The following is a 114,241-nucleotide window of genomic DNA, read 5'->3' as shown; positions in this document are numbered from 1 at the left end:
GGCAAAAAGCGATCGACGTGCTGGCGTTCCTGGAACTCACCCACGTGATGAACGAACGCGCAGGCAACCTCTCCGGTGGGCAGAAGAAATTGCTGGAGCTGGGGCGGACGATGATGACCAACGCCAAGCTCGTGCTCCTCGACGAACCCGCGGCCGGAGTGAACCGCACGCTCCTGCGTAAGCTGGAAGAGAAGATCCAGATCCTCAACCGCGAATGGAACTACACCTTCATCCTGATCGAACACGACATGGAGATGATCGAAAAACTGTGCGATCCGGTCATCTGTATGGCCGAAGGCAAGGTGTTGATCGAAGGGGATTTCGCAACAGTGCGCAACGACCCGCGGGTGCTCGAAGCCTATCTGGGTGAAACCGTTCATCCCGAAGTCGAAGCGGCGATCGCCGAGATTGAAGAACTCGAGATCGAGGAGGGGAACGCATGAACCCGGTCCTCGTGATGCATCAGGTGCGTGGTGGCTATGGTGACGCCGACATTCTCCACGGCGTCTCTCTTACCGTAAACCCGAAAGAGATCGTGGTGATCGTCGGGCCGAACGGCGCCGGGAAATCCACCGCTATGAAAGCGGTTTTCGGTCTGGTGAAGATCCGCGACGGCGCGATCCTCTTCGAAGGGGAAGAGATCACCGGTTGGAAACCGGACGCGATCGTGCGCCGCGGTATCTCCTACGTTCCGCAGGTCAAGAACGTCTTTGCCGAAATGACCGTACACGAAAACCTGGAGATGGGGGCGTTCCTCGCGAAATCGGTCAAAGCGGAAGCGTTCGAGCGCATCTATACGCTCTTCCCCGACCTCAAAGCGAAACGCAACGCGCTCGCTGGAAGCCTCTCTGGCGGGCAGCGCCAGATGGTGGCGATGGGGCGCGCGTTGATGCTCAACCCGCGGCTGCTGCTGCTTGACGAACCCACCGCGGGGCTTTCGCCGAAATACATGGAACAGATCTTTCGGATCTGCCGCGACGTGCGCGACACCGGCGTGGCGATCCTACTGGTCGAACAGCACGCGAAACAAGCGTTGGCGTTTTGCGATCGCGGCTACGTGCTCGCCACTGGGAGCAACCGCCACGAAGGGACCGGTCAAGAACTCCTCAACGACCCGGAGATCGCCCAGATGTTCTTGGGCGGATAAAACAAAGGGATTACGCGCATGAGTGGATTGGAACTGATCAATTTCTACGTGATCCCCGGGTTGATCTCGGGGAGCATCTACGCGTTGGGTGCGATCGGGATCACCCTGATCTTCGGTATCTTGCGCTACGCCCACTTCGCCCACGGCGACATGGCCACGTTGGGCGCTTACGTCGCGTTGGGGCTGGTGGGGTCGCTCGCGCTCTCGCCGTGGGTGGCGTTGCCGATCGCGATGGCGATCACCGCGCTCGTCGCGGTGGTACTCGACCGCGTTTTCTATCGTCACCTCGAAACCCGGCCCAAGATCCTCACGGTGATGGCCTCGCTGGGGGTCGCGCTGATGCTGCGCTCCGTCGTCCAAGTGGTCTGGGGCGTCGATCCACAGGTCTATTCGACGGGAATCGTGCGCGCCGAATCGTACGGCGGATTGATGCTACGCTCCCGCGAACTGATCACCTTTGCCACCGCGACCGGGCTCGTGCTCTTCCTGATGGCGTTCCTGCGTTATACCCGTTGGGGGAAAGCGATGCGCGCGATGTCGGACAACCCGGAACTGGCGCGCCTCTGTGGCGTGAACAACGAAGCGGTGACCCGCCTCACCTGGGTGATCGCAGGCGCGCTTGCCGCCGCAGCCGGGTTTTTCCTGGGCATCAACACCGAACTCAACACGATGATGGGTTGGTCGGCACTTTTGGCGATGTTCGCCGCCGCGATCCTGGGGGGCGTCGGGCGCGTCGAAGGTGCCGTGGTAGGTGGTCTCGTGATCGGGTTGGTCGAAGAACTTTCGGTACTGGTGCTCCCCAGCCAATACAAAATGGCCACCGCGTTCGTGATCCTCATCCTGATCCTCTTGGTTCGTCCGCAAGGGATCTTCAAAGGGAAGGTGCTCTGAGATGGATACACTGGGACTGCTCAATTACGCGATCTTCATGGGGGTGCTGATCGGCATCTACGCGCTCCTCTCCCTCGGCCTCAACGTCCAGTGGGGGTACGCCGGGCTCTTCAACGCCGGGGTGGCGGGCTTTTTCGCGGTCGGCGCGTACCTGTCGGCACTCTTTACCGCCCCGCCGGTTCCCGACCGCATCATGGGCTGGGAACTGCCCACGGTCGTCGGCTGGATCGCTGCGATGGTCGCCGCTGCGCTCATCGCGTGGCCCATCGGCAAGGTGACCCTGCGGTTCCGTTCGGACTACTTGGCAATCGCCACCATCGGGGTTGCAGAGATCATCCGCCTGGTGCTGCGCACCGAAGATCTGCTTTCTGGCGGCGTGCGCGGCATCACCGGCATTCCCCGCCCCTTCGGCGACCTGCCCTACGAATGGTCGCAACTCGCTTATCTGGCGCTCACCTGGGCGATGGTGGTGATGATCTACTGGGCGTTGGAACGGCAACTCGCCGCGCCGTGGGGCCGGATGATGCGCGCGATCCGCGAAAACGAACACGCAGCCGCTGCGATGGGGAAAAACGTCGAGGCGCGGCGGCTCGAAGCCTTCATCCTGGGCGCCGCGATCATGGGGCTCGCAGGTGCCGTCTATGTCCACTTCATGCGCGCGATCACGCCCGAGGCGATCGACCCGATGATGGTGACCTTTCTGGTCTGGATCATGCTGATCCTGGGCGGGTCGGGCAACAACCGTGGCGCGATCCTGGGCGCGGTGATCATCTGGGTGATCTGGTCGAGCTCCGAACTCCTCACCGACCGCCTGCCTGCGGAGATCGCTACCCAGGCGAAATATATCCGTGTCTTCGTGATCGGCTTGATGCTGCAACTGGTGTTGCGCTGGCGCCCCGAAGGGCTCTTGCCGGAGGGCACCCACGTGCGGCGTTCGAGTTGAGAGCGACGCGTAGGGAGCGCCTGCGAACGGCGATGGCGCGTTGGGGGCGACCACGCCAAGGCAGCGAAGATGCAGCACCCGCGATCGCTGTTACAATCATACGGCTGTTTGCGTTTTTCCACGTCACAAGGAGGACCACACCATGACCTACCGTTCCCAACTCGTTGCTTCACTCGCTGCCGCGGGGCTCATCGCAACTTCGAGCGCCGCGTTTGCCGAAGCCAAGGTCGCGCTCATGGGCGGGATCACCGGCCCGATCGCCGGGATGGCGCCGGCGATGATCGCGTCGATGAAATTGGCCCTCGATCAGGCCAACGCCGCGGGGCTTGCGATCGGCAAGATCACCTACCAGGAGTTCGACAGCGGTTGCAACCCGCAAGTGGCCACCGACGCCGCGACCAAAGCGGTGAACGTCTTCGGCGCCGACGCCGCAGTTGGCCCCGCCTGCTCCGGCGAGCTCCTTGCCGCGGTGAACTCGGTCACCATCCCCGCGGGCGTACTGGTCGTTTCGTCCTCTGCCACCTCGCCCAAGATCACCGACCTCGACGACAAAGACCTGGTCTTCCGCACGGTGCCATCGGACGACTTCCAAGGGCGGGCGCTTGCGCGTACGCTCCTCGAGCGCGGGGTGAAGAAGGTAGCGGTCGCCTACATCAACAACGACTACGGCAAGGGTCTGGCCGAAGCGTTCAAAGCCGAATTCGAAGCAAAAGGCGGCACCATCACTCAATTCCGCGGCCACGAAGACAAGAAAGCGTCGTACCGTTCCGACCTCGCCGAACTCGCCAAAGGGGGCGCCGATACCTTGGTGCTCTTCGACTATGGCAACGCGTCGGGGATGACGATCCTGCGGCAAGCGATCGAAAACGGCTTCTTCAAGCAGTTCGTCGGTGCCGACGGGATGCGCGACGAAAACCTCATCAAGACGCTCGGCGAAGCCAACCTGAAGCACTTCTTCGTCTCCGCACCGGTGGGCGAAGCGAGCGCGGCGTTCGAAAAATTCGCCGAAGCGGCGCGCAAAGCGGGTCTCGATCCGAACGCCACCTTTGCCGCCACGAGCTACGACGCCGCGGCGCTCGTTGCGCTGGCGCTCGAAGCGGCAAAAGGGGACAAAGCGAAACTGCCGCAAGCGCTGCGTGCGGTCGCCACCGCTCCGGGTGAGCGAATCTATCCGGGCGAATGGGAAAAAGCGAAGAAGCTCCTTGCCGAAGGCAAAGAGATCGACTACAAAGGGGCTTCGGGCGACCACGAATTCGACGCCAAAGGGGATGTTCCGGGCAGCTACGCCTTCTTCAAGGTCGAAGGAGGCACGTACAAAGAGGTGCAGAAGATGAAATAAGCCGGTATTGGGTGTCGCGCACGGCAACCCGTGCCGTGTGCGGCTATCCTACCCGTGCTGCACAACCGCCCCTCGGGGCGGTTTTTTGCGGCGATTTTTAACGGCCGCTTTGGTGGCCGATTTGCTGCAGCGTTACGCGAACACCTGCCGATGCTCGCGCGTCGCGCGGAATTCCACCTCAGGATATTTTTCCTGAGTCAGCTCCAGGTTGTAGCGACTCGGCGCCAGATAGACCAGGTTGCCATCGACGTCGCGCCCCAAGCGCAGCGCCTGTTCGCGCACGAACCGGTTTTTCGTTGCGTCGTCGGGAAAAAGGAGCCAACGGACGGTGTAAATCTCCACCGGCTCGAAGAGCGCTTCCACCTGATATTCGGTCTTGAGCCGCTCGGCAACGATCTCGAACTGCAACGCACCCACCGCGCCCAGGATCAACTGCCCCCCTTCGCGTTCGAAGACTTGGATCGCCCCCTCTTCGCCCAACTCTTTGAGCCCTTTGTGGAGCTGCTTCGCGCGCAGCGGGTCTTTGAGCCGCGCGGCGCGGAAGAGCTCCGGCGCAAAGTAGGGGATCCCGGTAAATTGCAGCAGCTCTCCTTCGGTGAGCGTGTCGCCGATCTGCAACTGCCCATGGTTGAGAATACCGATGATGTCCCCCGGATAGGCCTCCTCTTCTACGTTGCGGCGATTCGCCAGGAACGTCACCGCGTTCGCCAGCCGCATCTCCCGTCCCAACCGAGTATGGAACGCCTTCATGCCGTTGGTGTAGCGCCCCGAACAGACACGCAAGAACGCCATGCGGTCGCGGTGTTTCGGGTCGAGGTTCGCTTGGATCTTGAAGACGAAACCGGTGAATTTGGGCTCGTTCGGGTGAACGGTGCGCGCACCGGCGTCGCGCGGCTGCGGCGGTGGTGCCCACGCCGCCAACGCGTCGAGCACGTCCTGCACGCCGAAATTATTGACCGCGGAGCCGAAAAAGACTGGGGTTTGACGCCCCGTGAGGAACTCCCCGAGCGCAAACGGCGGCAACGCCTCGCGCGCCAACGCCACGTCTTCGCGCAATTTCGTCACTTCGTCCGGGAAACGTTCATCCAGGAGCGGATTGTGTAAGCCAACGATCGTCTCCAATTCGACCCGCCGTTCCGTTCCCGGCGCAAAACAGAACATACGGTCTTCCAAAAGATGAAAGACACCGCGGAAATGCTTGCCCATCCCCATCGGCCAGGTGACCGGCGCACAGGAGATCTGCAAAATGTCTTCGATTTCAGCGATCAAATCGAAGCCGTCGCGCACCTCGCGGTCGAGCTTGTTGATGAAGGTGATGATCGGGGTATTGCGCAACCGGCACACTTCAAGCAGTTTGATCGTCTGCGCCTCGACCCCCTTGGCGGCGTCGATCACCATCACCGCAGCATCCACCGCGGTGAGCACACGGTAGGTATCTTCGGAAAAGTCCTGGTGCCCCGGGGTGTCCAACAGGTTGAAGACGCAGTCTTCGTATTCGAACTGCATTACCGACGTGGTCACCGAAATCCCGCGCTGCTGCTCGACCGCCATCCAGTCCGACGTCGCGTGCCGGGCTGCTTTTCGCGCCTTGATCGCACCGGCGATCTGGATCGCACCCCCAAAGAGCAGCAGCTTTTCGGTGAGCGTCGTCTTCCCGGCGTCCGGGTGGGCGATGATCGCAAAGGTACGACGGCGGGCAATTTCGCGCGCAAACGGTTCCATCGTGCGTTCCCACGGTAAAAGCGCGATTCTACCTGCTTGCCCCGGCGCGCGTTGCCAAAGCATGGGCGATTTGCTACGATGCAGCGCCACACCCGTTGGTAACAGATTCTCGCTGGAACCCCTATGTTCTTTGCCGCCGAAAACCGCCTTAACCCCACCACACGCAGCATCACGCAGCGCTCTGAAGCGCACGGTGCATTGGCGCTCTGGCTGGTGCGTTGACCCGATGGTGCGCACCGGCCTCGACCGTCTCGTCACCGAACCCGAATGGGCGCAGCGCCTTTCGGGGCGGCGGGTGATGCTGCTGACCCACCCCGCCGCGGTGACGGGACCGGCTGCACCGTTTCCGCCGCTCACCCATGCCGCGACCGCGCTCGCCCAATGGCTCCCCACGGTCGGGGCGCGCCTGACTGCCCTCTTCGGCCCGCAGCACGGGGTGCGCGGCGACAAGCAAGACAACATGGTCTTCTCCGCCGACGAAATCGACCCGCACCTGGGCATCCCCGCGTTCAGCCTCTACGGCGAACGGCTCAAACCCACCCCGGAGCAGCTCGCGCACGGCGACCTCTTGCTCGTCGACCTGCAAGACGTCGGCTGTCGCGTCTATACCTACCTCACTACGCTACGCTACGTGCTCGAAGCCGCCGCGGCGGTTGGGCTGGAAGTGTGGGTGCTCGACCGCCCCAACCCCATCGGCCGCTGGGTCGAAGGCTTCTGCACCGAACCGGGGTGGGAGAGCCTCGTCGCAGCAGGCAGTTGCCCGATGCGCCACGGCCTCACGTTGGGCGAAGCGGCGCATTGGTTCGTCGCCACCCGGGCGCTCGACCTGCCACTCACGGTCGTCGCGCTGGCGGGGTGGGACCCGGACGCCGCGCCCGGCTACGGCTGGCCGCTTGTGACCCACGTCTGGATCCCACCCAGCCCCAACGCCCCCACGCCGTGGATGGCGCGCTGCTACCCGGGCACGGTGATGGTCGAAGGCACCACCCTCTCGGAAGGACGGGGCACGACGCGACCGCTCGAATGTTTTGGCGCGCCGTGGCTCGATCCGGAGCGGCTGCTTGCCGAAATGGCGCGGCTCGCGCCCGAATGGCTCGCTGGCTGCGTCCTGCGCCCGATCTGGTTCGAGCCCACCTTTCACAAACACGCTGGCGAGCGATGCGGCGGCGTGATGATCCACACCGAACCGCCCGTTTTCGACCCAGCGCGCTTCCGTCCGTGGCGGCTCGTTGCGCTCGCGTTCAAAGCAATCCACCACCTCTGGCCCGACGCGCCGCTATGGCGTGCCTTTGCGTACGAATTCGAAACCGAACGGTTGGCGATCGACCTCATCAACGGCGGACCGCGGCTGCGCGAATGGGTCGAGGACCCAAGCGCCACCCCTGCCGATCTCGACGCGCTTGCCTCTGCCGACGAAGCCCGGTGGAATACCGCAAGGAGCGCATGGCAGCATCGCAGCGGTTGAGCCACTCGGTGGTGACCGCGCAGCTGCAGCAATTGACACAGCGTGTGTCGGGAATAGAATTATGGATAGAGTTGTGCGGAGCACTTCGTTGTTCAGAGTTTCACGCCGTGCGTTCCTACGTCACAGCGCCGCCCTGGCGCTCGTGCCGCTCATTACCAGTTGCGCGCCCACGCCACCGTTGAAAGTGGCAACATGGTCTTTTCCTGCTTACGACCTGTTGCGCTGGCGCGTCGCAGACAATGCTGCGATCCGCTGGATCCCGACCGCAGGCGACGCGGAAACCACGTTCCTCCTCCGCTTTCACCGCGCTGATGTGGCGCTGCTTACGCTCGACCTGGCGCTGCGCGAAGCGGCACTCGGCACCCCGCTCACGGTGATCGGGTTGCTCGACGTCTCCCACGGCGCCGACATGGTGCTCGTCCGGGAAGGATTCACCACGCCGGAGCGCTTCGCCTCGGCACGCATTGCGGTGGCGCACACCGGTCTCGGCGCCGTCACCTACGCGTTGGCGCGCCAGGCGCTGGGCCTACCGCTCTCCTGGGAAAACACAGTCGCGATTCCGGTTGCCGAGCAAATTGCCGCGTGGCAAGCAGGGCAGATCGACGCCGCGGTCACCTTCGAACCGTTCGCCAACCGACTCCGCGCGTTGGGCGCTGTCCCACTCATCGATTCGAGCCAATTGCCGCCGCTGATTCTCGACGTGATCGTGGCGCGCAGTGACGTGCTCGATGCCTTGGCATCGTCACTCAGCGCATTGACCCGTGCGTGGTTTTCGGCGCTGGATGCCTGGCGCCGCAATCCAGACGGAACCGCACAGGCGCTCGCCCCCTACCTTGGCGTTGAACCCGGTGCCGTTCCCGCTCTCTTTTCCGGGGTGCACCTGCTCGATTGCGCCGCGAACCAAGAAAAGCTCCGCACCGGATTACACGCCGAGCAAACTGCGATATGGTCGATCTTGACCGCGGCCGGGTTCCCACTCCCGCCGGAACAACCACCACTGCCCACCTCTGTTGCGGTGCTTCCCCCGTGTTCCGAAAGTCCCAGATGATGCTTGAGCAACCCCCTACTTCCACCGCGGTACCGCGGCAACGCTTGAGCGCCCATTTGGAAGCAGCGCTCGTGCAGTTCGTGGTGTGGGTAGTCAGCGTCGCCCTCTGGGTGGGCTGGGTATTCTGGTTTGCTGCTGCAAAGGCTCGAGAAGAAGGCGAAGCGTACCTGCTCGACGAGTTGGCACAAATCGTTCGTTTGGCGGAAACCCTCTGGCCCGCACGACGCGATCTGCTCCGCCAGGAGCTGCATCGGCACTTGGCGCACGACGGTGACCGAGCGGCGGCGATTCTCGATGGCGCAGGAACGATTCTCGTTGCCCATGATCCCCGCTGGGCGGGCCACCCCCTCACCCAAGCGCACCCCCCGCTCGCTCCGCTCTGGGAACGGTTTCGTACGCAAAGATCGCCCTATTGGATCACCCGCTTTGGCGCGGACAACTTGATTGCGTTCGCCCGTTGGGCGCAACCGCCTACTACCGAGCAAGCAGCGGGAGAGGGTACGGTCGTGCTCATCTACGACCTCACGCCCCGCATGGTTGCCGCGCGCAACACCGCCCTAGCGGAAGGGATGCCGCTCCTGTTCGCGTTCTTACTCCTTTTCGCCGCCACCGGCGTTTGGGCGCAGCGCCGCATTCTCCACCCACTCAAGCAGCTCACGCACGCGCTTGCCGAAACCGACCCTTCAGCGCCCCAAGCGCACGAACGGTTCGCTCAGATCGCCGCGCTACCCCAACCCCGCGAATATAGCGAACTGGCAGTGCATATCGCGCGTGCCTATGCCCAAATTGCCGCACAGCACAGCGAGCTTCGCTTGCTTGCCCGTGCCCTCGAAACCAGCCCAGCCGCGATTGTCATTACGGACGCCCAAGCAAATCTGCTGTGGTGTAACCCGGCGTTCACCCATACCACCGGATATTCCCTCGACGAGGTCCGCGGGAAGAACGTGCGTTTCCTCAAGTCGGGGCGAACCGCCGATGGGGTCTTCCGCTCGCTATGGGAAACGCTCGCGCGTGGCGAAACCTGGCAAGGTGAATTGATCAACCGCCGCAAGAACGGCGAAACCTACATCGCAGCGGCGGTGATCACACCGGTGCGCGACGACACCGGCACAACCACCCACTATATCGCGATCGAATTCGATGCCACGCGCGAAAAGGCCCTGGCCGAACGGATCGCTTTCGCCGAATCGCACGATCTGCTGACCGAACTGCTGAACCGCAGCGCGTTTACCGAATCGGTCGCGCACCAACTCAAACGGTGCCACCAATCGCCCGAAAGGGAGGCGGGTTTGTTGGTCGCGATCGACCTCAAAGGGTTTCGCCGCTTCAACGACCGCTACGGCAGCGCGGCGGGCGATGCGCTGCTCAAAGCGGCGGCGCGCGCCCTCACTCGATGCACCCACCAACTTTTCGACCAGGAATCTGTGGTCGCGCGGTTGGGCGCAGACGAGTTCGCACTCCTCGTTCCGCTCATGCGACCGCGTGCGACCGCGCCCACCTCCGATTGGGCCGAAACCGCCGCGACCGCACGGTTGGCGCAACTGCGGGCGTGCCTTCCCAACGAACTGGTGCTGCCCGAGCCGCGCGCGCCCAACTGGCCCAACCAAACCCCGGTGGTGTGGCGTTTAGGTGCCGTGTGTCTCACTGCAGCATTCACCAGCGCGAGCGACGCGATCGCCGCGGCGTCGTTGGCGCTCGCGCGCGCAAAGCGCGACGATCTGCCCTTTGCCTGGTACGACGCCCAAGACGCGCAACAGTTCATGCGCCAGATGGCGATTTTGGAGGCGCTGCAACGTGCGCTCACCACCCCCGACGCGCCCGGTCTCGCGCTGGTCTGGCAACCGCAACTCAAAAACGGCGTCACGCTGGCAGGGGCAGAAGCGCTCGTCCGTTTCCACCACCCCGAACTGGGGCCGATTTCGCCCGCCGAGTTCATTCCGCTGGCGGAGCAGAGCGACCTCATCGTCACCTTGGGCAACTGGGTATTGCGGGAAGCCACGCGGCAAGCCGCAGCGTGGCAGCGCGAGCGCGGTTTTACCGGAACGATCTCGGTCAATCTCTCGCCACGTCAGCTCGTCTCAGGCGATTTCCCGCCGCAGTTGGCTGCGGCGCTTGCCGAAAGCGGATGGCCGGGCAGCCGCTTGACGCTCGAAATCACCGAAAACATCTTGATCAGCGCGCCGGAACAGGCCATCGCGCAGATGCGCACCCTCACCCGCGAATACGCGGTGCAATGGGCGATCGACGACTTCGGTACCGGCTATTCGTCGCTTGCCTACCTCAACGATCTCCCGGTGCATGAACTCAAGATCGACCAGCGCTTCATCCGCCGCTTGGGCGAACACCCCGAAGGACTCCGGCTCGTGCGCGCGATCGTCTCGATTGCCGAAACCTTTGAGCTGCGCGTCGTCGCCGAAGGGGTCGAGGACGACGCCTGTGCCGCGGCGCTCGCCCCGTTCCCCTCGCTTCTGCATCAAGGGTGGCGTTACTGCCGCCCTGCTCCGGCTGCCGAATTCGCCACAACCTGGCTTGCCGGGCGCGACGCGACCAAGCGGTAAAAGAGCGGCGCCCAGAAGATCGCCAAAAAGGTTGCGGCAACCATCCCCCCAACTACACCGGTGCCGACCGCGTGGCGGCTCGCAGCCCCCGCACCGCTGGAGAGCGCAAGTGGCACCGCCGCAAGGATGAAGGTAAGCGACGTCATCAGAATCGGCCGCAGCCGCAACCGCGCCGCCTCGACCACCGCAGCAAGCCGCGACTGCCCTTGCGCTTCGCGCTGGCGCGCGAATTCGGCGATCAGGATCGCGTTCTTCGCCGATAGACCGATCATCACGATCAAGCCCACCTTGAAAAAGACGTCGTTAGGAAGCCCCCGCCACAACGCCGCGCTGGCGGCGCCCAACACGCCAAACGGCACCACGAGAAGGATCGCCGCAGGCGTGCGCCAACTCTCATAAAGCGCCGCAAGCGCCAGATAGACCACCACCACCGCGACGACGAAAAGGAGCGGCGCTTGCGCACCGGCCAACTGCTCTTCGTATGAGGTGGTCGCCCAGGCAAAGTCGTAGCCAGCGGGCAACACCGCGCGCGCCAATGCAGCGATCGCCGCCATCGCCTCGCCCGAAGAGACGCCGGGGGCTGCCTGCCCGCCGATCTTCACCGACGGCACTCCGTTGAACCGATCGAGCCGCGGCGGAGCGGTTTCCCACTGCGCCGAGGCGATCGCCGCCAGCGTCGTCACCTGCCCTTGCCGCCCCATGATCGGGAGCTGCAACACCGTTTCGGGCGCTGCGCGCCACGATGGCGCGGCGCTCATCTGCACCCGCCGCACACGCCCGTCCATGAGAAAGTCCCCCAGGTACGCGGTGCCGAGCGTCATCGCTAACGTCTCGTTGAGCGTCTGTTGGTCGATCCCGTAGACCGCCGCCCGCTCGCGATCGATCGCCAAACGCACCGCAGGCGCCGGTTCCTGCCCTTCCGGGCGCACGCCGAAGAGCCGCGGGTCTTGCGCTGCCGCGGCAAGCAGCCGGTTGCGCGCGTCCAACAGACCGGCGCGCTCCGTGCCGGTGCGGTCCAACAACCGGAAATCGAAACCGCCCACCGCACCGAGTTCGGGAATGGGTGGCGGGTTGACGGCAACAATGAGCGCGTCGGGTAGCCGCGGCGCCAGTTCGCGGTAGGTACGGGCAACGAGCGCCTGCGCGCTCTGGCTCGCCTCGGGCCGTTCGTCCCAATGTTTGAGCGGCACGAACGCAATCGCGGTATTTTGCCCGCGCCCGAAGAAAGAGAAGCCGAGCACCCCGACCACCCGCGCCACCTCGGGCTGCGCCAGGTAAAAGCGTTCGACTTCGCTCAACACCGCTTCGGTGCGTTCGCGCGTGGCGCCAGCGGGCAATTGGACCACCGCGATGATATACCCTTGGTCTTCGTCGGGCAGAAACGCTGTCGGCAACTTCACGAAGAGCCACCCCGCCGCAGCGACGATCGCGCCATAAAGAAGGAGCCAGCGCACAGGCCGCACCACGATCGCCGCGGTGGCAACGCCAAAGCGGTCGCGCAACCAGAAGAAGAAGCGGTCGAAGGCGCGCGGCTGGTGGCGCTTCGGCGCGCGCAGGAACGTTGCGGCAAGCGCCGGGGCGAGCGACAACGCCAGAAACGCCGAAAAGACCATCGTCGCGATCAGAGTGACCGCGAACTGGCGGTAGATCACCCCCACCGACCCCCCGAAAAAGAGGAGCGGCGCGAACACCGCAACGAGCGCTGCGGAAACGCCGATCACCGCGCCGGAGATCTCACGCATCGCCACCACCGTCGCTTCGCGCGGCGACAACCCCTCTTCGACCAGATGGCGTTCGACGTTTTCCACCACGATGATCGCATCGTCGACCAAGATCCCGATCGCGAGCACCATCGCAAAGAGCGTGAGCACGTTGATCGAATAGCCAAGCAGCCACAGCACCGCCGCGGCGCCGGCAAGCGCCACCGGCACCGTCACCATCGGGATCAACGTCGCCCGCAGGTTGCCCAAAAAGAGCCACATCACCAGGAACACCAGCACCACCGCCTCGACGAGCGTCTTCACCACCTCACGGATCGAGATCTCGACGAAGCGGCTGGTGTCGTACGGCACCTCCCACTGGACGCCCGGCGGCAGGAAGGGCTCGAGTTCGCGCATCCGCGCTTTCACCGCGTTCGCCACCTCCAGCGCATTGGCACCCGGCGCGGTGCGGATCCCGATCGCGGCGTTCGGCGCCTGATTGAGCCGCGCCACCACGTCGTACCTGTCGGCGCCGAGCTCGACCTGTGCGACATCACCCAACCGCACCTGCGCGCCGTTCGGTTCGGCGCGGACGATGATCTGGCGAAACGCCTCCGGCGTGGTCAGTTTCCCCTGTGCGGTGAGGATCGCGTTGATCTGCTGCCCCGGCACCGCAGGCAGTTGGCCGATTTCGCCCAACGCCAGATCGACGTTCTGCGCGCGGATCGCGTTCGCCACCGCTGAGGGCGTCAACCCGAACGAACGGAGCCGGTCAGGGTCGAGCCAGATCCGCATCGCGTATTCGGTCCCGAAGAGCACCGCTTCTCCAACGCCTGGGACACGCCGGATCGGATCGAGGATCTGCGCCGCGACAATCGAACCGAGGTCGACGGCCGAATAGCCGCCTTGCGGCGCATTCACCGCGACGATCATCAACCAGTTGCGCTGCGGTTTGGTCACGGTCACCCCCCGCGCCTTCACCTCGTCGGGCAAGCGCGCTTCGACCCGACGGTAGCGGTTCTGCGCTTCGACACTCGCCAATTCCGGATCGGTGCCGGTTTCGAAGGTGAGGGTGAGCGTCCCCTGCCCCAGTTCGGCGCTCGACTCCATGTAAAGGAGCCCTTCGATCCCGTTCATCTCCTGTTCGAGCACCTTGAGGACGTTGTCTTCCACGGTCTTGGCGGACGCCCCCGGGTAGGTCACGGTAAACGCCACCTGCGGCGGCGCCACCGCCGGGTATTGCGCCACCGGCAAATTGACGAGCGCCAACGCCCCGGCAAGCGTGATCAAGAGCGCGATAACCGCGGCGAAGACGGGACGGTCGACGAAAAAGCGCGCCATCGTTTCACTCCTGCACCGTCACCGGCCCACCCGGCGGCTGCAGCCGCGCCTGGCCGGAAACCACCACCGCTTCGCCCCCGTTCAGGCCCGAAGCAACGACGACGTTCTCCCCCGAAAATCCACCCAGCGTTACCGGTTGCAGCCGCGCTTGCCCGTCGGCAACTACCCAGACGAAGAGCCCGGCGCTATTGGAAACCAGCGCGCGTTGCGGTACCACCACCGCTTCGCGCTCCGCGACCGGCACCCGGACCTTCACGAACATCCCAGGCAACCACCGTCGATCGGGATTGGGAAACGCCACTTTCGACGTCACCGTCCCGGTTGCCGGGTCGACCGCAGCATCCGAAACGATCCATTCGCCCATCGCGACCACCGCATCGTCGATCACCAAGCGGGGGGGCGGCAGATGCGCGAGCGTGCGCCGCGCCAACCACTGCGCCTGCGGTTCGGTAATCAACGCATGGATCGGGTCGAGCACCTCGATCGTCGTGAGCAGCGTCGCCTCCCCGTGGCCGACGAGCGCCCCCTCGGTCACCAGTGCGCGTCCCGCCCGTCCGGCGATCGGCGCGGGCACTTTGGCGTATTCGAGATTGAGCGCCGCTTGGGTCTTTTGCGCCTCGGCGGCCGCCAGATTGGCGCGCGCCACGTCGCGCGTCTGGGGCGAAGCGAACCCTTGGCGCACCAGCGCCTCTTGCCGCTTCAGCTCGGCCCGCCGCTGCGCAACGAGCGCTTCGGCCGCCTGAAGCGCGGCACGGTAGGGGCGGTCGTCGAGCGCAAAGAGGGTCTGCCCCGCCTGCACTTCGCTCCCTTCGCGGTAGCGTTGCGCTTCGACGATCCCTTCCACCCGCGCGCGCACCTCGGCTTTGCGGCTTGCGGCAAGCCGCCCCGGGACGTCGGTTTCGACCACGACGGTTTCGCGAACCGCGCGCACCACGACCACCGTCGGCAACGGTTGCGACGCCTTGCCCGCCGCTGCCGTCGGCTTCGACGCCTCTTGCGCGGCCTGCGCCGCGTTCCCGAGCGGCCCCCATACCGACGCTGCGGCAAACACCCACACGACACACCGCAGTAAGGACGACATCGGTCGCGACGATGCCCGCAGCGCATCGGGTACCCCTTCGCCCTGCGCCGCGCCGCGCTTCTTCCCTATGCTCATTCGCTGCAAACTCCCTTGTTGGCTTGATCACCAGTATCTGAAAAAATGACCATAGAGTCAATAGCTGGGTGCTTGCACGCACCCGCCCCACGCGCTACCATTGCTGCGATACCAAAATTGCGACAGGAACCCGTGATGAACGAAGAAAAACGCAAAGCGCTACAGGCGGCGCTCGCTCAGATCGAACGGCAGTACGGCAAAGGGGCGGTGATGAGCCTGGGGCAAGACCGCGTCGAACGCAACATCGAAGCGATCTCCACCGGCTCGTTGGGGCTCGACATCGCGCTCGGTATCGGCGGTTTGCCGCGCGGCCGCGTGATCGAAATCTACGGCCCCGAATCTTCGGGCAAGACCACCTTGACGTTGCACGTGATCGCCGAAGCGCAAAAACTGGGCGGCGTAGCGGCGTTCATCGACGCCGAACACGCGCTTGACGTGCAGTATGCGAAAAAACTGGGCGTTCAAATCGACGAACTGTTGGTTTCGCAGCCCGACACGGGTGAGCAAGCGCTCGAGATCGCCGATATGCTGGTCCGCTCCGGCGGCGTCGATGTAATCGTGATCGACTCGGTCGCAGCGCTCACCCCGAAAGCAGAGATCGAAGGTGACATGGGCGACGCCCTACCCGGGTTGCAGGCGCGCCTCATGAGCCAGGCGCTGCGCAAACTCACCGCAAGCATCGCCCGCACCAATACGATGGTGATCTTCATCAACCAGATCCGGATGAAGATCGGCGTGATGTTCGGCAACCCCGAAACCACCACCGGTGGCAACGCGCTCAAATTCTACGCGAGCGTGCGCCTGGACATCCGCAAAACCGGCACGATCAAAAAGGGCGACGAAGCGCTGGGGTCGGAGACCCGCGTCAAAGTGGTGAAGAACAAAGTGGCTCCGCCCTTCAAAGAGGCGAGTTTCGACATCCTCTATGGCGAAGGGATTTCGCGCGAAGGGGAGATCATCGACCTCGGCGTGCAATACAAAATCGTCGACAAAACCGGCGCGTGGTATGCATACGAAGGACAGCGGCTAGGGCAAGGCAAAGACAACGTCCGCGAATTCCTGAAACAAAACCCGGCGCTGGCGCGGGAGATCGAAAACCGCATCCGCGCCGCGGTCGGGCTGCCCCCGTTGCCTGCGCCAGACGCTCTGCCACAAGGGAGCACGGCTCCCCAGGATGGTGCAGCAGCCGAACCCAGTGATGCGACGGCGACCTGAACGGATGCCGCCCGCTTTCGCCACTCGTGACCCAGCGGCATGAGCCCCGTTCGTTCCGCCTCCGCACACACGAGCGCGTCACCGTGGTCGATCGCGCTGCGCCTCTTGGCCCGCCGCGAATACACGCGTGCCGAACTCGCCGCGGCGCTCGCGCGGCGCGGGATAGCGGAGAAGACCGTAGCGGAACTGCTGGAACGCGCCGAACGGCACGGTTTTTTGAGCGACCGGCGCGCTGCGTCGCTCCATGCCCGACGGCTCGCCGAACGACAAGGCAACCGCGCGATTGCCTACCGGCTCCACGCCCGTGGGGTGAGCGACGCGGACGTCGCGCAGGCGCTCGCTGAAACCGAAGCCGAACTGGGTGACGAGCGCGAACGCGCCGCTGCGGTCTGGCGTAAGAAATTCGGATCCCCGCCCACGACCCCGCAGGCGTGGCAGAAGCAAGCCCGCTTTCTGGCAGCGCGCGGCTTTTCGTGGGAGACGATCCGCGCGCTCCTCTCCGACCCGCCCGAAGACGTGGCGCTGCCACCGGATGTCTAAAACCATGTCGCTCTTGATCGTCGAAAACCTGCGCAAGCGTTTCGGCGCACGCGCCGTCGTCGATGGGGTCTCTTTGACCGTCGCGCCCGGCGAGATCGTCGGCTTGCTGGGACCGAACGGCGCGGGCAAAACCACCTGCTTCTACCTCATCGTCGGGCTCATTCGCGCCGACGAAGGGCGCATCCAGCTCTCGGAGCACGACATCACCCACCTGCCCATCCACCGCCGCGCCCGCTACGGGCTCGCTTACCTACCACAAGAGGCGAGCATCTTCCGTCAACTCTCCGTTCGGGAGAACATCCGTGCGGTACTGGAATTGCACGGCGTTCCCGCGCCGCAGCGCGCCCAGCGGGAAATGGCGCTCCTCGAAGAGCTGGGGATCGCCCACCTGGCCGATCAACCCAGTGTGGCCCTCTCCGGTGGCGAACGGCGACGGCTCGAAATCGCGCGCGCGCTCGCGACCGACCCGCGGCTCATCCTCCTCGACGAACCTTTCGCCGGAGTCGACCCGATCGCGGTCCTCGAAATCCAACGGATCATCCGCTTCCTGCAAAGCCGAGGTGTGGCGGTGCTCATCACCGACCACAACGTGCGCGAAACGCTCGGGATCTGTGACCGCGCGTCGATCCTCGCCGACGGCCAAGTGATCGCCTCCGGAACCCCGCACGAGATCGTTGCCCACAGCGAAGTCCGCCGCGTCTATCTCGGCGAACAGTTCCGCCTATGAAAACGCTAGGCACGGGGCTTGCCCTCAAACCACAAACGTCGCTCACCCTCTCGCCGCAACTGCAGCAGTCGCTGCACCTCCTCACCCTACCTGCTGCGGAACTCCGCCAGGCGATCGAAGAAGCGCTCGAACAAAATCCGTTCCTGATCCGCGCCGACGAATGGGAAGAAACCGCGACAACCGGCGCCGAAGTGACCCACGCAGGAGCCACCCCAGCGGCGCCGAACGACACCGAACGCGTCGAAGCAACCGTCCCGCCCGCCGAAGCGAGCGAATCCGTACCCGATGACACCCCATACGACGCCTACTGGGAAGGGGTCACCCCGGGAATCGCCCCGGAAGACGAGCCGTTCGACCCTTACCGAACCGCCGTCGCGCCCGAGGGGCTCACCGAACACCTCACCGCCCAAGCCGAACTCACGCTTCTTCCCGAAACGGTACGGCAACACGTCCTGCTGTTGATCGAGGCGCTCGACGACAACGGCTACCTCTGCGCGCCGCTGGCGGAAATCGCCCAATGGGTCGATCCCCCCGCCGATACCGAAACCCTGGAAGTCGCGCTCAAAGTATTGCAGCGCTTCGACCCCACAGGGGTCGGTGCGCGCTCGCTCAGCGAATGTCTCTTACTGCAACTGGCAGAACGCCCGGCGTCACCCGAACGCACCCTCGCCGAGCGCCTCGTGCGCGACGCACTTGAACTCTTGGCCAAACGCGACTACGCCGGGTTACGCAAAACCCTGGGCTGCAGCGAAGCGGAACTCAAAGCGGCGATCGCGCTCGTCGAATCGCTCGACCCCAAACCGGGGCGCCGATTCAGCACCGAAACGGCGCCAACCGTCATACCCGACCTGATCGTCACCCCAGAGGGAGATCGTTTTCGCGTCGACCTCAACCCGGCGGCGTACCCGCGCGTGGTCGTCTCGCCGCTCTATCAAGCGTCGATCGGGCGCAAGAGCCCGGAAGCGTGGCGAACTCGGCTTGCCGAAGCGAAGCAGTTCGTCAAACAGCTCCACCAGCGCGCTTTCACTTTGCTGCGCGTCGGGCAGACGATCGTCGACCACCAGGCCGATTTCTTCCGCTACGGCGAACGCGCCTTGCAGCCGCTCACCCTCAAAACCGTGGCTGAGGCGCTCACGCTGCACGAATCGACCATTTCCCGCGTCGTCGCCGGCAAATACCTGCTCGCTCCGAACGGCCTCTTCGAACTCAAAACCTTTTTCAGCGCAGCGCTCGCCACCGACGACGGCGACGCCACCTCGGGCGCCGCGATCAAAAGCCGGATTCGCGCACTGATTGCCGCCGAAGACCCCCATCGCCCCCTTTCCGATACCGCGATCGCCGATCGACTCGCTGCCGAAGGCATTGTGATTGCCCGCCGAACCGTGGCAAAATACCGCGATTCACTTTCGATTCCGCCAGCGAAATTGCGAAAAAGGCTCTAATACCACTTCAGGAGAACCGTTCCATGAACCTCAACATCACGGGTCGTCACGTCGAAGTCACCGAAGCGCTCGAACAATACGCCCGCGAAAAGCTCGAGCATGTCATCCGCCACTTCGACCACGTCACCAGCTGCCATGTCATCCTGTCGGTTGAAAAGAACGAACAAAAAGCGGAGTGCACGCTACACGTCAAAGGCAAGGACATCCACGCGCACGCGGTCGGCGCCGACCTCTACGCCGCGATCGATGCGATGATCGACAAACTCGACCGGCAAGTACGCAAGCACAAAGAGATCGTTACCAACCACCACAACGGCCCGGCGGCGCCTGATGCCGAATGACGACGACAATGGATCTGCTTGCATCGCTCATCGCTACCGCACAGGTACGGCTCGATGTCGACGCATCGAGCAAAAAGCGGGTGTTGGAAAAGGTTGCCGAAGCGTTAGCGGAACAAGGGTGTGACGCAGGTAAGCTCTTTTCCGCGCTGATCGAACGCGAACGGCTCGGCTCGACGGGGCTCGGAGAAGGCATCGCGATCCCTCATGCCCGGGTTCCGGGGCTAACCGAACCGCGCATCGCGATCCTGCGTTTGGCGCAACCGGTAGACTTCGACGCCGTCGACAACCAGCCGGTCACGATCGTCGTCGCGCTCCTCGTGCCGGAACAAGCCACCGAAACGCACCTGGAAATCCTCTCGGAGCTCGCCGAGCGGCTCAGTCGTCCAGAGGTGCGCGAAGCGATCCTTTCGGCCGAAACCCCAGAAGCGTTGCGCGCCGCGTTACGCGCGTAAGGAGCGCCGCGATGGCCGTGCGCGAAACCACCGTCGCGGCGCTCGTTGCGGCGTTAGCAGAGCCGCTCGCGCTCGTGCACCGCTGTGGGGACCTCACGCGCACGGTGCGTGTCACCGACACCCACATCTGGCCGGCCGACCTCGTCGGCCACCTGAACCTGATCCACCCCGAACGCCTGCAAGTGGTCGGCTCGGCCGAACTCGCGTGGTCCGCGAAGCAACCCAACGAAAAGATCCGCTACGTCCTCTCCGAAATCACCGCGGCGCGCCCGCCCGCGATCATCGTCGCCGACGGCTGCACCGCCCCCGGCGTACTCGAAGAGCTGTGCCGCCGGTACGCGATCGCGCTGCTCACCTCGCCACGCCCTGCCGCCGAAGTGATCGACCGCTTCCGCTTGAAGATCGCGCGCATGCTCGCCGAACGGACGATTCTGCACGGCGTGCTGATGGACGTGCTGGGCGTTGGGGTACTGATCACCGGTGAAGCGGGCACGGGCAAATCGGAACTGGCACTGGAACTGGTCACGCGCGGCCACGGGCTGGTTGCCGACGACGCGGTGGAAGTGGCCCGCATCTCCCCCTACGAACTCGAAGGGCGCTGCCCGGAACTGCTGCAAAACTACCTCGAAGTCCGGGGACTGGGACTCCTCGACATCCGCACCATCTTCGGCGAAACCGCGGTACGGCGCAAGATGCGCCTGCGCCTTATCACCCACCTCAAGCGCCTCAGCCCGGAAACCACCCCGTTGCCGCGGCTGCAAATGGAAGAAGAGCGCCAAGAGATCCTTGGCGTTGCGATCCCCCGCGTCACCCTGCCCGTTGCGCCGGGACGCAACATGGCTGTGCTCCTGGAAGCTGCAGTACGCAATTTCGTCCTCAAACTGCGCGGAATCGATTCCACCCAAGAATTCCTCGACCGTCACGAAAAACTGCTCGAACAAGAGGCACAACGATGTCTGACGCCACCCACTACCTGAAACGGATCCTCACCGCGCGTGTCTACGAAGTCGCCCGCGAAACCCCGCTGCAGTTCGCACCGACCTTGAGCCGCCGCACCGGCAATCAGGTGTGGATCAAACGCGAAGACCTGCAACCGGTCTTCAGCTTCAAACTGCGCGGTGCCTACAACAAGATCGTCCATCTCTCCGAAGAACAACTCGACCGTGGCGTGATCTGCGCCAGCGCCGGCAACCATGCGCAAGGCGTGGCATTGTCGGCCAAAACCATCGGTGAGCGGCGCGGCAAACCGGTGCGCGCGGTGATCGTAATGCCCACCACCACCCCGCTCATCAAAGTCGAAGCGGTCCGCGCCCGGGGTGGAGAAGCGGTGCTCGCAGGCGAATCGTACTCCGACGCCTACGCCTACGCGCTGCGGCTTGCCGAAGAAGAACAACTCACGTTCGTGCATCCGTTCGACGACCCTGACGTCATCGCTGGCCAAGGGACCATCGGCATGGAGCTCTTGCGGCAGCACCCGGAGCCGTTACACGCCGTCTTCTGTGGCGTGGGCGGCGGCGGCCTGATCGCTGGCGTTGCCGCCTACCTCAAAGCGCTGCGCCCCGACATTCGCGTGATCGGCGTCGAAGCGGAAGACGCCGACGCGATGACCCGCTCCCTTGCCGCGGGCGAACGGATCGCGATGGAGCAGGTCGGCCTCTTCGCTGACGGCGCTGCGGTCAAGCAGGTGGGTGAAGAGACCTTCCGCCTCTGCCGCCAATATGTCGATGAGATGGTGGTCGTCTCCAACGACGAAATCTGCGCCGCGATCAAAGACGTATTCGAAGAGACGCGCGCGATCCTCGAACCGGCTGGCGCACTCGCGGTAGCGGGGCTCAAAGCGTGGGCACGCACCCACCAGGTCACCGGCCAAACCCTGGTTGCGGTCGCTTCGGGCGCGAACATGAACTTCGACCGCCTGCGCTTCGTCGCCGAACGGGCCGAACTGGGTGAACAGCGCGAAGCGGTGTTGGCGGTGACCATTCCGGAGCGGCCGGGCTCGTTCAAAGCTTTCATCCAGCTCCTTGGGCACCGCAACATCACCGAATTCAACTACCGCTTCGCCGACCCGAACGAAGCGCACATCTTCGTCGGCGTCACCATCCACAACCGCGACGAAGTGGCAACCCTGATCCAACAACTCGAAGCCGCAGGGCTACGCGCGCTCGACCTCACCGACAACGAACTGGCGAAGACCCACGTCCGCTATATGGTGGGTGGCCGCGCCCCCCACATCCGCAACGAGCGCCTCTATCGTTTCGTCTTCCCCGAGCGCCCCGGCGCGCTGATGAAATTCCTCTCCGAATTGCGCGCCGAATGGAACATCAGCCTGTTCCACTACCGCAACCACGGCTCCGATTACGGCCGGGTGCTGGCGGGAATGCAGGTCCCACCTGCAGAAGAGGCCGAATTCCGTGCGTTCCTCGACCGCCTAGGCTACGAATGGGAAGAAGAGACCCACAACCCGGCGTACGCGCTCTTTTTGGCAGCAGGCTAGCGTGACACACGGAGCCACCCGCGCACTAAAGGGTAGGCCGCTAGCGTCGAACCCCTTCGCTGCGGTCCAACACCACTCCGGCGTCACTCACCACCACATCCATCGCCACGTCGTGCGCCTCGGGGCGCAGGTCGGGCAGTTCCGCGAACGCAAACCCCACCCCCACCACCACGCACTGCCACCCCTCGGCACGCCACGCCGCCAACGTCCGATCGTAAAACCCGCCACCATAACCCAACCGGTAACCTCGACGATCGAACGCAACGAGTGGCACGATCAGAACCTCAGGGCGAACCGTCTCGGCACACTCCGGTGTCGGAATCCCGTAGCAATCGTCGATCATCGGCGCCCCCTCGCGCCACGGCCGAAAAACGAGCGGCACATGGGGCGCAACCGCCGCGGGGAGCGCCCGCCACTGCCACGCGGCGAAAACCGACCGCACGTCGGGCTCCCCCTTCATCGGCCAGTAGAGCCCGACCCAACGCGGCGCGCGCCGCGCGCGCCACTGCGTCCACCACTGCGCCAAATGGCCACACAGCGCCGCATTCCGCGCCTGCCAGTTTTCAGGAGACAATGCACGCCGTAGCCGCAGGAAATGGCGGCGAATCGTCGCGCGATCCGCGCCATCGGGTACAATCGTTCGTGTTTCGTCGTTCACGGTCCCTGCACCTCGTTGCCCTAATGAGTGCCACACGCCACGCGTTCCGCTCCGTCGCTTCGTTTGCTCTGGTCGTGCTGATCGTTTGGCTGATCGGCACCCCCACGATGCTTGCTGCGGCTGCGCGTCCTCATGACCGGCCCACCCCACCCACCGACGCAGTGGCACAAGCCCGCGCCGCGTTCGCCCGAGGCGACCTCGCCACCCTGTTGGCACTCGAACCCAAAACCCGCACAAGCCCCCTTGCCGCGACGGTCACCAGCTGGCGTCTGACACTGCAGATTCTACGCGACGACGCAACGCTCGACCCCCAAACCGTCACGCGCTTCCTGACCGATCACGCCGGCACCGACGCAGCGGTGCGTGTCCGGCGGGCGCTCGCGCAAAACGCCATCGCGCAGGAAGCCTGGACCGAAGCCCGCCGCCATCTCGAAGCGCTGGAACGGCACGACCCCACCACCCACTGCTGGCTTCTTCAAGCACGGCTACACACCGAACCCACCGCAACCGCCACGCTGCGCGAAGCGGTGCTTACTCGCCTTGCCGAAACGGTATCACCCGACGACGAGTGCCGCGCTGCGTTTCGCGACGCCGTGGCCAACGGTCTCGTCAACGACGCCACGCTGATCGAACGTTACCTCGTCACCCTTTTCCTGAAAGGCGAAAACGCTGCCGCGCCGTGGCGCGCACTCTTTCCTCCGGCTGCGGACACGCCTGCGGTGCGCGCAGCCGCGCGTCTGATCGCGCAAACGCGCGACGACCCGATCACCGTGTGGCAGCAAGCAGCCCAACTGCCACCACCCCTTGCGGCAACCGTTCGCCGCGCTGCGTTCGTCGTCGCGGCGCGCCAAGGCAACCCCGAAGCCCAGAGCTGGCTCGCGCACCTCAAACCCAGCCCCGTCTGGACGGAACCGCTCGAATGGCAGATTCGCGTTGCGCTGCAAACGGAAGATTGGCTCACCACCTGGCACCTGCTCGAGCAGCTCCCGTCCAGCGAACGGAATGCGCGGCAGTGGCGCTTCTGGCGCGCCTGGGCGCTCAAAGCGCTGGGTAAAAAAGACGAAGCCAGAACCCTGTTTCGGGAGTTGGCGCAAGACGACGATTTTTGGGGATTGCTCGCTGGCGAACTGATCGGGCAACCGCTTGCGATCACCGACGGCCCACCCATTTCTGCTCAGCAACGTGCGCAGATTGCGCGCGACCCCCACCTTGCCGCGATTCGCGCGCTTGCGGCCCGTAGCTGGGAGGTCGAAGCGCAGCGAGAAGTCGACCTGCTCGCGCAACGCTGGCTGTCCGCAAGTGCCGCGTGGAAACGGCGCGCTGCCGCATCGCTCCTTGCGGAAGACGGTCGTTTCGATTTGGCGATCCGGCTGCTTGAACGCAGTCAGGAGCGCAACGCCTGGGCGCTGCGCTACCCCACCCCGTGGCGCACCCAAGTGCTCGCCACCGCCCACCAGGAAAGGGTGGACCCGGCGTGGGTGTACGGCGTGATGCGGCAAGAGAGCCGTTTCCGCGCCGACGCTCGTTCGACGAGCGGCGCGCTGGGGCTGATGCAGGTGATGCCCAGTACCGGACGCTGGGTCGCACAACAACGCAACGAACGCCGTTTTCACGCCCAGCAACTTCTGGAACCGGAAACCAACCTCCGCTTCGGGATCACTTACCTACGCATCATGACCGAACAACTCGACGGCCACCCCGTGCTCGCCACCGGCGCCTACAACGCGGGGCCAGGCCGGATCGGCCGCTTGCGGCAGCGCCTCGATTTGACCTCGGACGCCGCGCTCTTGGACGCGCTGCGCTACATCGAACTCTTGCCTTTGGCGGAAACGCGCGACTACATTCGCAAAGTGCTTGCCAATACCGTCGTCTACAGCCACCGCTTGGGCAACCCCAAAACCCTGAGCGAGCTGCTCGTACCTTACGGCGACGCGCAACGGCAGCTCGCCGCGCTCAGCGAACGGCTACAGTAAGGGTAAGAAACGACACATCTTGGGAGAAGACAATGAACCACAAACCCACTGCAGTCCTCTTTGGCGGCACCGGTTTCATCGGCCGCCATCTGGCAAACCGTCTCACCGCCCGTGGCTGGCGGCTCATCATTCCCACCCGGCGCTGGCAAAACGCCCGCGAACTCCTTCTACTGCCCACCGCCGAAGTGGTCGAACTCAAAGACCGCACCGTGCCGGCACTCACTGCGTTGGTGCGTGGTGCGGATCTCGTTGTCAACCTCGTCGGCATCCTCCATTCCCGCCCTGGCGCCCCGTTTGGCCCCGATTTTGCGCAGGCACACGTCGAATGGCCCAAACGGCTCGCCACCGTGTGCCGTGACGCCGGCGTTTCCCGCTTCATCCACATCAGCGCCAATGGTGCGTCGCCCACTGCGCCATCCGAATATCTGCGCAGCAAAGCCGCAGGCGAAGCTGCGATCCGCACCGTGCTCGACGCCGCAGGATGCGAAAACCCCACCCAATGGACGATCCTGCGCCCGAGCGTCGTCTTCGGCCCCGGCGACTCCTTTCTCAACCTCTTTGCCCGTCTGGCTCGCTGGGCACCGGTACTCCCCATCGGCAAAGCCGACGCGAAACTGCAACCCGTCTATGTCGGCGACGTCGCCTCGGTAATCTTGACCGCGCTGGAAACGCCGGAAAGCATCGGACAGAGCTACCCGTTGGGTGGCCCGCGCGTCTATACCCTCAAAGCGCTCGTCGACTATGCCGCGCGCCTCTCCGGCCATCCGCGTCCCGTGATCGCGTTGCCGGATCGCCTCGCCTTCCTGCAAGCGCGCCTCATGGCCCTTCTTCCCAATCCACCGCTCACCCCGGACAACCTGCGGTCGCTCGAAGTGCCCAACGTCGACGACGGCTCGCCGCTTCCCTTTGGGCTCACCCCGACGGCACTCGAAGCCATTGCGCCCGAATACCTCGCGCACGACACCTATCGCGCGCATTACGCCGAGTGGCGGCGTCGCCATACAGGCTAAATGGTGCCACCGCTTCCCGAACCGTCCGGCAGCGTGCGCAACGACGCGGAAGCAAATGCTGCTCCGGCCGCGCTACCGCCCCCTTCCCCTTCGCGTGAAACGCTGCGCGCCCGCTTGCAGCTCGCACCCCCCGACCCCTTGGTCGCGGGGCTCGATGTCTATCTCGTCGGTGGCGCGGTGCGCGACGCGCTCCTCGGGCTGCCTGTCCATGACCGCGACTGGGTGGTGGTCGGCGCCACCCCGGAAGCCCTCGCTGCCCGCGGTTTCCGACCGGTGGGCAAAGACTTTCCCGTCTTTCTTCACCCGAAAACGGGCGAAGAGTATGCTCTGGCGCGCACCGAGCGCAAAAGTGGCCGTGGCTACAAAGGGTTTACCTGCCACGCCGCGCCCGACGTCACGCTCGAAGCCGACCTGGCACGCCGCGACCTCACGATCAACGCGATCGCGGTAGCGCCCGATGGCACGCTCATCGACCCCTACGGGGGTGCAGCGGACCTGGAACACCAGATCCTGCGTCACGTGAGCCCCGCGTTCGTCGAAGACCCGCTACGGGTGCTGCGCGTCGCCCGGTTCGCGGCCCGCTTCACCGCGTTCACCGTCGCGCCGGAGACCCGGGAACTGATCGCCGCGATCGCCCAAAGCGGCGAGCTTGCCGCGCTCACCCCCGAACGGGTCTGGCAGGAGTTCGCGCGTGGCCTCATGGAAGCGGCGCCGCAACGCATGATCGCACTCTTGCAAGAGACCGGCGCCCTTAAGGCGCTCATCCCCGAACTCGCCGCGCTTTTCGGTGTGCCGCAGCCCGAACGCTACCACCCGGAAGGGGATGTCGGCACCCACACGCTGCTCGCGCTTGGCAACAGCGCCCGCCAAGGTTTGCCTCTTGCGGTGCGTTGGGCGGTGCTGCTGCACGATCTGGGCAAAGGCGCAACACCCGCCGAAATCCTACCCCACCACTACGGACACGAAGCCCGCGGTGCCTGTTTGGCCGAAACGGTGAGCCGACGCCTGAAAACCCCCAACGACTGTCGCGCGCTCGCGGTGCTGGTAGCGCGCGAACACGGTCTCATCCACCAAGGAAGGCGTCTGCGGGCGGCAACGCGCCTCAAAGTTTTGGAACGGTGCGACGCATTGCGCCGCCCGGCGCGGTTTGCGCAGCTCCTTGCCGCGTGCGAATGCGACGCCACAGCGCGCCCCCCCTTGGTCGTCGATTACGCGCCCGTTCGCACCCTTTGGGAACAGGCGCTTACTGCGGCGCGCGCCATTCCCACCGCGAAGATCGCCCAAAGCGCGGCCGGTGACCCCCGCCGCATTGCGGAGCGCATTCGTGCCGCACGGATCGCAGCAATCGCCGCGAGCGCCAAAACCCTTTTGCCCCCAGACGACGCCCCGAACGCAAACCGCCCGCCCGTCCCCCAGTCCCACCCCCAATAAATACGAGTCTGCCGATGTCACGAACTCTGGAACTACGCCACGAACCCCCACACGGCCGTCCCCGGAGCCACCCGCCCCTGCTTTTCGTCCATGGCGCCTATGCGGGCGCGTGGTGTTGGGAACATTTCCTGCCCTGGTTCGCCGCGAAAGGGTTCGACGCTTGGGCGCTCTCCCTCTCAGGCCACGGGAAATCGGGCAGCGACAAACCCTTCGACCTCCTGAGCATCCGCGACTATGTCCATGATCTTCTGGAAGCCGCGGAACGGCTCCCCGCGCCACCGGTCGTGCTCGGCCACTCGATGGGCGGGTTCGTCGCGCAAAAAGCGTTGGAAAAGCGCGCATTCCCAGCGGTCGTACTCCTGGCGAGCGTCCCCCCCTCTGGCCTTGCTGCGTCGTTCTGGCATCTGCTCACCCATACCCCGCAAACGCTCATGGAGATGAACCGCTTTCTCGCCCAAAAGCAGGACCACTACCGGGCGCTTGCGCAAGCGCTCTTTCACCACCTGCCGGAAGAGCAGGCGCTACGCCGCTATCTCGCGCTGTCACAACCCGAATCGCTGCGCGCGCTCTGGGACATGACCGCGTTCGCGCTCCCCCGCCACCACCGTCAGCATCCGACCACCTGGGCTGTGTTCGGCGCCGAGCACGACCAGATCATCCCGCTGCCGCTTGTCGAAGCCACGGCGCGCCACTACCGCGTACCACTTCATACGCTCCCCGACGCCGGGCATGCATTCATGCTCGAACCCCACTGGGAGGAAGCGGCAGAGCAAATCGCGCATGCGCTGGCGGCGCTCACCTGAATAGAAAAATCGGAAACGCGAACGCTACGCCTCGTCGTCTGCTGCGGTTTCGACCACCCGCAGCCACACCAGCACCAACCCATAGTCCCCGAACCGGTCTTGCAGATACCCCACCCACACCTGACGCCCCGGGTCGGTCAATTCTTCGGACCGGTAGCGAATCGTCGTCGTGTTGAACTGATTGGCCCGGTTCGTAAGCTCATGAACGCGCACCAGCTCCTTCTCCTGCATACGATGCACCTGCATCACCAATTGTAACGCTGCCAACACGGCCGTGTCGCTCCCCTGGTCACCGTAGGCGCGCACCGCCTGTTGCCGCAGCGCCTGCACCCGATACATCGCGGTGCGCTGCCGCGCCTCTTCCGTTAACGAATACCACGGCAACGCAGGAAGGATAGCTAACGTGCGCCACGGCTCCGGGTCGCACGCGTCCCAGACCCGAACCTGGGGAAGGTGGCTGGCGACCAACCCCCGTTCGGTCGGATTGTCGTCGAGGAAAACGAATGCATCGAGGCCAAGGTTGAGCTGCGCCGCGATCTCAGCCAGTGTGGTGGGTTTCAGTTCCCAACCAATCGCCAACACGGCGAAATCCTCCGGCTGCAACACCATCTCGTTCCACCGGATCGCCTGAGGATCGTTCTTGCTCACCGCAACGAGCAGAATCCCCCCTTCCTGTAACCGTTTGAGCAGCGCTTGCCGGTCGCGGTAGTGGCGCACCGGCCCTTCGGCCATCACCCCGTCCCACAAGGTGTTGTCGAAGTCGACCGCGATCACCTTCACCCCCCGCAACCGATCATAAGCACGGACCACCTCCAGGTATGTTTCCGCCAGACCGAAACCGAAGCGACGGCGATGAAAAAGGGCCTCGACAAAGGGCCGCCCCGTCACGATCGGGCGGTTCGCCACGCGATAACCCAACCGCTGGGCCACCACGATCTCGTCGACGAACCAGACGTGGGGCAACTGCGCGGCGATCTCGCGCAACCCTTCGCTCAGCGCCGCAGCCAGATCCCGAAACCGTTTCGGCATCGCCCACCGCTCCACAGGTAACCACGCCAGTCGGCGCGACAACGGCAGCCCGCTCACTCCGTGCAACAATAGTGTCCGGTCGTCGCGTTCGCGCAACTGCAGCAGGAATCGGCGTGCCTGATCGAGCGCTTGGGGAAGCAGCGCCCGCTCCCCTGCACGCAACAGGCGGTAGATCGGCAACCCATCATAGGTGAAGAGGCTCACCGCCAGCAGATCGGCGGCTTGCGTCTGGGCGAAGCGAATGAACTCGTCGGGCAGAAACGAACCATCACCTGCGGCGCTCAAATAGAGGCACCCCATCTCGACGGCAACGCCACTTTTTGCCGCGATCGGCCGCAAAAACGCACGCACGTCGGTCAGGAGACAATCTCCCGCCGCGGCGATCCGAATCGTCGCACCCTCGACGTCCAACCACGGCAACACCCGTGCAATGCCCGCAGCGGCAGACGATCCCAGCGTTTTCGCTGCTGCGTGCTACTCGGTCAGAAGCGTGTGCGCTCGTTCTTGGCGCTCCTCCGGCGGCAGAAAACGATCGATGAACCGATACGCCTCTTCCAGAAAGAGCGCCGCTTCGCCCTCGACTTGCGGAGCAGCCGCCCGTTGTGCCAGTGCGATCAGCGGTCGATAGTACTGCCAGTCGAGCGCCTCGGAAGGAAACGATCGCCATTCGTCGGTTACCGCAACACGTGCTTGCGCGGTGCGCCATGCTGCGGCCAATGCGTCATTCATTCCGCCCCTCCCCAGCACCATTTGGTTACCGTTCGCCCAGTTGGCGAACGACCCGAGCCGGATTCCCGGCGACCAACGTGCACGGGGGCACGTCGCGGGTCACCACGCTGCCCGCGCCAACCACCGCGCCGTCGCCGATCGTCACCCCTTTGAGGATGATTGCGCGACAGCCGATCCAGACATCCTTGCCGATCACCACCGGCGCGGTCCGCTCCGCGCCCCCGTCGGGATTGTGGTAGTCGCGATCCATGATCACGCAATCCCAACTGATCAGCGTACCCGCACCGATCGTCACCCGTTCGCCACAATGGATCTGCGTCCGGTCACCAATCGACACCCGATCACCGATCACCAACGCCGCTTCACCCGTTCGCGCCACCGCGCTCGCGTCGAGCTTCACCTCGGGCCAGAGCCAGACACGCTCGCCCACCGTGATCGTGCCGCGATCGCGTACCACCGTGACCCGCCCCACCTGACAGACCCACGCCGGGCGGGAAAAGTGGCGCAAACTCGTGAGCCAGCCGCGCAGATAGGCAAGCGCCTTGCGCCACCGCGGCATTACTCGACGCCTCCGCGCAACCGTCCGCGACCCGCGTCACGCACCGGCTGCGTACCTACCCCATCCGCCGCATCGAGCCACTGCCACGACCGGACGTAGTCGATCGTCATCGCGCACGGCAACTCCTGCGTTGTCGGTACCCCGAACCAGCGCGGATGGATCTCGCCGGTAAACGTGAGCGCCATCGGCCAGTGGAAATGGACGTTCGGTTCGCGCCGGATCTCACGACCATTCACCCACCAGACGAGCTCGGTGGGCGACCACAAAAACCCATAGCGATTGTCCTGTGTCGGGTCGAAGTCGGGTGCCGACCAGACTTGCGGATAGGAGCGTCGGTTGCCATCGTTCTCGAGTGCTGGGTCACCGTCATAGACGTGCAGGTTACTGTGCACGCGGTGTGCTTCGCCCGGCGTGCCCGGCGCCATCTCGAAGACGTCGATCTCACGCGTCCCATCAGGCTGCCAGGCGTAGAACCAAAACGCTTGATTGACGCGGCACGGGGCAAGCCGCGCAACCACTTCGAAATAGCCGTAGCGCACCTCCTGGCGTGCCCGTAAGAGCGGTGTCGCGAACCGCCCCTTGTCCCGAGCCGTCGTCTCCAGCCGCACCATGCCGTTAGCCACCGTAACCCGCGCCGGATCGATCACTCCAGGCGGCCGTCCCGCGTAATGGGGCAGAAACGTCAGCCAGAGGGCCGTGTCGACCGTGGCGCCTGAAAACTCGTCCGACAGTTCCGGCAGAAAGCGCCAATTGCCCGGCGGCTGCGCCAGGGCTATCGCCCCCCTCCAAACGAGCGCACCAATGGCTATCCCGTGCGCCACCGCACGCAAGAACAGCCGAACCTTCCGCTTCCCACTCACCGCGACCACTCCTGATAAAGCCACCACGCCAACCGCCGCTCGACCGACCCGATCGTAGCCACGGCAGGAAACGGGATCGTCGGGAAAACCCGCTGCGCCAACCAACCCGCCACCGGCGTGGCAAATCCCGCCTTTGGCCGCGCCACCACCTCGGGGGGAAGCGGCGGTTGCGGTGCTTGCGCGAGCAGCGTTTTTCCCCGCCGCCCGCGAAACGCGCAGACCCACGGCGCAACCGTGGTGAGCAGCGACACCGACGCCAACGGATGCCGGAACTGCACCCCATGCGCCGCACCGATCCAATGGGCATCGCTCATATAGCGGTTCGGCATCGAATGAAACGTGTCGCGCATTTGCATCGCGCGCTCAACGCAATCCGCGTCGGGAAAGTCGAGTGCGGTCAAGAGCGCGCGCACCTGCGCTACCGAGACCGCATTCCCCAAAAGCTCCGGCAGCTCTTCCGGGAAGAAAACGGCGTAAGGAACGAAATAAAGATGGTCGCGCGTCGCGAAATAGTTCCCTGCCCACCGCCATTTCGGTCGTCGCCGCAGCGTGCCATACCCCTGCATCAGCGCAACGAGCACCCGTTCGCCAGCAGGTAAACGGCGCACCCACCGCAGCACCCGTTCGGCGCGTCGCCAAAGCACCAGTTTGGTAAAACCCCCGAACAGTTCGTCGCCGCCATCGCCAGTACAGACCACCCGCTCGCCAGCTTGCCCCGCTTTCTGGCACGAAAGCCAAAAATTGATCCCGTCAAGCGTCGGCTGATCCATCGCGTCGAGAAACTCGGGTAACGTTGCCCAAAAGTCGGGTTCCGCGACCTGATCGACCCGATGTGTCAGCCCGTAATGGCGCGCGATCCGCTCCGCCCAAGGGCGCTCATCGTTCCCCTGCCCCGCCATTTCGGCAAACGCCAGAGTATAGGCCGTCCCCGCGCGTCCCAACTGCGCGAGCACCCCTGCAACCGCCCCCGAATCGATCCCGCCGGAGAGAAAGAGCGCGGTACGCTGCCGGTCGGCCGTCGCAACGGCTACTGCGTCGCGCACTGCGCGGCTAATCGCCACTTGCGCGGCCGCTTCGTCGTACTCGGGCGCAGAGGGTACTGCCCAGAGCGTGCGCAAGTCGCAATACCACTGCCACTGTGGGGCACTCGCCCACGGTGGCGCCACGACCCCCACGCTCCCCTGAGGCGCTACCTCGACCCCGGAAAAGACGGTCCGCCGCCCATCGACATTCCCCCAGAGGAAGAACGACGCCCACCCCAAAGCGTCTGGCCCATCCGCTACCCCCATCGCAACCAGCGTCTTCGCCAGATTGGCTACCGCAAACCCGCCCCCGGGCAATCGCCCCCAATAGAGCGGTTCGATCCCGAACGGGTCGCGCACCAGAAAAAGGCGCTGTGTCGCCTCATGCCAGGCAACGAACGCAAACTGCCCATGCCAAGCGCGCGGACGGGTCATCGGGTCCGAAACGAAATCGGCAAGCAGCCTCGCCGCCAACCCCATCGCCGCCCCGCCGCGTTCCGCGACCGATGTGCCATCCGGTGCGCCCGCCACACTGCCAGCGGCGGCCGCATCTTGCGCGACTACCGCATGACCGCTCACCACCGCTACCCAACCGTCGCGCTCCGCCACGTCCCAATCGCCGTCAGGCGGCGCGCTTTCTCCGAACCAGCGCTGCCACACCCCCAACGCAAAACCGGGTCGCGCCACCGCACGCCAGCGATCACCGGGGAACCGCGTCATGCGGCGGCGCGCTGCTGCGACCGCTTCGGAGATCTTTTCGTTTTCGCCCAATACCGCCGCAAAAAGCGTCACGCTTCCCCCGCATTTCGTTGTCTTTGGACAAGAGGGGGCTACCGCCCCGCCACCACTACTTGAAAGAGCTCACCCATCTCGTGCGGCATGATGAGCCGCTGCACCGCGCGCGCCGCTTGCACGTACGCCGCCGAACCGGGTTCTGCCCGTTCCGTGAGCCGCTCCAGGATTCCGTGGCGCAATAAAAAATCCCCCTGCCGCCGCCACTCGTGCACCGTGAGGCCGCTCGCTTCCAATGCCGTGACCACCGCAGTGAAATCGACGAACGCCGTGATGTCGATCGCGCCTGGCCACGCCAACACATCCTCCACCACCCGGTGCCGATAATACCCCTGCAGCGTCCCTCGGGAACGAAACGGCGCGTAGAGGATGTCGCGCTCGTACCCATAATCGATCAGCACCCACAGCGAACCCGGCGCCAAGCGCTCGGCGACGGTGCGCACCCATACTGGGACCGCAGGCGCCACCTCAGAAAGATATTCGCCGTCGGCACTTCGCGGCAATTCGATTCCGGCAAGTGCCGATGCCGCCGCAGGCGTGAGCGGCCGGTCGGCCCACGCAAAGCGCGGTGCGGCCGATGCCGCCGCTTCCGTTCCTGCTTCGGCGACCACCACGCCACGTTCGAAGGTCTCCGCGCCGCGTGTGCCCACCACATGCACCGGCAAGACGTCGAGCACCTCGTTCGCGACCACCGCCGCCGCGAACCGCTCCGGCAACCGCTGCCACCAAACCAGCTCGACCCCAAGGCGCTGCGCCAATGGCAGCAACCGCTCCGCCTGCCGCGCCGCCAACCCCGCGGAGACCTCGACGATCGCGTAGCGCTGCGGCACCACCCCCAATGCGTGCCACCGGGTGAGCAGGTCTTCTGCCAACGCCCCACTGCCAGCGCCGAATTCCACCGCCAAGCCCGTTTCTGCCACCGCGGGCGCCAGCACGTCCGCGAGCACCGCGCCAAAGAGCGGCGAAATCTCCGGCGCGGTGAGAAAGTCCCCGTGCGGTCCGAACGCTTGGTCGTGGCGCGCGTAATAGCCCAGCTCCGGCTCGTAGAGCGCCCACTGCATGAAATCCGCAAATGGCACCCAGCCGCCCGCTGCCGCAATCCGCGCTGCGATCCGCTGCGCCAATGCGGCACTGCGCGCCGCGGTCTCGACAGGCAGCTGCCCCGCCCACTGCCCCATCGCGTCACCTCTTAGCATCATGCGCCGAATCTTAGCGGAATCGCGCGCGATTTGCTATGATGAAACCAGACTTCGGGAAAATGCCCCCATGAAACGTTCTCTGCCTGCCCTGCCCCAATCTCGCCCGCGGGTCACGCAACTCGAGGTCACGCAACTCGTCGTGATCGGCGCTTCAGCCGGCGCGGTCGAGCCCCTGCGTACGCTGGTTGCCGGGTTTCGGCCAGACGGCAAAACCGCTTACGGTATCGCGCAGCACGTCTCGCCGGAGCACGAAACGCTGCTCCCCCAGCTGCTGCAACCGCGCGCCGCGATCGCGGTGCAACTGGCCTCCCCCCAATCCCCACCGTTGCGTCTGGCGCCCGACCACGTTTACGTGATACCCGCCACCCACGACGCCGAAATCCTCGGTAACGGACGGCTGCGCCTCACCCCCAGTTACCCGCGCCCCGGGCCACACCCGTCGATTGACCGTCTCCTCTTGAGCGCTGCCCACCACTTCGGCGCGAAAACGCTCGCGATCTTGCTCTCGGGAACGGGCAACGACGGCGTTGCCGGTGCGATCGCAGTGCATCGCGCCGGCGGCATCGTTTGGGTACAAACCCCGGAAAGCGCGCAGTTCGGCGAATTGCCGCGTGCAGTGATCGCAACCAGCGCGTACTCCGCCGCCCACACCCCGGAAGCGATGGCTGCGCTCCTCCCCAAAACGCTCACCCATCTTGCGGCAGCCCAGGGCAACGGCGCAACACCCCCCGCCGCGGCGCAGCAACCAAACGCCCCCGCCCCACCGAACCCCGTCCAAAAGAACGAAGCACCCAACGCCAGCGCCACCCCGCAACCCGAACCCCCGCTCACCCCCGAAGACCAAGCGGCGTTCGACCGCATCCTCGAACGCGTGGCGCCGCTGCTGCGCGTCGACCTCACCGCTTACCTGCCCGAAACCCTGCTGCGCCAAACCCTGCGCGCGATGCAACGCTCGGGCTACCCCGACCTCGCCACCTTCGCCGACGCGCTCGAACACCAAGAAACGGCCGCAGAGGCGCTCGCCCGCACCCTTTTGATCGGCGTCACCGCGTTTTGGCGCGACCCCGCGGCGTTTGCCGCGCTGCGCATCCCACTCAAAGCCTTACTGGAGACGCTACCCGTCACCACCCCGTTTCGCGTCTGGGTCTGCGGCTGCGCCACGGGCGAAGAGGCCTATTCCCTCGCGTTCCTCATCACCGATTGCCTGACCGAACTGGGGCAACAGCGCCATTTCGTGATTCTGGGCACCGACGTCAGCGAAGGGGCGCTGCAACATGCCCGCGCCGCGCGCTACCCCGAAGAGGCGCTCGCCCATTTGCCATCCGGCTGGCGCGAACGCTTCTTCGTCCGGGAAGGGGCACTGTGGCGCGTCCACCAAGGGATTCGCTCCCAATGCGTCTTCTCCCGCCACGACGCGTTGCGAGAACTGCCGTTTTTGCACATTCACCTCATCAGTTGCCGCAACCTGCTGATCTACCTCAAACCCGAAGCCCGCGAGCGGCTCCTGAAAGCGTTTCACTACGCGCTCGTTCCCGGCGGCCTGCTCTTCCTTGGCCGCTCGGAAGCCCTGCCGCCCGAGGTCGGCGAACACTTCGAAGCGGTGAGCGGCCCGCAACGGATCTTTCGCCGCGATGAAATCCCGACGCCCAAAACCTGGTTGAGTGCCACGCTGCCCGCGCGGCTCTTCCTGCCGCAACCCGCCAAAGCGCTGCGCCCCAAACTGCGCCCAGAAGAGCAGCTCGAAGCGGCAATCCAGCACCGTCTCCACGAAACCCTCTTGACCCGCTACGCCCCCCCTGCGATCCTCACCGACGCACAGGGACGCCCGTTGCACATCCTGGGGGACTGCAGCGCGTTTCTTCACTGGCCGCAGGGCAAAAGCGATTTCACGCTGCCTGCGCTGATCCCAAACGGTTGGCGCACGCCGTTGCGGCTGGTGATGCGCCAACTGCTGCTCCCTACCGACAACGCGCCCCAAACCCTTCCGCTCCTCGATGCCGACGGCGCCCCCGCGGTGCAACTCTACGCCACGCGCCTCGACGTAGCAGAAACCCCTTTCCTGCTCTTCGTCTTCGAACCGCTCCAAACCGAAGCGTCCGTCGCACCAGCACACGCACCAGCTGCCGAAGCGGCTACCGACGCACCAGCCACGCGCCGGGAAACGGTGTTGCAACGCACCGTCGACCGTCTGACCCTGGAACAGGAACAGCGCGAAACGCTCATCGACGCGCTCGAACGGGCGCAAGCCGAACTGCAAGCCCTCTACGAAGAGCTGCAGACCACCACCGAAGAGCTGCAGTCGGCGAACGAAGAGCTCAAAGCGGGCAACGAAGAGCTGCACGCGAGCAACGAAGAGCTCCGCTCGCTCAACGAAGGGCTCGACCGCAGTCTTGCCGAACAGGCCGCGCTCAACGAACTCTTGGAAGCGATCCTCAACGCGCTCACCGGGCCGCTTCTCGTCCTCGACGAATCGGAACGGCTCATCCGCTACAACCGCGCCGCGGAGACGCACTTTGCGCTCACCGAACGCCACATCGGACAACCGTTCCCCTTCGATCGTAACCGCATCCCCTGGCCGGAGAGCGAAACCCGCACCGCGCTCTTTGCCGCGGCGCGCGAAACACCCCAATCGGTCGAACTGAACGACGGCACCCGCTACTGGTTGCTGACCATAACCCATTGGACCACCGATACCGATCGCGCTGGCTTTGTCCTCAAACTGCTTGAGACCACCGCGTTCAAGCAAGCGGAAATCGCCCGATTGCAGCTTGAAGAACGACTCATCACCATCGCCGCGGCACTTCAAGAAGCGCTCTTCATGGCCCCGGCAACGCTCGACGCCTTCACCTACGCGTCGCCACGGCTTGCCGAATGGCTCGGCGTCGCCCCGGAAGCGCTCACCTGGTCGCACTTCCTCGCTGCGATCGACCCCAACGCCCGCCCCACCGTCGACGCCCAATGGCGACGTAACAGCGCCACGTGGCAGCAGCGCTACCGCTTGCGCACTCCCAAAGGCGGTTGGCGCATCGTCGAAGAGCGTGGCGTGCGCATCGCCGCGCGCGCCCACCAGCCCGAACAGATCGCCGCAACGCTCCTCGACGTCACCGAAGCGCAGCGGGTCGCCGAACAGGCGGCGATCGGCCAAGCGCGCCTTGCGGCAGTCTGGGAAAATCCCACCGTCGGCATCGCGCTGCTCGACGCGAACGGCACGATTCTCAGCGCGAACGACCCCTTTGCCGCATGGCTCGGGCAAACCGCCGAAACGCTCGTCGGACGCTCGTTTGCCGCATTCACCCACCCGGAATCGGCGCTCACCGACGCGCAGCAGTGGGCGGCCCTCACCCAAGGGCGCGCCGCGCCGTGCGAAAAACGGATCGTCGCCGCCGATGGCTCCACCCACTGGGTGATGCAGCACCTCAACCGCGAAAACTACCCACCCCCCGTGGGCACGTTCCACGTCGTCATCTGGCAAAACATCGACACCGTCAAAGCGAACGAAAAGCTCATTTACCGCCAAGCCCACTTCGACGCCCTGACGGGCCTTCCCAACCGCGCACTCGCCCGGGACCGCATCGACCGGGCGCTCGCCCGCGCCCGCCGCGAAGGCGAAACGGTCTATCTCCTCTTTCTCGACCTCGACGGCTTCAAAGAAGTGAACGACCTCTACGGCCACGACGCCGGCGACGCCCTCTTGGTGGAGACGGCCGCGCGCCTCAAAACGTGCGTCCGGGAAAGCGACACCGTCGCACGGCTGGGCGGGGACGAATTCCTCATCCTCGTCGAAGGCAGCGCCACCGCATCGACCGCACAGCGCATCGCCGAAAGCGCCCGCGACGTGCTGCGCCAACCTTTCGTGGTCCAGGACCACCGTGCCCAAGTCACCGTGAGCATCGGCGTCGCCGCGTTTCCCAACGACGCCGAAGACGCCGAAACCCTGATGCGGCTTGCGGACGCAGCGATGTACGCGGCAAAAGAGAGCGGCAAGAACCGGGTACGCTTCTACTCGGAGCGGATCGAATCCAAAATCCGCTTCGAGGCCGAACAGCGCCGCGCGCTCGAACACGCGCTTGCCAACGGCGAATTCGAACTCTTCCTCCAGCCCGTCGTGCAGCTTCCCGAGCGCACCGTCACCACTGCCGAAGCGCTGCTGCGCTGGCGCCATCCGCACCAAGGTTTGCGCAGCGCGGCGGAATTCATCCCCCTTGCCGAAGCAAGTGGCCTGATCCGACCGATCGGACTCTGGGTGCTCCAAGAAGCCGCGCGCCTCGCGCTGCAACTCGCAGCGCAGCGACCCGGTTTTCGCGTCGCGGTCAACCTCTCCCCTGCCCAATTCGGCGACCCGGCGCTCGCCCGATGGGCGCACGAGGTCGAAGCGGCGCTTCCCCACCTCACCCTCGAAGTCACCGAATCGCTCGCGATGGACGCGGAGGGCACCGCCGCGGCGTTCCTTGCGCAGCTTCGTGAAAAAGGGGCGCGGCTTGCGATCGACGACTTCGGCACCGGCTACGCCAACCTGAGCCGACTCGAAGCGCTACGCCCCGACGTGATCAAAATCGACAAATGCTTCACCGACCGCATCGGGCAACAGGGTACCGGCGAACAGATCATGCGCGCGATCCTCGAACTCACCCGTGCGGTGGGAGCGCTTGCGGTGGTCGAAGGGCTGGAATCGCACGCGCAACTTGTCTGGTTCGAACCCTTTGCGCCGATCGCGATCCAAGGGTACCATTTCGCCAAACCGATGCCGTGGAACGAATTCCAAACCTTTCTGGAAAAACGGGAGAACTGCTGATGCGCATCCTGCACACCATGATCCGCGTGGGCGACCTCGAACGCGCGATCGCGTTCTACACGCAGGCGCTGGGGATGAAACTGTTGCGGCAAAACGACTACCCCGAAGGGAAATTCACCCTGGCGTTCGTCGGCTACGGGCCGGAATCGGAACAGGCAGTGATCGAACTCACCTACAACTACGGGGTCGACCACTACGATCTGGGTACCGGCTTTGGCCACATCGCGATCGCAGTCGACGACATCCACGCCGCGTGTGACCGCGTCCGCGCCTTCGGCGGCAAAGTCACCCGCGAACCCGGCCCGATGAAACACGGCACCACGGTGATCGCGTTCGTCGAAGACCCGGACGGTTACAAGATCGAATTCATCGAAAAAAAGAATCGATAACCCCGTTGAATGGGTGACCACTCCGGAAGCCACCAGACACCACTTGCGAGCGACATGAAGGAGAGCCGATGCCATACTTCCGCCACCACCTTTTTTTCTGCTGCAACCAACGCGACCCTGGTGACACCTGCTGCGCGAACCACGACGCCGAAGGGATGATGCGCTACGCGCGCGACCGCGCCAAAGCGCTTGGGCTCGCGCTCAACGCCACCGGTGGCGTCCGGATCAACAAAGCCGGGTGCCTGGGGCGGTGCGACCTCGGCCCGGTGCTCGTCGTCTACCCCGACGGCGTCTGGTACACCTACCTGGACGAAAGCGACATCGACGAAATCCTCAGCGAACACATCGCGAACGGCCGCCCCGTTGCCCGTCTGATGCTTCCCCAAACCTGATCGCACGATGGCACACCCCAAAACCGAAAAAACCACCGCCCCCGGCCCAGCGGGCGCGATCGAACTCCTGGTCGATACCCCCGCAACACCCCCGCAGGGGCTGGCGCTCGTCGCCCACCCCCACCCCCTCTTCGGCGGTGCGAACACCAACAAGGTGACCCACACGGTCGCGCGCGCGCATGCCGAAGCGGGGCTCGTGACGCTGCGCCCCAACTTTCGCGGCGTTGGCGGCTCCGCCGGCCAACACGACCATGGAGTTGGCGAGACCGAAGACCTGCTCACGCTCCTTGCCTGGGCGTTTCGCACCTGGAACCTTGCCCCCGTGCTCTACCTGGGCGGCTTCTCGTTCGGCGCGTACGTCACCACCCGCGTCGCGCGCATCCTCCTGGGTGAAACCGCGAGCGCGGTCGAAGCCCACCCGAATCTCGACCCAGAGAAATGGCGCGCGGCGCTGCCGCCGCTGACGCTGCGGCACGTCACGCTGGTCGGGCTTCCCCACGGCTTGGCGCTCGGCTCCGGCACCGTCTACACCACGCCGGAACTCCCCACCACGCTCCCCGTCCTGATGATCCACGGCGAAGAGGATACCGTCGCGCCGCTTTCCCGCGCGCTCTACTGGGCGCGTCCTGCCGCGCGCCCCATCGCGGTCGTCCCCGGCGCCGACCACTTCTTCCACGGTAAACTCCACGTGGTGAAGACGCTGGTGAAAAACGCCCTCGCGGTCTATCCCCCTTCCTAGATTTCCGTCCCGCGCCGCATGACCGCCCGCTCGCCGCTCCCCCCAAACCGTTCGCCCCAACACCCGCTCAGCGCACGCGATGCGCCGTCGCCCCACCCTACTGCTGCGCCAACCTCCGACGCAGACCCGCCCCTTGCGGCATTGACTGCCGTCGTCAAACATTACGGCACCACCCGCGTGCTTGACGCCCTCACCTTCGCCGTCTACCCCGGCGAATGCGTCGCGGTGCTCGGTCCCAACGGCGCGGGCAAAACCACGGCGCTGCGCGTCTTGCTCGGCCTCTCCCCGTATGAAGCGGGGCACGTGACCCTCCTGGGGCACCCCATTCCCGCAGACGCGGTCGCCGCCCGGCAACGGGTGGGCGTCGTACCGCAATTCGACAACCTCGACCCTGATTTTACCGCCGAAGAAAACCTGATCGTCTTCGCCCGCTACTTCGGCATCCCGGAGGCAACCGCTCGCGCCCGTGTCCCCGAGCTCCTTGCGTTCGTCGGCTTGGCCGGGAAAGAAGCGGCCCCGGTCGCGACGCTTTCGGGGGGCATGCGGCGGCGGCTTTCGCTTGCGCGGGCACTCGTCGCGAACCCCGAACTCCTCATCCTGGACGAACCCACCACCGGCCTCGACCCGCAAGCGCGCCACCTCATCTGGCAACGGCTGCGCGAACTGCGGCAACAGGGCGTTGCGATGCTGCTCACCACCCACTACCTGGAAGAGGCGGAACGGCTTGCCGACCGCGTCGTGATCGTCGATGCCGGTCGCGTCGTCGCCGAAGGTGCACCGCACGCGCTCGTTGCCGCCGCAATCGAACCCTTCGTGCTCGAAATCCACGGCGATTGGTCTTCCGTGGGTGGCATCGACGCCTTCGAACGGCGCCTGGCCGAATCCCTCACCCCCCTTGCAGCGAACGGCGCCACAGCACCGCGCTTCGAGCGCGCAGGCGAAACCCTCTTTTGCTACACCACACGCGACCCCGCAGCGGCGCTTGCGCTCCTCGAACCCCACCCCACGCTCACCGCAGTGATCCGCCGCGGCCACCTCGAAGACCTCTTCCTCAAACTCACTGGACGGGAACTGCGCGATGACTGACCCCACCGTCCCCGCTCGCTTCGCCCCCCGCCGCGCGCTTGCCTACTGGCGGCGCAACGCGCTGGTCTGGCGCAAGCTCATGGTGCCGTCGCTCTTGGGTAACTTCATCGACCCCACGCTCTACCTCTTCGGCCTGGGGCTTGGGCTGGGCGCGCTCATCGCCGAAGTCGACGGCCAACCGTACCTGAACTTCCTCGCCCCGGGGATCATCGCGTACGCGACGATGAACGCCGCGAGCTTCGAAGCGCTCTATTCCGCGTTTTCGCGCATGCACGTGCAGAAAACGTGGGAAGCGGTACTCACCACCCCGCTCACCCTCACCGACGTCGTGCTCGGCGAACTTCTCTGGGCCGCGACCAAAGCGACGCTCGCGGGCAGTGCGGTCACCCTCGTTGCCGCTGCCGCCGGGCTCGTCGCGTTCACCGCGATCCCCTTCATCCTCCCGGTGATCGCGCTCACCGGCCTCACCTTTGCGGCACTTGCGTTGCCGATGGTTGCGCTCGCCAAAAGTTACGACTTCTTCCTCTACTACTTCACCCTCTTCATCACCCCGATGTCTTTCCTCTCCGGCGCCTTTTTTCCCCTCACGCAGTTGCCTGCGCCGCTTGTGGCGTTCGCGCAGGCGCTGCCGCTCACCCACGCGGTCGCGCTCCTGCGCCCGTTGGCCGCAGGGAGCTCCCCCGCCTTCACCACACTGGCAGTGGCAGTCGTGCTCATGGGGCTTCTGACCGTTCTCCCCACGCGCTGGGCATTGCGCCGACTGACGCGCCGCCTCCTGCCCTGAGGATCCCTACTCCGCCCCCCCTCGCGCGGGTTTTCCTCGGCAAGCCGATTCCCAACCCCAAAACGCAGGTAGAATGGGCATCGTCACGTGCTTTTTTGGATTCATGCTGCGAAACCCGCGCGTTGCCCTGTGGTCGCTCCTTGTTGCTGCGTTCGCCCTGCTTGCCGTCGCCGAATGGGCGTGGTGGCAAAACGCGCGGGCGCGCAGCGCGCAAATCTTGGCCGTTGCCGCAGCGACGCAGAGCGCAGCGATCGACGAGCGCGTACGCGAACAGTTCGAAAACCTCACCCTCATCGGCAAGGAGCTCCTTGCCCCCTACCTCGATGGCACCGCCCCTGCGCGGATCCCCACCCCGATCGCGCAGGCGCTCGACCGCGTGCTCGCCGAACATCCCGAATTGCGCGCGATCAACGTGCAAACGCCCGATGGCAAAGAGATTCTTTGGAGCACCTTTGCCCAGCCCCATAAAGCCATCTTCGCGCCCGACGACTTTCGGCCCTATGCGCCAGCGGCGACGCCGGGGGAGACCGCGCCGCTTGCCCACGAAGGGCTGCTGACACTTCCCCGTTTCGCCCCACGCTTCAACGAGGCGGTGGTCGGGATGCGCCTCCCGATCCGCGCGGCGGACGGATCACTCGTCGCGTACGTCGGCAGTCCCTACCGCGCCGCGCAGCTTTTTGCGCGGGCGCCCACGCTCGTCGAGAACGCCGCGCTTTTATACACCACCACCATTTTCGACCGCCGCTTCCAGCGCGTCGTCGCAACGCTCGACGAAAAGGGTCGTGTCACGCCGATTCCCTCCGCTTCGTCAACCGCTCCGCCTTCTTCTCAATCTGCACCCTCTGCCCCCCCCGAAGGAACGACGACGGAATCGACGCTTTCCGCGCGCCACTGCCGCGGTGCCTACTGCGTCACCACCGCCATCGCCGAACCCCTTTGGCTCGACCACACCCTGCAGGAGGCGAGACCGCGCTGGACGGTCGAAGGGGTGCTCCTTGCCCTCTTCATTTTCGCGCTCACCCGGCTGCAGGTAGTCCACGGAAAACTCAAGCGTGCGCTCGTCACGCAACAGCGCCTCGCACGCACCGACCCGCTGACGCACTGCCCCAACCGCTACGCGCTCGAAACGATCGCCCCCAATCTCCTGGCGCAAGCAGGACGCCGAAACGAATGGGTTGCGGTGGGGCTCTTCGACCTCAACGATTTCAAACCGGTGAACGACCGTTTCGGCCACGACGTCGGCGACGCGCTGCTCGTCACCGTCGCCGAACGCCTCAAAGCCGCGACGCGCACAAGCGACTTCGTCGCCCGGCTGGGCGGCGACGAGTTCGTGATCCTCCTCACCGGCCTCACCGCGCAAGGAGCGTATGCGGAGCTCACCGCGTTCGGCGAACGCCTCTTGCGCCATTTCGCAGAACCCTTCACAGTCGGCGGCACCACCCTCCCCATCAGCTACGGGATCGGTTGGGCACTCTTCCCCCAGCACGGTGAAGAGCTCGACACCCTGCTGCGCCGCGCCGACGAAGCGCTCCTTGCGCTCAAAGCGCAAAAAGGTCAGACCTCAGAGACGATGCGCATCGCGGGCGAAGCCAACGCGTCGTTCACCGAAACCGCCCCGACGATCGATGACCCCTTCGGTCCCGCCGCGCGCCAGCTGCTTGCCGCATATACCGCACTGCTTCAGGACGCGGCGGAACGGCTCACAGAAACGCTCCTCTCTGAAATCACGGAACACCCCGCGATCGGCAAACGGCTGGCTGCCCAACTCCCGGATGCGTTCGCACACTACCGTGCGCTTGTGGCACGCCATTTCGTCACGCTGCTTGCCGCTGAAGCCTCGGATTCGGCGATCGCTGAACAAGCAGCGCTGTTGGGAACGATCCACGCGCTCGAAGGTTTGAGTCTCGCCGAGGCGCTCGTCGGGTACTCGGAAAGTGAACGCTTCTTGCAGCGTTTTCTCCAACGCCAGGGGTTACGCAGCAGCGAGATCTTTCGCCTCCTGCACATCGCGCTTCTGCGCATTGCGTTAGCGGAACGCACCTTCCTCGACGCGATGGAAAAAACGAGCGCAACCTACCTCACACTGGTGCTGCGTGATATCCCGGAACCCGGCAATTCTTTGAGCAGTTGGCAAGAGGCGCTCTGCGATGCGATCGCAAAATTACCGGGCATCCGCTTCGCGGCGATCGCGCAACCGGACAGCGACGGACGTTTCCAACTCGTCGCGGTTTCTGGCAAAATGAACCTCGCGCCGCTCTTTGCCGTCTTCGACCCTGTCCGCGTTCCCCGCCTCGACAGCCGTCGCGCCGAAGGGCAAGGGCTTGTCGCCACCGCGTGGTTTCGCAATACCATTTCGGTGAGCGACGACTACTGCCACGACCCGCGCACCACGCCGTGGCACGCGCTCGCAATCGAAGCCAAGATGGCGAGTTTCGCCGCGGTCCCGTTCGTCGACCGCCGCGGAACACCCAAAACGCTCCTGTTGATCGGCGGACGCCACCCCTAACAGTTCAGCAGCCTCTGGGCCCAACAGTGGCTCCACGCACTCAAACGGGCGGGCGACGACGCGCTTGCCAGCTTCGACACCGCAACGATGAACCCGATCGAGACCGCGCCGATCAGCGTCGACCGCGCTGCGGCGATTCGCGCTGCGGTGACGAGCGGCGGCGTGCAGATCGCCGTGCAGCCGATCGTCGACCTCGCCTCCGGCAGGCTCGTCAAAGTGGAAGCGCTCGCCCGCTTGCAATTGGGGACGGAAACGCTTACCCCCGCACAGTTCCTTCCCGTTCTGCACGACGACCTCTACCCCCACCTCTTTCTCGCCGTACTCACCGCAGGGCTCGCGTGGCTCAGGCGTTGGGATCAGGTTGGTGTGTCGCCCGGCCTGAGCGTCAATCTTGACTTTGCATCACTCCACCACCCCGAATGCAGCCACTGGGTTCAAGCCGCGCTCACCGCACACGCCATCCCGCCGCAACGCCTCACGCTGGAGCTCCTCGAAAATCAACCGCTTGCTGGTAACCACACGATCGAAGCGCTCGCGGCGCTACGGCAACTCGGTGTACAGCTGGCGATCGACGACATCGGTTCCGGCTACAGCGGCCTGGTGCGGCTTGCGCAACTGTCGTTCGACGTGATCAAAATCGACCAGATCCTGGTTCGCCCGATGGCCCATGACCCCATCCCCAACCTCACCGTGATCCGGGCGTTGGCACGGCTCGGCGAAGGGCTCGAACGGCAGGTAATTGCCGAAGGGGTGGAAAGCCCAGCCCTTGCCGAAACGTTGCGCGCAGTCGGTGTGCACGTGGCGCAAGGGTACGGCATCGCACGCCCCATGCCACCGGAACAGCTCGTCGGCTGGCACGACGAATGGCGCCGCGCCCCGTTGCGCGTCTACCCCGATGCGCCGCTCACGACCCCGCTCGGGGCACTGGCGTACCAATGGCAAGTCAACCACGAACGCGGCGCATTCGGCCTCGAACCGCTTGCCGAATGCCCAATCACCGCCTACTTGAACACCTACTACCCCGACGCGCACGAAATCCATGCGGTACACGCGGCGCTTCACGAAGCTGCCGAGCGCAACGACCAAAACGCATGGCGCGCCGCCAGCCAGGAACTGCTCGCGTGGCTGCTCCGGGAGGCGCTGGTGCGCTAACCGGCTTGAAAGAGTTCATCCTTTTCCCCGCTGGCCGTCCATGCGGCCCCCTGCTCCGTCGAAGTGCCCTTATTGGGTCACCGCGTCGACCGCAACGACGTTACGCTGGCGTTTGCTGAATTCGATCCCCACAAGATGCACCGGTACCCCCTGGCCGCGGTACTTTTCGGCGTACCCTTTGGCGCGAAGTTGCGCAAGCGCCGCTCCTTCGGGCTCGTCTGCGACCACTTTGAATTCGAAGAGGTAAATGCGCTCCGGAAGCTTCACGGTAAGGTCGATGCAGCCGTGGTGGGTGACGTCCTCGGCGATGAGTTCGAGTCCCAACGCCGCAAGGTGGCTATAGAAGACGCTGGCCCAGTACCCTTCGTAGTGGGCGATGGGGTTTTTGCGGTACCAGTCGTGCGGGATGCTGGCGTAGAGGCGTTCGAGGTGTTGGCGCAGTCCGTCAATCTCGCCACGCACCAGCGCTTCATAGGCGCTCAGGGTTGCCCGTTCAGCGAGCGAAGGGTCGCCCATCAGCCCTTTGAGCAGCGCATCGTTGAGGCTATAGGCGACTTCCAGGTTGGGGTAGCCCAGTTCGTATTCGATGCGTGCGCCGATACGCCGCTGTCCGTGAAAGGTCAGGTACCCGGTCTGCCACAGGAGCGCCTCTGGCGCCATCGTGTCGACGTCAAACGCCGAAAGGAGCGCTTCCGAGGCGAGCGTGCGCGCAAGCTGCGGGGTAAAGAAGCGCCGCTGCATGAGGACATCGACCAAAAAGGTGGGCGTGCCCGTTTCGAACCAGTAAGGGCGAAATTCGCGTTTTTGAAAAAGAAGCAGCAGGTCGAAGGGGTTATAAACCGCTTCTCCCAGCCAGTTGTAGCCGTTGTACCAGTGGAGGATCCGTTCGCGATCGAGCCCTTCAAGCTCCGGGGCAAAGACCGCGTCGAGGTCTTCCTCGGTGTAGCCGCAGATCGCGGAGTACTGGGCGTCGACGGTGATGTCGTTGAGGTTGTTGAGGCCGGAGAAGATTGAGACTTTGCTGAATTTGGAGACGCCCGTGAGGAACGCAAAGCGGATGTGAGCATCTTGCCCTTTGATCACCGAGTAGAGGTTGCGTAGCCCTTCGCGCATCGCGCGCGCAACCTCTGGCGTGGTGAGGTTGTCCAGGATCGGTTTGTCGTATTCGTCGACCAGCACCACGACGCGCTGCCCCGCTTTTTCTGCGGCGCGTTCGATGAGCCGCTTGAAGCGCAGGTGGGTGTCCATCGGGGGCGGTTCGATGGTTATGCCCAGCCGTTCGGCGTTGTCGCTCAAAAGCACGTGGATGTGTTCGTCGAGCGCGGCGGCCGTTTGCAGCCGCCCTTCGGCAAAGCTGAGCCGCACTACCGGGTAGCGCACATTCCAGTCCCAGCGGTCATGAATGTAAAGCCCGCGAAAAAGCGGTTCGTTCCCGGCGAAAAGTTCCGCAAGCGTGTCGAGAAAGAGGCTTTTGCCGAAGCGCCGCGGGCGGGAGAGGAAGTAATGCGTACCGCTTTCGATGAGACGAAGTGCGTACGGGGTCTTGTCCACGTAGTAGTAGGCGTCGTGTTCGCGGATTTTCGCGAAGGTTTGAATCCCGATCGGGAGTTTTTTCCGGTTCATCACGCGGCCTTTCTCCCCGCAACGCGCTTCCGGCAATTGTACGGCAACGGCAAGCGAAAACACCCTGCGTCAAAAGATGGCAGCTTGCAGGCTAGACCGCTCACCTTGTCTCATGTGCGCTCCTTGCCGTAGAATCGGGCGGGTTGACCGTTGCAGAAAGCGGTGCAAACACGCCAGAGCACCGTAAGCCGGGAATAGGACGAACCATGACCGACACCCCTGCCACCCTCACGCTTCGCCTCAACGGCACGCTCCAGCACGTCCCAGCGGGCACAACCGTTTCGGCCCTCCTTGCCCGCCACGGCTGGCTGGGCAAACGCGTCGCGGTGGAGCGCAACGGCGAGATCGTCCCGAAGAGCGCCTATGAGACCACCGTACTGCGCGACGGTGACGTTTTGGAAATCGTCGTCGCCGTGGGTGGCGGTTGACCTCATCGAATGTCAAGGAGTCCCGATGCAAACCCAATCCCCTGAAGCCGAGCTTCCATTCGTAGACCAACCCCTCGTTTTGGGGCAACGCCAATTCCGCTCGCGCCTCATCGTCGGTACCGGCAAATACCGCGATTTCGCGGAGACGCGTGCCGCGGTCGAAGCCTCGGGCGCAGAGATCGTCACCGTCGCGATCCGCCGCACCAACCTGGGGCAAAACCCGGACGAACCGAACCTGCTCGACTTTCTGCCGCCCGAACGGTTCACGATCCTGCCCAACACCGCGGGGTGCTACACCGCGGAAGAAGCAGTGCGCACGCTCCGCTTGGCGCGTGAGCTCTTGGACGGGCACAACCTGGTCAAACTCGAAGTGCTCGGCGACCCCAACACCCTCTTCCCCAACATGGTCGAAACCCTCAAGGCGGCGGAACAATTGGTTGCCGAAGGGTTCGAAGTGATGGCCTACTGCTCCGACGACCCCATCCTCGCGAAACGCCTCGAGGCGATCGGCTGTGTCGCGGTAATGCCGCTTGCGTCGCTCATCGGCTCTGGCATGGGAATTTTGAACCCGTGGAACCTACGGCTCATCATCGAGCAGGCCACCGTGCCGGTGATCGTCGACGCGGGCGTCGGCACTGCGTCCGACGCAGCGATCGCGATGGAGCTCGGCTGCGACGCGGTGCTGATGAACACCGCGATCGCACACGCGAAGCAGCCCGTGCTCATGGCGCACGCGATGCGTCGTGCGGTGGAAGCAGGCCGTGCCGCGTACTTGGCAGGTCGTATGCCCCGCAAAGCCTACAGCGCCGACCCCAGCTCCCCGATAAGTGGCCTCATCGGGCGCTGACCGCAGGTAGAATGCACCCTGATCCCCTGACCGCAGTCTTTCCTTTACCGCAGATGACGAAACGATGACCAAAACCCCGGAACGCCTGACGCAACGCTCGATCCGCACTTTCGTTTTGCGCCAAGGGCGCATGACCCCCAGCCAAAAAGAGGCGCTCGCCACCCTCTACCCCAAATGGGGCATTGCATGGGATCCCGACGCGCCGCTCGACTTCGCTGCGATCTTTGGCCGAACCGCCCCGGTCGTTCTCGAAATCGGCTCCGGGATGGGGGATGCTACCGCTGCGATCGCCGAAGCCAACCCCGACATCGACTTCCTCGCGGTCGAAGTGCACGGGCCAGGGGTCGGTAACCTCCTCAAACTGATCGAGGCGCGCGGACTCACCAACTTGCGGGTGCTGCGCCACGACGCGATCGAAGTCCTCGAACGCGTCATCCCCGAATCGTCGCTCTCGGCGATCCACCTCTTCTTCCCCGATCCGTGGCCGAAGAAACAGCACCATAAGCGCCGCATCGTGCAACCCGTGCTTGTCGCGCTGATGGTTTCGCGTCTCAAGCCCGGTGGCTATCTCCACTGCGCCACCGATTGGGAAGAGTACGCCCACTGGATGCGCGAAGTGCTCGACGCGGAGCCCCTGCTGACGAACGACTATCCCGCAAGCGCTTTTGCGCAGCCGCGACCCGCATGGCGGCCGCGCACCAAATTCGAACAGCGCGGGCAAAACCTCGGCCACCCCGTTTGGGACCTGGTCTATCGACGGCGCGCCGCGCCAGTCGATTCCTTACCCTCTGAGTAGTGACCGCAGCGGGGTTTCCGCAATGACCCAAGAGCACGACACCGGGGCGTAAAATGGAGAAAGGCACGGTCGAGGTACCTGACGTCTCGGACTTACTGGAGGTCGATACGATGTTGGCCGAACGCATCAGCAGTGCAGGTGCGCCTGAGCACCGCGGCCCGGGAAGAGATCGAGCGCTGGCTCGACCGGGTGCTCGACGCGCAAACGTTGGCAGAGCTGCTCGATGAGGAATAGCGCACACAAATTCTCCACCGCTGCGTTGAACCTCGAACACGACAACGGCGGCAACCACCTTTCTCTACCCACATAATGCCATTTGCCCCATGAAACCACTCATCTTGCTCTTCAAGGCGCTCCTGCTTTGGCCTATTCGCCTCATCGCGCGCCTTCTCGCGGTGCTCGAATGGATCGGGCGTGCGGTCCTGGGCGCGGTCGCGCTCGGCGTCGGCGTCGCGGTGGTGGTTGCGCTCCTCTTCGCGTGGCACGCCGCGCCACCTGCCGCGCCGGTGCTGCCCAGCCGTTTCGTGCTCGCGCTCACGCTCGACGCACCGCTCACCGAAACCCCGTCGCTCGAAACACCGTTGCCGCTTTGGGACGATCCGCAGCCGATCCATCTCGGCACCCTGCTGACCACGCTCGACAACGCCGCTGAAGACCCGCGCGTCGCGGCGGTCGCGCTCGACCTCAGCCGCTTTCCGGGCGCAAGCTACGCCCAACTCTCGGAACTGCGCGATGCGCTTGGGCGCCTGCGCCAAGCGGGCAAACCGGTCTTCGCCTTTGCCGACCGCTACGATCAGAAAAGCTATTTCCTCGCATCGGTGGCCGACACCGTGACGCTCGACCCCGAAGGATTCGTGCTCTTACCAGGATTGGCGCTGGAACCCACCTATTTCAAAGCAGCGCTCGACCGCGTCGGGATCACCGTCTATGCCTTCCGGGCGGGCCGGTACAAGTCGTTCGTTGAACCCTTCACCCGCACCTCGATGTCGGAAAGCGAAAAAAGCGCGGCAACCGACCTCATGCTCGGCCTGTGGGGCCAGATTCGCGACGCGATCGCTGCGGCACGCAAACGCCCAGCAACGGCAATCGAGCGCTACCACACTGCGTTCGACGAAATCCTGGCCGCGCACGATGGCGACGGCGCCGCAGCCGCGAAAGCGCAAGGGCTCGTCGATACCCTTGCTCCATTCACCGACTGGCAGACGCAGGTATTGACCGCAGCCCAGCTCGCCGATCGCGACCACGACTTCATCTCCTGGCAGCGCTACCACGCCGCGCACGAAGCGAAGCGCCTTTTGGCGAACGGCAATGGCGAAATTCGGGTGATCACGCTCGAAGGGACGATCACCGAAACGGACGACGGAAACGACGCGACCGCAAGCAGCGACCGGCTGGTGGCCGAACTCGAAGCGGCCCGTGACGACGACACGGTGCGCGCCGTGGTGCTGCGCATCGACTCGCCCGGGGGGAGCGCGTTTGCCGCCGAGCAGATCCGCCGCGCAGTGCGCGCGGTACGCGACGCCGGCAAGCCGGTGATCGCCAGTTTTGCGGGCGTTGCCGCATCGGGGGGTTACTGGGTTGCGAGCGCCGCCGACGCGATCGTCGCCCGCCCCGAGACGCTCACCGGGTCGATCGGCGTCTTCGCGCTCATTCCCAACGCCGCGCCCCTCATGGAAAAGCTCGACCTCACCACCGATGGCGTCCGTACGGGCCCCTTCGCCGCGCCGCTCGACCCGCGCCGGCCGCTCCCCGATGCGGTGCGCCGCGCACTCGACGCGTCGGTCGGCCACACCTACCGCCGTTTCCTTGCCGTGGTGAGCGAAGGGCGGGGGATCCCGCAAGCGGAGCTCGAGCCGGTCGCGGAAGGGCGGGTCTGGTTGGGCACCACTGCGGCAAAGCTTGGGCTGGTCGACCGCCTGGGCGGGTTGGAGACGGCGATCGCGCTCGCGCGCGAACGCGCCAACGCCCCAGACGCAGAAGTGCACTGGCCAACGTCGTCACTTGCGCCGCGCGAAGTGGTCCGTCGCCTTATTTTCGGCAGTGAAACGTCCGCTTTGGCACCACCGCTTGCCTGGCTCACTGCCCCCTTGCGGCCGCTTGCGCCGCTGTTGCGCTCGCTCACCGAACCTACTACGGCGCTGCCCCCGGTCTGGGCCCACTGCCTGTGTGTCGCGCCCTGATCGCCATCCATCGGAGCCGCTCAGATGATCGAAGAGACCCTCAAGAAAACCGTGATCGCGATCGTCGGCCTCCTGTTGCTCATGGGGGCGCTCGGCTGGGCCTTTCAAAAAGAGCTCGTCGCCGCGGCGGAATGGGTCGCGAACCATCTGGGTTTCCCTGGGATCGCGCTCGTGATCCTGATCGGCGATTCGTTCGTCCTGCCCTTTCCGCCCGATTCGATGCTGGTCGTCGTCAGCCGCAGCCATATGGCAGCCAACTGGTGGCTCTACGTTTTCGGCATCGGAGCGGTTTCGGCCTGGGCGGGTATCCAAGGTTATTTCATCGGCCGCTGGCTCGAACACTTTCCGACGCTCCACCGCGTCTTCGGCCGTTTTCGTGACGAGCACGGGCCGCAGCTGCGCAAATATGGCTTCTGGTGGGTCGTGCTCGGCGCCACCACGCCACTTCCCTTTTCGGTCACCACCTGGACCGCCGGGATGCTGCAACTGCCTTTGCTGCACGTGGCTGCCGCGTGTCTCTTTCGCATTCCGCGCTTCTTCGTCTATTACGGCGTAATCCATGCCGGACTTGGCCTCTTTTCCTGAACCGCTCGCGCCGTTCGTGGCGCGTCTGGAGGCCCTTACCGAGGCCCTCACTCTTCCGGAAGCAGCACGCGAAGCGTGGTGGGCGAGCTTTTGGGAACCGCAACCGCTTGCCGGACGAATCAACCCGTTACGCACCGCGCAAGGGGAACCGGAGCCAGACGGCGAAGCGGTGACCCGCGCCGCCGCAACCTTCGCGCTGCCGATTCGCCCCGCTTTTGCCGCAGGCGCCCCGCTGCCCCATCCGCTGGCCGCGTGGAGTTTCGTTGCCGAACCCGACGCCCGCGCCACGCTCACCCACAGCGCCCCGTTTCAGGACGGCACGATCACGCTGCAAAGCCTCTCCAGTCAATGGGCCGTCTGGTTGCTCGATCCGCAGCCGGGAGAAGAAGTGCTCGACCTCGCCGCGGCACCTGGCGGCAAAACCGCGCTGATTGCCGCGGCGATCGCCAACCGCGGACGCATCGCAGCGGTAGAAGCGGTGAAACCGCGCTACTTCAAACTCCGCGCGGAACTGGCGCGGCTGGGGGTCACCTGTGCGCAGACCTACCTCGCGGACGGGCGCACCATCGGGCACAAAACGCCGCAGCGCTTCGCGCGCGTCCTTTTGGACGCCCCGTGTTCGTCGGAAGCGCGCATCCGTTTTGCGGCCCCCGACACCTGGCAGCACTGGAAACCGCGCAAGGTGCGCGAAGCCGCGCGCAAGCAGCTCGCGCTCCTACGCGCCGCGTGGCAGGCACTCGCCCCGGGCGGCACGCTCGTCTACAGCACCTGCAGCTACGCGCCAGAAGAGAACGAATGGGTGGTCGCACAGCTCCTTGCCGAAGCCCCAGAGGCCGAAGTCGTACCCCCCCGCTGGTCGCCCCCGTGCGCGATACCGGGACTTGCGTCGGACGCGATTCCCGCGACCTGCTCGCCACGCCGTCTCCCAGATCTCACTCCTGCGCATGCGGCGCAGCTCGGCCATACCCGCCGCGTGTTGCCCGCGCAAGGCTTCACTGGGTTCTTTGCCGCGGTGCTCTTCAAACACCACCAAACCCTTGCCGATGACGCCCACGCGTAAGCAAATGGAACCACCCAGTTGGTGCTAGAATCGCACCGTCGATGCTCCGCACGAAAGGGGCTACCCATGGCCACTGTTCGCGAACCGACGACTGCATCCACTCCCCTCCGGCCCCGCCGCAACCTCCTGCGCGCGCTGGGTGCACTGTTCGTGACCACGGCCACGGCACCCTTTCCGGTGCGTTCGCGCTCGTCCGACCCACCCCTGGTTTTTGGTGTCGTACCCTACCTTTCCGCGCGCAAACTCGCCCAACTCTACGAACCGATCCGCGCCTGGTTCGCCGCGACCTTGGCGCAACCCGTGACGCTCGAATCGGCGCCCGACTATCGGGCGCACTTCGCCCGCACCGCGGGCGGTGAGTACGACTTCATCGCCACCAGCCCCTACTTCGGTCGCATCGCGCAGCAACGCCACGGCATGGTGGGACTGGCTCGCCCCTCGACCCCGTTGGAGCCGCTTCTCATCGTGTTGCCGCAAAGCCCGATTCGCACCCTCTCCGACCTCAAGGGACGGAAAATCGCGACCAGTGACCCGTGGGCCAACCTCACGTTGGCGGCACGTCGCCTCTTTCGCGAGCAAGGATGGGTAATCGGGCGGGATCTCTATCTCGAACCCACGGGCAGCCATGCGAACTCGTTCGCCCATCTCCAACAAGGTCTTGCCGACGCTGCCGTCGTTTCGGTCACCGCGATCACGCAGCTCAACTTGGCGGCAGACCGTTACCGCATCCTGTATCGCTTTCCGCCATCGCCACCGCTCCTCTATCTCGCCCACCGCCGTTTGGGCGAATCCCGCCTCGCGCAGTTGCGCCGTGCGCTCCTTGCCTGGAGCGCACAGGAAGGGCAAGCAGTCTTCGCGCGGCTGGGGCACGGCACCTTGCAACCCATCACCGACGCGGACTGGGACGCGCTCGACCCGTTCGTCGCCGATTTCGATCAACTCGTCGCTGGCGGGCACGCATGAACCTACCGATCTTTCGTCGTTCGCTCTTCAGCCGCTGGGTTCCGTGGCTCCTCCTCGTGCAGCTGCTGCTCTTTGCCGCATTCGGCGCTTTTTTTTGGCGTGAAGCGCAAAGCGCCGCGAACACGTTGGCGTTGCAACGGCTGCACACCCTCCAACTCGAACTGGCCGCGGCACTCCAAGGTCCGCTCCTGGAGCACGACATCCCCACGCTGCGTGAGATTGCCGAAGCATTGGTTCAAAACGGCGAAATCGCCTATTTGGCGATCTTCGACGGCGCGGACGAACGCTTGGTGCTCGTGGGCGCATCTGCCGAAACGTCGCTTCCTGACGGGAAAACCCTAGCAGCACTCTCTGCGGCCGAAACGAGGTTGCCGAACCGTTTCGACGTCCGCCTGCCGCTCATCAGTGGTGCCGTGCAGGTAGGGTACTCGCCCCAACCCCTCATCGGTCTGATCGATCGCCTCGCCGAAACGGGAATCCTCGTGATCGGGGGTACGACGCTACTTACGTTCGCGCTCTATCTCGGCTTTTTCTTTCGCGTCGCGAAACGCTTGGGCGCAATCGAGCGTACTGCGGAACAGATTGCCGCAGGGAACCTCTGTATCCGAGCCCCCGAAGGCACGCACGACGAAATCGCGCGCCTGGGCAACGCGTTCAACCGCATGGCCGACGAACTGGCCGAACGCCTGACGGCATTGACCATTGCCGAGCGCGAAACCGAAGCGACGCTCGACACCCTCGAAGCCGAGCATGCGCAACTCACGGCACTACTCGAAGCGATGCGTCTCGGTGTTTTGCTGGTCGATACCTCCGACCGCGTGGTCTTCGCCAACAGCGCGCTGCGGCGTCTCTGGCACATCCCTGCCGAAGCATCGCTCGTGGGACAGAACGCGCGGGACGTAATGCGGCTCAGCGACACCCTCTGCGCCGAACCGGACCACTTCTCCCAATTGCTCCTCACGGTACCCGGTACGCAAGAGATCTCCGACAGCACCGAGATCCACCTCATCGACGGACGCATCCTGCTGCAACTCTGTTTCCCGGTGCGCGACAGCCACCAACGGTTGATCGGTCGCCTCTGGCTCTATGAGGACATCACCCGCGAACGCCGCTCTGCCGAACAGCTCATCTATCTGGCCGAACGGGATGGACTCACCGGACTTTACAACCGGCGACGGTTTGCCGAACTGCTGGAAGAGAAACTCAACGAAGCGCTCCGCCAACGTCGTACAGCCGCGCTCCTGCTCTTTGACATCGACGAATTCAAACAGCTCAACGACACCTTCGGACATCGCGCCGGCGACGCGCTCCTGGCGCGCATCGCCAGCGAACTCACCGCGATCACCCGCAGCAACGAGATCGTCGGGCGGCTGGGTGGCGACGAATTCGCGATCTTGTTGCCCGCCTACCAAAACCGCAGCGAACCTCAGCAGCTTGCGGAGCGGATCATCCGCGCCCTGGCGCGCATTCCGTTCGACTTCGACGGGCAGCGGATCGGGATCACGGTGAGCCTTGGCGTTGCCCTTTTCCCAGAACATGGGAGCAACCCAGACGAGCTCGTCGTCGCGGCCGACATCGCGATGTATCAGGCGAAAAACGCGGGACGCAACACCTGGCGGTGCTACAGCACCGACGCCTTCGCAGCAGGAAGCCCCACCCAACTCAACTGGAACCAGCGGATCGAACAGGCACTTGCCGAAGGGTTGTTCGAGCTCCATTATCAGGGGGTGTTTCGTCTGGACGGAACGCTGACCCACGTCGAAGCACTCATTCGCATGCGCGACCCCGAAGACCCCACGCGTCTGGTTTCCCCGACCCATTTCATCCCCGCTGCCGAAAAGAGTGGGAAGATTCGCGAGATCGATCGCTGGGTGATCGAACACGCATTACAGACACTCAGCGAGTACCGCGACGCGCCACGCATCGCAGTGAACCTTTCGGGCCGCACGCTCTCCGACCCTGGGTTTGCGATGTGGCTGGAAAACCGATGGCACCAAGCCCCGCCGCACGCCCGGCGACTGCTCTTCGAGATCACCGAAACCGCAGCGATCGGCGACCTCCAAGAGGCGATCCGCTTTGCCCATCTGGTGCATAAACTCGGTGCGGCGCTCTGCCTCGACGATTTCGGTACCGGTTTCAGCTCCTTCAGCTATCTCAAATACATCCCGGCCGATGTCGTCAAAATCGACGGGCAATTCATTCGTGACCTCACTCAGGACGAAAGCAACCGCCTGATCGTGCGTGCGATTGCCGAAGTGGCACGTGGGCTGGGCAAAACCACGGTCGCGGAATTCGTCGAAGATCAAGAGACGCTCGATCTGCTCAAGCGGCTGGGAATCGATGCGGCGCAAGGGTACCATCTGGGCAAACCGACCCCGACACCGCCGCAGTGCCGCGACAGCGCCGGGACAGCGCTGTCACACCCCTAGCTCGTCCCCCCCGACCACCGCACTGCATTCGGATGGGACCACCCCAGAAGGTCGAGCACCCGGCACGCGAATTGATCGGCTGCGGCTTCGATCGTCGTCACCCCCGCGTAAAAGGCCGGCACCGGGGGCATCACCACTGCGCCCGCTTCGGTGGCAAGCATCATGTTGCGCAGATGCACGAGCGAAAGCGGCGTTTCGCGCACCGCGAGCACCAGACGCCGCCGCTCTTTGAGCGTTACTTCGGCGGCGCGCGTAATGAGGTTGTCGGAAAAACCGTGCGCCACCGCGGCAAGCGTCTTCATGCTGCAGGGGATGATTACCATGCCCGCTGTGGGAAAAGAGCCGCTCGCAAGCGGTGCGGCGAGATCGTCGTGGCGATAGATGGTGTCGGCAAGCGTGGTCCAGTCGCGGCGCTTTTTGCCCAGTTCCAGTTGTGCCGTGAGGAGCGCTGCGGGCGACAGGATCAGGTGCAGTTCGATTTCGGCCACTTCCCGCGCGCGCAGCAGGAACCGCTCCGCGAGGATCGCACCGGAAGCGCCAGTCACGGCAACAATCAAACGATGGCGCGCCCGGCAGGAATCGAACCTGCGACCTTTGGCTTCGGAGGCCAACGCTCTATCCACTGAGCTACGGGCGCCTGTACTGCGTGAAGCGCGCATGATAGCACAGATTCGGCAAGACGCATCAGCCCTGCGTTATAATCGATGCATCCAATTGTCATTTCCCGTATCAAGGACGATACCATGCATCGCATCGCACGCCTTTTCCTGGCAGTTGGCGCAACCACGCTGGCGGTTGCCTGTTCCCAGGAACAGAAACCCGACGAAAACGCCACGCTCGCGGCGATCTTGCCGGTTGCGCAGGTCAACCTCAAGTTCCAAACGGTCGAACCCGGCAAGCGCACCGGCGAGCAGATCTACCAGGCGGTCTGTAAGAGCTGCCACGAATCGGGTGCGCTCGGCAGCCCCAAAACGGGCGATACCGCAGCGTGGGCACCGCGCATCGCCAAAGGGTTCGACGCACTCATCCACAGCGCGACGAACGGGATTGGGCAGATGCCGCCCAAAGGGGGCGCCGCGGACCTCACCGACGCCGAGATCGCGCGTGCAGTGGCCTATCTGGCCAACCAGGCCGGCGCGAACTTCACGCCGCCGCCTGTGGAGTGACGGCACGCGGCGCAAACGGCGCGCGTCTGGTAGTACCCATACTGCACGTGACCTCATGAAGCCGCTCGCGGGCTAGCGGCTGAGCACTGCGCCTGCCCGTTCCCAATCGCTACTCGTCGGCAACTGCGGGCGCCCGTTCCAACAGCGCCCGCAATTGCGCAAGCCGCGCTTTCGCCTCTTCTTTCGGTACGGGGTGATCGCGACCTTTCACGGTCACGCCGTCGCTCCCCATCTCGGCGATGAAGCGTGAGGACTCGACGCTGCGCCACTCTTTACCGTCGCGTCGTTTTTCGCAGTAGGTGATCGTGAGCGTGCGCTGCGCGCGCGTGATCCCGACGTACATCAGGCGCCGCTCCTCTTCGATGTCTCCGGCGTCGATGCTCGACTGGTGCGGCAACAGCCCTTCTTCCACCCCCACCAGAAAGACGTGGGGGAACTCCAACCCCTTTGCGGCGTGCAGCGTCGCCAGTTGCACCGCGTCGGGCGTTTCGTCGTCGCGCTCGAGCCGCGCAATCAGCGTGATCGTCTGCACGATGTTCAAAAGATCGGCGCCGTCCGCTTCGCCGCGCCGCTCGATCCAGCCCAGAAACTCGCCGAGCGAACGGGTGCGCTGTTCCGCTTCGCGGGGTTCCATCGTGGTCAAGTAGTGGTCGTCGAGACCGACCGCAGCAAAGAGCTCCCGCACCACCCGACCCGCAGGTTCGCGTTCGGCCCGGTAGCGAAAACGGTTGAGGAACGCCGCGAATTCGCGCATCGCCGCCAGCGGCGCTGCAGGCACATGCGCCTCGGCACCGGTCTCAAAGAGCGCGGCAAAGAGGCTCGAATGGCGCGCGCCCGCATAACGGGAAAGCGCTTCCAAGCTCGTTGCCCCGACGCCACGGCGCGGCGTGGTGATCGCCCGCACGAACGCCGGATCGTCGTCCTCGTTCACCAGCAGCCGCAAATAGGCCATCGCGTCGCGGATTTCGGTACGGTCGAAAAATGATCCCCCGCCCGAAATCACATAGGGAATCCGGTGGGCCCGGAGCGCCTGTTCGAAGAGGCGCGCCTGGTGGTTGCCCCGGTAGAGGATCGCGAAGTCGGACCATTTCGCACCCAGCTCGAAACGCTTCGCGTCGAGCGTTGCCACCACCCACTCTGCTTCGGCTTCGGGGTCGCGACACGGGCGGACCACGATCGGACTGCCCACCCCGTGCAACGACCAGAGCCGTTTCACGAAGAGTTTGTCGTTGCTCGCGATCAGCGTGTTCGCGGCGTTGAGGATCGTGCGGGTGCTGCGGTAGTTCTGCTCCAGCTTGATCACCTTGAGCTGCGGGTAGTCGGTTTGCAACAGGCGCAGGTTCTCGACGTCGGCGCCACGCCACGCGTAGATCGCCTGGTCGTCGTCGCCCACCGCGGTGAAGGCGCCACGCACGCCAGCGAGCGCGCGCAACAACCGATACTGGGTGCGGTTGGTATCCTGGTACTCGTCGACCAGCAGATAGCGCAGCCGCCGTTGCCACGCTTCGCGCGCCTCTGGGTCGCGTTCGAAGAGCAATAGTGGCTTCAAGATGAGATCGTCGAAATCGACCGCATGATACGCCGCCAGTGCCCGTTCGTAGTCGCGATAGACGCGCGCCGCCTGAGTGGTGCGCTCGTCGTTGGCCAGCGCTTCCGCGGCATCGGGCAAAACCCCTTGGTTCTTCCACTGCGAGATTTGCCCCTGCAGCGCTTGGAGCCACCCGCGGTCCGCCTCCTGCACCAATTCGGACAAAAGCGTACGCACGTCCGTGGGATCGAGGATCGAAAAGCGCGGTTTCAACGCAAGCCGCGCGCTTTCCGCACGCAGGATTTGCACCCCGAGCGCGTGAAAGGTGCAGACGGTCAGTCCCGAAGGCGCCCGCCCGCCCAGAAGGCTGGCCACACGCTCCTGCATCTCGCGCGCCGCTTTGTTGGTGAAGGTAATCGCAGCGATGTGGCGCGGCGCGAACCCAGCCGTCTCGATCAAATAGGCAATCTTGTGGGTGATCACCCGCGTCTTGCCGCTACCTGCGCCCGCAAGCACCAGACACGGCCCGTCGAGATACCGGACGGCCTCCTGCTGGGCGGGGTTGAGTCCGTCAAGCCGCACCGCGCGTCACCCCGCGTGGGAAGGGGGCGACTCGGCTACGCGCGCCTGCGCAGGGAGGGACGCCCCATCCCGGGTCACCACTCCGGCCGCTTCCGCTTGCCGGTCCGCCCAATAGGAGGAGCGCACCATCGGACCGCACGCGGCGTGCATGAAACCCATCGCGAGCGCCTCGCGTTCGAACGCGGCAAAGGTCTCAGGCGCGACGAAACGCTCGACGGGCAGATGGGCCGCAGAGGGCTGCAGGTATTGACCGATCGTGAGCATCTCACAGTCGTGCGCGCGCAGGTCCCGCATCACCGCTAGGATCTCTTCGTCGGTTTCCCCCAACCCCACCATCAACCCGGACTTGGTGACCACGTTCGGATAGCGGGCCTTGAATTCGGCCAGAAGGCGCATGGAATGGGCGTAATCGGCCCCGGGCCGCGCAGCGCGATAGAGACGGGGAACGGTTTCCAGATTGTGGTTCATCACGTCGGGAAGCGCCGCGGCAAATGCGGTGAGTGCCCGATCCATCCGACCGCGGAAATCGGGAACCAGCACTTCGATCCGCGTGGCCGGGCTCGCTTCCCGAATCGCCGCGATGCAGCGCACGAACTGTTCCGCACCGCCATCGGGCAGGTCGTCCCGGTCGACGCTCGTGATCACCACATAGCGCAGCCCCAACGCCGCGACCGTGCGGGCCAGCCGTTCCGGCTCTTGCGGGTCGGGTGGCAGCGGTCGCCCGTGCGCGACGTCACAGAAGGGGCAGCGACGGGTACAGATATCGCCAAGAATCATGAAGGTGGCGGTTCCCTTGCCGAAACATTCGTGGATGTTCGGGCAAGTGGCCTCTTCGCACACCGTGTGCAGCCCCTGCGCGCGCAAAATCTCCTTCACTCGGTGGAACCGTTCGAGTGACGTCCCCGCCGGTAAGCGCGTTCGGATCCACTCCGGTTTCGCCAGTTTCGGTTTGGGCACGATCTTCACAGGAATGCGCGCCGTCTTTTCGGCGCTGCGCAATTTCACCCCGGGTTGCAAAGCCATCGTCTCTTCCTTTTTTCTGAGTCAAGCCGCGCTGCGGTCATCAGATCGCTGGCGGCGCACACCACGTCCAATTCCCCGACGGAAGATAATCGGCAAGCGCCTCTGCCGCGGCAGTGAGCGGCGGGTTCCACCCCCAATCGGCGGTGCGCGTCACCGCCAACCCGGGGTAACCACACGGATCGATGCGGGCAAACGGTTCCAGATCGTTCGCAACGTTGAGGCTCAAGCCGTGGTAACACCGCCCGTGACGCACTTTGAGTCCCAACGCCGCAATCTTCGCCCCGTCGACATAGACGCCCGGCGCACCCGGTTTGCGTTCGCCGCGAATCCCGTGATCCGCAAGCAAGCGAATCACCGCTTCCTCAAGGAGCGCCACCAACGCCCGAACGGTGAGGCCACGGCGGCGCAGATCCCAGAGGGTGTAGACCACGAGCTGTCCCGGACCGTGCCAGGTCACCTGTCCTCCGCGATCGCAACGCACCACTGGGGTGCCACTTGCGCGCGCCGCGGGGGTGAGGTGGGTTTCGCGGCCCGCAAGCCCTAGGGTATAGACGGGATCGTGTTCGACGCACCACAGCCAATCGGGGCTCGCGTCGTCACACGCTGCGGTATAGGCCTGCATCCGCCGCCACATCGCTTCGTACGGCACTCTGCCCCACCACGCCGCGTAGTGGGTTTCGTCGCGTAGGGTCACCGCTGCCAAAGGCTCTGCCACCACAAGGTGAGGGCATCGACGGTACGCCCCCACCAGCCAGCTTGGGGAACGCCCTCGAGCGCCACCACAGGAACCGAACGCCGTACCTCGCCATCGACGACGATATCGATTCGCCCCACCTGCTGCCCCGCTTCGACGGGGGCGATCAGCGGTTGCTGCCCGACGAAATGGGCCGTGGCTTTCGTGACTGCGTCACGGGGCAGCGTCACGACGACGTCATCCGGCGACCCCACCGCCACTTCGGGTTGCACCCCTTGCCAGACGCGAAGCTTCGCGACGGGCTCCTGTCCTTTCGCGACACGGAAATGGGCAAAGTTCTGGAAGCCGTAATTGAGCAGTTTCAGCGACGCCTCGACCCGCTGCGCGTCCGAGTCGCTGCCCAGCGTCACTGCGATCAATCGCCGGCCGTCCCGCTCCGCGGAGGAAAGCAGACAATAACCCGCGCTTTCGGTATGCCCCGTCTTGATCCCATCGACGGTGGGTTCGAGCCACAACAAGCGATTGCGGTTGGGTTGACGAATACCGTTGTAGGTAAATTCTTTCTCTTTGAAGAGCGCGTATTCCTTCGGAAAATCGCGAATCAGCGCGCGCGCCAGAAGCGCGAGATCGCGCGCCGTGGTCTTGTGTTCGGGGTCGGGCCAGCCCGATGCGTCGACGAAATGGGTATTCGTCATCCCCAACCGTTTCGCGGTTTGGTTCATCATCGCCACGAACGCCTCCTCTGTGCCCGCAACCGCTTCGGCAAGCGCCACGGCGGCGTCGTTTCCCGATGCGACGATCAAGCCGCGCAGCAACTCCTCGACGGTTGGCTGGTGCCGCGGTTCGATGAACATCCGCGACCCCCCCATCTTCCACGCTTTTTCCGAAACAGGGACCCGCTGATCCCACTTGAGACGTCCATCGCGCAACGCTTCGAAGACGAGATACGCGGTCATCACTTTGGTGATCGACGCTGGCTCTGCGGCTTCGTCAGCGCCCTGCTCCGCCAACACTTCACCGGTGGTGAAATCGAGCAAGAACCACCGTTTCGCTGGCAGCTGGATCGACACCGCGTGCGCCGCCGTCGCTACCAACAACAGAAACCCCATCATCCCTTTGACAACCGCTGATCGCACCGCTCTTTTCTCCTTGTGATGAAGCCGTTGGACACCAAAGCCGAAGTGTACCGCTTTTTGCCCGCCGGGTCAGGGGTGCGCCCCAAGCGCACGCGCCGAAACGACGAGCGGCGTCCCACCCAGAAAGGCGACGACCTGATCGGCCGCGAGCTGCGCCAGGGTCGCGTCGCGAAACGGGCCTGCCACCACCCGTACGAGTGCGCCCGCGCTGAGCAAACGGACCGGCAAATTCGGTAATTGCACGCGCAAATGGGACGCGAAATTTTCGGCATTTTCCGTTTGCGCAAACGCACCCAATTGCAGGTAGAAAAGCGCGTCGGTGGCGCCCGTTTCCGCTGTCGTTGCTGCGTCAACCGCTACAGCCCCTTCGGCTACCGGGCCTGGTGCCGCAGCGCCCGCTGCGTCGCGCGCCTGCGGACGCGCCACTACCCGCAGCGGTGTGGCTGTCGAAGCCATTTCTGCGGTCGGCGCGGTTTCCGCTGCCGCCTTCGGACGTCCCGCCCCTTTTTGCATCGCGGCGATCTCGTCCGGCAACAGCAACTCGACGCGCACCCGCGCCGTTCCCTGGTTCGCAAACCCCAACGCCTCGGCTGCGGCGTAAGAAAGGTCGATCACCCGGCCTTCGACGAATGGGCCGCGATCATTGACGCGCACGACGACCTGTCGCCCATTCGCCAGGTTCGTCACCCGCGCATAGCTCGGTATCGGTAAGATCTTATGCGCCGCGGTCAGAGTAAACATGTCATATGGCTCGCCGCTTGCGGTCGGTCTGCCGTGGAATTCGCGCCCATACCACGACGCGATCCCCTCCTCCCAATAGGGTTCGAAGTCGGTCATCGGGTAATAGGTACGCCCAAGCACCGTGTAGGGCCGTGCGTTCGCAGGCCGCAACGGTTCGACACGAGGTTCGACGGCAGGGGCATTCACTGCGCCGCGGCGCACGTCGATTTTCACCCGAGGCGAACCGCACGCAGCCAACACCATCGCAGCCGTCACCATCCCAACCAGTCGCACGACATTCATCGTCGTCCTCCGCCACGTAACGGTTCCGCCGCGGCGCTCGCGGTCACCCCCAACATGAGACAGAGACTGACGAGCGCCGTTCCCCCGTAGCTCACGAACGGCAACGGCACCCCGACCACGGGCGCAAGTCCCATCACCATCGCCGCATTGACCCAAGTATAGAGAAAAATCCCTGTGACCGCCGCGCAACCGAAGAGCTGCCCGGACCACAACCCCGAGGAAAGCGCAAGCGAAAACCCTCGAAACAGCAAAATCAAATAACCTGCAAAGAGTCCCGCGACCCCAACGAAGCCCAACTCTTCCGCGATCACCGCGAGGATGAAGTCGGTATGCCGCTCCGGGATGAACGCCAACTGTGACTGCGTCCCATTCCCCAACCCTTTCCCCCATACGCCGCCCGAACCGATCGCGATCGCGGCTTGGATCGTGTGAAACCCTTTACCCAGCGGGTCGCGTTCGGGATCGAGCAACGTGCAGATCCGCCCTTTCTGGTAGTCGTGCAACCCAGGCCACTCGACCTCTGGCGCGCACCAGCGATCGCCGTAATGGAGCAACGCGGCGATCGCGACACTCACCGCGACGACGACCGGCAGAATCAGACGCCAGCTCAACCCGGCGAAAAAGAGCACGCATCCGCCGATCACTCCCACCATGATCGCGGTCCCCAAATCGGGCTGTTTCAAGATGAGCGCGGTGGGCGCCAACACCCAAACGAACGCGACCAGATGGTCCCACCAGCGCAGCATCCCTTGCCGCCAATGGAAATACGCGGCACACAAAAGCGGCACCGCAAGTTTCATCAGTTCCGAAGGTTGGACACGGACAACGCCCAGATCGAGCCACCGCGTCGCCCCTTTCGCGGTCACCCCAACGACCAGCACCAAAACGAGCGCGATCACTCCGCCCAGAAAGAGCAGCGGAGAGACCGCCAACCACCAGCGAAACGGCACCAACGCCGCAACCAAAAAGGCAGTCAACGCCAGCCCCTGATGCAGCCACTGTTCGTCGAGCCGCTCAGGCGAAGCGCTGGTCATCACCCAGTGGGAAAAAGTGAAGAACCCTGCCAGGAAGAGCAGCAAAAAGGGATCCCACCGTCGCAGGAGCGATTGCCACCACGCAGGCCTCATCGTGCGGACTCCCATTCCGGCTTCGGTTCGACGCCGAAGAAGCGGTCGAAGATGATGCGCATCAACGGCGCCGCGACCGCTCCACCATAGCCACCGTGCTCGACGATCAGTGCGGCGACGATTCGCGGTTCTTCTGCTGGCGCAAAGGCGATGAACCACGCATGGTCCTGTTCGTCAGCGTCATCGGGATCGCGTTGCGTCGAAACCACTTGCGCGGTGCCGGTCTTGCCGCCTGCGCGATACGGCGCACCGGCAAATGCCCGCGCCGCGGTTCCTACCCGAACCGCTTCCCGCATCCCCGTAAGCACCGCCTCGACGTTCACCGGATCGAGCGGCACGAAACGCGCGGGCGGCCGAGGTACGGGAATGATGGCACCGGAGCGGCGATCGCGGAAATGGTCGACGACGTGGGGAATCGGTCCCAACCCACCATTGACGAGGATCATCAACGCGTTGGCCATCTGCAGCGGCGTATAGCTGCTGTACCCCTGACCGATCGCCACCGAAACCGTCTCGCCGGTAAACCACTGCTGGTCGCGACGGCGCTTGAAATGGCTGCGCTTCCATTCGCGCGACGGCAACACCCCCGCCGCTTCGTTCGGCAGATCGATCCCGGTCGGGGATCCGAAACCCAAACGGGTCATGAAGGCTGCGATCGCGTCGATTCCCAGATCGACCCCCAACTGGTAGAAATAGACGTTGCACGAATAGGTGAGCGCACGAATGAGGTCGACGCCGCTTTGGCACGCTGATTTGCGGTCGTGCAAGACCTGCTGGCCAATCTGGAACGACCCTTGGTGGTTGAAGCGTTGCCTAACCTGACGCGCCTTCGTTTCCAATCCAAGCAGCGCTAGGAACGGTTTGAAGGTCGACCCGGGCGGATAGGTTCCCCGCAACGCGCGATGGAGCAACGGACGGGCTGGGTCCTCGAGCAGGCGCGTCCACACCTCGTTCGACAATCCGGTCACGAACGCATTGGGGTCGTACGCAGGGGTACTTACCATCGCCAAAACAGCGCCGTCGCGCGGATCGAGCGCGACGAACGCCGCCTGCTTGTCGCGAAGCAACTCATGGACGAACGCCTGGAAATCGACGTCGATCGTCAAGATCGCATCGCGTCCCGGTTGCGCCGGCACCGAAGTGAGCCGCCGCACCGCGCGCCCAGCGGCGTTCACTTCGAGCTGCTCCCACCCCGGCCAACCCACCAGTTCGGATTCGTGGCTCGCCTCGACCCCCTCTTTGCCGATCACCTCCAACCCCCGGTAGCGTCCCAGCGCGTCTTGCGCTTCGATACGCTGCAGGTCGCGTTCGCTGATCCGCCCCAAATAGCCGACGATGTGCGCCATCACCTCGCCGTAGGGATAGTGGCGCATCGAACGGACCGCAACCTGGACACCGGGCAAGCGAAACCCGTTCGCCGCGATTCGGGCGGCTTCGGCGTCGGTGAGACGCCACTTGAGTGGCACGCTTCCCAAGCCGCGCTGTTCGCGCACTTTGCGACGAAACGACCGAATATCGTCGGCATCGATCGCCACAAGCTCAGCGAGCGAATTCAAGGTTGCGTCGAGATCTGGCGTGAGCGCCGGCGTCACTTCCAGCACATAAACCCCTTCGTTACGCGCAAGCGGCTTGCCGTTCCGATCGAAGATTTCGCCGCGCTGCGGCGGGATGGGCACCAAGGCCAGACGGTTGGCCTCAGCAAGCGCCGCGAACCGTTCGTGCTGCGCCACTTGCAGATGGTGCAATCGCCACAATAGGAGCGCAAACCCAGCGAGCATAACCAACGCGGCGACTGCCGCACGCCAGCGGGTTCGGCGCTGAAGTTGATCGAGGGAAGGCGTTTCCAGCGTCATACCCGATGCTTGGGCAACTCCGCACGCCACCGTTGCGGCCACAGCAACAACGCGTACCAGATGGGCCACACGAGTGCCATCCACAGCGGCGACAAGAGATACCCATAAGCAAAAATCCCGTCACCGACCACGAGCCAACGCACCGCCACCTGCACCGCGAGCGCCCCAGCCCACAACCAGACCAAGTGCACCGCTTGGCCAAAGGGGCCGAACCAGAGCACACGACTGCGCCACTTCTGCGCGCCCCACACCACCCAGATCGCGGCGAGCGCCGTCTGTCCCAACACGGCGCCGCGGCCCACGTCGAGCGCGATGCTCACGAGCAGGGTCAAACCGAAGCCCGTCCATGCGGGCGAACGCAACGCCCAAAACGTCAGCGTCATCAACGTCGCTTCGGGACCCCAAACCGTGGTCCAAGGACGGGGGATGAGATCGAGCGCCAACGCGCCCAGGAGCGTCACGATCATCCACGCTCGGCTGGGCGGCGACAGCAGTTCGCGCGAACGGTGGGTCGGCTGTTCCATCGTCGCTTACGGCGCCACCGTTTCGTCGCGCACAAGCACGAGCAACTGCCGCCACTGCGCTCCGGCTTCGAACGGCGTGACGAACACCAGCGGCTCGGCTTGCTCCCGTTCGATACGCGTCACGCGCCCCACAGGTAACCCGACCGGGTAGAGGCCGTCCAACCCCGAGGTCACCACCTCGTCTCCCTCCGCCACCGCCCATTCGCCCAACACGTCACGCAGCTGCAGCTCAGCTTCACCGCGCCCCCACAAAATGCCGCGCATCCCGGTGCGCGCCACGGTGGCCGGGATCCGCATCCGCTCGTGCGTGATCAGCGTCACCTCACTCACCAACGGCTGCACCCGCGTCACCTGACCGACCAACCCCTTCGCCGCAGCGACCGCAAGCCCGGGTCGAATGCCGTGGTTGCTGCCGCGGTCGATCACGATGCGGCGGGAAAAGGGATCGGGCGAATCGTAGAGCACCTGAGCCGGGAGCAAACGGGTTCCGGGCATCGGCGCAAAGCCCAACAACGCACGCAGCCGGTCGTTTTCCCGCCGCGCCGCCGCACCCTCCCAGATTTGCGCCGACAAGATCAGCAACTGGCGGCGCAGTTCGGCGTTCTCTTGTTGCAGCGCGACGACGTCGATCGTCGTCCGCTCCAGCATCTCCCAAACGCGAAACGGCCACTGCCCCGCAGCGACCAACGGCCGCACCAGAACGGAGACGCCATCGCGTAACGGTGTGAGCCAGTCGAAGCGGGCGTCGGCGACCATCACCGCGATCGCGACGAGCGTCGCCAACCACGCACGCGTCGTGAGCGGCAGCGACCGGCGGAACGAAAGGTGCGTCGCGGCCGAATCAGCCACGGTCATTCATGGGTGAAAATCGTATCCAGGAGATCGACCTTTTCGAGCGCCGCACCGCACCCCCGCGCAACGCAGGTGAGCGGATCGTCGGCGACGAAGACCGGCAACCCTGTCTCCTCCTGGATCAAGCGGTTGATGTCTTTGAGGAGCGCGCCACCGCCCGTCAACACGATCCCGCGCTCCGCGATATCGGCACCCAGCTCAGGCGGAGTCTGTTCCAACGCGATCTTCACCGCGGAGACGATCTGATTGAGCGGTTCCTGGATCGCTTCACGCACTTCGTTCGACGAAACCGTAAAAGCACGCGGAATCCCTTCGGCCAAGTTACGCCCCTTCACTTCGATCTCGAGCACCTCGGCGGTCGGAAACGCGGTTCCGATCGCTTTTTTGATCATCTCGGCCGTCGCCTCGCCGATCAACATCCCGTAATTGCGGCGAATGTAATTGACGATCGCATCGTCGAACTTGTCGCCACCGACACGGATCGACCCGGAATAGACCATCCCACCGAGCGCGATCACGCCGACTTCGGTCGTACCCCCGCCGATATCGACGACCATCGAACCGGTGGGCTCGGCAACCGGCAACCCTGCGCCGATCGCCGCGGCCATCGGCTCTTCGATCAGATAGACCTTGCTGGCGCCAGCAGCAAGCGCCGCGTCACGAATCGCACGCCGCTCCACCTGCGTCGACCCGCACGGCACACAGATGATGATGCGCGGCGACGGTGCAATCAATTTCGACGCATGGACCTTTTTGATGAACTGTTTGATCATCTGCTCGGTGACGACGAAATCGGCGATCACGCCGTCCTTCATCGGTCGGATCGCCTCCAAATTGCCGGGCGTCTTACCGAGCATCTCTTTCGCAGTCTTACCGACCGCCTGGATCGTTTTCTTCCCGGTGCTGGCATCGACACGTATCGCCACCACGGACGGCTCGTCGAGCACGATGCCGCGGCCGCGCATATAGATCAACGTGTTGGCTGTGCCCAGATCGATCGCCAGGTCGTTGGAGAACCACGAACGCAAAAAGCCAAACATACGAATTCCTCGAACGAGAAGAAGCACCGATCGTGCTTCGCAAATGCCCATGCGATATGATACCCTACCGCGTTTCCGATTGTGACGACACGGTTCGAACCATGGCGTTTACCACCGAAGCGATTCACCGTTTGGCCGCGCTGGCGCGGCTTGCGCTTTCTGATGCCGAAGCCGAACAGATGGCGCACGAACTCGACGGCGTCTTCGCGCTGCTCGATCGGTTACAAGCAGCACCGACCGACGGAGTCGAGCCGCTCGCGCACCCATTGGAGCTCACGCAACGGCTGCGTGACGACGCCGTCACCGAACCCGACCGGCGCGACGCGCTGATGGCATTGGCCCCGCTTGCCGAAAACGGCCTCTACCTGGTTCCCAAGGTCATCGAATCATGAATGCGCAGCACCCCCTTACCATCAGCCAATTGCGCCGCGCCTTCGCCGAAGGGAAAACCACTCCCGAAGCGGTGGCGCGCGCAGCCTGCGAACGTGCGCACGCATTGCAGCCTACCCTCAACGCCTTCATCACGATCGCCGACGACGCGACGCTCGCCGCACGGCTGACCGAACTCGCTGGCGCATCCCAGGCCTCCGGGCCTCTTGCCGGGATCCCGATCGCGCACAAAGACCTCTTTTGTACCACGGAATTCCCAACCACCGCGGCGTCGAAAATGCTCGACGGTTACCACTCACCGTTCGATGCAACGGTCGTTACGCGTCTCAAAGCGGCGGGAACCGTGACGGTCGGCAAAACGAACCTCGACGAATTCGCGATGGGTTCGGCAAACGCGCACAGTTATTTTGGTCCGTGCCGCAACCCGTGGGCAACCGACCGCGTCCCGGGCGGTTCGTCAGGTGGCTCGGCCGCAGCGGTCGCGGCCGGGATCGCCCCCGCGGCGACGGGAACCGACACCGGCGGGAGCGTGCGCCAACCCGCAGCGCACTGCGGCGTGACCGGACTGAAACCGACGTACGGTCTGGTGAGCCGCTGGGGGATGATCGCCTACGCCTCCTCGTTCGACCAAGCCGGAGTCTTTGCCCGCACCGCCGAAGATTGCGCGCTGCTTTTGCACACGATCGCCGGGTTCGATCCCCTCGACTCCACCTCGGCGGCCGTCGACGTTCCCGACTACGCTGCGGCACTTGCCGCGATCGCTACAGACCGGCCACTCGCTGGCTGGCGCATCGGCGTTGCGCAATCGTTCTTGGCTGCCGATGGGCTCCAACCCGAAGTTCGCGACGCGGTCCTTGCCGCAGCGCGCCGCTATGAGCAGCTCGGCGCAACGCTCGTCGACATCCGTCTCCCCCAAGCCGAACTGGCGATTCCCGCCTACTACGTCCTGGCGCCTGCGGAGGCGTCGAGCAACCTTGCGCGCTACGACGGTGTCCGGTATGGCTACCGCACCGCGCACTACGACGACCTTTTCGAAATGTACACCCGCACCCGTGCCGAAGGGTTCGGCTGGGAGGTGAAGCGGCGTATCCTCATGGGCACCTACGTGCTCTCTGCCGGCTACTACGACGCCTACACCCGCAAAGCGCAGCAGGTGCGGCGGCTGATCACCGACGACTACCGCAACGCGTTTGCCGCGTGCGACCTCATCCTCACACCGGTAACCCCCACCACCGCGTGGCGGGTGGGTGAAAAGAGCGACCCGGTAGAAGAGTACCTGGCCGACGTGTTCACCATTGGCGTCAATTTGGCCGGTTTGCCAGCGATCGCCCATCCCTGCGGGTTCGACGGAGCGGGCTTGCCGATCGGCGCGCAACTCATCGCCCCCCATTTCGGCGAAGCGAAACTGCTCGCCGCGGTCCATGCCTACCAGAACGCAACCGATTGGCACCGCGCGCTGCCCCCGGTTGCCGCGTGCTGAAGGAGCGAAAGCGATGAGCATGAATCGTTACGAAGCGGTGATCGGACTCGAAATTCACACGCAACTCACCACGCGCAGCAAGATCTTTTCCGGAGCGGCAACCGCGTTTGGCGCCGAACCCAACCGGCAGGTGAGCTGGATCGACGCGGCGTTGCCCGGTACCCTTCCGGTACTCAACCGCGAAGCGGTGGCGTGCGCGATCCGCTTCGGCCTCGCGGTAAACGGGACCATTGCGCCGCGTAGCGTTTTCGCACGCAAAAACTACTTTTACCCCGACCTGCCCAAAGGGTATCAGATCAGCCAGTACGAACTGCCGGTGGTCTCTGGCGGTGCCCTCACCATCCGAGTGGGGGACGGAGCGAACGCTTACCAGAAAACGGTGCACCTCACCCGCGCCCACCTGGAAGAGGACGCGGGCAAGAGCCTGCACGAAGACTTCCATGGCATGAGCGGCATCGACCTCAACCGTGCCGGCACGCCGCTCCTCGAGATCGTCTCCGAACCGGAGATGAACAGCGCCGCAGAGGCGGTCGCGTACGCCAAAGCGCTCCACGCGCTGGTGCGCTGGATCGGCATCTGCGACGGCAACATGCAAGAAGGGTCGTTCCGGGTCGACGCCAACGTCTCGGTCCGCCCACGCGGTGAGACCAAGCTGGGCACGCGGCGCGAAATCAAGAACCTCAACTCGTTCCGCTTCCTCTACCAAGCGATCGAATATGAGATCGCCTGGCAAATCGACGAATTGGAATCGGGCCGCCCGATCGAACAGGCCACCGTCCTCTTCGACCCGGCGAAAGGGGAGACGCGGGTGATGCGCACTAAGGAAGAGGCGCACGACTACCGCTACTTCCCCGACCCCGATCTGCTACCACTCGTGATCCCTGCCGAATGGATCGAACGCGAACGCGCGGCACTACCGGAACTCCCCCAGGCGCTTGCCGAACGGTTCGAAACCGCCTACTGCCTCTCGGCGCACGACGCGGCGCTCATCGTCAGCGACAAGGCGCTCGCCGACTTCTTCGTCGCCACCGTCGAAGCAGCGGGGTCTGCGCTCGCCAAACCGTGCGCCAACTGGCTTTTGGTCGAAGTGCTCGGGCGGCTCAACAAAGAGGAGCGGTCGATCGAAAGCGCCCCCGTGACCCCCCACCAGCTCGCGGCGTTGGTCGCGCGCGTTGCCGACGGCACCCTCTCCTCCACCGGGGGCAAGCAACTCTTGGCCGCGTGGTGGGCCGGTGACGCCCGCTCAGCGGACGAACTGATCGACGCGCTGGCGCTGCGCCAGGTCAATGACACGGCGCTCCTCGAACAGCTCGTCGCGGAAGCGATCGCCGCGAATCCGAAATCGGTTGCCGAATACCGTTCGGGGAAAGAAAAAGCGCTCAACGCGATCGTCGGCGCGGTGATGAAAGCCTCCAAAGGCAAGGCCAACCCGAAGCAGGTCACCGAATTGATCCGCCGTGCATTGGCATCTTAACGTTTTATTTTATTCTACTTCAACATATTCGTATGCGATAATGGCGACCTCTTCCGTCGGAAGGTGTCGCCATGTGGGCTTGGCTCGTCGACCGCTTCGAAACCCCGTATCTCCTCGCCACACTCGGTGCGCTCATCGGGCTCGCATTCGGCTACTTTGGCCAACGTTCTCGATTCTGCCTGCGCGCTGCAACGATCGAATTCGCCGAACGGCAATGGGGACAGCGCACCACGGTCTGGCTCATCACCTTCTCGGTTGCGGTGATGGGGACGCAGCTCGCGATTGCTTCGGGCTGGTTCGACACCGCGAACGTTCGGCAGCTGGCCAGCGTCGGCAGCCTCTCCGGCGCGATCCTGGGCGGGCTGATGTTCGGCACCGGGATGATCCTCACCCGTGGCTGTGCGTCGCGCATGCTGATCCTCGCGGGAACCGGCAACCTACGGTCGCTCCTTTCCGGGCTCGTCTTTGCAGTCACCGCGCAAGCGGCAACCGGCGGAATCCTCGCTCCGTTTCGCGAATGGTTGAACGCGCTCTGGACGATCCCAGGCGGCACTGCGCGCGACCTGTTGGCGATTTTGGGTTGGGGGCGCCCCTTTGCGATCGCGTTCGCTGGCGTTTGGCTCGTTGCAGCGATCCTCTGGGCAATTCGTTCGCGGCTACCCCGCGCCCAAATCGGACATGCGATCGGCGCCGGTGCGGTAATCGTCGTCGCGTGGATCGCCACCTACCAACTCTCGCTGGTTTCGTTCGACCCGGTTCCGGTGCGCAGCCTCACCTTCACCTCGCCTTCGGCGAATGTCCTGATGACCGTTCTGGCTACCGCCACCGTGCCCCTGGACTTCGATTTTTTCTTCATTCCAGCCGTACTCCTTGGCGCTTTTTTGGCCGCATGGCACAATCGTGAACTCGAGCTCCAAGGGTTTCAGGGCGGGCACGCGATGAAGCGGTATCTCGCTGGTGCCGTATTGATGGGCTTCGGCGGCATTCTGGCCGGCGGCTGTGCGGTAGGCGCAGGCGTTACCGGCGCGTCGCTCTTTTCCCTCACCTCGTGGCTCACTCTGTTGGCGATGTGGGTCGGCGGGATCGTCACCCATCGGCTGGTCGACGGAACGATGCGAGCCACTTGACGATGTGGGATGCAACGCGTTTTCAAGAGACGCTCAAAAGCGAATTGACCGCGGCGCACGATGGCGCGGAAATCGAGCGGTTGGTGCATCGCCACGCCACCCAGTTGCTGCGCACGCTTGCGGCAGAGCGGCACCGTCCGGCATCCCCAGACGACGAACCCGCCTGGGGGGAATTGCTCGAAACCGTCGATATTCTGCGCAGCCACGCCCACACGCTCACCCGGAACGACCCTGAGCGGTTTTGGGCGCTCTGGTCCGTGTTGCTCGTGCTCTATGCGACCGTGGCACAGCGCCTTTCGAACCACACCCGGTACCGAACCCATTTGGCCGTTGCGTTCGCCCGAATGGGGTGGTTACTCCAGCAAGCCTTCGATTGGTTCTGGCAGCGCGCCCACGCGATCCCCGAAGCGCTGTGGAATGCGCTCTATCGCCTCTATACTGCGGCAAGCGAGCGTCGGGTCGTGTGGAAACGGGTCGAAGACCCCCTCACCCGCGACGGCAAGACGTCACCGCATGAGCAGGTCGCCGCGGTGCTTGCCACCTTTCTCGTCGATCCCGCGCGCACCCCGCCGCCGCAGCTTGCCGCGTTCCGCGAACTGATCGAGACCCACGCGGCTTATCTCCAAATCGTACCCAAGAGCTGGCTTGCTCCAGACGATAAGACCCACCGCTATGGTTTTTCCCTCCACAGTTGGGCACCGCCGCGACTGCCTGGTGACGCCACCGAACAGGATCTGTGGCTCCTCGATTGCGAAGCCATGCTCCACCAACTCCAACAACAAGAGGAAGGAGCAGCTGCGCACACCGAACCAGACCGCATCGAAGCCCAAAACGTGCGGGAAACCCTGTATCGACTGCTGGCACAGCCCCCCAAGGTGCGTTCGCAAAGACGCGAATCCGGTGCGCTCGAGCCAGCGCGCCTGATTCAGGGGTGGGACGCAATCTACACTGCAGTCGCAGGCCGTCCGTTCGAATACCAACCCGGATCGGAGCGCTCCCCGTACCTCCGCACCCAGCGGATCGCGCTTTTTGTCGATGGTTTGGGCAACGTCAGCGATGCGAACGACGAGGAACACAACCTTTTGCGCGTCTGGGACAAAAGCGCCGAGGGTTGGCAGTTGATCCAACCGCTTTCGGTCGCTCGAATCACTGCGGATACGTTCGTCCCGCAACAGTTGGTCGCATTACAAACCACCAGCCCCAGTCTGGACGCGAAACGCTGGGTACTTGCGCGTATCCGGTGGCGTTCTCAGACGGAGAACGCTTTCCACATTGGCATCCAACGGTTCACGTACGATCGCGTGATCCCCCTTGCCGCAAGACCCCTCAGCCCCATCGGTACCGACCCCCTTCCCTGGTCGCCCGCGTTTCTGCTGATTCGCTCACGGGACGCGCTCGACCCGTGGGAGACGCTCATCGTTCCGGTGCAAGACGAACCCTTCCCCAAACAGTGGGAACTTCACCTCAACAAGGAAGAGCGGTTGATCTTGGTGGAAGAGCGGCTCGAAGTCGGTTACGACTACTGCTGGTTCTCGTTCCGCTCATTGTGAGCAACGGTCGTGACGCGCCAGCGCGGGCGTGGGAAATCGAGACGAAAACAGCTTCCTTTGCCCACTTCGCTCGTGATCGCCAAGCGCGCACCGTGTCGTTCGGCGACATGCTGGACGATCGCCAACCCCAGACCGGTTCCGCCGCTTGCGCGGGAGCGTGCCCGGTCGACCCGGTAGAACCGTTCGGTGAGCCGCGGTAGATGTTCTTTGGGAATCCCGATCCCTGTGTCCTCGACCCAAAGGGCCAAGGCATCCCTGTGCGCCGTCACGCCGATGGTCACCCTCCCGGGCGCGGGGGTATACCGTATCGCGTTGCTCACCAAATTGCGTAATGCCGTTGCCAACTCCGCCTCGTCGCCGTGTAATTGCGCCGTGGCGAGCGGTTCCGGTAACGCAACCGTGACGGTGAGCCCTTCAGGCGCCAACGTCCACGCCAACTCGGCTGCTTCGTCGATCAGCGCCGCCACTGAAATCCACTCGAACGCAGGCGGCGCGCCGCTTTCCAGTTCTGCGAGCTGCAGCAGATCGCGCACCAGGCGCAACATCCGTTTCGCTTCCCGCTCGCACTGGGCGATGAGTTCGCTGCGTTGTGCTGGTTCCGACGGAAAATCGCGCTCGGCAAGCGTCTCCAAACCGCCGATCAACACCGTCAGCGGGGTCCGCAGCTCGTGCGAAACGTTTGAGACGAAATCGCGGCGCATCGCAGCAACGCGCTGGCGTTCCGTCGCATCCTCGATCCACAAGAGGCCGCTTTCCGGCGTATCCGTATGGGCGAACCAGTAGAGCCGCCATTCGAAGGTGCGTTGCCCAATCTGGACCGTTTTCGTCACGCCGTTGGCACCGGCACGCACCGCTTCTGACCAACAGGTCGTGTCGGGCAAAAACCAGACCACCGGTTGCCCCAAGTGGCGCGCTGGCCGCAGCGCCAACCAAGTACATGCGGTCTGATTCGCCCACTGCACCATGCCCGCCCGTACCCAAACGATCGCAACGGGCACGTCGGACAAGAGCGCCAGCAACTGCGACAAGTCGTTCGCTTGCTGCGCACGATCGCGCTGCGACGCCGCCTGCTCCGCCTCGGCGCGCGCCAACGCCGTCTCTACCTCATGGCAACGGCGCTGCGCTTGCCACCATCCCCAACCCGCTACAGCCGCAACCGCGATCGCCGCACCCGTGCTGCCAGCGACGACGCTCGCCACACCAACCCCGATCGCGCCGAGCACCAGGCCGAAACGTTCGTGACGCGGGCGCATCGTTCACAGCGGTTCGAGGGGGATCGCGGTGATGCGGTAACCTGCGCCGCGAACCGTCTCGATCATGCCGTCGGCCTTGAGGGGCCGCAACGCCAAGCGCAACCTCCGGACATGGACATCCACGGTACGCTCTTCGATGAACGCATCGTCGCCCCAGACGCGATCGAGCAGCGTGGCGCGATCCCATACCCGTTCCGGATGGGTCACGAAAAAATGCAACAGCCGGAATTCGGTCGGTCCCAGCGTCTGCTCCGCACCGGCGCGGCGGACGACACGGCGATCGGGCACCAGTTCAAGCCCGCCGAACGCAACCGGTCCGGCTTCCGGCTCCGGCTGCCGCCGCCGCAACACCGCACGGATCCGCGCCAGCAGTTCCCGCGGCGAGAACGGTTTGGTGACATAATCGTCGGCCCCCCCTTCGAGCCCGCGCACCTTGTCGGCTTCCGCAGCGCGAGCCGTCAGCATCACCACGGGAATCTGCCGTGTACGGTCGTTGTGGCGCAACCGCTCGAGCAACGTGATCCCCGAGACGTCGGGCAACATCCAGTCGATCACCGCAATATCGGGCAACAGTTCGTCCAACCAGCGTAGCGCCGTACGCACGTCTGGCGCTTCCAGCACCCGAAAACCCGCGTTCTCCAGGTGCAACACCAGGAGCGAACGGATCGCGGCATCGTCTTCAACGAGCAATATCGTTCGTGTTTGGCTCATCGCTGCGATCATAATCGAATGAGATGACAGTTTTGTGACAAAGGCGTGGCGATCGCGCCCCCCTGCCCACGCGCGATTCATGGTAAGCTAAACGATTGTCTGAGCCATCTTTCGTGCGCACCATGAATCTCGACCCTCGTCATGTTCCCGAATCGGTGGTTTACCACCAACGGCGCAACCAGCTCGAAATCACGTTCGCCGATGGCGCCACGTTCACGTTCGACCCCGAATATCTGCGGGTGTTCAGCCCGTCTGCCGAAGTCCAAGGTCACGGCCCCGGTCAATCCGTATTGCAGACCGGCAAAAAAGGGGTGCGAATCGATCGGCTGACCCCTTCAGGTCATTATGCCCTTCAGATCGCATTTTCGGACGGTCATGACAGCGGCATTTACACTTGGACCTATCTGCGCGAACTCGGCGAAACCTATGCAGCGCGGTGGGCCGACTACCTCGCCCAACTGCAAGCGGCTGGCGCGAGCCGTGAACCGACTTCCCATACCAACACCGAAGCAAGCCGCCTTTCGGATGCCGCGTGTGGGTGCGGGCAAGGAGGGTGTGCGCGATGAGCGAGCAAGCCGACTTCGGGTTCCGCCAGGTTCCCGCACCAGAAAAGAAACGGTTGGTCGGGCAAGTCTTCGATTCGGTCGCCGACAAATACGACGTGATGAACGATCTGATGTCGGCAGGGCTCCACCGTCTTTGGAAGCACTACACGATCGCCACCTCGGGCGTGCGCCCTGGTCACCGGGTATTGGATATCGCTTCGGGCACCGGGGATCTCGCGTTGGCGTTCGCGCGGCGCGTCGGACCCACCGGCCAGGTGTGGATGACCGACATCAACCACGCGATGCTTGTGCGCGGCAAAACGCGCCTCCTCGAAACAGGCGTCATTCCTGCGTTTGCCCAGTGCGACGCGGAGCAACTCCCCTTTCCCAGCGACACGTTCGACTGCGTTTCAGTCGCGTTCGGCTTGCGCAACATGACCCACAAAGAGGCAGCACTTGCCGAAATGCTGCGCGTGCTCAAACCGGGCGGACGCCTGTTGGTTCTGGAATTCTCTCGCGTCTGGGCGCCGCTCTCCCCGCTTTATGACTGGTACTCCTTTCAGGTGCTGCCGCGGCTCGGCAAAATCGTCGCGAACGACGCCGAGAGTTACCGCTATCTCGCGGAATCGATTCGGGTACACCCCGATCAGGAGACGCTCCGTCAGATGATGGAACGCGTCGGCTTCGTCGCGGTCCAATACCACAACCTGACCGCTGGGGTGGTTGCACTCCATCGCGGCTTCAAACCGTAACAGGAGGATTTCGCCGATGACCTATGCGCATCGCATGGCACGATTGGTTTTGACCGCTTTCGTTGCGTGTGCCACGTTGTTCCTGACCGCCTGGCCGGACGACGCCGAAGCGCGCCGCCTGGGTGGTGGGCGCAGCTTCGGTATCCAGCGCCAGATCACCCCACCACCGCGCCCCGCTCAAATCGCGCCAGCGCCCAAACCGGCAACCCCTGGCGCAACGCCCCAAACCACACCGCGCCGTTCCTCGTGGTTGGGACCACTCGGCGGTCTCGCGGCGGGGCTCGGCCTGGCGTGGCTCTTTTCTTCCCTCGGTTTGAGCGACGAATTCGGTTCGCTGCTCCTGATCGCGCTCTTTGCAGGCGGCCTCTTTTGGCTCTTCCGCCGGTGGCAATCGCCGCAGATGCGCCCAGCGGAGACTGCGGCTGGCGCATCGCCCCAGGCGACGTGGCGTACCGCCGATCGCAACTCGTGGCCATCTAACTCATGGCCATCTGCTGCTGCCGGGCACGCTGCGCAAGCCGCAGGGGATGCCGATACCACCAACCCCCTTCGTGCTCAGCTCGACGAAACGGCGTTCCTGCAGGAAGCGAAACGGCAGTTCGTCGCGCTGCAAGCAGCACACGACGCGCAAGATTGGGCAGCGATCGCGCGTCTGGTCACCCCGCAACTGCTCGCGGAACTCCAGGCGAACCCAACCTGGGAGCCCAGCCAACAGACCGATGTGGTGCAACTCTCCGCGGAACTCCTCGACCTGACCGACGAAGGGGACCACTATCTGGCTACGGTACGCTTCAGCGGGTTGATCCGAGAAACGCCATCGACGCCGCCCGCGTCGTTCGCCGAGCTCTGGCACCTGGTCAAACCGAAGTCGGGTGGCGGTTGGAAAGTTGCGGGGATTCAACCGGCGTAAAGCCGTCGTAGTGTCAATCGATCTGCTGTTTGCTACCGTCTCGAACTCCTAGGCGCCTCCTTTATCTGCGTGCCACGATTGTTACGCGACAAAAAAAGCCCGAGGGTGCGGCAACACACCCTCGGGCTCTTCGCGAATTACGCGATTCGGGTTCGGTTGGTTATGCGCCACCCACGCGGTGTTTGAGCTTTTTCATCCGCTCGATCGCCTGGAGCTGCGCCACCGCTTCGGCGAGTTCGGCTTGCGCTTTCGCGTAGTCGATCGCCGCGTTGCGGTTTTGCAGTGCCTCCTCGGCGCGGCGCTTCGCTTCGATTGCGCGCGCTTCGTCCAGGTCGGCACCGCGCACTGCGGTATCGGCCAACACCGTCACCAAGTTGGGTTGCACCTCGAGAATGCCGCCCGAAACGAAGATGATCTCTTCGCCATGGTCCGGCGTCTTGACCCGAACGGTCCCCGGGCGGATTCGCGTCAGCAACGGCGCATGACCTGGTAATACGCCCAGTTCGCCCGCTTCTCCGGGCAGAACCACCATTTCGGCAAGCCCGGAGAAGAGCTCTTCTTCCGCGCTCACCACATCGACATGTACGGTCATCGCCATGACACCACCCCTTGTTTATTGGACCTTCTTGGCTTTTTCGAATGCCTCGTCGATCGTCCCGACCATGTAGAAGGCCTGTTCGGGCAGGTGGTCGCACTCGCCTTCGACGATCATCTTGAAGCCGCGGATCGTCTCCTTGAGCGGAACGTATTTGCCCGGCGTCCCGGTAAACACCTCGGCGACGTGGAACGGCTGCGACAAGAAGCGCTGGATCTTCCGCGCACGGGCCACCGTCAGTTTGTCTTCCGGTGAAAGCTCGTCCATCCCCAGGATCGCGATGATGTCGCGCAACTCTTTGTAGCGCTGCAACGTGGCCTGCACTTTACGCGCCACGGTGTAGTGCTCCTCACCGACGATCAGCGGATCGAGCTGACGGCTGGTGGAATCGAGCGGGTCGACCGCAGGGTAGATCCCGAGTGCCGCGATATCACGCGACAACACGACGGTGGAGTCGAGGTGCAAGAAGGTGGTTGCCGGAGACGGGTCGGTCAGGTCGTCCGCCGGAACGTAAACCGCTTGGATCGAGGTAATCGAGCCGACTTTCGTCGATGTGATCCGCTCTTGCAATTTACCCATCTCTTCGGCGAGCGTCGGCTGATAACCCACCGCCGACGGCATCCGGCCAAGGAGCGCCGACACTTCGGTACCCGCAAGCGTGTAGCGGTAGATGTTGTCGACGAAGAAGAGAATGTCGCGCCCTTCGTCGCGGAAGCGTTCGGCCATCGTCAGACCAGTTAGCGCCACGCGCAGACGGTTTCCGGGCGGCTCGTTCATCTGGCCGAAGACCATCGCGACCTTGTCGAGAACGTTCGACTCCTTCATTTCGTGGTAGAAGTCGTTCCCTTCCCGGGTACGCTCACCGACGCCCGCAAACACCGAAAGACCGGAGTGCTGCTTCGCGATGTTGTTGATGAGCTCCATCATATTGACGGTTTTGCCCACCCCGGCACCGCCGAAGAGACCGACCTTACCCCCTTTCGCAAACGGGCAGATGAGGTCGATCACCTTGATCCCGGTCTCCAAGAGCTCGACCGACGGCGAAAGCTCGTCGAACTTCGGCGCTTTCTGGTGGATCGAGCGGTATTCGTCGGTTTGGATGGGACCCGCTTCGTCGATGGGACGCCCGAGCACGTCCATGATGCGGCCGAGCGTGCCATGACCGACGGGAACGCTGATCGGTGCCCCCGTCGATTCGACTTTCATCCCACGGCGCAGCCCGTCGGAAGCGCCCAGCGCGATCGTGCGCACGACACCGTCACCCAACTGCTGCTGCACCTCGAACGTGAGCCCTTTCTCGACGAAATCGTTTTCGTCGACGAGTTTCAGCGCTTCGTAGATTTTTGGCATCTGGTCGCGCGGGAATTGAATGTCGATCACCGCGCCGATACACTGTACGATCGTACCTGTTGCCATCGTTCTATCCTTTTCAGAGAGTCCTCAACTGACCGCGGCTGCCCCGCCGACGATTTCGGCGAGCTCTTTGGTGATCGCCGCTTGACGCGACTTGTTGTACACCAGCTGCAGCTCTTTGATCACGTTCGTCGCATTGTCGGACGCCGCTTTCATCGCAACCATCCGCGCGCTTTGCTCCGACGCCATATTTTCGGCGACCGCCTGATAGACGAGCGCTTCGATGTAGCGACGAAGCAGTTCGTCCACCACGACTTCGGCTTCCGGCTCGTAAATGTAGTCCCAGTTGTGTTCGGGCACGTCGAGCCGATCTCCCGAAAGCGGCAACAGTTGCTCGATCACCGGTTCCTGTTTCATCGTGTTGATGAAACGGGTATAGGCGATAGAGACGCGATCGAGTTCACCCGCTTCGAACGCGTCGAGCAACACCTTGGTCGGACCGATCAGGACGTCGAGGTGGGGCGTATCCCCCAAATGGGTTCGTTCAGCGACCACCTTCGCGCCAATGCGTTGCATGAAGCCAAGGCCCTTATTGCCGATTGCGACGACCTGGATCTCCTTGACCCCATCCTGCTCCCACCGCTTCATTTCGTTGAGCGTTGCGCGCAGGATGTTGGTGTTGAGTGCGCCACAGAGCCCTTTGTCGGTCGTGACCACGATCAATCCCACCCGTTCGACCCGTTCGGATTCCTGCATGAACGGGTGGCGGTACTCCGACGCGGTGGCATGCGACAAGTGCCCCGCCAAGCGGCGGATCCGCTCGGCGTACGGGCGCGCTTGCCGCATCCGCTCCTGGGCTTTGCGCATTTTCGACGCGGCGACCATTTCCATGGCTTTGGTGATCTTGCGCGTGTTCTGCACGCTCTTGATCTTGCCGCGGATCTCTTTACTTCCGGCCATGTTCGCTCCTTGGCGTCACGCCCGTTCAGACCCAGGTTTTCATGAAAGCCGCAATTTCCTCGAGGATCTTCGCCTGATCTTCGTCGGAGAGGTTCCCCGTTTCGATGATCGATTTCATCACTTCGGGGAATTTGCTCTCGATGTGCTGGTGCAGCGCCTGTTCGCACGCCAAAACCTGTTCGACCGGAATCGCGTCGAAGTAGCCGTTGTTCACCGCCAAGAGCGACACGGTCATCTGCGCGATGTTCATCGGCGAGTATTGCGGCTGCTTCAAGAGCTCGGTGACGCGACGTCCCCGTTCGAGCTGTTTGCGGGTGGCTTCATCGAGGTCCGATGCAAATTGCGCAAAGGCCGCCAATTCCCGATACTGCGCGAGGTCGGTTCGAATACCACCGGAGAGTTTCTTGATGATCTTGGTCTGCGCTGCACCCCCGACGCGCGACACCGAAATCCCCGGGTTCACCGCCGGGCGGATACCGGCGTTGAAGAGGTCGGTTTCAAGGAAGATCTGCCCGTCGGTAATCGAGATCACGTTCGTCGGAACGAACGCCGAGACGTCACCCGCTTGCGTCTCGATGATGGGGAGCGCGGTGAGCGACCCGGTCTTGCCTTTCACTTCCCCGTTGGTGAAGCGCTCGACGTATTCTTCATTGACGCGCGCTGCGCGCTCGAGCAAACGGGAGTGGAGGTAGAAGACGTCACCCGGATAAGCCTCACGCCCCGGTGGACGGCGCAGCAGCAGCGAAATTTGACGGTACGCCCACGCCTGTTTGGTCAGGTCGTCGTAGATGATGAGTGCGTCCATCCCGCGATCGCGGAAATATTCGCCCATCGTACAGCCGGCGTACGGTGCCAGGTATTGCATCGCCGCCGACTCCGACGCCGATGCCGCGACGACGATGGTATATTCCATCGCGCCATGCTCTTCGAGCTTGCGCACTACGTTCGCGATGGTCGAGGCTTTCTGACCGACCGCGACGTAGATACAGAACATATTCTGACCTTTTTGGTTGATGATCGTATCGACCGCGACGGCCGTTTTACCGGTTTGCCGGTCACCGATGATCAATTCCCGCTGGCCGCGACCGATCGGGATCATGGTGTCGACCGCTTTGAGACCGGTCTGCACCGGCTGCGAGACCGATTTGCGCCAGATCACGCCTGGCGCGACCTTTTCGATCTTGTCGGTCCGTTTCGCCTCGATCGGACCTTTGCCGTCGATCGGCTGTCCCAGGGCGTTGACCACGCGGCCAAGGAGTTCGGGACCGACCGGCACTTCCAGGATGCGGCCAGTTGCTTTGACGGTATCCCCTTCGGAGATGTGTTCGTAGTCACCCAGGATCACCGCGCCGACCGAATCACGCTCGAGGTTGAGCGCCAGACCGTAGGTGTTCCCAGGAAATTCGAGCATTTCCCCTTGCATCGTACCGGTGAGCCCGTGAATGCGTGCGATGCCGTCCGCCACCGAAACGATCACCCCTTCGTTTTGAACGGCAGCCGACAATTCGAGATTTTTGATCCGGCTCTTGATCAGATCACTGATTTCAGACGGACTGAGTTGCATGGATCACTCCTAAATTTTGAGCGCTGCGGCCATCTTCGCAAGCTTGCTGCGCACGGACGCGTCGATTACGTCGTCGCCCACTGCGATCTTCACGCCACCGATGAGTTCGGGGTCGACCCGCACTTCGATTTCGACCGGCTTGCCATAGTGGGCTTCGAGATCGGACTGGATCTGCTTTTGTTGCGCGTCGGTCAATTCGAATGCGCTGGTGACGACGGCGTGTAACCGCCCTTCGAACGCCAAGCGCTTCGCTTCGAATTGTTCGACGATCGACCCGACTACGGCGACGCGATCGTTTTCGACCAACAGCCGGACGAAATTCGCGAACCCTTCCGGCAGCGGCGCCGCTTTTTCCACGAGCACCGTGATCAGATCCGATTTGGCGGCATCATCGACGCGCGGATCGGCCAAAGCGGCCCGGACGGTATCGACCGCGACCACTTCAGCGAGCGCATGCATTGCTTGCGACCAGGGACCGAGCGCATCGGCCTCCTTCGCCAAAGCGAACGCTGCTTCGGCGTAGGGGCGAGCGATGGTTGCGGTCTCGGCCATGGTTATTTGAGTTCCTCTTTCAATCGCTGGATCAATTCGGCGTGCGCTTTGGCGTCGATCTCGCGGCGCAGAATCTGCTCTGCGCCGACCAAGGCCAAGCGCGCGACCTCTTCACGGAGCTCTTCCAGAACGCGCTGCACCGACGCACGCGCCTCCTCTTCCGCCGCTTTCTGCGCACGGTTGATGATCTGAGCTGCTTCGACGCGCGCCTCTTCGATCAATTTGGCCGCCTGCTGCTCGGCGTTGGTGCGCATCGTCGCCGCTTCTTCGCGCGCTTTGCGCAACTCTTCCACTGCCCGCTTCTCGGCAAGCGCGAGGTCGGTTTTGGCCTTGTCTGCCGCCGCAAGCCCTTCAGCGATCTTCGCCGCACGCTCGTCAAGCGCCTTCATCAGGGGCGGCCAAACGAACTTCATCGTAAACCACCCCAAAATAAAGAAGACGACAAGCTGCGCGATCAGGGTTGCGTTCAAGTTCACAGTTTCACTCCTTCACGCCCACCCGGGACGCCGCGTACGTTTAGCCGACAAACGGGTTGGCCGTGGAGTACCAGAGCGCGATACCCGTACCGATAATGAACGCAGCGTCGATGAGACCAGCCAGAAGGAACATTTTGGTTTGCAGCGCATTCATCAATTCGGGCTGCCGCGCCGACGCCTCGAGGAAGCGGCTACCCATGATGCCGATGCCGATACAGGCGCCCAGAGCACCCAAACCGATGATGAGACCAGCAGCCAGAGCAACAAAGCCAACGATGCTTTCCATGATTACTCCTCAAAGTTGGATGACAAAACCTGTATATGATACCACACTTTCTTGGCGCTGCTTCAGTGCGACTCGTGCGCTTGTCCGATATAGATAAGCGTAAGCATCATGAAGATGAACGCCTGGAGCACGATGATCAGAATGTGGAAGATCGCCCAGATCGACCCTGCGATCACGTGCCCAATAAAGCCAAAGACCGTCGCGGTACCGCCGAGCAACGCGATAAGGATGAAGATGAGCTCGCCGGCATAGAGGTTGCCGAAAAGCCGCATCCCGTGCGATACGGTTTTGGCGATGTATTCGACGATCTGCATCGCGAAATTGACCAGATAGAGGAGCGGGTGATTACCAAACGGCGCCGTGAAAAGCTCATGCAGCCAACCGCCTACCCCTTTGATCTTGAGGTTGTAATAGAGCGTGATGAGGAGCACCGCAACCGACATCCCAAGCGTCGCGTTGAGATCGGCCGTGGGCACCACCCGCAAGTAGGCATGGTGCGGGTCGCCGCCTGCCGCCGCGTAAATCCCTTCCCAGATTCGCGGCAGAAGGTCGACGGGGATCAGGTCCATGAAGTTCATCCAGAAAATCCAGACGAAGACAGTAAGCGCAAGGGGCGCGGCGAATTTACGCGACTCCGGATCATGAACGACCCCCTTCGCCTGCTCATTGACCATCTCGACGAGCATTTCGACGAAGTTCTGAAACCGGCCGGGAACCCCACTCGTTGCGTGCCGCGCGGCCCGATAGAGGAGCCAAACAGTCAAAACCCCCAAGCTGATCGAGAAAAAGAGGGTGTCGAGGTGAAAGACAGAAAAGTCGACGAGCGACTCCTGCGGACGACCCAGAGTATTGAGATGGGTCAGGTGGTGGATCACATATTCAGAGGCTGTGGGTCCTTGCCCAGAAGCTGCCATGATTCCCCCTCATCGAAAAGACAAAACTCAACCATCCCGCTTTCGCCGTGAACGCGATACCGGCAAGCAACGCCAACCACACCGGCTCACCCAAAACCTTCACCGCAGCTATGAGCAGCACCACGGTGGCAACCACCTTGACCGCTTCACCCAATAGGAAAAAGCCCGCACTGGGCGCGAAGCGGGCATGGAGCGCCAACAACAGCGCAAACACGGTCCCCGGCACCGCAACGGCAACGCCACCGACGAGCGCCGAGAGCCCTGCCGCGACGCCGCCCATGAGCGTTGCTGCCACAGCAACAAAAAATGCTACGATCCAGTAGCTCGACACGATGGTGCGCAGGGTCATTCCGCCTCGTCCCAGCAAATCTTTTGTATTTTATAATTTTCGTCGCAAACGGTCAAACGTCGTGCATCGCCTCTTCCGCAAGCCCCAACCGTGCGAGCACCGCGTCGAGTTCGTCCCAGTCGGTGAAGCGAATCGTCAGCCGCCCGGGTCCTTTTCCTTTGCGTTCGATGGTGACGGGCGCGCCAATCCGCTCCGCGAGCCGCTCTTCCAGACGCAGCCAGTCGGCTGTCTTGCGCTCGGGCACACGCTTTTCCGCGGGCGGCGCCAACCGTTGCTGCACCGCGCGCTCCACCTGCCGAACCGACCAGCCCTTCGCGACGGCTTGATGGGCGAGCGCCACTTGATCTCCTGCAGAGAGCGGCAACAACGCACGGGCATGCCCCATTTCGAGGTCACCCGCAAGCACCAGTTCGCGCACCGGTTCGGCCAATTGCAGCAACCGCAGGAGGTTGGTGACTGCGGAGCGGCTGCGCCCGATCGCGTCGGCCACCTGCTGGTGGGTCATACCGAACTCTTCGATCAGCCGTTGCAACCCCTGCGCCTCTTCGATCGGGTTGAGATTTTCGCGTTGGATGTTTTCGATCAACGCGAGCGCCAGCGCCGCGTCGTCGGGTACGTCACGAATCAGACAGGGCAGATGGACGAGTCCGGCCATTTGTGCCGCGCGCCAGCGCCGTTCGCCCGCGATGATTTCGTAGCGCCCGACGCCGTTCGGGCGCACCACCACGGGTTGCATCACCCCTTGCACCCGGATCGACGCCGCCAACTCTTCGAGCGAACCAGGATCCATGCGGCTGCGCGGCTGGTAGCGCCCCGGTACGAGCTGATCGACGGGCAGCGCGACCACGCGCGCTTCGCCGTCCGCCGTAAGGCCTTGCGCCGGCTGACTGCTCATCGCACCCAAAAGCGCGTCCAGGCCGCGCCCCAACCCTTTCTTACTGCGACTCATGTTACCGATTCTCCAACCGTTGGCGACGATTCCGCCAGTCCCAAACGGGTGATGAGCTCTTCCGCGAACGCCAGGTAGGCTTTCGCGCCAGTCGAGCGCGGATCGTAACAGACACCGGGGAGTCCATGGCTTGGGGCTTCTGCCAGGCGGACGTTGCGCGGAATCACCGTTTGAAAGACTGTTTCGCCAAAGTGGCATGCCAACTCTTCGGACACTTGCTGTTGCAGCGTCACCCTCGGGTCGAACATCACCCGCAGCAGACCGATGATCTCGAGCTTGGGATTCAAGCCGCTGCGCACCCGTTTGATGGTATTGGCGAGATCCGAAAGCCCTTCGAGCGCGAAATATTCACACTGCATCGGAATGATCACACCGTGCGCTGCGCAGAGCGCGTTGAGGGTCAAGAGCGACAACGACGGCGGGCAATCGATGAGTACGAGGTCGTAGTGCGCCACCCACGGTGCGATCGCGTCGGCCAGGCGGTATTCGCGGCGGGGCAGTTCGACGAGCTCGACTTCGGCACCGGCGAGCTCTCGGTTCGCCCCCACGACGTCGTACCCTGCCTTTTCTGCGCGGACGCGGGCACGCGGTAATGTCGTCAGCCCCAAGAGCAGCGGATAGACCGACTCGGTGAGCGCCAGCTTGTCGATCCCGCTTCCCATCGTGGCGTTGCCCTGCGGATCGAGGTCGATCAAAAGCGCCCGCCGCCCTTGCTGCGCGAGCGCCGCAGCCAGATTGACTGCAGTCGTGGTCTTGCCAACGCCCCCTTTTTGATTGGTGACACAAAAGACATAGCCCATCGTCACGCCTCCTGCAAAACCACGACCGCTCGGCGGGCATCGAGAAACGGTACGGTGACCGGCGTCGTCGCCACCACACGGACCCCTTCGGGGAGCGCCGCGAGTTCTTCGCTCCATTCGGCACCCTTCATCGCGAACCAGCGTCCATTGGGCGCCAGGTGGCGGCGCGTGCACGTCACGAAGTCGGCGACCGCTGCAAACGCCCGTGAGGTGATCGCCGGGAATGGTACCGTCGACTGCCACGTTTCGACCCTTGCCGCCACCACCGTCAAACGCGGCATCGCCAGTTCGATCGCACATTGTTGCACGAACGCCGCCTTTTTGCGGACGGCATCGAGCGCAACCACTTCCACAAGTGGCGCGTCGAGCGCCTCAGCAGCCAAAGCCAACGGAACCGCAGGCAGCCCCGCGCCGGTGCCGACATCGAGCAACCGCGGCGCATTCGCGACGAACGGCCACAGCGTCAGCGCATCGAGGATGTGGTGGGTCACGATCGCTTCCGGCGCCGTGATCGCAGTCAGATTGTACGCACGTCGCCACTTCATGAGCAGCGCAACAAAGTGCCAAAGCCGATCGACCAATGTCGCTGGAGCGTCAGGAAGGAGGATCGCAACGCCGTCTGCGAGCAACGTTCGGGCTTGCGCGTCGTTCATCCGTTGGCCTCGTCACGGACTAAGCCGTTACGCCGCAACCACACCAGGAGGATCGAGATCGCTGCGGGCGTCACGCCGGGGATGCGGCTCGCCTGCCCGAGCGTTTCGGGCCGCTGCGCCGCGAGTTTTTGGCGTATTTCGGCCGAAAGCCCAGGAACCGAATCGTAGTCGAACCCTTCGGGGATGCGTACGGCTTCAGCGGCTTGGAGGCGCGCCACTTCGACCGCTTGCCGCTCCAGATATCCAGCGTACTTCGCTGCGATCTCCACCTGTTCGATCGCAGCTTCCGTCAGCGCGTCGTCGCGATGCGGAGTCTCCGTTTCGTTTACCGAGGGCAAGAGCGCAGCAAGCGCGGCATACCGGACGTTCGGACGCCGCAGCAGGTCGAACGCGGTCGCCTCCTTGGTGAGTGGCTCTCCCAGATGCTGCACGACACGCTCGGCGTCGCGCGAAGGCACGAACCACGTCGCCTTCAACCGCGCCACTTCCCGTTCGATCGCCTCCCGTTTGCGGCAAAAAGTTTCCCAGCGCACATCATCGACGAGCCCCAGTCGACGGCCGATTTCGGTGAGGCGCAGGTCGGCATTGTCCTCGCGCAGTTGCAACCGGAATTCGGCACGCGACGTAAACATCCGGTACGGCTCGGTGACCCCGCGGGTGATCAGATCATCCACGAGCACCGCCAGGTAAGCTTGGTCGCGGGTTAGCAGCAGCGGTTCCTGCTCGAGCGCGTAAGCGGCTGCATTCGCGCCCGCGTACAGCCCTTGTGCCGCCGCCTCTTCGTAACCCGTGGTGCCGTTGATCTGACCGGCGAAGAAGAGTCCGTGGAAGTGCTTGGTTTCGAGCGTCGCCTTGAGGTGCGTCGGGTTGTAAAAGTCGTATTCGATCGCGTACCCCGGGCGCAGGATATGGACGTTTTCCAGCCCGGGGATGGTGCGCAGGAACGCATACTGCACGTCGAACGGCAGCGACGTCGAAACCCCGTTGGGGTAGATCTCGTTCGTCTCCAGCCCCTCGGGTTCCAGGAAGACGTTGTGGCCGGTCTTGTCGGCGAAACGGTGAATCTTGTCTTCGATCGACGGGCAGTAGCGCGGACCGATCCCTTCAATCACCCCAGAATACATCGGCGAACGGTCGAGATTGGCGCGAATGATTTCGTGCGTGCGTTCGTTGGTCCGCGTGATCCAGCAGGGCAGTTGTTTGGGGTGCATCGCCCGGCTGCCCATAAAACTGAAGACCGGCTCTGGGTCGTCACCCGGTTGGACTTGACACTTGCTGAAATCGATCGTGCGCGCGTCGAGCCGCGCCGGGGTTCCCGTTTTCAATCGCCCTTTCGGCAGACCCAATTCGGCCAAACGCGCAGCCAGCGCGATCGCTGGCGGATCCCCCGCACGCCCCGCCGCGTAGTGCTGCAACCCGACGTGGATCAAGCCGTTCAAAAAAGTACCGGTGGTCAAAACTACGGCACGCGCGTCGAACCGGATCCCCAGTTGCGTCACGACCCCGGCAACCGCGTCGCCCGCCAGCACGACGTCGTCGACCGCTTGCTGGAACAGCCACAGATTGGGTTGGTTTTCGAGCCGCTTGCGAATCGCTTTCTTATAAAGCACCCGATCCGCTTGCGCCCGTGTGGCCCGGACCGCGGGCCCTTTGCTCGCGTTCAGCGTGCGGAACTGAATCCCGGCCTCGTCGGTGGCCAGCGCCATCGCGCCACCGAGTGCGTCGACCTCTTTGACGAGATGGCCTTTGCCGATACCACCGATCGACGGATTGCAGCTCATCTGCCCCAGTGTGTCGAGGTTGTGGGTAAGCAGCAACGTCTTCGCGCCGCGCCGCGCAGCCGCGAGCGCCGCCTCGGTTCCGGCATGGCCACCGCCGACGACGATGACGTCGAAGCGATCGGGAAAGTGCATGGTGTTTTCGCTAAGGCTTTCGAAAAACAGATTATTTTATCACGACAAGCCCGCAGACTCCTGAAGTCGGTAGAGCAGTCGAATCTCCTCGGGCCAGAGCGACTCGTCGATCGTCTCCAACACCATGGGGATGTCGTCGAAACGGGGGTCGTTCATGATGTAGCGAAAAACTTCGAGCCCCAGTTCGCCTTGTTCCAGCGCGTGGTGGCGGTCAACCCGGCTTCCGAGTTTGGCCTTCGAACCGTTCAAGTGCATCCCGCGCAGATAACGAAACCCCACGGTCCGATCGAATTCGGTGAAGACGACGTCGCACGCTTCCCAGGTACGCAAGTCGTACCCCGCTGCGAACATGTGACAGGTGTCGAGACAAACCCCGACCCGCGCTTTGTCCTGAACCCGATCGATGATCTGAGCAAGGTGCTCAAAGGAGTAGCCGACGTTACTCCCTTGTCCGGCGGTAATTTCGATCACGGCGACCACCTCCGGCACTGCGTCGAGCGCGAGATCGATCGACTCCGCCACCCGCGCCAAACATTCCGTCTCACTGATTTTGCCCAGGTGCGCCCCAGGGTGAAAATTGAGATAGCGCAGGCCCAGTTGTGCGCAACGCTGCATCTCATCGACGAACGCAGCACGCGATTTCGCCAACCCCTCGGGTTCGGGGTGGCCCAAATTGATGAGGTAACTATCGTGCGGCAAGACATGCTCGGGGCGAATCCCCACCCGTTCGAGGTTGGCACGAAACGCCGCGATACTGCGTTCGCTCAAAGGTTTGGCAACCCACTGGCGTTGATTTTTGGTAAAAAGGGCAAACGCGTTTGCCCCGATCGCTGCGGCGTTGAGCGGTGCATTTTCGACCCCCCCTGCCGCGCTCACGTGCGCACCGACATATTTCGCCATCACCGTTCTCGCTTTCCACTACCCTAGGAGACTGTCCGACCGCAACTGCGACAGACACCCGCGTCGTAATCGGGATCACAGAGACCCAGACACCCCGTCTCGGCATCCCCGCTCCACGATTCGGCGTTGTGCCGGTCACGCAAAGTCGCCAGCCGCTCCGGCAACTGCTGCCAGATACGGGCTTGTTCGCTGTTGCTCGCCGTCCCCCAACGCGCGATTTCATCGCGGGTACGCCCGCAGCCGACACACCACCCGGTGGTGTCGTCGATGCGGCAGACTTGGATACAGGGCGATTGCATCGATAGGTGCTCCCGTTCTCTACCGGATCCACAGACGACCCGAATTCCCAATCGAACCCGTTACACTACCAGAATAAGCGCGCTACGCATGGGCTGGCTTCGGTGCCGCGTTCGGACCGACGTTGATTTTGGCACTGCTCTGGCCTAAAATGAGTCGAGCCGGCGCATTTGCCGGGATCATCGTCGGCGGCGTCACGGTGGTCGTGTGGAAACAGCTCTCGGGCGGCATTTTCGACCTTTACGAAATCGTCCCGGGCTTTTTGTTCGCGCTGATCGCGATCGTCGCCGTGTCGAAATGGAAGCCGCAGAACGCCTGATGGGCGCAATGCGCCGATAATAACGCTGTAAACGAACCAGGAGGAGCCCCGTGGAGCCAGCCGTTATCGTCCCGTTGTTGGCGCAAGCGCTCGATCCCAACGACGCTGTCAGCGAAGCCCATTTGACCGAATGGGCGGAACACCTCGCGGTCACCGCCCAGCAACCGCCCGAGCCACACGGCTGGCGCTGGCGATGGCAACGGGTCTCGCTCCCGGACGGGGAAGGCGAAGCGCTCGCGATCGCACAGCCTGACCGGCCGCTCCTTTTCGCCACCGCCCTCATCGCGTTCGACCGCGCCGGAATTCGCCCGCGCTTTGCCTTCCATCCCGTGGTCACCGCAGCCGATGGCCAACCCGAATCGTGGATGCTCTTCATCTGCGAGCCGCTCCCGAAAGCGGCGCGCGCCACGCTCGAAGCGGCGCTCACGGAAGGGTTCCTGCAAGCGGTGGCGGCGAGTGACGACTGGCCATTGATGCGCGAGCGCGCCAACGTCACTGCGTCACTGTTGCCGCGCTGGTGCGGCACGCAATCCGATCCCACCTGGGTACGCGAATGCCAAGCGCTCCTGGAATGGGTCGCTTCGGGTCACTTCGTGCTCCTGGGGTGTCGCGACTATCAAGTGGAGCGCAATAGCGATTCCGTTCAACTGCGGCGCATTCCGGGCAGTGGTCTGGGGGTGTTGCGCGACAGCAGCGCCCGCTCGGAATACTCCGAATCGTTCGCGCGGCTGCCTGCGCCAGCGCGCGAACTCTTGCTGCACTATCCCGAACCGATGTTGATCACGCAGGGCAGTCAGCGCGCGATCGTCCACCGCTACGCTTACCCCAGCGAAATCCTGGTCTGGGAACGCGACGCCAGCGGAACCGCGGTGCGCGAACGGCGCTTCCTGGGGTTGTGGACCGCAACCGCGTACCGCTACCCCGTCGCGCAACTCCCGCTGCTGCGCCACAAAGCGGCAGCGGTACAACAGGCGGTCGGCGCGCGACCAGGCAGCCACCTGGAGCGTGCGCTTGCGCTGGTGCTCGACCTCTACCCACGCGACGAGGCGTTCCAAGTGGACGTCACCACCTGGAGCGCCCATGCCCAGGCGATCCTCCGCGCGCAGGAGCGGCGCCAGATTCGTCTGATCACGCGCCGCGACACCTTCGGTCGCTTCGTCTCGGTGCAACTGATCACGCCGCGCGACGGGTACGACACCGAAACCCGCCTGGCAATCCAAAACCACCTCGAAAAAGCGTTCGGCGCGCAAAACACCGACGCTGAAGTCATCTTCACCGATTCGGCAACGGCCCGCGTCTGGTTCCGCTTCTGGTTGCCCCAACCCACACTGGACCTCACCTGGAACGAAGCGCAGCTCGAGCGTACCGTTGCCGCGATTGCGTTGCCTTGGCGCGAGCGGCTCTGGCAAGCGCTGCACAACGCCGCGCCCAAACGGCTCAGCGAACGCGCTTGGACCCGTTTCCACGACGGTTTCGACGCCGTTGCCCAACGCCGTTGGCGTCCCGAGGTGATCGCGCCGGATCTCCTCGCGCTCGCGCAGCTCCCCGACGATTGCAACCTCTGGCTCACGCTCGAACCAGACCCCGCCCCCAGCGAAACCGAACCGCGTTGGCAATTGCGTCTGTGGCACCGCTTCGCCCCAGCGCTCCTCGCTGACCTCAGCCCCCTTCTGGAATCCCTCGGTGCGCGGCTTCTGGAAGAAAACGCCGATGAGATCCGAACCGACGCCGGTTCGTGGTGGCTACACGATCTACGACTCACTATCGCATGGGGGGATCCGCCCAAGCCCGAGGACATCGAACGCTTCATCGCTGCGTTCCACGCGCTCTGGGCGCGGCAAGCCGATTGCGACGGCTACAACCGGCTGGTGACCCTAGCCGGCTTGACCTGGCGCGAAGCGCTCTTGTGGCGCGCCTACGCCGCGTGGCTCAAGCAAAGCGCGCTACCGTTCACCCCCAACTACATTTTGGAAATGGTCTTACGCCATCCGGCGTTCGTTCGCGCATGGACCCAAGCGTTCCACGCCCGTTTCGACCCAAAACGAACGCACGACCACGCCGCGGCGTACCAAGAATGGCGCGAACGGCTCGCCGCGCTCATCGAGCAACTCCCCACCCTCGACGAAGAACGCATCGCCCGCGCGTTTCTCGCCACGCTCGACGCCACGGTTCGCACCAACTTCTACCGCGAAGACGAGGCCGGAACCCCACGTCCGTGGCTGGCACTCAAGATCGCGTCACAAACGATCGACTTCCTTCCCGACCCGAAACCGTGGCGCGAGACCTTCGTCTTCGCCCCCAACGTCGAAGGGGTCCATCTGCGCGGCGGTCCGGTCGCGCGCGGCGGGTTGCGCTGGTCGGACCGCAAAGACGACTACCGCACCGAAATTTTGGGGCTGATGAAGGCACAGCTCGTCAAGAACGCGCTGATCGTCCCCACGGGCGCCAAAGGGGGTTTCATCGTCCGTAACGCTGCCCCCACCCACGATCGCGCTGCGTGGCAAGCCGCCGGGCTCGATGCCTACCGCACCTACCTGCGCGGCCTCCTCGATCTTGCCGACAACCGCGTCGAAGGAACAATCGTCCCGCCGTCCCAGGTGGTTCGCCACGACGACGACGACCCGTACCTGGTCGTTGCCGCCGACAAAGGAACCGCCACCTTTTCCGACACTGCGAACGCCATCGCCTCCGAATATGGCTTCTGGCTCGGTGACGCGTTCGCCTCCGGTGGCTCGGTGGGTTACGACCACAAAAAACTCGGCATCACGGCACGCGGCACCTGGGTTGCGATCGAACGCCATCTGCGCGAACTGGGAATCGACATCGCCACCCAGCCGATCACCGTCGTCGGAATCGGCGACATGTCCGGCGACGTCTTCGGCAACGGGATGCTCGCGCACCGCACCCTCAAACTCATCGCCGCGTTCGACCACCGCCACATCTTCATCGATCCCGATCCCGACCCCGTAATCAGCTACCGGGAGCGGGAACGGCTCTTTCGCCTCCCCAGTTCCAGTTGGGACGACTACCGCCGCGACTGTCTCTCCGAAGGGGGCGGGATCTGGCCGCGGACGGCGAAGCGCATCCCGCTCTCACCGCAAGCGCGCGCCGCGTTGGGACTTCCGGAAACGGTAACGGCGCTTACCCCACCCGAACTGATCCAAACGATCTTGCGCGCTCCGGTCGACCTGCTCTACAACGGCGGAATCGGCACCTACGTCAAAGCCAGTACGGAGAGCCACGCGGAGGCAGGGGACCGCGCGAACGACGCCGTGCGCGTCGACGCCAACACATTGCGCTGCCGCATCGTCGGCGAAGGCGGAAACCTGGGCTTTACCCAACGGGCGCGGGTCGAATACGCGCTCCTAGGGGGGCGCATCGAAACCGACGCGATCCACAACTCGGGCGGCGTCGACTGCTCCGACCACGAAGTGAACCTCAAGATCGCGCTCGGGCTCGGCGTAGAACACGGAAAAATCGCCGCCGAAACACGCGACGCCCGCTTCATGGGTATGGCCGACGCCGTGGTCCAAGCGGTGCTACACGACAACTTCACCCAAACCGAAGCGATCGCGCTCGATGCGTTGCGCGGTGGGCACGGTTGGCCGGCGTGGCGCCAATTCATCTCGCGGCTGGTCGCTGAAAAACTGCTCGACCGTCGCCTGGAACGGATCCCGAGCGACGTCGAAATGGCCGAGCGCGAAGAGAACGGCGTGGGGCTCACTCGTCCGGAGCTCGCGGTGCTCCTTGCGTACGCCAAACTCGAAGTGAAAGCGGCGCTACTTGCGAGCGCCTGTCTCGACGACCCGCTCCTGGCCCGTGACTACCCGCGCTACTTCCCTTCCGAACTGGCTGACGACTTGGGCGAAACGCTTCATGAACACCCCTTACGGCGGGAGATCGTCGCAACGCTTTGGACCAATCGACTCATCGACCGTCTGGGCATCACCACCGTCGACGAACTGGCGCAAGAAACCGGCGCCGCGATACCCGAAATCGCGCGCGCTTTCACACTCGTTTGGCACCTCTTCGCCCTTGAAGTACGGCTGGCCGAAATCGACGCGCTGGCAGGCGCAATACCCGAAGCGACACGGTACGAGGCGCTCACCTGGCTACGGAACCACTGCCGCCAAGCGGTAACCGGGTTCCTATCCGAACCCACTTGGCAGCAACAAACCGGCGATGCGCTGCTCCCGACACTCGAAGCGGCCGCAAACACGCTGCGCTCGCTTTGGCGCGAAGCCACCCAGCCCAACTTGGCGCAGATTCGGGTCGAGGCGATCGAACGCTGGCAACGCGCGGGTCTTTCCGAAGCGCTCGCCACCGAGTTGGCGTGGCTCCCCACCGCGTCGGCACTCTTCACACTCGCCGCGCTGGCACAGGAGACGGGGCAACCGCTCGCAGCCGTCGCTGCGGTCTATTGGGCGCTTCAGGGGAAATGAACGCATCGGAACTCTTCGCGCTTTTCTTTGCCTGGCCGGAGCAGGGGCTCCCTCTTGCGCCCGTCCGGTACCAACCCCTGCTCGTCAGCCTTTCGGTCACGATCGCAGTCCTAGCTGGCATTGGAGCGCTGCAACTCCTTTCGCTCGCGCGCCATCCGGAGCGCTTTGGCGCACGCCTCAGCCACGCCGCATTTCTTTTCGCCGTGCCGATGCTGTGCTTCGGCGTATGGAGCATGCACTTCATCGGGATGCTGGCTGCAGACGTCTGCCAACCCGTCACCTACGCGTTCGGGCCGACTGCGCTTTCGGTCGTTCCCAGTCTGTTTGCCGCCTGGGTGGGTTTGCGCCTGCTGCGCCACCGTAGCGTCACGACACGCGACCTCCTCGTGGCCGGGGTGCTGGTCGGCGCCGGTATCGGCGCGATGCACTACACCGGGATGGCCGGAATGATCACGTTGGGCGAAATCCGCTACCACCCCGTGTGGTTTCTGCTCTCGATCGTCGTTGCCGTTGCGTTTTCGTGCCTCGCTTTCTTTTTGCACTTCCATCGTGGGTGGTTGCGATTCCATCGCCTGCCGCGCGTCGTGGTTTCGGGCACAGTGATTGGATTGGCGATCAGCGCAATGCACTACACGGCGATGGCAGGCACCCTCTTCATTGGGCAACCGGTTGCCGATTGGCAACCCGGGCAAGGCTTCAATTGGCCACTGGCGCTCGCGATCGTGGTCGTATTGCTCGTCGTGTTCGGTTTCTTTGGTGGTCTCTTCGCGATCTTCGGATGGCGCGCCACCGCCCAGCGCGCAGCGCTCTTTCACCAACTGTTTGACCACCTCCCATTTGCCATCGTCCGTTTTCGAATCCATCGTGGTCAGATCACCCGCATTTGGGCATCGCGCGCGTTGGAAACGCTCACGGGGCTTTCGCCTGCACGCTATTTGGCGGGCAAAGGGTCTCTGCTCGATTTTCTACCGCCGCAATCGCGTAGCGAAATTTTGGCGCGCTTCTCCGCGGCGCTCTCTCGAGAAAAACCCGAAATCACCGATACCTTGACGCTCCATTTACCCGACGGCAGCGTCCGTCGGGTTTCCGTCCGCGTTTTGGTCACCCCGCTCGGTAGTGAAGGAGATGAAGTAGATCTGGTCCTCTCCGACCTCACGCCCATCGAAACCCAGGCAGAGACGCTAGCGCAACTCGTACGCGCGATCGATGGACTGCTCCTTCGCGCCCGCCTCTCCCTTGATGGGGTTTTTCTGGAAATCAATGCGCGCCTTGCCGAAACCCTTGGCTATTCCCCCGAGGCGCTCATCGGTCAAGCCCATACATCGCTATGGCCGGACGACTACCCTCAAGAAGCGCGCGACACCTTCTGGGCACGGTTGCGCCAAGGCGAAACGATCGAGGGCACCTTTCCCCGCAAAACGAAAGAGGGAAAAATTCGCCATCTGCACGGTTGGTACCAACCGATGCGCCGCCTCGACGGTACGATCGACCATGTTTTGAAGCTTGCTATCGACATCACCGCGCAGATCGAAACGCAACACGCACTCGAACAGGCAAAGCAGGAACTGGAGGTCGCGCTGGCCCGAGAGCGCCGCTTCTTCTCGGCGATTTCGCATGAAATTCGCACCCCGCTCAACGCGGTACTCGGTTTTGCCGAACTGATCCAACAAGACCACCCCGATGACACACGGCTGCAGGAACGCACCTCGGCCATCCTCGCTGCGGGGCGCACGCTGCTCACGCTCCTGAACGATCTCCTCGACCTGGCGAAACTCGAAGCGGGCGCATTTACGCTCCGTCCCACTCCCACACGCCTCGACCGCCTCCTGCACGAACTCACCAGCCACTACGCGCTGCTCGCGCGCCAGAAAGGGCTGCGCTTCACCTTGTCCTTACCGAGTGATCTGCCCCGCTGCTGGTCGGCAGACGGTGATCGGCTGCGGCAAATGCTCGGTAATTTGCTCAACAACGCCCTCAAATTCACCGAACAGAGGGAAATCGCGCTCGGTGCCGAGTGGGATGGCCAAACACTTGTGCTCTTCGTTCGCGACACCGGCCCAGGGATCCCACCCGCCAAGCAACAGGAGATCTTCACCCCGTTCGTGCAAGTGGAAGAGGTCACCACGCGCCGCCATGGCGGCACCGGACTGGGACTTGCGATCGTCCGCGATCTTGCGCGGGCGATGGGCGGAGACGTACAGGTCGCGAGCACCCCGGGAGCCGGCGCCACCTTTACCCTCACGCTCCCGCTCACTCCGCTACCCGAAACCGACTGTCCCGACGAAGCGCTACCCCACGCCATCGGCGACAGCGCAGCTGCTTTGCTTGCCGGCAAATCGATCCTTGCTGCCGACGACGTCGCCCTCAACCGGGAACTGCTCGCAGCGCTCCTTACGCGCCTGGGCGCCGCGGTCACCTGTGTGGCCAGCGGCAACGCCTTTTTCGCCCACTATACCGCCTGTCCCGACCGTTGGGTTGCTGGGCTGCTCGACCTACGAATGCCCGATGGCGACGGCATCACCACCGCGCGTGCCATCCGCCATTTCGAACGAGCGATGGGATTGGCGCCGCTGCCCCTCATCGCCCTCACGGGACAAGTGGCGCAAGAAGAGCGCGACGCCTGCCACGAAGCGGGTTTCGACGCCTTTTTGGCGAAACCGCTCCAACAACGGGAGCTGATCGCCGTTTTGCAACCCCTTGTGGAGATGCGCGACCGCCTCCGGGCCCACGAAACGACCTCCCCAGACAACACCATCGACGCACCAGAGGCCGCTTTTGGCTTGATCGACCCCGAACAGGGTCAAGCGCTGTGGCGCGACGCCTGGCTGACCAAAGCCCAAACATGGCTCGATACGGTACCGCAAGCGGTCGACGCGGTTCGCGACTGGTCCGCTGCCGAATGGCACCGAATTGCTGGCACGGCAGCCAATCTGGCCCTGCCCCGCCTAGCACACTTGGCACGAACGTTAGAACGCCACACCGCCGACAGCACAGCGCGCGAAGCTCCGCTCGAAACCTTTGTCGCCACGGTGCGCGCCACCGCCCATGCGCTTACGGCACTGATCGCCACCCAACACCCGGACGGGTTACATCGGCCAGAGCGTATTACCCAATGCGATCCCACGCCACTACCCGACGCGGACCGTCAAGCACTCCTTGCGATGATCCGGCGTGGCGAAATCACCGGCCCGGCGCTCGACGCAATCCGCGAAACGCATCCCCACCTGTGGCACAATCTCAACACAGCGCTCGACGCCTTCGATTTTGCCCAAGCAGAAATGCTCGTCCGCACTGCCCCAACACCAGGAGACCTGCCGGATGGAGACCCGCTTTCCCACAACCCCGCAACTGGAGCTCCTTCTCGTTGACGACGAAGTCACGAATCTCCAACTCCTGCGCCAGATTCTGGCCCCCCCACTATCGCCTCCGCTTTGCCCGAAACGGCACCGAAGCCCTGCAGCGCGTTGCCGAAAGCGTGCCCGATTTGGTCATCTTGGACGTGATGATGCCGGAGATGAACGGATTCGAAGTGGCGCGACGCATTCGCTCGAACCCAGAAACCCGGCATCTTCCTATCCTCTTTTGCACCGCGCTGGGCGACCCGATCCACGAAACGGAAGGGTTTACCGCAGGTGGCGTCGACTACCTCACCAAACCGATTTCGCCGCCGGTGTTGCTTGCGCGCGTCCGCACCCACCTCAGCCTGGTGGCCCGTGACGAGCTGGAACGCACGCGGCTCGCCATCATTCAGCGGTTAGGGCGCGCCGCCGAATACAAAGACAACGAAACGGGGCGCCACGTGATCCGCATGAGCCACTTCAGCCGTCTGATCGCCGAAGCGCTCGGCGCCCCGCGCGAATGGAGCGAACAACTGTTTGCCGCAGCGCCGATGCACGACATCGGCAAGATCGGGATTCCAGACCATATCCTCCTCAAGCCGGGCAAACTGGATGCCGACGAATGGCGTGTGATGCGTACCCATCCCGAAATCGGCGCCGCGATCATCGGTGAAGACCCATCGAGCCTGCTGCAAATGGCGCGTCGCATCGCGCTCGAACACCACGAAAAATGGGACGGCAGCGGTTATCCCTACGGAAAACAAGGCGAAACGATCAGCATCGAAGCGCGCATCGTTGCCGTGGCCGACGTCTTCGACGCCCTGACGAGCGCCCGCCCCTACAAACCGGCGTGGACGATCGACCGCGCAGTCGCCCTCCTGCGTGAGGAGAGCGGCCGCCACTTCTGGCCCGAAGCCGTGACGGCGTTTCTGGACAACCTAGACGCGGCACAGGAAATCCAAAACCAGTGGCGGGATGAGGTTGACGTCGAAAACCCCATGGAGGCGTAATGATGAGCACACCCTCTTTTCTCGAAACCTTTTTCGCCGACAGCGACGCGTCCATTCAGGGGTGCCTGCGTTGCCGTGGGGAAAACGCTCAGTTACATATCCCCTTGCGCATGGCGTTTCAGCCCATAGTAGACGCCGCGCACCGAACCCTCTTCGCCTACGAAGCGCTCGTTCGCGGCGCCAACGGCGAAGGGGCGGCAACGGTGCTCAGCCAAGTCACCGAGAGCAATCGCTACCACTTCGACCAGACCTGCCGAGTCCTGGCGATTGCAACGGCGAAGCGCCTGGGACTTACAGCCCGGCTTTCGATCAACTTTCTACCCAACGCGGTCTATGAACCGGCAAGCTGCATCTGCCTCACCCTTGCTGCCGCCGAGAAAGTGGGCTTCGATCCAACGCTGCTCATCTTCGAGCTCACAGAAGAGCAAAAAATCGAAAATCCCGACCACGTGCTGCGCATCATCACCGATTATCAGGCGCGTGGTTTTGCCACCGCGATCGACGACTTCGGCGCCGGTTACTCGGGACTCAACCTCTTGGCCGACTACCAACCCAACCTGATCAAGCTTGACATCGGCCTCGTTCGGGGCATCGACAAAAACCCAGTGCGCCAGGAGATCGTCGCCGGCATCTTCGATACCGCCCAACGCTTAGGAATCGCCACGATCGCAGAAGGGGTGGAGACCGCTGAGGAGTACCGCTGGCTGCGCAATCTGGGCATTACCCTTTTTCAAGGCTATCTCTTTGCCAAACCTGAGGTGGAAGCACTCCCGCAACCCAACTGGCAAGTGGTCGATGAAACCGGCGCATGACCTCCGCGCGTAGCGCACCGCCGAAATGCTCCGCACCCTATCCGGGCGTTACGATCAGGCTGCCCGCGCCGCGACCACCACCCCCCCTGCCCCCGACGAACAGCGATGACAGTAACCCCCCAACGCCTCAGCGAAACGCAATGGCGCATCCCGCTTGGCCAGATCGACCGGCACAGTGCGGCCCAGCTTGCCGATGCGCTCGTTACCGAACTGACCGCACGCGGTTACCCCGCAGCTGAGGCGGTGGTCGGGTTCGACGCAATCGCGCTCTGGGGCTGCCCGGACGAAGCGGTACTTTCGGCAGCACTTGCCGCCGTTGGCGCAAAAGCGCGCAGTGCGCGTCTTGCCGCCGCTGCCCCCGATTCAGATCCCTCGATGCCTTCACCCCATTCCCGTACCCATGAGCTCCCGCTCATCGTTACCCCCGAAACGGCGCCCGACCTCGCAACGGTCGCGGAAGCGCTGGGGCGCACCCCGGAATCGGTCCTCGACACGTTTCTCGCCTGTACGTTCACCGTTGCGGCCGTGGGATTTCTGCCCGGTTTCCCGTTCCTGGAAGGGTTACCCGAAACGCTTGTGCTGCCGCGGCGTGCCAATCCGCGCCTCAAAGTGCCCGCCGGGTCGGTCGCGATCGCGCAGCGCATGGCGTGCATCTACCCGTGGGAGAGTCCGGGCGGCTGGCACCTGATCGGTCGCACCCCGGTCACCCTCTTCGACCCGACGGCGATGCCTCCGGCCCGGCTTCGGCCCGGCGATCGTGTGCGCTTCGTGCTGCGAGAGGAATCGCGATGAGCACAGCCGCTGCGTTACGAATCCTAGACCCAGGGCGTTTTGCGACGATCCAAGACGACGGGCGGTTTCACGCCCGCCAGTGGGGTGTGCCGCGCGCTGGCATGCTCGACCCCTGGCTCTACCGTTTGGCGCTCGCTGCCCTTTTCCATGCGAGCGGCCGCCCTTTGGCCGCGCTGACCCCGCCGCCACCGCTCGGCCCGCCGCTGACCTTCCCCCTCATCGAGCACCACTTCGGTGGCTTTGCCTTCACCGCCGAAGGAGCGCCCTTCCCCGTCGTCGTCGCGGGCAACGTCCGCTTACGCATCGAAGACACGCAGCTGACGGTGCACGGAGTGCTCAGTTGGGTACTCGCCCCCGGTGAGACCGTTATCGTAGAACGGATCGGCGAAGGCCGAATCGCCGTCGTCGGCGCGGGGACGCTGGCCATCCCCGAATGCCTGGGCAGCACGAGCACGGAGCTGCGTGCCCGTTTTGGCGGTTGGCAGGGGCGACCGCTTGCCGCGGGTGATCGGATCCCCGTGACGCCACCCACCCAACCGCCGTGCGCTGCGTTCCTGCCCCTTCCTTGGCCATTGGCCAGTACCGAACCGATCCGTAGCCTACCCGGCGCCCAATGGTCCGCGTTCGCTGACGACGCGCGCGCCGCTTGGGTCAGCGCTCTGTGGCAGGTGACACCCGCAAGCGACCGCATGGGCGCACGTCTCGAAGGCCCCATGCTGGTCGCGACGCCACCAGAGATCCGTTCTGAACCGCTCTGGCCCGGCGCGGTGCAGGTGCCGCCTGCTGGCCAGCCGATCGTTCTCCTCAACGACGCCCAGACGATGGGCGGCTACCCCAAGATCGCGCAGGTGATCGAAGCCGACCGCTGGCGCCTGGCCCATCTCCAACCGGGGGAAGGAATTCGCTTTGCCTGGCTTACCGACCCCGACAACGCCTGGCATGCGTTCTCCGCGCGCTGGCGCCGCTTCCAGCAGCACGCGCTGGCCCGCGCCCGTTCCGCAGCGAGTGCCACACCAGACCTCGCAGCGCTCATCGGCGCGGGGGGCGAACCCGATCCGCAACGACTTTGGCACGAAAACCTGGTGAGCGGCGTCTGGGACGCCACATGGGAGGATTTCGTATGACCCTTACCCTCAATCTCAACGCTGATTTGGGCGAATCGTACGGCGCCTGGTCGATGGGCAATGACGCTGCGATGCTCGCGCTCGTGCAAAGTGCGAGTCTTGCCTGCGGTTTTCACGGGGGAGACCCCGTCACGGCACGCAAGACCCTGGCATTGGCGCGCGCCGCACAGGTGAGTGTCGGCGCCCACCCAAGCTACCCGGACCTTCTCGGCTTTGGCCGCCGTGAGATGGCGATTCCGCCTGAAGAGCTCGAAGCGCTTCTCCTTTACCAAATCGGCGCGTTGGCCACGCTCGCGGCCAGTGAAGGGGTGACGCTGACCCACGTCAAACCCCACGGTGCGCTTTACAACCGCGCCTGGCGCGATCCCGTCACCGCGCGCGCAATCGTCCGCGCCGTGCAAACCGCAAGCCAGGCACTTGCGGGTAGCGGCCACGGCATCCCCTGGCAGAACACCCGCGCCTTGATCCTGCTCGCGCCTCCGCACTCAGCGCTTGCCGCTGCGGGTCACGACGCTGCGCTTCCCGTCGCACACGAAATCTTCGCCGACCGCGCCTACACGGCCGACGGCACACTGGTGCCCCGCAGCGAACCGGGTGCGGTGCTTCATGACCCCGACGCGGTGCTTCGTCACGTCCAAACGATGCTCGAAGCCGGCGGCGTCGTCACCGCCACGGGGGAAGTCCTCCCGGCGCCGATCCACGCGATCTGCGTGCACGGCGACACCCCGGAAGCGGTAGCGATCGCGCAAGCGCTGGCCGCGACGTTACAGGAGCAGGGCGTCGCGCTTGCGCCACTCCCTGCGATGCCCGATTTTGTCAGAACGCCTTTTGCCAGTTGAGCGAAAGGCCCGCGGCGCGCTGGTCGTTCTGCCCCGCGGTGGCAAAGAGCCCCAGCCGAAGCTGCTGCTGCGACGCCAGGTTCCACTGCACGCCAAGGTCAGCGGTCACCTGCGCGCCGTTGTCGCTTCCCACCTCGGTCGGGAACGCCCCAGCCCAACCCACCGCGCCATGGGTCACAGTACGGCGGCTATCCTGGAACGCCTTTTCGAGCGCCAACCGACCCTGCCACACCAGGTTGGGCGCGCTGTGCATCCGCCATTGATAGCCGATCTGACCGACCCCTTGATCGAAATCCTGCGCCGCGAAGCGCAGCGCCGTCGCGGAACCGCTCGTCTCGCTGTAACCCCCCAGATGGACCCAGCGCCAGCCCAGTGCCGCGAACGGTCCATGCAATCGTGCCGATTCGCCGAACCATTGCCCGACCTCGAAACGGACTTGACGTACGCTTCCGCTGGTCGAGCCGCGCTCGGTGCGGTGCAGCGTCCGCAGCGTCATCTCCCGTTCGAGGTCATAGGAAATTCCGGTCATCCCTGCGGTGAGGGTGGCATAGCGCGCGCCCCACCGTTTGCCCAGATACGCCGCAAGGGAGGCGCCGTTGCCATCGGCGTTGCCAAAAGCGGTCACTTTGAGGGAATCGTGAACGAACCCGACGGTGACGCCACCCCACCAGCCGTCGCCCCATTCGCCGTCGAAACCGACGTCGACACGAGTCGGTGTCGCACGCCGCTTCGCTTGCGTCGCGGTGGCGTCGGTGGTGATGCGTTCACCCGAAACGGTCGCCCACCAACCCTGCGCCCCTGCTGCGAAACCGGACAATGTCCGCGTCGCGACCAGCCGCCATTGGGCGTTTGCCGCCGACGCCACATGGTCGGCCACGGCAGCGACGAAGTAGGGCGCCGTGAGCGCCTGCGTGACGAAATCGGCGATCAGTTCGTGTCCCCCGCTCGTCGGATGAACCCCATCGGCGAAGAGATAGGTCGTGGACGCGTCGGGTGCGACCAGCGTCGCACTGGAACAGACGAGCGACGTAGTCGTCACGCACGCCACCCCCGTATTGCCTACGGTGAAGCCAAATGCCGCCGGGTTTGCCACCACCTCTTTGAAGAGCCCATCGGCGTCAAGAAGCAGGACGCCTTGTTCACCCAATGCGCTCACGGTGCTATTGAGCGTCAGGTTATAGAGCGTCGTCAAGCCGCTCAACCCAGCACGCGCAGCCGACGGCTGCGACAGACCGAACGGCGTAGCCCCAATATCCGGCACGGTGAGCACTACCTGCCGCGTTGCACCCGCCTGCCGCAATACCGCGGTAAGCGCTCCCATCTGCTGCGCCGCGCTCTGGATCTCTGTCTGCATCACGGCCGGCGCATTGCCGCTGTAGCCGGTTTGCCAGAAGATGTCGTTCGCGCCGCCCCAAAGGAAATAGGTCGTTTTCGGGTTTGCGGTGCCGCCATTGGCCGTCAGGTACTCCTGGATTTGAGTCGCCAACGGTTTGGCGTCTTCCGTGGGCGGCGTGGGTTGCACCCCGGGCAGCTGCGTCACCCGCGCCCCACCCTGTGCCCAGATGTCGCCACCGTACGGGTTCGGTACGAATGCGCCACTTCCGGCCCACAATTGTGCGGGGCCGACCGTACCGCCCAAGCCCTGCACGATGCGTTCGCTCCAGACCGGCCCCGGATTGGTCGTGAAGCGGCCAACCCCCGGAATCAGCGCGTACGTGCCCGCATCACTCAGGCTGTCCCCGAAAACCACCGCCTGGGCATGGACACCACCCGAAAAGATCGCGAGCGCCGACGCCACCGCGATCCCGATTTGCCGTTTCCTATTTTTCATCGTCGTCTCCTCACACCCAAAAAAATCACCCGCGCACTGCGGCGCTCAACGGCAACGCCGCCGCTTGCCGATATTCGGTTTCGAGCCGCGCGACCAATTCAGCTACGGTCGGAACGTCGTGGATCACCGAAACGCCGTGCCCGGCACTCCAGATGTCCCGCCACGCTTTCGCTTCGTCACCGATCGCCTTCAGTTTCCCTTTACCGAAGTTGATCGCGAGTTCTTCGCGCTTGAATCCCGCGGCTTCGAGGCTCGGCCAAAGGAAGTTCGCGTTGGTACCCGAAACCGCGTCGGTATAGACCACGTCGGATGCCGTGCAGCGCGTCACCATCTCCTTGTACCCAGGGCTGGCCATCGATTCCTTAGTTGCAATGAAGCGCGTCCCCATGTAGGCGAAATCGGCACCCAACACTTCAGCGGCGCGCACGCTGTACCCATCGGAAATCGCCCCGGCGAGAACGAGCGTGCCGTCCCAAAATTCGCGAATCTCACGGGCGAGTGCGAACGGGCTCTGAGTACCCGCGTGGCCGCCCGCGCCCGCGCACACCGCGATGATCCCATCGACCCCCGCTTCGATCGCCTTCTTCGCGTGGTAGGCATGGATCACGTCGGCAAAGACCAACCCGCCATACGCATGGATCCGCTCGGCGGCTTCCCGAGGATTGCCCAGGCTGGTGATCACGAATGGCACCTTGAAGCGCTCGATGAGCGCCAGATCTTCGGCCAACCGCGTGTTCGAATGGTGCAGAATCAGGTTTACCCCGAACGGGGCAACCGGTTGTTCCGGGTGCTGCGCGGCTGCTTCGGCGAGTTCCCGCGTGATGCAATCGAGCCACGCTTCCAGTTGCGCCACCGGGCGCGCATTGAGCGACGGGAAGGTGCCAGCAACCCCCGCCTTGCACGCCGCGATCACCAATTCGGGGCCCGAGACGAGAAACATCGGCGCGGCGATCACCGGCACCCGAAAACGACCTTGGAAAGCTGCTGGAATCGGCATAGGGTTCTCCTTGGCGTGTCGAAAAAACAGATCAAGGATAGCGCAAGGAGATGAACAAGTCAAACGTTTGTTTGACTTGTTCGCTACCGCGAATCGCTACGCCAGCAGCAGCTTCGCACCGATGTAGCCCAACAGCAGCGACAAAACGGAGCGTACCCAGCGTTGTGGGACGACACGGACCAGGTGACTCCCGACCCAGATACCTGGAAGCGAACCCAACAACAACCAACCCAGCATCGCCCAATCGACGGTGCCGAGCGCAGCGTGCCCCAACCCCGCCGCCAGCGTCAGCGGCACGGCGTAGGTGACGTCCGCAGCGACCAGCCGGGGCAACGGCACATGCGGATAGAGCACCATCAGGATCGCCATACCCACCGCACCAGCCCCAACCGAGGTGAGCGTGACCAACGCGCCGATCACCGCGCCCATCAACCAGGGTACCGCCGCCCAACGTGGCTGTTCGCGATCGCGCACCGTGTGCGCTGCGCTGCCAGAATTGACGCGACCATGCGCCGCGGCAGGAGTGGCGCCGTTGTCCGATGCGGCGCTTGGCGATGGCGTCACCACGCCCCCGCTCTTCACCACTTTGTAGAGGGTTGCCGCTGCGGTGAGCAGCAACATCACCCCCAACGTGTGCTGCATCAGGCGGTGAACGTGTTCGCTCGCCGGCCCTACGGTTTTCAGGAACACCAACATCACACCGACCCCTGCCAGGCCGCCGACGGTGAGCGGAACGACGATTCGCCACGGCACCATGCGATGCTTCGCAAAGGAAAGCGCGCCCCCCGATTTGGTGATCGCTGCAAACAGAAGGTCGGTACCGACCGCAAGATGAGGCGATACGCCAAAACCGTATATCAGGAGCGGCGTCATCAACGAACCGCCTCCGACGCCGGTCAACCCGACGATGAAGCCAACGAGCGCGCCGCCTGCAACCAGAGCCCATTCCATACCGTTTTCCCCGTACCTGTCTGCTTTCAAATGTACCGGGCATGCGGTACGGAAAACACCCGTTTTCGGTTATTCCGTTATCGACGCGGGTTTTATCGCACGATGATGAGCGCTCGGAAATCGTTGACGTTGGTCCGCGTCGGCCCGGTCACCACCAAGTCACCCAGCGCTGCAAAGAAATCGTAGGCGTCGTGTGCCGCCAAGTAACGCCGCGCATCTACCCCCAACGCACGGGCGCGCGCCAGGGTGGTCGGGGTGACGAGCGCCCCGGCGTTCTCTTCGCTGCCGTCGATCCCGTCGGTATCCCCCGCGATCGCCCAGACATGCGCCGCGCCGTCCAGCGCCAACGCCAGCGCCAGCAGAAACTCACTGTTGCGCCCACCCCGTGCCGGAAGGAGCGGGTCAGCAGGTTTTCTCGGCAATGTTACTGTCGTCTCCCCGCCAGAGAGGAGCACACACGGCGCGCAAAACGGCTCACCGTGGCACACCACCGCGCGGGCGAGCGCGGCGTGCCACTGCGCCACCGTCTGGCTCTCTCCTTCGATCGCGTCGCTCAGGATATGGGCAGCGAAACCAAAACGGCGCGCCTCCTCGGCTGCGGCGGCAAGGCTCTCCCATGGCGTCGCGATGAGGTGATAACGACAACGGGCAAAGTGAGGGTGGTCCGGTTTCGGGGTCTCCCAGCGCCCCTCAGCGAGCGCGGTACGGACTGCGTCAGGCACTGCGATCGCATAGCGTTCGAGCACCGCCAACGCTTCCGCGCAGGTCGTGGGGTCGGGGACCGTGGGGCCGCTTGCGATCACCGCAGGGTCGTCCCCCGGCACGTCGCTGATCGCCAACGTCACCACCGGTGCCGGTGCTGCGGCAAGCGCCAACCGTCCGCCTTGGATCCGCGACAGGTGTTTGCGCACGCAGTTGATTTCGGCAATCGTCGCGCCGCAGGCCAACAACTGCGCAGTGATCGACTGCAATGTGGCAAGGGACACTCCCGCTTGTGGAAGCGGCAACAACGCCGAACCCCCGCCAGAGAGGAGACAGACCACACGATCGTCCGGGCCCGCTTCGGCCACCGCGTCGAGCACCATTTGCGCGGCATGGCACCCTGCCGCATCGGGGGTCGGGTGGGCCGCTTCGAGAAGTCGGATGCGTCCGCACGGTGTCGCGCCGTGCGCGCACGCTGGCGGCAGATGGCCGTATCGGGTCACCACCACGCCGGAAAGGGGCAACGCCTCTGGCCATTGCGCCGCGAGCGCCGCGGCCATCGCTGCGCTCGCTTTGCCGGCACCGACGACGATCGTCCGGCCACGCGGCGCTTCAGCGATCAACTGCGCCACCCATTCCGGCATCACCTGTTCGGGTTGCGCCCGCGCCACCGCCGCCGCAAAAAGGGCGTGCAGCTGCGCGCGAACCGCGTCATCCTTTTGCGGCGCACCCAATTGGTCACTGCCCCGTTCCGCCATCGCGCACCTCCCATCCAACGATCCACCGTGTGGTTTTGCTGAACACCACCCCGGGTTCGATCACCCGCGCCACGCCCGACGCGTTGCGGTACGCATCGACGCTACCCCACCACCCTACGGGTGCCATTCTATACCGCCAACCCCTCCCAGACCGCCAACCCTTGCGGTGCGGCTACACCACGCGGAATCTTGCGGCCCCCTTCGCGCCCCAGACGTTATAATCCCGGCAGTCCCATTTCGTGCAACGGCAACGACGATGACCACGAACCTACTCGACGACCTCGCCGCACGCGGCCTCATCGCCCAATGCACCCATCCGGAAGCGCTCGCCGAAGTGCTCACCAACGGTCCGATCACGCTCTACTGCGGCTTCGACCCCACTGCGGACAGCCTCCATCTGGGCCATCTGGTGCCGGTTTTGGCGCTGCGCCGTTTCCAACTGGCAGGGCACAAGCCGGTTGCGCTCGTCGGTGGCGCCACCGGGATGATCGGGGACCCCAGTTTCAAAGCGCAAGAGCGCAAACTCAATACGTTGGAGACCGTCCTCGAATGGTCGGCAAAGATTCGTCGCCAACTCGAACCGTTCCTGGAGTTCGACGGCCCCAACGCTGCGATCATCGCCAACAACCACGACTGGTTCGGCGAAATGAACGTGCTCACTTTTTTGCGCGACGTCGGCAAACACTTCTCCGTGAACGCGATGATCAAAAAAGAGGCGGTTGCCGCACGCATCGAACGCGACGAAGTGGGCATCTCATTCACCGAATTCTCCTACATGCTGCTCCAAGCCTACGACTTCGCCGAACTCTACCGTCGCTTCGGTTGCCGATTGCAACTGGGCGGCTCCGACCAGTGGGGCAACATCACCGCCGGAATCGACCTCATCCGCCGCTATTTTCGCGCCGAAGCGTTCGGGCTGACCCTTCCCTTGGTCACCAAAGCGGACGGCACCAAATTCGGCAAAACCGAATCGGGCGCCGTCTGGCTCGACGCCAATAAAACCTCTCCCTATCAGTTCTACCAGTTCTGGCTCAACACGGCCGATGCCGACGTCTATAAATTCCTGCGCTACTTCACCTTTCTGCCGGTTGCGGAGATCGAAGCGATCGAAGCGGCCGACCGCGCGCGCGAGGGCAAGCCCGAAGCGCAGCGAATCTTGGCAGAGGAAGTCACCCGCCTCGTCCATGGGCCGGAAGCACTCGCTGCGGCGCAGCGCATCACCCAAGCGCTCTTCTCTGGTGACCTGGCGGCGCTTACCGAAACGGATTACGCACAACTCGCACTCGACGGCATGTCGTCGGTTCGTCTTCCGGCACAACCCACCCCGCTCATCGACGCGCTGGTCGCCGCACAGCTTGCCCGCTCGAAGAGCGAAGCGCGCACCTTCATCCAAAGCAATGCGGTTGCGGTAAACGGCGCCAGGGTCAACGACCTGAGTGCGCTGCTTGAGAGCGACGCGCGCCGCTTTGGACGGTACACGATCCTGTCGCGCGGCAAAAAACAGCACGCGCTCGTCGTCTGGGACACCGCTGCAACACAGTGACGGGAAAGGCTGTGGCACTGGCTTCGGTTTGCACCCGCGCCGCACTGGGTGTCACAGCGCCCGAAGTGGTGATCGAAGCGCACTTGGCCAATGGCCTGCCGAGCTTTTCGCTCGTGGGACTGCCTGATGCCGAAGTGAAAGAGGCGCGCGACCGCGTCCGGGCGGCGCTCACCAGTGCCGGATACGAATTTCCGGTGCGCCGCATCACCGTGAATCTCGCACCGGCCGACCTTCCCAAGAGCGGCAGCCGCTTCGACCTCCCCATCGCGCTCGGGCTCCTTGCCGCCAGCGGCCAAATCGCCGCTGGCAAAGCGCTTGCCCAGTGCGAAATCATCGGCGAACTCGGGCTCGACGGCTCGGTCCGCCCCGTGGCTGGGGTGCTGCCCACCGCGCTTGCCGCCAAACAGGCAGGCCGTGCGCTCATCCTTCCCGTTGCGAACTGGGCCGAAGCGCAGCTCGTCGGCGACTTGGTCTGTTACCCGGTGCGCGACCTCCAGGACGCCCACGCCTGGCTCGACGGTCGGCAACCTTCGGGCTGGCCGGAGGCGTTCGCACCCGCCACCGCTGCACCCGGTGATACTGCATTCTCTGCCGCTTCGCTCGACCTCAGCGACGTCAAAGGACAAGCAGCCGCGAAGCGGGCGCTCGAAATCGCTGCGGCCGGGGGCCATTCGCTGCTCCTTTTCGGCCCGCCTGGCGCGGGCAAATCGATGCTTGCCGCGCGCCTGCCCACCCTGTTACCCCCCTTGAGCGAAGCCGAAGCGCTGGAAACCGCAGCGATCCATTCGCTCTTGGCGCCATTCGACCCCAGCGCCTGGCGGCAACGCCCGTTTCGCGCCCCGCACCATTCGGCGTCCCTTCCGGCGATCGTCGGTGGCGGCGCAGCAGGCAGGATCCTTCCGGGCGAAATCGCGCTCGCCCACCACGGCGTCCTCTTTCTCGACGAACTCCCGGAATTTTCCCGTACCGTGCTCGAAGCACTGCGCGAACCGCTCGAAACGGGCGAAATCACCGTCGCGCGGCTGCGGCAACGGGTCACTTTCCCCGCGCGCTTTCAGCTCGTCGCAGCAATGAACCCATGTCCATGTGGTTACTTGGGCGACCCGTCGGACCGCTGCCGCTGCACCCCTGCGCAAATCGAACGCTACCGTGCGCGACTCTCCGGGCCGCTCCTTGACCGCATCGACCTCATGGTCGAAGCGCCCCGCCTTTCCGCCGAAACGCTCACACACGCGCCCCAGGGCGAAACGAGCGCCGTGGTGGCCGCGCGCGTTCGCGACGCCCGCGCCCGCCAACAGTGGCGACAAGGCAAACCGAACGCCGCGCTCTCCCCCGCCGAACTCGACCGCTTTGCCCCGTTGGAACCTGCGGCCGAAGAGCTCCTTGTGAAAGCCGCAGAGCGGCTCCAACTCTCTGCCCGCGCCCACCACCGTATCCGTAAAGTGGCACGTACCATCGCCGATCTGGCGGGGTGTGAACGAATCGGCGGGGCGCATCTTGCCGAAGCGATCCAGCTCCGACGCCACCCTTGGGGTTAGACTCCGCCTGACCATACCTCGATCACGTTGCTCACCCCTGCTCCCACGGCAACCCATCGAAACGCCATCCATTGACGCTGCTGCGGTGGTGGTGCTCGTCCAGGTCGCCCTCGAACCCATGCACCACGTTGATCACATGGGTGAAGCCTGCAGCCAAAAGGGCTTCACCCGCAGTCACGGAACGGTTGCCGCTGCGGCAGATCACCACCACCGGGCGGTGGAGTCCATCGCCCGCCAATTTCCGCACCTGATCTTCGAAATGAGGGTTGCGCGCCCATTGGGGCGCCTCGACCCACGCCACATGCACCGCCCCCACGGGGTGACCGACGAACCAATACTCGATCTCGGAGCGGCAGTCGATGAAGAGCGCCTCAGGGTGTTCCTGCAGGAACGCATGAGCCGCTTTGGGGGTAAGATGTTGCAGTTCGCGTTTCATGGTCTCCCTTTCTAATCGCATGATTTTCGACAGACTCGCGCAGATGCGTCGCGATTACGACCGCGACAGCCTCGACGAAGACAAGATCGCTGCAGACCCCTTCGTGCAATTCCACCGCTGGCTCGACGACGCCGTGCGCTGCCACGTTCCTGAACCCAACGCGATGACGCT

The 114,241-nt window shown here is 64.1% G+C and carries 99 protein-coding genes, 1 tRNA gene and 2 pseudogenes (2 of these 102 only partly in view); 56 read left to right on the top strand and 46 right to left on the bottom strand.

The features are described from left to right. From ACYQ4Z_RS10490 to ACYQ4Z_RS10470, 5 genes are all read left to right on the top strand, one after another. A protein-coding gene (locus ACYQ4Z_RS10490; RefSeq protein WP_438439028.1) for an ABC transporter ATP-binding protein crosses the window boundary here: on the top strand, positions 1-443 show its 3' portion. Its footprint begins 379 nt before the window's first position; 443 of the gene's 822 nt are visible here — the last part of the coding sequence; the start codon falls outside the window, past its left edge; it ends in the stop codon at positions 441-443. Next, a complete protein-coding gene (locus tag ACYQ4Z_RS10485; protein ID WP_219973002.1) occupies positions 440-1,147 on the top strand; it encodes an ABC transporter ATP-binding protein in 708 nt (235 codons plus the stop codon). The genes ACYQ4Z_RS10490 and ACYQ4Z_RS10485 overlap by 4 nt, the downstream gene beginning before the upstream one ends. An 18-nt stretch (positions 1,148-1,165) precedes the next feature. After that, positions 1,166-2,038, top strand: a complete 873-nt coding sequence (locus ACYQ4Z_RS10480) for a branched-chain amino acid ABC transporter permease (RefSeq protein ID WP_217126578.1) — start codon at positions 1,166-1,168, stop codon at positions 2,036-2,038. A 1-nt stretch (position 2,039) separates the two neighbouring features. After that, positions 2,040-2,981, top strand: a complete 942-nt coding sequence (locus ACYQ4Z_RS10475; protein WP_119334271.1) for a branched-chain amino acid ABC transporter permease — start codon at positions 2,040-2,042, stop codon at positions 2,979-2,981. Between the two features lie 142 nt (positions 2,982-3,123). Further along, positions 3,124-4,320, top strand: coding sequence for an ABC transporter substrate-binding protein (locus ACYQ4Z_RS10470; RefSeq protein ID WP_459860985.1), 1,197 nt, complete (start codon positions 3,124-3,126; stop codon positions 4,318-4,320). A 132-nt stretch (positions 4,321-4,452) separates the two neighbouring features. Here the strand turns inward: ACYQ4Z_RS10470 and ACYQ4Z_RS10465 are convergent, their stop codons facing one another. Then, positions 4,453-6,042, bottom strand: a complete 1,590-nt coding sequence (locus ACYQ4Z_RS10465) for a peptide chain release factor 3 (protein WP_459860984.1) — start codon at positions 6,040-6,042, stop codon at positions 4,453-4,455. 226 nt (positions 6,043-6,268) lie between these two features. Here ACYQ4Z_RS10465 and ACYQ4Z_RS10460 point away from each other — a divergent pair, with 226 nt between their 5' ends. From ACYQ4Z_RS10460 to ACYQ4Z_RS10450, 3 genes are all read left to right on the top strand, one after another. Next, on the top strand, positions 6,269-7,507 hold the full coding sequence (locus ACYQ4Z_RS10460) for an exo-beta-N-acetylmuramidase NamZ family protein (RefSeq protein ID WP_459860983.1): 1,239 nt from the start codon (positions 6,269-6,271) through the stop codon (positions 7,505-7,507). Positions 7,508-7,595: 88 nt separating this feature from the next. After that, entirely contained in the window at positions 7,596-8,555 is a 960-nt protein-coding gene (locus tag ACYQ4Z_RS10455; protein WP_459860982.1) for an ABC transporter substrate-binding protein, read from the top strand. Continuing rightward, entirely contained in the window at positions 8,552-11,113 is a 2,562-nt protein-coding gene (locus ACYQ4Z_RS10450) for a putative bifunctional diguanylate cyclase/phosphodiesterase (protein WP_459860981.1), read from the top strand. Before ACYQ4Z_RS10455 ends, ACYQ4Z_RS10450 begins: the two co-directional genes overlap by 4 nt. On the opposite strand, the gene ACYQ4Z_RS10445 is transcribed toward ACYQ4Z_RS10450, so the two are convergent. Next, entirely contained in the window at positions 11,041-14,154 is a 3,114-nt protein-coding gene (locus ACYQ4Z_RS10445) for a multidrug efflux RND transporter permease subunit (protein WP_459860979.1), read from the bottom strand. The two genes, ACYQ4Z_RS10450 and ACYQ4Z_RS10445, sit on opposite strands and share 73 nt — an antisense overlap. Positions 14,155-14,158: 4 nt before the next feature. Next, on the bottom strand, positions 14,159-15,310 hold the full coding sequence (locus tag ACYQ4Z_RS10440; RefSeq protein ID WP_219972997.1) for an efflux RND transporter periplasmic adaptor subunit: 1,152 nt from the start codon (positions 15,308-15,310) through the stop codon (positions 14,159-14,161). 135 nt (positions 15,311-15,445) lie between these two features. Here ACYQ4Z_RS10440 and recA point away from each other — a divergent pair, with 135 nt between their 5' ends. Genes recA through ilvA form a run of 8 tightly spaced genes read left to right on the top strand, consistent with a single transcriptional unit; the run spans position 15,446 to position 22,521 of the window. Then, a complete protein-coding gene (gene recA, locus ACYQ4Z_RS10435; RefSeq protein ID WP_219972996.1) occupies positions 15,446-16,525 on the top strand; it encodes a recombinase RecA in 1,080 nt (359 codons plus the stop codon). A gap of 39 nt (positions 16,526-16,564) precedes the next feature. Beyond that, positions 16,565-17,065 (top strand): regulatory protein RecX, encoded by a 501-nt coding sequence (locus ACYQ4Z_RS10430; protein WP_219972995.1) that lies wholly within the window; start codon positions 16,565-16,567, stop codon positions 17,063-17,065. Positions 17,066-17,069: 4 nt separating this feature from the next. Next, complete coding sequence (lptB, locus tag ACYQ4Z_RS10425) at positions 17,070-17,792, top strand: LPS export ABC transporter ATP-binding protein (RefSeq protein ID WP_283249601.1); 723 nt, start codon at positions 17,070-17,072, stop codon at positions 17,790-17,792. Then, a complete protein-coding gene (gene rpoN / locus ACYQ4Z_RS10420) occupies positions 17,789-19,234 on the top strand; it encodes an RNA polymerase factor sigma-54 (RefSeq protein WP_219972993.1) in 1,446 nt (481 codons plus the stop codon). Before lptB ends, rpoN begins: the two co-directional genes overlap by 4 nt. A 23-nt stretch (positions 19,235-19,257) precedes the next feature. After that, the gene (gene hpf, locus ACYQ4Z_RS10415) at positions 19,258-19,575 is read left to right on the top strand and encodes a ribosome hibernation-promoting factor, HPF/YfiA family (protein ID WP_119334260.1); all 318 of its coding nucleotides are present in this window, start codon (positions 19,258-19,260) and stop codon (positions 19,573-19,575) included. Then, positions 19,572-20,027 (top strand): PTS sugar transporter subunit IIA, encoded by a 456-nt coding sequence (locus ACYQ4Z_RS10410; protein WP_459860976.1) that lies wholly within the window; start codon positions 19,572-19,574, stop codon positions 20,025-20,027. The genes hpf and ACYQ4Z_RS10410 overlap by 4 nt, the downstream gene beginning before the upstream one ends. Positions 20,028-20,044: 17 nt before the next feature. Next, positions 20,045-21,004 carry an HPr(Ser) kinase/phosphatase gene (gene hprK / locus ACYQ4Z_RS10405; RefSeq protein ID WP_459861028.1) on the top strand — a complete coding sequence of 320 codons (960 nt, stop codon included), beginning with the start codon at positions 20,045-20,047 and terminating at the stop codon, positions 21,002-21,004. Then, positions 20,980-22,521, top strand: a complete 1,542-nt coding sequence (gene ilvA, locus ACYQ4Z_RS10400) for a threonine ammonia-lyase, biosynthetic (protein ID WP_219972991.1) — start codon at positions 20,980-20,982, stop codon at positions 22,519-22,521. The genes hprK and ilvA overlap by 25 nt, the downstream gene beginning before the upstream one ends. A 40-nt stretch (positions 22,522-22,561) precedes the next feature. Here ilvA and ACYQ4Z_RS10395 read toward each other — a convergent pair whose 3' ends face one another. Continuing rightward, on the bottom strand, positions 22,562-23,179 hold the full coding sequence (locus tag ACYQ4Z_RS10395) for a 5-formyltetrahydrofolate cyclo-ligase (RefSeq protein WP_459860974.1): 618 nt from the start codon (positions 23,177-23,179) through the stop codon (positions 22,562-22,564). A 23-nt stretch (positions 23,180-23,202) separates the two neighbouring features. Here ACYQ4Z_RS10395 and ACYQ4Z_RS10390 point away from each other — a divergent pair, with 23 nt between their 5' ends. Genes ACYQ4Z_RS10390 through ACYQ4Z_RS10375 form a run of 4 tightly spaced genes read left to right on the top strand, consistent with a single transcriptional unit; the run spans position 23,203 to position 28,396 of the window. After that, the gene (locus tag ACYQ4Z_RS10390) at positions 23,203-25,152 is read left to right on the top strand and encodes a lytic transglycosylase domain-containing protein (protein ID WP_459860972.1); all 1,950 of its coding nucleotides are present in this window, start codon (positions 23,203-23,205) and stop codon (positions 25,150-25,152) included. 32 nt (positions 25,153-25,184) lie between these two features. Further along, positions 25,185-26,162, top strand: coding sequence for a complex I NDUFA9 subunit family protein (locus ACYQ4Z_RS10385; RefSeq protein WP_459860971.1), 978 nt, complete (start codon positions 25,185-25,187; stop codon positions 26,160-26,162). Then, the gene (locus ACYQ4Z_RS10380) at positions 26,163-27,593 is read left to right on the top strand and encodes a multifunctional CCA addition/repair protein (protein WP_459860970.1); all 1,431 of its coding nucleotides are present in this window, start codon (positions 26,163-26,165) and stop codon (positions 27,591-27,593) included. A 14-nt stretch (positions 27,594-27,607) separates the two neighbouring features. Continuing rightward, positions 27,608-28,396: an alpha/beta hydrolase gene (locus ACYQ4Z_RS10375; RefSeq protein ID WP_219972986.1), complete on the top strand. Its 789-nt coding sequence runs from the start codon at positions 27,608-27,610 to the stop codon at positions 28,394-28,396. Positions 28,397-28,420: 24 nt separating this feature from the next. Here ACYQ4Z_RS10375 and ACYQ4Z_RS10370 read toward each other — a convergent pair whose 3' ends face one another. The 6 genes from ACYQ4Z_RS10370 to ACYQ4Z_RS10345 are packed head-to-tail and all read right to left on the bottom strand — an operon-like array spanning position 28,421 to position 34,586. Continuing rightward, positions 28,421-29,848, bottom strand: coding sequence for an HAD-IIIC family phosphatase (locus ACYQ4Z_RS10370; RefSeq protein ID WP_459860969.1), 1,428 nt, complete (start codon positions 29,846-29,848; stop codon positions 28,421-28,423). Positions 29,849-29,899: 51 nt separating this feature from the next. Next, a complete protein-coding gene (locus ACYQ4Z_RS10365; protein WP_459860968.1) occupies positions 29,900-30,154 on the bottom strand; it encodes a hypothetical protein in 255 nt (84 codons plus the stop codon). Between the two features lie 25 nt (positions 30,155-30,179). Next, the gene (locus tag ACYQ4Z_RS10360) at positions 30,180-30,713 is read right to left on the bottom strand and encodes an acyltransferase (RefSeq protein ID WP_219972983.1); all 534 of its coding nucleotides are present in this window, start codon (positions 30,711-30,713) and stop codon (positions 30,180-30,182) included. Then, entirely contained in the window at positions 30,713-31,573 is an 861-nt protein-coding gene (locus tag ACYQ4Z_RS10355; RefSeq protein ID WP_219972982.1) for a family 16 glycosylhydrolase, read from the bottom strand. The genes ACYQ4Z_RS10360 and ACYQ4Z_RS10355 overlap by 1 nt, the downstream gene beginning before the upstream one ends. Beyond that, positions 31,570-33,387, bottom strand: coding sequence for an asparagine synthase-related protein (locus ACYQ4Z_RS10350; RefSeq protein ID WP_219972981.1), 1,818 nt, complete (start codon positions 33,385-33,387; stop codon positions 31,570-31,572). Before ACYQ4Z_RS10350 ends, ACYQ4Z_RS10355 begins: the two co-directional genes overlap by 4 nt. Before the next feature lie 38 nt (positions 33,388-33,425). Beyond that, complete coding sequence (locus ACYQ4Z_RS10345) at positions 33,426-34,586, bottom strand: class I SAM-dependent methyltransferase (protein ID WP_219972980.1); 1,161 nt, start codon at positions 34,584-34,586, stop codon at positions 33,426-33,428. A gap of 67 nt (positions 34,587-34,653) precedes the next feature. Between ACYQ4Z_RS10345 and ACYQ4Z_RS10340 the strand changes: the two genes are divergently transcribed. From ACYQ4Z_RS10340 to ACYQ4Z_RS10305, 8 genes are all read left to right on the top strand, one after another. After that, a complete protein-coding gene (locus tag ACYQ4Z_RS10340) occupies positions 34,654-39,378 on the top strand; it encodes an EAL domain-containing protein (RefSeq protein ID WP_459860967.1) in 4,725 nt (1,574 codons plus the stop codon). Beyond that, positions 39,378-39,767 (top strand): lactoylglutathione lyase, encoded by a 390-nt coding sequence (gloA, locus tag ACYQ4Z_RS10335; protein ID WP_459860965.1) that lies wholly within the window; start codon positions 39,378-39,380, stop codon positions 39,765-39,767. The genes ACYQ4Z_RS10340 and gloA overlap by 1 nt, the downstream gene beginning before the upstream one ends. Before the next feature lie 68 nt (positions 39,768-39,835). After that, the gene (locus tag ACYQ4Z_RS10330) at positions 39,836-40,159 is read left to right on the top strand and encodes a (2Fe-2S) ferredoxin domain-containing protein (RefSeq protein WP_217126552.1); all 324 of its coding nucleotides are present in this window, start codon (positions 39,836-39,838) and stop codon (positions 40,157-40,159) included. Between the two features lie 7 nt (positions 40,160-40,166). After that, the gene (locus ACYQ4Z_RS10325; RefSeq protein ID WP_459860964.1) at positions 40,167-40,898 is read left to right on the top strand and encodes an alpha/beta hydrolase; all 732 of its coding nucleotides are present in this window, start codon (positions 40,167-40,169) and stop codon (positions 40,896-40,898) included. A gap of 18 nt (positions 40,899-40,916) precedes the next feature. Beyond that, positions 40,917-41,984, top strand: coding sequence for an ATP-binding cassette domain-containing protein (locus ACYQ4Z_RS10320; RefSeq protein WP_219972974.1), 1,068 nt, complete (start codon positions 40,917-40,919; stop codon positions 41,982-41,984). Beyond that, positions 41,977-42,768 carry an ABC transporter permease gene (locus tag ACYQ4Z_RS10315; protein ID WP_438438519.1) on the top strand — a complete coding sequence of 264 codons (792 nt, stop codon included), beginning with the start codon at positions 41,977-41,979 and terminating at the stop codon, positions 42,766-42,768. The genes ACYQ4Z_RS10320 and ACYQ4Z_RS10315 overlap by 8 nt, the downstream gene beginning before the upstream one ends. A gap of 103 nt (positions 42,769-42,871) precedes the next feature. Further along, positions 42,872-45,274: a diguanylate cyclase domain-containing protein gene (locus tag ACYQ4Z_RS10310; protein ID WP_459860963.1), complete on the top strand. Its 2,403-nt coding sequence runs from the start codon at positions 42,872-42,874 to the stop codon at positions 45,272-45,274. A gap of 87 nt (positions 45,275-45,361) precedes the next feature. Next, on the top strand, positions 45,362-46,426 hold the full coding sequence (locus tag ACYQ4Z_RS10305; protein WP_459860962.1) for an EAL domain-containing protein: 1,065 nt from the start codon (positions 45,362-45,364) through the stop codon (positions 46,424-46,426). A 69-nt stretch (positions 46,427-46,495) separates the two neighbouring features. On the opposite strand, the gene ACYQ4Z_RS10300 is transcribed toward ACYQ4Z_RS10305, so the two are convergent. Next, positions 46,496-48,049, bottom strand: coding sequence for an ATP-binding protein (locus ACYQ4Z_RS10300; RefSeq protein ID WP_459860961.1), 1,554 nt, complete (start codon positions 48,047-48,049; stop codon positions 46,496-46,498). Positions 48,050-48,255: 206 nt separating this feature from the next. On the opposite strand from ACYQ4Z_RS10300, the gene thiS reads away from it, so the two are divergent. The 8 genes from thiS to ACYQ4Z_RS10260 all read left to right on the top strand — a co-directional run bounded on the left by thiS (position 48,256) and on the right by ACYQ4Z_RS10260 (position 57,337). Beyond that, the gene (thiS, locus tag ACYQ4Z_RS10295; RefSeq protein ID WP_219972970.1) at positions 48,256-48,477 is read left to right on the top strand and encodes a sulfur carrier protein ThiS; all 222 of its coding nucleotides are present in this window, start codon (positions 48,256-48,258) and stop codon (positions 48,475-48,477) included. Positions 48,478-48,502: 25 nt separating this feature from the next. Then, complete coding sequence (locus ACYQ4Z_RS10290; RefSeq protein WP_219972969.1) at positions 48,503-49,324, top strand: thiazole synthase; 822 nt, start codon at positions 48,503-48,505, stop codon at positions 49,322-49,324. A gap of 64 nt (positions 49,325-49,388) precedes the next feature. Beyond that, the gene (trmB, locus tag ACYQ4Z_RS10285; protein WP_219972968.1) at positions 49,389-50,120 is read left to right on the top strand and encodes a tRNA (guanosine(46)-N7)-methyltransferase TrmB; all 732 of its coding nucleotides are present in this window, start codon (positions 49,389-49,391) and stop codon (positions 50,118-50,120) included. Positions 50,121-50,443: 323 nt separating this feature from the next. After that, positions 50,444-52,300, top strand: coding sequence for a signal peptide peptidase SppA (gene sppA / locus ACYQ4Z_RS10280; protein WP_459860959.1), 1,857 nt, complete (start codon positions 50,444-50,446; stop codon positions 52,298-52,300). A gap of 24 nt (positions 52,301-52,324) precedes the next feature. After that, positions 52,325-52,885, top strand: a complete 561-nt coding sequence (locus ACYQ4Z_RS10275) for a YqaA family protein (protein WP_459860958.1) — start codon at positions 52,325-52,327, stop codon at positions 52,883-52,885. After that, a complete protein-coding gene (locus ACYQ4Z_RS10270; protein ID WP_459860956.1) occupies positions 52,860-53,945 on the top strand; it encodes an RsmB/NOP family class I SAM-dependent RNA methyltransferase in 1,086 nt (361 codons plus the stop codon). Before ACYQ4Z_RS10275 ends, ACYQ4Z_RS10270 begins: the two co-directional genes overlap by 26 nt. Positions 53,946-54,011: 66 nt before the next feature. Further along, positions 54,012-54,908 carry a phosphate/phosphite/phosphonate ABC transporter substrate-binding protein gene (locus ACYQ4Z_RS10265; RefSeq protein WP_119334234.1) on the top strand — a complete coding sequence of 299 codons (897 nt, stop codon included), beginning with the start codon at positions 54,012-54,014 and terminating at the stop codon, positions 54,906-54,908. Then, positions 54,905-57,337, top strand: a complete 2,433-nt coding sequence (locus ACYQ4Z_RS10260; protein ID WP_459860954.1) for a putative bifunctional diguanylate cyclase/phosphodiesterase — start codon at positions 54,905-54,907, stop codon at positions 57,335-57,337. The genes ACYQ4Z_RS10265 and ACYQ4Z_RS10260 overlap by 4 nt, the downstream gene beginning before the upstream one ends. Here ACYQ4Z_RS10260 and ACYQ4Z_RS10255 read toward each other — a convergent pair. Beyond that, positions 57,334-57,894, bottom strand: coding sequence for a UbiX family flavin prenyltransferase (locus ACYQ4Z_RS10255; protein ID WP_233468081.1), 561 nt, complete (start codon positions 57,892-57,894; stop codon positions 57,334-57,336). The two genes, ACYQ4Z_RS10260 and ACYQ4Z_RS10255, sit on opposite strands and share 4 nt — an antisense overlap. Positions 57,895-57,898: 4 nt before the next feature. Then, positions 57,899-57,974, bottom strand: a tRNA-Arg gene (locus ACYQ4Z_RS10250). Positions 57,975-58,080: 106 nt separating this feature from the next. Here ACYQ4Z_RS10250 and ACYQ4Z_RS10245 point away from each other — a divergent pair. Continuing rightward, complete coding sequence (locus ACYQ4Z_RS10245) at positions 58,081-58,503, top strand: c-type cytochrome (RefSeq protein WP_459860953.1); 423 nt, start codon at positions 58,081-58,083, stop codon at positions 58,501-58,503. 109 nt (positions 58,504-58,612) lie between these two features. Here the strand turns inward: ACYQ4Z_RS10245 and ACYQ4Z_RS10240 are convergent, their stop codons facing one another. The 10 genes from ACYQ4Z_RS10240 to ACYQ4Z_RS10195 form a co-directional block, all read right to left on the bottom strand. Continuing rightward, a complete protein-coding gene (locus ACYQ4Z_RS10240) occupies positions 58,613-60,613 on the bottom strand; it encodes a UvrD-helicase domain-containing protein (RefSeq protein ID WP_459860952.1) in 2,001 nt (666 codons plus the stop codon). A 6-nt stretch (positions 60,614-60,619) separates the two neighbouring features. Beyond that, positions 60,620-61,636, bottom strand: a complete 1,017-nt coding sequence (lipA, locus tag ACYQ4Z_RS10235; RefSeq protein WP_459860951.1) for a lipoyl synthase — start codon at positions 61,634-61,636, stop codon at positions 60,620-60,622. A 40-nt stretch (positions 61,637-61,676) separates the two neighbouring features. Continuing rightward, positions 61,677-62,330, bottom strand: coding sequence for a lipoyl(octanoyl) transferase LipB (gene lipB / locus ACYQ4Z_RS10230; protein ID WP_325162783.1), 654 nt, complete (start codon positions 62,328-62,330; stop codon positions 61,677-61,679). Beyond that, entirely contained in the window at positions 62,327-63,439 is a 1,113-nt protein-coding gene (locus ACYQ4Z_RS10225) for a D-alanyl-D-alanine carboxypeptidase family protein (protein WP_459861026.1), read from the bottom strand. The genes lipB and ACYQ4Z_RS10225 overlap by 4 nt, the downstream gene beginning before the upstream one ends. Positions 63,440-63,535: 96 nt before the next feature. Beyond that, complete coding sequence (locus tag ACYQ4Z_RS10220; RefSeq protein ID WP_219972955.1) at positions 63,536-64,489, bottom strand: septal ring lytic transglycosylase RlpA family protein; 954 nt, start codon at positions 64,487-64,489, stop codon at positions 63,536-63,538. Next, positions 64,486-65,616, bottom strand: coding sequence for a rod shape-determining protein RodA (rodA, locus tag ACYQ4Z_RS10215; RefSeq protein ID WP_459860950.1), 1,131 nt, complete (start codon positions 65,614-65,616; stop codon positions 64,486-64,488). The genes ACYQ4Z_RS10220 and rodA overlap by 4 nt, the downstream gene beginning before the upstream one ends. Further along, on the bottom strand, positions 65,613-67,469 hold the full coding sequence (gene mrdA / locus ACYQ4Z_RS10210; RefSeq protein WP_219972953.1) for a penicillin-binding protein 2: 1,857 nt from the start codon (positions 67,467-67,469) through the stop codon (positions 65,613-65,615). The genes rodA and mrdA overlap by 4 nt, the downstream gene beginning before the upstream one ends. Further along, a complete protein-coding gene (mreD, locus tag ACYQ4Z_RS10205; RefSeq protein WP_119334225.1) occupies positions 67,466-67,993 on the bottom strand; it encodes a rod shape-determining protein MreD in 528 nt (175 codons plus the stop codon). The genes mrdA and mreD overlap by 4 nt, the downstream gene beginning before the upstream one ends. Positions 67,994-67,999: 6 nt before the next feature. After that, complete coding sequence (gene mreC, locus ACYQ4Z_RS10200; protein ID WP_459860949.1) at positions 68,000-68,848, bottom strand: rod shape-determining protein MreC; 849 nt, start codon at positions 68,846-68,848, stop codon at positions 68,000-68,002. Continuing rightward, positions 68,845-69,885, bottom strand: a complete 1,041-nt coding sequence (locus ACYQ4Z_RS10195; protein WP_459860948.1) for a rod shape-determining protein — start codon at positions 69,883-69,885, stop codon at positions 68,845-68,847. Before ACYQ4Z_RS10195 ends, mreC begins: the two co-directional genes overlap by 4 nt. A 101-nt stretch (positions 69,886-69,986) precedes the next feature. Here ACYQ4Z_RS10195 and gatC point away from each other — a divergent pair, with 101 nt between their 5' ends. From gatC to ACYQ4Z_RS10170, 5 genes are all read left to right on the top strand, one after another. Then, a complete protein-coding gene (gene gatC, locus ACYQ4Z_RS10190) occupies positions 69,987-70,277 on the top strand; it encodes an Asp-tRNA(Asn)/Glu-tRNA(Gln) amidotransferase subunit GatC (protein WP_219972948.1) in 291 nt (96 codons plus the stop codon). Further along, a complete protein-coding gene (gatA, locus tag ACYQ4Z_RS10185) occupies positions 70,274-71,755 on the top strand; it encodes an Asp-tRNA(Asn)/Glu-tRNA(Gln) amidotransferase subunit GatA (RefSeq protein WP_459860946.1) in 1,482 nt (493 codons plus the stop codon). The genes gatC and gatA overlap by 4 nt, the downstream gene beginning before the upstream one ends. 13 nt (positions 71,756-71,768) lie before the next feature. Further along, positions 71,769-73,229 carry an Asp-tRNA(Asn)/Glu-tRNA(Gln) amidotransferase subunit GatB gene (gatB, locus tag ACYQ4Z_RS10180; RefSeq protein WP_219972944.1) on the top strand — a complete coding sequence of 487 codons (1,461 nt, stop codon included), beginning with the start codon at positions 71,769-71,771 and terminating at the stop codon, positions 73,227-73,229. Positions 73,230-73,300: 71 nt separating this feature from the next. Further along, entirely contained in the window at positions 73,301-74,356 is a 1,056-nt protein-coding gene (locus ACYQ4Z_RS10175; RefSeq protein WP_219972942.1) for a YeeE/YedE family protein, read from the top strand. Then, positions 74,353-75,906, top strand: a complete 1,554-nt coding sequence (locus tag ACYQ4Z_RS10170) for a hypothetical protein (protein ID WP_459860944.1) — start codon at positions 74,353-74,355, stop codon at positions 75,904-75,906. Before ACYQ4Z_RS10175 ends, ACYQ4Z_RS10170 begins: the two co-directional genes overlap by 4 nt. Here ACYQ4Z_RS10170 and ACYQ4Z_RS10165 read toward each other — a convergent pair. Both ACYQ4Z_RS10165 and phoB read right to left on the bottom strand, forming a co-directional pair. Beyond that, positions 75,876-77,159 carry a sensor histidine kinase gene (locus ACYQ4Z_RS10165; protein ID WP_459860943.1) on the bottom strand — a complete coding sequence of 428 codons (1,284 nt, stop codon included), beginning with the start codon at positions 77,157-77,159 and terminating at the stop codon, positions 75,876-75,878. The genes ACYQ4Z_RS10170 and ACYQ4Z_RS10165 overlap by 31 nt on opposite strands. A gap of 3 nt (positions 77,160-77,162) precedes the next feature. Further along, positions 77,163-77,870, bottom strand: a complete 708-nt coding sequence (gene phoB, locus ACYQ4Z_RS10160; RefSeq protein WP_119335999.1) for a phosphate regulon transcriptional regulator PhoB — start codon at positions 77,868-77,870, stop codon at positions 77,163-77,165. A 122-nt stretch (positions 77,871-77,992) separates the two neighbouring features. Here phoB and ACYQ4Z_RS10155 point away from each other — a divergent pair, with 122 nt between their 5' ends. Genes ACYQ4Z_RS10155 through ACYQ4Z_RS10145 form a run of 3 tightly spaced genes read left to right on the top strand, consistent with a single transcriptional unit; the run spans position 77,993 to position 80,077 of the window. After that, the gene (locus ACYQ4Z_RS10155) at positions 77,993-78,436 is read left to right on the top strand and encodes a gamma-butyrobetaine hydroxylase family protein (protein WP_119334217.1); all 444 of its coding nucleotides are present in this window, start codon (positions 77,993-77,995) and stop codon (positions 78,434-78,436) included. Continuing rightward, entirely contained in the window at positions 78,433-79,167 is a 735-nt protein-coding gene (ubiE, locus tag ACYQ4Z_RS10150; protein ID WP_119334216.1) for a bifunctional demethylmenaquinone methyltransferase/2-methoxy-6-polyprenyl-1,4-benzoquinol methylase UbiE, read from the top strand. Before ACYQ4Z_RS10155 ends, ubiE begins: the two co-directional genes overlap by 4 nt. Positions 79,168-79,183: 16 nt before the next feature. After that, the gene (locus tag ACYQ4Z_RS10145) at positions 79,184-80,077 is read left to right on the top strand and encodes a Tim44 domain-containing protein (RefSeq protein WP_219972939.1); all 894 of its coding nucleotides are present in this window, start codon (positions 79,184-79,186) and stop codon (positions 80,075-80,077) included. Positions 80,078-80,237: 160 nt separating this feature from the next. On the opposite strand, the gene ACYQ4Z_RS10140 is transcribed toward ACYQ4Z_RS10145, so the two are convergent. The 15 genes from ACYQ4Z_RS10140 to ACYQ4Z_RS10070 all read right to left on the bottom strand — a co-directional run bounded on the left by ACYQ4Z_RS10140 (position 80,238) and on the right by ACYQ4Z_RS10070 (position 92,640). Then, positions 80,238-80,675, bottom strand: coding sequence for a F0F1 ATP synthase subunit epsilon (locus ACYQ4Z_RS10140; protein WP_119334214.1), 438 nt, complete (start codon positions 80,673-80,675; stop codon positions 80,238-80,240). Between the two features lie 15 nt (positions 80,676-80,690). Beyond that, entirely contained in the window at positions 80,691-82,088 is a 1,398-nt protein-coding gene (atpD, locus tag ACYQ4Z_RS10135; protein ID WP_119334213.1) for a F0F1 ATP synthase subunit beta, read from the bottom strand. Between the two features lie 24 nt (positions 82,089-82,112). Beyond that, the gene (gene atpG / locus ACYQ4Z_RS10130; protein WP_217126104.1) at positions 82,113-82,985 is read right to left on the bottom strand and encodes a F0F1 ATP synthase subunit gamma; all 873 of its coding nucleotides are present in this window, start codon (positions 82,983-82,985) and stop codon (positions 82,113-82,115) included. A gap of 25 nt (positions 82,986-83,010) precedes the next feature. Continuing rightward, on the bottom strand, positions 83,011-84,549 hold the full coding sequence (atpA, locus tag ACYQ4Z_RS10125) for a F0F1 ATP synthase subunit alpha (RefSeq protein WP_219972936.1): 1,539 nt from the start codon (positions 84,547-84,549) through the stop codon (positions 83,011-83,013). 9 nt (positions 84,550-84,558) lie between these two features. Beyond that, positions 84,559-85,101: a F0F1 ATP synthase subunit delta gene (locus tag ACYQ4Z_RS10120; RefSeq protein WP_119334210.1), complete on the bottom strand. Its 543-nt coding sequence runs from the start codon at positions 85,099-85,101 to the stop codon at positions 84,559-84,561. Positions 85,102-85,103: 2 nt separating this feature from the next. Beyond that, complete coding sequence (locus tag ACYQ4Z_RS10115; protein WP_119334209.1) at positions 85,104-85,577, bottom strand: F0F1 ATP synthase subunit B; 474 nt, start codon at positions 85,575-85,577, stop codon at positions 85,104-85,106. 40 nt (positions 85,578-85,617) lie between these two features. Further along, on the bottom strand, positions 85,618-85,863 hold the full coding sequence (gene atpE / locus ACYQ4Z_RS10110; RefSeq protein ID WP_119334208.1) for a F0F1 ATP synthase subunit C: 246 nt from the start codon (positions 85,861-85,863) through the stop codon (positions 85,618-85,620). Between the two features lie 62 nt (positions 85,864-85,925). Beyond that, positions 85,926-86,777 carry a F0F1 ATP synthase subunit A gene (atpB, locus tag ACYQ4Z_RS10105; RefSeq protein ID WP_459860941.1) on the bottom strand — a complete coding sequence of 284 codons (852 nt, stop codon included), beginning with the start codon at positions 86,775-86,777 and terminating at the stop codon, positions 85,926-85,928. Continuing rightward, positions 86,743-87,126, bottom strand: coding sequence for an ATP synthase subunit I (locus ACYQ4Z_RS10100; RefSeq protein WP_119334206.1), 384 nt, complete (start codon positions 87,124-87,126; stop codon positions 86,743-86,745). The genes atpB and ACYQ4Z_RS10100 overlap by 35 nt, the downstream gene beginning before the upstream one ends. Positions 87,127-87,178: 52 nt before the next feature. Continuing rightward, the gene (locus ACYQ4Z_RS10095) at positions 87,179-88,075 is read right to left on the bottom strand and encodes a ParB/RepB/Spo0J family partition protein (protein ID WP_219972932.1); all 897 of its coding nucleotides are present in this window, start codon (positions 88,073-88,075) and stop codon (positions 87,179-87,181) included. Beyond that, on the bottom strand, positions 88,072-88,875 hold the full coding sequence (locus tag ACYQ4Z_RS10090) for a ParA family protein (protein ID WP_219972978.1): 804 nt from the start codon (positions 88,873-88,875) through the stop codon (positions 88,072-88,074). Before ACYQ4Z_RS10090 ends, ACYQ4Z_RS10095 begins: the two co-directional genes overlap by 4 nt. 2 nt (positions 88,876-88,877) lie before the next feature. After that, positions 88,878-89,528, bottom strand: coding sequence for a 16S rRNA (guanine(527)-N(7))-methyltransferase RsmG (gene rsmG, locus ACYQ4Z_RS10085; protein ID WP_119334203.1), 651 nt, complete (start codon positions 89,526-89,528; stop codon positions 88,878-88,880). Further along, complete coding sequence (gene mnmG, locus ACYQ4Z_RS10080) at positions 89,525-91,441, bottom strand: tRNA uridine-5-carboxymethylaminomethyl(34) synthesis enzyme MnmG (protein WP_219972930.1); 1,917 nt, start codon at positions 91,439-91,441, stop codon at positions 89,525-89,527. Before mnmG ends, rsmG begins: the two co-directional genes overlap by 4 nt. A 39-nt stretch (positions 91,442-91,480) precedes the next feature. After that, on the bottom strand, positions 91,481-92,341 hold the full coding sequence (gene nfo, locus ACYQ4Z_RS10075; protein ID WP_459860938.1) for a deoxyribonuclease IV: 861 nt from the start codon (positions 92,339-92,341) through the stop codon (positions 91,481-91,483). Positions 92,342-92,364: 23 nt separating this feature from the next. Beyond that, the gene (locus ACYQ4Z_RS10070; protein WP_219972927.1) at positions 92,365-92,640 is read right to left on the bottom strand and encodes a DUF1289 domain-containing protein; all 276 of its coding nucleotides are present in this window, start codon (positions 92,638-92,640) and stop codon (positions 92,365-92,367) included. Positions 92,641-92,723: 83 nt separating this feature from the next. On the opposite strand from ACYQ4Z_RS10070, the pseudogene ACYQ4Z_RS10065 reads away from it, so the two are divergent. The 8 genes and pseudogenes from ACYQ4Z_RS10065 to ACYQ4Z_RS10030 all read left to right on the top strand — a co-directional run. Continuing rightward, a pseudogene (locus ACYQ4Z_RS10065) lies at positions 92,724-92,957 on the top strand (sodium:solute symporter family transporter); the annotation flags it as partial. Between the two features lie 50 nt (positions 92,958-93,007). Next, on the top strand, positions 93,008-97,399 hold the full coding sequence (locus ACYQ4Z_RS10060; RefSeq protein WP_459860936.1) for an NAD-glutamate dehydrogenase: 4,392 nt from the start codon (positions 93,008-93,010) through the stop codon (positions 97,397-97,399). Beyond that, the gene (locus ACYQ4Z_RS10055; protein WP_459860935.1) at positions 97,396-100,767 is read left to right on the top strand and encodes an MHYT domain-containing protein; all 3,372 of its coding nucleotides are present in this window, start codon (positions 97,396-97,398) and stop codon (positions 100,765-100,767) included. The genes ACYQ4Z_RS10060 and ACYQ4Z_RS10055 overlap by 4 nt, the downstream gene beginning before the upstream one ends. Next, positions 100,718-101,747, top strand: a pseudogene (locus tag ACYQ4Z_RS10050) (response regulator). The gene ACYQ4Z_RS10055 and the pseudogene ACYQ4Z_RS10050 overlap by 50 nt, the downstream one beginning before the upstream one ends. A gap of 2 nt (positions 101,748-101,749) precedes the next feature. Continuing rightward, positions 101,750-102,559 carry an EAL domain-containing protein gene (locus ACYQ4Z_RS10045; RefSeq protein WP_459860933.1) on the top strand — a complete coding sequence of 270 codons (810 nt, stop codon included), beginning with the start codon at positions 101,750-101,752 and terminating at the stop codon, positions 102,557-102,559. A 105-nt stretch (positions 102,560-102,664) separates the two neighbouring features. Beyond that, positions 102,665-103,351, top strand: coding sequence for a 5-oxoprolinase subunit B family protein (locus ACYQ4Z_RS10040; protein WP_219972919.1), 687 nt, complete (start codon positions 102,665-102,667; stop codon positions 103,349-103,351). Continuing rightward, a complete protein-coding gene (locus tag ACYQ4Z_RS10035; RefSeq protein WP_459860932.1) occupies positions 103,348-104,475 on the top strand; it encodes a 5-oxoprolinase subunit C family protein in 1,128 nt (375 codons plus the stop codon). The genes ACYQ4Z_RS10040 and ACYQ4Z_RS10035 overlap by 4 nt, the downstream gene beginning before the upstream one ends. After that, positions 104,472-105,314, top strand: coding sequence for a LamB/YcsF family protein (locus ACYQ4Z_RS10030; protein ID WP_219972916.1), 843 nt, complete (start codon positions 104,472-104,474; stop codon positions 105,312-105,314). The genes ACYQ4Z_RS10035 and ACYQ4Z_RS10030 overlap by 4 nt, the downstream gene beginning before the upstream one ends. Here ACYQ4Z_RS10030 and ACYQ4Z_RS10025 read toward each other — a convergent pair. From ACYQ4Z_RS10025 to ACYQ4Z_RS10005, 5 genes are all read right to left on the bottom strand, one after another. Next, complete coding sequence (locus ACYQ4Z_RS10025; RefSeq protein ID WP_459860931.1) at positions 105,292-107,145, bottom strand: autotransporter domain-containing protein; 1,854 nt, start codon at positions 107,143-107,145, stop codon at positions 105,292-105,294. The two genes, ACYQ4Z_RS10030 and ACYQ4Z_RS10025, sit on opposite strands and share 23 nt — an antisense overlap. Positions 107,146-107,170: 25 nt before the next feature. After that, on the bottom strand, positions 107,171-108,142 hold the full coding sequence (locus ACYQ4Z_RS10020; protein WP_219972914.1) for an NAD(P)H-dependent flavin oxidoreductase: 972 nt from the start codon (positions 108,140-108,142) through the stop codon (positions 107,171-107,173). A 96-nt stretch (positions 108,143-108,238) separates the two neighbouring features. Next, on the bottom strand, positions 108,239-109,093 hold the full coding sequence (locus ACYQ4Z_RS10015; RefSeq protein WP_459860930.1) for a sulfite exporter TauE/SafE family protein: 855 nt from the start codon (positions 109,091-109,093) through the stop codon (positions 108,239-108,241). Between the two features lie 92 nt (positions 109,094-109,185). Then, a complete protein-coding gene (locus ACYQ4Z_RS10010) occupies positions 109,186-110,553 on the bottom strand; it encodes a glycerate kinase type-2 family protein (protein WP_219972912.1) in 1,368 nt (455 codons plus the stop codon). Further along, positions 110,534-110,680 (bottom strand): hypothetical protein, encoded by a 147-nt coding sequence (locus ACYQ4Z_RS10005; protein ID WP_438438478.1) that lies wholly within the window; start codon positions 110,678-110,680, stop codon positions 110,534-110,536. Before ACYQ4Z_RS10005 ends, ACYQ4Z_RS10010 begins: the two co-directional genes overlap by 20 nt. A 129-nt stretch (positions 110,681-110,809) precedes the next feature. On the opposite strand from ACYQ4Z_RS10005, the gene tyrS reads away from it, so the two are divergent. Then, on the top strand, positions 110,810-112,096 hold the full coding sequence (gene tyrS, locus ACYQ4Z_RS10000; RefSeq protein WP_459860929.1) for a tyrosine--tRNA ligase: 1,287 nt from the start codon (positions 110,810-110,812) through the stop codon (positions 112,094-112,096). A gap of 11 nt (positions 112,097-112,107) precedes the next feature. Continuing rightward, on the top strand, positions 112,108-113,634 hold the full coding sequence (locus ACYQ4Z_RS09995) for a YifB family Mg chelatase-like AAA ATPase (protein ID WP_459860928.1): 1,527 nt from the start codon (positions 112,108-112,110) through the stop codon (positions 113,632-113,634). A 31-nt stretch (positions 113,635-113,665) separates the two neighbouring features. Here ACYQ4Z_RS09995 and ACYQ4Z_RS09990 read toward each other — a convergent pair whose 3' ends face one another. Next, entirely contained in the window at positions 113,666-114,058 is a 393-nt protein-coding gene (locus tag ACYQ4Z_RS09990; protein ID WP_459861024.1) for a rhodanese-like domain-containing protein, read from the bottom strand. Between the two features lie 10 nt (positions 114,059-114,068). Here ACYQ4Z_RS09990 and pdxH point away from each other — a divergent pair, with 10 nt between their 5' ends. Continuing rightward, positions 114,069-114,241 carry the 5' end (the start) of a pyridoxamine 5'-phosphate oxidase gene (pdxH, locus tag ACYQ4Z_RS09985; protein ID WP_219972595.1) on the top strand. Its footprint extends 493 nt past the window's final position, so 173 of the gene's 666 nt are visible here — the first part of the coding sequence; it begins with the start codon at positions 114,069-114,071; its stop codon lies off the right edge, out of view.

Source organism: Hydrogenophilus hirschii (assembly GCF_054656675.1).
Note: the sequence above shows the minus strand (reverse complement) of the source record. Positions and strands in the feature narration are given on the sequence as shown.

What these genes read in the sequence shown, in the direction of transcription:
- ubiE (WP_119334216.1), top strand. Translation starts at nt 78,433, where the DNA reads ATGAGCGAGCAAGCCGACTTCGGGTTCCGCCAGGTTCCCGCACCAGAA.
- ACYQ4Z_RS10475 (WP_119334271.1), top strand. Translation starts at nt 2,040, where the DNA reads ATGGATACACTGGGACTGCTCAATTACGCGATCTTCATGGGGGTGCTG.
- gatC (WP_219972948.1), top strand. Translation starts at nt 69,987, where the DNA reads ATGGCGTTTACCACCGAAGCGATTCACCGTTTGGCCGCGCTGGCGCGG.
- ACYQ4Z_RS10045 (WP_459860933.1), top strand. Translation starts at nt 101,750, where the DNA reads ATGAGCACACCCTCTTTTCTCGAAACCTTTTTCGCCGACAGCGACGCG.
- ACYQ4Z_RS10480 (WP_217126578.1), top strand. Translation starts at nt 1,166, where the DNA reads ATGAGTGGATTGGAACTGATCAATTTCTACGTGATCCCCGGGTTGATC.
- ACYQ4Z_RS10375 (WP_219972986.1), top strand. Translation starts at nt 27,608, where the DNA reads ATGTCACGAACTCTGGAACTACGCCACGAACCCCCACACGGCCGTCCC.
- ACYQ4Z_RS10265 (WP_119334234.1), top strand. Translation starts at nt 54,012, where the DNA reads ATGGCCACTGTTCGCGAACCGACGACTGCATCCACTCCCCTCCGGCCC.
- lptB (WP_283249601.1), top strand. Translation starts at nt 17,070, where the DNA reads ATGTCGCTCTTGATCGTCGAAAACCTGCGCAAGCGTTTCGGCGCACGC.
- ACYQ4Z_RS10320 (WP_219972974.1), top strand. Translation starts at nt 40,917, where the DNA reads ATGACCGCCCGCTCGCCGCTCCCCCCAAACCGTTCGCCCCAACACCCG.
- trmB (WP_219972968.1), top strand. Translation starts at nt 49,389, where the DNA reads ATGACCAAAACCCCGGAACGCCTGACGCAACGCTCGATCCGCACTTTC.
- ACYQ4Z_RS10365 (WP_459860968.1), bottom strand. Translation starts at nt 30,154, where the DNA reads ATGAATGACGCATTGGCCGCAGCATGGCGCACCGCGCAAGCACGTGTT.
- atpE (WP_119334208.1), bottom strand. Translation starts at nt 85,863, where the DNA reads ATGGAAAGCATCGTTGGCTTTGTTGCTCTGGCTGCTGGTCTCATCATC.
- mreD (WP_119334225.1), bottom strand. Translation starts at nt 67,993, where the DNA reads ATGGAACAGCCGACCCACCGTTCGCGCGAACTGCTGTCGCCGCCCAGC.
- ACYQ4Z_RS10390 (WP_459860972.1), top strand. Translation starts at nt 23,203, where the DNA reads ATGAGTGCCACACGCCACGCGTTCCGCTCCGTCGCTTCGTTTGCTCTG.
- mreC (WP_459860949.1), bottom strand. Translation starts at nt 68,848, where the DNA reads ATGACCGTGGCTGATTCGGCCGCGACGCACCTTTCGTTCCGCCGGTCG.
- ACYQ4Z_RS10275 (WP_459860958.1), top strand. Translation starts at nt 52,325, where the DNA reads ATGATCGAAGAGACCCTCAAGAAAACCGTGATCGCGATCGTCGGCCTC.
- ilvA (WP_219972991.1), top strand. Translation starts at nt 20,980, where the DNA reads ATGTCTGACGCCACCCACTACCTGAAACGGATCCTCACCGCGCGTGTC.
- ACYQ4Z_RS10035 (WP_459860932.1), top strand. Translation starts at nt 103,348, where the DNA reads ATGAGCACAGCCGCTGCGTTACGAATCCTAGACCCAGGGCGTTTTGCG.
- ACYQ4Z_RS10140 (WP_119334214.1), bottom strand. Translation starts at nt 80,675, where the DNA reads ATGGCGATGACCGTACATGTCGATGTGGTGAGCGCGGAAGAAGAGCTC.
- ACYQ4Z_RS10340 (WP_459860967.1), top strand. Translation starts at nt 34,654, where the DNA reads ATGAAACGTTCTCTGCCTGCCCTGCCCCAATCTCGCCCGCGGGTCACG.
- ACYQ4Z_RS10260 (WP_459860954.1), top strand. Translation starts at nt 54,905, where the DNA reads ATGAACCTACCGATCTTTCGTCGTTCGCTCTTCAGCCGCTGGGTTCCG.
- ACYQ4Z_RS10300 (WP_459860961.1), bottom strand. Translation starts at nt 48,049, where the DNA reads ATGAACCGGAAAAAACTCCCGATCGGGATTCAAACCTTCGCGAAAATC.
- tyrS (WP_459860929.1), top strand. Translation starts at nt 110,810, where the DNA reads ATGACCACGAACCTACTCGACGACCTCGCCGCACGCGGCCTCATCGCC.
- ACYQ4Z_RS10025 (WP_459860931.1), bottom strand. Translation starts at nt 107,145, where the DNA reads ATGAAAAATAGGAAACGGCAAATCGGGATCGCGGTGGCGTCGGCGCTC.
- ACYQ4Z_RS10360 (WP_219972983.1), bottom strand. Translation starts at nt 30,713, where the DNA reads ATGCCGCGGTGGCGCAAGGCGCTTGCCTATCTGCGCGGCTGGCTCACG.
- atpG (WP_217126104.1), bottom strand. Translation starts at nt 82,985, where the DNA reads ATGGCCGGAAGTAAAGAGATCCGCGGCAAGATCAAGAGCGTGCAGAAC.
- ACYQ4Z_RS10315 (WP_438438519.1), top strand. Translation starts at nt 41,977, where the DNA reads ATGACTGACCCCACCGTCCCCGCTCGCTTCGCCCCCCGCCGCGCGCTT.
- ACYQ4Z_RS10305 (WP_459860962.1), top strand. Translation starts at nt 45,362, where the DNA reads ATGAACCCGATCGAGACCGCGCCGATCAGCGTCGACCGCGCTGCGGCG.
- ACYQ4Z_RS10195 (WP_459860948.1), bottom strand. Translation starts at nt 69,885, where the DNA reads ATGTTTGGCTTTTTGCGTTCGTGGTTCTCCAACGACCTGGCGATCGAT.
- ACYQ4Z_RS10410 (WP_459860976.1), top strand. Translation starts at nt 19,572, where the DNA reads ATGACGACGACAATGGATCTGCTTGCATCGCTCATCGCTACCGCACAG.
- ACYQ4Z_RS10465 (WP_459860984.1), bottom strand. Translation starts at nt 6,042, where the DNA reads ATGGAACCGTTTGCGCGCGAAATTGCCCGCCGTCGTACCTTTGCGATC.
- ACYQ4Z_RS10220 (WP_219972955.1), bottom strand. Translation starts at nt 64,489, where the DNA reads ATGAATGTCGTGCGACTGGTTGGGATGGTGACGGCTGCGATGGTGTTG.
- rpoN (WP_219972993.1), top strand. Translation starts at nt 17,789, where the DNA reads ATGAAAACGCTAGGCACGGGGCTTGCCCTCAAACCACAAACGTCGCTC.
- ACYQ4Z_RS10070 (WP_219972927.1), bottom strand. Translation starts at nt 92,640, where the DNA reads ATGCAATCGCCCTGTATCCAAGTCTGCCGCATCGACGACACCACCGGG.
- ACYQ4Z_RS10440 (WP_219972997.1), bottom strand. Translation starts at nt 15,310, where the DNA reads ATGAGCATAGGGAAGAAGCGCGGCGCGGCGCAGGGCGAAGGGGTACCC.
- thiS (WP_219972970.1), top strand. Translation starts at nt 48,256, where the DNA reads ATGACCGACACCCCTGCCACCCTCACGCTTCGCCTCAACGGCACGCTC.
- ACYQ4Z_RS10175 (WP_219972942.1), top strand. Translation starts at nt 73,301, where the DNA reads ATGTGGGCTTGGCTCGTCGACCGCTTCGAAACCCCGTATCTCCTCGCC.
- phoB (WP_119335999.1), bottom strand. Translation starts at nt 77,870, where the DNA reads ATGAGCCAAACACGAACGATATTGCTCGTTGAAGACGATGCCGCGATC.
- ACYQ4Z_RS10225 (WP_459861026.1), bottom strand. Translation starts at nt 63,439, where the DNA reads ATGGGGTTTCTGTTGTTGGTAGCGACGGCGGCGCACGCGGTGTCGATC.
- ACYQ4Z_RS10090 (WP_219972978.1), bottom strand. Translation starts at nt 88,875, where the DNA reads ATGGGCTATGTCTTTTGTGTCACCAATCAAAAAGGGGGCGTTGGCAAG.
- ACYQ4Z_RS10055 (WP_459860935.1), top strand. Translation starts at nt 97,396, where the DNA reads ATGAACGCATCGGAACTCTTCGCGCTTTTCTTTGCCTGGCCGGAGCAG.
- ACYQ4Z_RS10020 (WP_219972914.1), bottom strand. Translation starts at nt 108,142, where the DNA reads ATGCCGATTCCAGCAGCTTTCCAAGGTCGTTTTCGGGTGCCGGTGATC.
- gatA (WP_459860946.1), top strand. Translation starts at nt 70,274, where the DNA reads ATGAATGCGCAGCACCCCCTTACCATCAGCCAATTGCGCCGCGCCTTC.
- mrdA (WP_219972953.1), bottom strand. Translation starts at nt 67,469, where the DNA reads ATGACGCTGGAAACGCCTTCCCTCGATCAACTTCAGCGCCGAACCCGC.
- ACYQ4Z_RS10385 (WP_459860971.1), top strand. Translation starts at nt 25,185, where the DNA reads ATGAACCACAAACCCACTGCAGTCCTCTTTGGCGGCACCGGTTTCATC.
- rsmG (WP_119334203.1), bottom strand. Translation starts at nt 89,528, where the DNA reads ATGAACGACGCGCAAGCCCGAACGTTGCTCGCAGACGGCGTTGCGATC.
- ACYQ4Z_RS10470 (WP_459860985.1), top strand. Translation starts at nt 3,124, where the DNA reads ATGACCTACCGTTCCCAACTCGTTGCTTCACTCGCTGCCGCGGGGCTC.
- lipA (WP_459860951.1), bottom strand. Translation starts at nt 61,636, where the DNA reads ATGGCTTTGCAACCCGGGGTGAAATTGCGCAGCGCCGAAAAGACGGCG.
- ACYQ4Z_RS10095 (WP_219972932.1), bottom strand. Translation starts at nt 88,075, where the DNA reads ATGAGTCGCAGTAAGAAAGGGTTGGGGCGCGGCCTGGACGCGCTTTTG.
- mnmG (WP_219972930.1), bottom strand. Translation starts at nt 91,441, where the DNA reads ATGCACTTTCCCGATCGCTTCGACGTCATCGTCGTCGGCGGTGGCCAT.
- recA (WP_219972996.1), top strand. Translation starts at nt 15,446, where the DNA reads ATGAACGAAGAAAAACGCAAAGCGCTACAGGCGGCGCTCGCTCAGATC.
- ACYQ4Z_RS10100 (WP_119334206.1), bottom strand. Translation starts at nt 87,126, where the DNA reads ATGACCCTGCGCACCATCGTGTCGAGCTACTGGATCGTAGCATTTTTT.
- gatB (WP_219972944.1), top strand. Translation starts at nt 71,769, where the DNA reads ATGAGCATGAATCGTTACGAAGCGGTGATCGGACTCGAAATTCACACG.
- ACYQ4Z_RS10245 (WP_459860953.1), top strand. Translation starts at nt 58,081, where the DNA reads ATGCATCGCATCGCACGCCTTTTCCTGGCAGTTGGCGCAACCACGCTG.
- ACYQ4Z_RS10380 (WP_459860970.1), top strand. Translation starts at nt 26,163, where the DNA reads ATGGTGCCACCGCTTCCCGAACCGTCCGGCAGCGTGCGCAACGACGCG.
- ACYQ4Z_RS10145 (WP_219972939.1), top strand. Translation starts at nt 79,184, where the DNA reads ATGACCTATGCGCATCGCATGGCACGATTGGTTTTGACCGCTTTCGTT.
- ACYQ4Z_RS10010 (WP_219972912.1), bottom strand. Translation starts at nt 110,553, where the DNA reads ATGGCGGAACGGGGCAGTGACCAATTGGGTGCGCCGCAAAAGGATGAC.
- atpD (WP_119334213.1), bottom strand. Translation starts at nt 82,088, where the DNA reads ATGGCAACAGGTACGATCGTACAGTGTATCGGCGCGGTGATCGACATT.
- ACYQ4Z_RS10155 (WP_119334217.1), top strand. Translation starts at nt 77,993, where the DNA reads ATGAATCTCGACCCTCGTCATGTTCCCGAATCGGTGGTTTACCACCAA.
- nfo (WP_459860938.1), bottom strand. Translation starts at nt 92,341, where the DNA reads ATGGCGAAATATGTCGGTGCGCACGTGAGCGCGGCAGGGGGGGTCGAA.
- ACYQ4Z_RS10120 (WP_119334210.1), bottom strand. Translation starts at nt 85,101, where the DNA reads ATGGCCGAGACCGCAACCATCGCTCGCCCCTACGCCGAAGCAGCGTTC.
- ACYQ4Z_RS10310 (WP_459860963.1), top strand. Translation starts at nt 42,872, where the DNA reads ATGCTGCGAAACCCGCGCGTTGCCCTGTGGTCGCTCCTTGTTGCTGCG.
- ACYQ4Z_RS10450 (WP_459860981.1), top strand. Translation starts at nt 8,552, where the DNA reads ATGATGCTTGAGCAACCCCCTACTTCCACCGCGGTACCGCGGCAACGC.
- ACYQ4Z_RS10460 (WP_459860983.1), top strand. Translation starts at nt 6,269, where the DNA reads ATGGTGCGCACCGGCCTCGACCGTCTCGTCACCGAACCCGAATGGGCG.
- ACYQ4Z_RS10165 (WP_459860943.1), bottom strand. Translation starts at nt 77,159, where the DNA reads ATGCGCCCGCGTCACGAACGTTTCGGCCTGGTGCTCGGCGCGATCGGG.
- ACYQ4Z_RS10015 (WP_459860930.1), bottom strand. Translation starts at nt 109,093, where the DNA reads ATGGAATGGGCTCTGGTTGCAGGCGGCGCGCTCGTTGGCTTCATCGTC.
- ACYQ4Z_RS10330 (WP_217126552.1), top strand. Translation starts at nt 39,836, where the DNA reads ATGCCATACTTCCGCCACCACCTTTTTTTCTGCTGCAACCAACGCGAC.
- sppA (WP_459860959.1), top strand. Translation starts at nt 50,444, where the DNA reads ATGAAACCACTCATCTTGCTCTTCAAGGCGCTCCTGCTTTGGCCTATT.
- ACYQ4Z_RS10485 (WP_219973002.1), top strand. Translation starts at nt 440, where the DNA reads ATGAACCCGGTCCTCGTGATGCATCAGGTGCGTGGTGGCTATGGTGAC.
- ACYQ4Z_RS10005 (WP_438438478.1), bottom strand. Translation starts at nt 110,680, where the DNA reads ATGGCACCCGTAGGGTGGTGGGGTAGCGTCGATGCGTACCGCAACGCG.
- ACYQ4Z_RS10345 (WP_219972980.1), bottom strand. Translation starts at nt 34,586, where the DNA reads ATGATGCTAAGAGGTGACGCGATGGGGCAGTGGGCGGGGCAGCTGCCT.
- ACYQ4Z_RS10290 (WP_219972969.1), top strand. Translation starts at nt 48,503, where the DNA reads ATGCAAACCCAATCCCCTGAAGCCGAGCTTCCATTCGTAGACCAACCC.
- ACYQ4Z_RS10445 (WP_459860979.1), bottom strand. Translation starts at nt 14,154, where the DNA reads ATGGCGCGCTTTTTCGTCGACCGTCCCGTCTTCGCCGCGGTTATCGCG.
- atpB (WP_459860941.1), bottom strand. Translation starts at nt 86,777, where the DNA reads ATGGCAGCTTCTGGGCAAGGACCCACAGCCTCTGAATATGTGATCCAC.
- ACYQ4Z_RS10325 (WP_459860964.1), top strand. Translation starts at nt 40,167, where the DNA reads ATGGCACACCCCAAAACCGAAAAAACCACCGCCCCCGGCCCAGCGGGC.
- ACYQ4Z_RS10270 (WP_459860956.1), top strand. Translation starts at nt 52,860, where the DNA reads ATGCCGGACTTGGCCTCTTTTCCTGAACCGCTCGCGCCGTTCGTGGCG.
- rodA (WP_459860950.1), bottom strand. Translation starts at nt 65,616, where the DNA reads ATGAGGCCTGCGTGGTGGCAATCGCTCCTGCGACGGTGGGATCCCTTT.
- ACYQ4Z_RS10030 (WP_219972916.1), top strand. Translation starts at nt 104,472, where the DNA reads ATGACCCTTACCCTCAATCTCAACGCTGATTTGGGCGAATCGTACGGC.
- ACYQ4Z_RS10430 (WP_219972995.1), top strand. Translation starts at nt 16,565, where the DNA reads ATGAGCCCCGTTCGTTCCGCCTCCGCACACACGAGCGCGTCACCGTGG.
- hpf (WP_119334260.1), top strand. Translation starts at nt 19,258, where the DNA reads ATGAACCTCAACATCACGGGTCGTCACGTCGAAGTCACCGAAGCGCTC.
- gloA (WP_459860965.1), top strand. Translation starts at nt 39,378, where the DNA reads ATGCGCATCCTGCACACCATGATCCGCGTGGGCGACCTCGAACGCGCG.
- ACYQ4Z_RS10040 (WP_219972919.1), top strand. Translation starts at nt 102,665, where the DNA reads ATGACAGTAACCCCCCAACGCCTCAGCGAAACGCAATGGCGCATCCCG.
- atpA (WP_219972936.1), bottom strand. Translation starts at nt 84,549, where the DNA reads ATGCAACTCAGTCCGTCTGAAATCAGTGATCTGATCAAGAGCCGGATC.